The 114989-nt window shown below is 72.6% G+C and carries 95 protein-coding genes and 1 pseudogene (2 of these 96 only partly in view); 45 read left to right on the top strand and 51 right to left on the bottom strand.

What is annotated here, in order from left to right; translation table 11 throughout:
* The 3 genes from CFP65_RS27245 to CFP65_RS27255 all read right to left on the bottom strand — a co-directional run.
* Positions 1–953: the 5' portion of a DUF4349 domain-containing protein gene (locus tag CFP65_RS27245; protein ID WP_158702368.1), read on the bottom strand. The gene continues 67 nt to the left of window position 1, outside the view; only the first 953 of its 1020 coding nucleotides appear in the window; the start codon lies at positions 951–953; the stop codon falls past the left edge of the window.
* Positions 954–1053: 100 nt separating this feature from the next.
* Positions 1054–1830 carry an SDR family oxidoreductase gene (locus tag CFP65_RS27250; RefSeq protein ID WP_104818666.1) on the bottom strand — a complete coding sequence of 259 codons (777 nt, stop codon included), beginning with the start codon at positions 1828–1830 and terminating at the stop codon, positions 1054–1056.
* Between the two features lie 78 nt (positions 1831–1908).
* Entirely contained in the window at positions 1909–2784 is an 876-nt protein-coding gene (locus CFP65_RS27255; RefSeq protein ID WP_104821157.1) for an RNA polymerase sigma-70 factor, read from the bottom strand.
* Between the two features lie 43 nt (positions 2785–2827).
* Between CFP65_RS27255 and CFP65_RS27260 the strand changes: the two genes are divergently transcribed.
* Genes CFP65_RS27260 through hemQ form a run of 3 tightly spaced genes read left to right on the top strand, consistent with a single transcriptional unit; the run spans position 2828 to position 5580 of the window.
* The gene (locus tag CFP65_RS27260) at positions 2828–3412 is read left to right on the top strand and encodes a Uma2 family endonuclease (RefSeq protein ID WP_104818667.1); all 585 of its coding nucleotides are present in this window, start codon (positions 2828–2830) and stop codon (positions 3410–3412) included.
* A 33-nt stretch (positions 3413–3445) separates the two neighbouring features.
* Positions 3446–4846, top strand: a complete 1401-nt coding sequence (gene hemG, locus CFP65_RS27265) for a protoporphyrinogen oxidase (protein WP_104818668.1) — start codon at positions 3446–3448, stop codon at positions 4844–4846.
* Positions 4843–5580, top strand: coding sequence for a hydrogen peroxide-dependent heme synthase (gene hemQ / locus CFP65_RS27270; protein WP_104818669.1), 738 nt, complete (start codon positions 4843–4845; stop codon positions 5578–5580). The genes hemG and hemQ overlap by 4 nt, the downstream gene beginning before the upstream one ends.
* Positions 5581–5606: 26 nt before the next feature.
* Here hemQ and CFP65_RS27275 read toward each other — a convergent pair whose 3' ends face one another.
* The 5 genes from CFP65_RS27275 to CFP65_RS27290 form a co-directional block, all read right to left on the bottom strand.
* A complete protein-coding gene (locus CFP65_RS27275) occupies positions 5607–6602 on the bottom strand; it encodes a glycosyltransferase (protein WP_158702369.1) in 996 nt (331 codons plus the stop codon).
* A 93-nt stretch (positions 6603–6695) separates the two neighbouring features.
* On the bottom strand, positions 6696–7469 hold the full coding sequence (locus CFP65_RS27280) for a TIGR04222 domain-containing membrane protein (RefSeq protein WP_104818671.1): 774 nt from the start codon (positions 7467–7469) through the stop codon (positions 6696–6698).
* 88 nt (positions 7470–7557) lie between these two features.
* Positions 7558–8652 (bottom strand): TIGR04222 domain-containing membrane protein, encoded by a 1095-nt coding sequence (locus tag CFP65_RS27285; protein WP_104818672.1) that lies wholly within the window; start codon positions 8650–8652, stop codon positions 7558–7560.
* Positions 8653–8843: 191 nt separating this feature from the next.
* On the bottom strand, positions 8844–9278 hold the full coding sequence (locus tag CFP65_RS42615; protein ID WP_168219632.1) for a hypothetical protein: 435 nt from the start codon (positions 9276–9278) through the stop codon (positions 8844–8846).
* Complete coding sequence (locus CFP65_RS27290; protein ID WP_168219633.1) at positions 9271–10110, bottom strand: DUF692 domain-containing protein; 840 nt, start codon at positions 10108–10110, stop codon at positions 9271–9273. Before CFP65_RS27290 ends, CFP65_RS42615 begins: the two co-directional genes overlap by 8 nt.
* Before the next feature lie 221 nt (positions 10111–10331).
* Between CFP65_RS27290 and CFP65_RS27295 the strand changes: the two genes are divergently transcribed.
* Positions 10332–11246, top strand: coding sequence for a GNAT family N-acetyltransferase (locus tag CFP65_RS27295; RefSeq protein WP_104818673.1), 915 nt, complete (start codon positions 10332–10334; stop codon positions 11244–11246).
* Positions 11247–11326: 80 nt separating this feature from the next.
* Here CFP65_RS27295 and CFP65_RS27300 read toward each other — a convergent pair whose 3' ends face one another.
* Positions 11327–11740, bottom strand: coding sequence for an organic hydroperoxide resistance protein (locus CFP65_RS27300; RefSeq protein ID WP_104818674.1), 414 nt, complete (start codon positions 11738–11740; stop codon positions 11327–11329).
* A 102-nt stretch (positions 11741–11842) separates the two neighbouring features.
* Between CFP65_RS27300 and CFP65_RS27305 the strand changes: the two genes are divergently transcribed.
* Complete coding sequence (locus CFP65_RS27305; protein ID WP_104818675.1) at positions 11843–12346, top strand: MarR family winged helix-turn-helix transcriptional regulator; 504 nt, start codon at positions 11843–11845, stop codon at positions 12344–12346.
* 10 nt (positions 12347–12356) lie between these two features.
* Here CFP65_RS27305 and CFP65_RS27310 read toward each other — a convergent pair whose 3' ends face one another.
* From CFP65_RS27310 to CFP65_RS27335, 6 genes are all read right to left on the bottom strand, one after another.
* A complete protein-coding gene (locus CFP65_RS27310; protein WP_158702370.1) occupies positions 12357–14552 on the bottom strand; it encodes a restriction endonuclease in 2196 nt (731 codons plus the stop codon).
* 92 nt (positions 14553–14644) lie between these two features.
* Positions 14645–15955 carry an esterase gene (locus tag CFP65_RS27315; protein WP_104818677.1) on the bottom strand — a complete coding sequence of 437 codons (1311 nt, stop codon included), beginning with the start codon at positions 15953–15955 and terminating at the stop codon, positions 14645–14647.
* A 138-nt stretch (positions 15956–16093) separates the two neighbouring features.
* Positions 16094–16498, bottom strand: a complete 405-nt coding sequence (msrB, locus tag CFP65_RS27320; RefSeq protein WP_104818678.1) for a peptide-methionine (R)-S-oxide reductase MsrB — start codon at positions 16496–16498, stop codon at positions 16094–16096.
* A 26-nt stretch (positions 16499–16524) separates the two neighbouring features.
* A complete protein-coding gene (gene murC / locus CFP65_RS27325; RefSeq protein WP_256387283.1) occupies positions 16525–17922 on the bottom strand; it encodes a UDP-N-acetylmuramate--L-alanine ligase in 1398 nt (465 codons plus the stop codon).
* Between the two features lie 134 nt (positions 17923–18056).
* Positions 18057–18518 carry an indole-3-glycerol phosphate synthase gene (locus CFP65_RS27330; RefSeq protein WP_104818679.1) on the bottom strand — a complete coding sequence of 154 codons (462 nt, stop codon included), beginning with the start codon at positions 18516–18518 and terminating at the stop codon, positions 18057–18059.
* A 108-nt stretch (positions 18519–18626) separates the two neighbouring features.
* Positions 18627–19493: a dihydrofolate reductase family protein gene (locus CFP65_RS27335; RefSeq protein ID WP_104818680.1), complete on the bottom strand. Its 867-nt coding sequence runs from the start codon at positions 19491–19493 to the stop codon at positions 18627–18629.
* 62 nt (positions 19494–19555) lie between these two features.
* Between CFP65_RS27335 and zapE the strand changes: the two genes are divergently transcribed.
* The 6 genes from zapE to CFP65_RS27365 all read left to right on the top strand — a co-directional run bounded on the left by zapE (position 19556) and on the right by CFP65_RS27365 (position 25619).
* A complete protein-coding gene (zapE, locus tag CFP65_RS27340) occupies positions 19556–20611 on the top strand; it encodes a cell division protein ZapE (protein ID WP_104821159.1) in 1056 nt (351 codons plus the stop codon).
* A gap of 64 nt (positions 20612–20675) precedes the next feature.
* On the top strand, positions 20676–21044 hold the full coding sequence (locus CFP65_RS27345) for a type II toxin-antitoxin system RelE/ParE family toxin (protein WP_104818681.1): 369 nt from the start codon (positions 20676–20678) through the stop codon (positions 21042–21044).
* Complete coding sequence (locus CFP65_RS27350) at positions 21041–21349, top strand: helix-turn-helix domain-containing protein (protein ID WP_217368189.1); 309 nt, start codon at positions 21041–21043, stop codon at positions 21347–21349. The genes CFP65_RS27345 and CFP65_RS27350 overlap by 4 nt, the downstream gene beginning before the upstream one ends.
* A 147-nt stretch (positions 21350–21496) precedes the next feature.
* Positions 21497–23587 (top strand): excinuclease ABC subunit UvrB, encoded by a 2091-nt coding sequence (gene uvrB, locus CFP65_RS27355; protein ID WP_104821161.1) that lies wholly within the window; start codon positions 21497–21499, stop codon positions 23585–23587.
* Positions 23588–23789: 202 nt separating this feature from the next.
* On the top strand, positions 23790–24371 hold the full coding sequence (locus tag CFP65_RS27360) for a TerD family protein (protein ID WP_104818682.1): 582 nt from the start codon (positions 23790–23792) through the stop codon (positions 24369–24371).
* Positions 24372–24629: 258 nt separating this feature from the next.
* Positions 24630–25619: a TerC family protein gene (locus CFP65_RS27365; RefSeq protein ID WP_104818683.1), complete on the top strand. Its 990-nt coding sequence runs from the start codon at positions 24630–24632 to the stop codon at positions 25617–25619.
* A gap of 203 nt (positions 25620–25822) precedes the next feature.
* Here CFP65_RS27365 and CFP65_RS27370 read toward each other — a convergent pair whose 3' ends face one another.
* Positions 25823–26200: a hypothetical protein gene (locus tag CFP65_RS27370; RefSeq protein WP_104818684.1), complete on the bottom strand. Its 378-nt coding sequence runs from the start codon at positions 26198–26200 to the stop codon at positions 25823–25825.
* Positions 26201–26355: 155 nt separating this feature from the next.
* On the opposite strand from CFP65_RS27370, the gene sigJ reads away from it, so the two are divergent.
* The gene (gene sigJ, locus CFP65_RS27375) at positions 26356–27270 is read left to right on the top strand and encodes an RNA polymerase sigma factor SigJ (RefSeq protein ID WP_104818685.1); all 915 of its coding nucleotides are present in this window, start codon (positions 26356–26358) and stop codon (positions 27268–27270) included.
* Positions 27271–27345: 75 nt separating this feature from the next.
* Here the strand turns inward: sigJ and CFP65_RS27380 are convergent, their stop codons facing one another.
* Both CFP65_RS27380 and CFP65_RS27385 read right to left on the bottom strand, forming a co-directional pair.
* Entirely contained in the window at positions 27346–27999 is a 654-nt protein-coding gene (locus CFP65_RS27380; RefSeq protein WP_104818686.1) for an MBL fold metallo-hydrolase, read from the bottom strand.
* 61 nt (positions 28000–28060) lie between these two features.
* The gene (locus tag CFP65_RS27385; protein ID WP_104818687.1) at positions 28061–28819 is read right to left on the bottom strand and encodes a maleylpyruvate isomerase family mycothiol-dependent enzyme; all 759 of its coding nucleotides are present in this window, start codon (positions 28817–28819) and stop codon (positions 28061–28063) included.
* Between the two features lie 322 nt (positions 28820–29141).
* On the opposite strand from CFP65_RS27385, the gene uvrA reads away from it, so the two are divergent.
* On the top strand, positions 29142–32039 hold the full coding sequence (gene uvrA, locus CFP65_RS27390; protein WP_254552592.1) for an excinuclease ABC subunit UvrA: 2898 nt from the start codon (positions 29142–29144) through the stop codon (positions 32037–32039).
* A gap of 85 nt (positions 32040–32124) precedes the next feature.
* On the opposite strand, the gene CFP65_RS27395 is transcribed toward uvrA, so the two are convergent.
* Both CFP65_RS27395 and CFP65_RS27400 read right to left on the bottom strand, forming a co-directional pair.
* On the bottom strand, positions 32125–32748 hold the full coding sequence (locus CFP65_RS27395) for a dihydrofolate reductase family protein (RefSeq protein ID WP_104818688.1): 624 nt from the start codon (positions 32746–32748) through the stop codon (positions 32125–32127).
* A gap of 107 nt (positions 32749–32855) precedes the next feature.
* Positions 32856–33410 (bottom strand): Uma2 family endonuclease, encoded by a 555-nt coding sequence (locus CFP65_RS27400; protein WP_104818689.1) that lies wholly within the window; start codon positions 33408–33410, stop codon positions 32856–32858.
* Positions 33411–33502: 92 nt separating this feature from the next.
* Here CFP65_RS27400 and CFP65_RS27405 point away from each other — a divergent pair, with 92 nt between their 5' ends.
* Entirely contained in the window at positions 33503–33961 is a 459-nt protein-coding gene (locus CFP65_RS27405) for a Rieske (2Fe-2S) protein (RefSeq protein ID WP_104818690.1), read from the top strand.
* Positions 33962–34020: 59 nt separating this feature from the next.
* On the opposite strand, the gene CFP65_RS27410 is transcribed toward CFP65_RS27405, so the two are convergent.
* From CFP65_RS27410 to CFP65_RS27440, 7 genes are all read right to left on the bottom strand, one after another.
* Positions 34021–35238 (bottom strand): MFS transporter, encoded by a 1218-nt coding sequence (locus CFP65_RS27410; protein ID WP_104818691.1) that lies wholly within the window; start codon positions 35236–35238, stop codon positions 34021–34023.
* A gap of 96 nt (positions 35239–35334) precedes the next feature.
* Positions 35335–36339, bottom strand: a complete 1005-nt coding sequence (locus CFP65_RS27415) for a histidinol-phosphate transaminase (RefSeq protein WP_104818692.1) — start codon at positions 36337–36339, stop codon at positions 35335–35337.
* Positions 36339–37385, bottom strand: a complete 1047-nt coding sequence (locus tag CFP65_RS39230) for a class I SAM-dependent methyltransferase (RefSeq protein ID WP_158702371.1) — start codon at positions 37383–37385, stop codon at positions 36339–36341. Before CFP65_RS39230 ends, CFP65_RS27415 begins: the two co-directional genes overlap by 1 nt.
* A 107-nt stretch (positions 37386–37492) precedes the next feature.
* Positions 37493–44656 carry a non-ribosomal peptide synthetase gene (locus CFP65_RS27425; protein ID WP_104818693.1) on the bottom strand — a complete coding sequence of 2388 codons (7164 nt, stop codon included), beginning with the start codon at positions 44654–44656 and terminating at the stop codon, positions 37493–37495.
* 69 nt (positions 44657–44725) lie between these two features.
* Positions 44726–54451, bottom strand: coding sequence for a non-ribosomal peptide synthetase (locus CFP65_RS27430; RefSeq protein ID WP_104818694.1), 9726 nt, complete (start codon positions 54449–54451; stop codon positions 44726–44728).
* A 41-nt stretch (positions 54452–54492) separates the two neighbouring features.
* Positions 54493–54702, bottom strand: coding sequence for an MbtH family protein (locus CFP65_RS27435; protein ID WP_104818695.1), 210 nt, complete (start codon positions 54700–54702; stop codon positions 54493–54495).
* A gap of 215 nt (positions 54703–54917) precedes the next feature.
* Positions 54918–56279 (bottom strand): transposase, encoded by a 1362-nt coding sequence (locus CFP65_RS27440; protein ID WP_104818696.1) that lies wholly within the window; start codon positions 56277–56279, stop codon positions 54918–54920.
* A 375-nt stretch (positions 56280–56654) separates the two neighbouring features.
* Between CFP65_RS27440 and CFP65_RS27445 the strand changes: the two genes are divergently transcribed.
* The 10 genes from CFP65_RS27445 (at position 56655) to CFP65_RS27490 (ending at position 67073) form a co-directional block, all read left to right on the top strand.
* Positions 56655–57638 (top strand): helix-turn-helix transcriptional regulator, encoded by a 984-nt coding sequence (locus CFP65_RS27445; RefSeq protein WP_254552593.1) that lies wholly within the window; start codon positions 56655–56657, stop codon positions 57636–57638.
* 36 nt (positions 57639–57674) lie between these two features.
* On the top strand, positions 57675–59687 hold the full coding sequence (gene uvrC, locus CFP65_RS27450) for an excinuclease ABC subunit UvrC (protein ID WP_104818697.1): 2013 nt from the start codon (positions 57675–57677) through the stop codon (positions 59685–59687).
* A gap of 29 nt (positions 59688–59716) precedes the next feature.
* Positions 59717–60610: an RNase adapter RapZ gene (gene rapZ, locus CFP65_RS27455; RefSeq protein WP_104818698.1), complete on the top strand. Its 894-nt coding sequence runs from the start codon at positions 59717–59719 to the stop codon at positions 60608–60610.
* Between the two features lie 42 nt (positions 60611–60652).
* Positions 60653–61699 carry a uridine diphosphate-N-acetylglucosamine-binding protein YvcK gene (gene yvcK, locus CFP65_RS27460; protein ID WP_104818699.1) on the top strand — a complete coding sequence of 349 codons (1047 nt, stop codon included), beginning with the start codon at positions 60653–60655 and terminating at the stop codon, positions 61697–61699.
* On the top strand, positions 61690–62670 hold the full coding sequence (gene whiA / locus CFP65_RS27465; protein ID WP_104818700.1) for a DNA-binding protein WhiA: 981 nt from the start codon (positions 61690–61692) through the stop codon (positions 62668–62670). Before yvcK ends, whiA begins: the two co-directional genes overlap by 10 nt.
* Positions 62671–62993: 323 nt before the next feature.
* Positions 62994–63998 carry a type I glyceraldehyde-3-phosphate dehydrogenase gene (gene gap / locus CFP65_RS27470; RefSeq protein WP_104818701.1) on the top strand — a complete coding sequence of 335 codons (1005 nt, stop codon included), beginning with the start codon at positions 62994–62996 and terminating at the stop codon, positions 63996–63998.
* A 150-nt stretch (positions 63999–64148) separates the two neighbouring features.
* Positions 64149–65354 (top strand): phosphoglycerate kinase, encoded by a 1206-nt coding sequence (gene pgk, locus CFP65_RS27475; protein WP_104818702.1) that lies wholly within the window; start codon positions 64149–64151, stop codon positions 65352–65354.
* A gap of 4 nt (positions 65355–65358) precedes the next feature.
* Positions 65359–66144, top strand: a complete 786-nt coding sequence (gene tpiA, locus CFP65_RS27480; RefSeq protein ID WP_104818703.1) for a triose-phosphate isomerase — start codon at positions 65359–65361, stop codon at positions 66142–66144.
* A gap of 101 nt (positions 66145–66245) precedes the next feature.
* Positions 66246–66482: a preprotein translocase subunit SecG gene (gene secG / locus CFP65_RS27485; RefSeq protein WP_104818704.1), complete on the top strand. Its 237-nt coding sequence runs from the start codon at positions 66246–66248 to the stop codon at positions 66480–66482.
* Between the two features lie 303 nt (positions 66483–66785).
* Positions 66786–67073, top strand: a complete 288-nt coding sequence (locus CFP65_RS27490; protein WP_254553118.1) for an RNA polymerase-binding protein RbpA — start codon at positions 66786–66788, stop codon at positions 67071–67073.
* A 498-nt stretch (positions 67074–67571) separates the two neighbouring features.
* On the opposite strand, the gene CFP65_RS27500 is transcribed toward CFP65_RS27490, so the two are convergent.
* Positions 67572–68777 (bottom strand): MFS transporter, encoded by a 1206-nt coding sequence (locus CFP65_RS27500; protein ID WP_254552595.1) that lies wholly within the window; start codon positions 68775–68777, stop codon positions 67572–67574.
* A gap of 47 nt (positions 68778–68824) precedes the next feature.
* Here CFP65_RS27500 and CFP65_RS27505 point away from each other — a divergent pair, with 47 nt between their 5' ends.
* The gene (locus CFP65_RS27505; RefSeq protein WP_104818707.1) at positions 68825–70234 is read left to right on the top strand and encodes a PLP-dependent aminotransferase family protein; all 1410 of its coding nucleotides are present in this window, start codon (positions 68825–68827) and stop codon (positions 70232–70234) included.
* An 11-nt stretch (positions 70235–70245) separates the two neighbouring features.
* Positions 70246–70422 carry a hypothetical protein gene (locus CFP65_RS39235; protein ID WP_158702372.1) on the top strand — a complete coding sequence of 59 codons (177 nt, stop codon included), beginning with the start codon at positions 70246–70248 and terminating at the stop codon, positions 70420–70422.
* Positions 70423–70913: 491 nt separating this feature from the next.
* On the opposite strand, the gene CFP65_RS27515 is transcribed toward CFP65_RS39235, so the two are convergent.
* Complete coding sequence (locus CFP65_RS27515) at positions 70914–71816, bottom strand: LysR family transcriptional regulator (protein WP_104818709.1); 903 nt, start codon at positions 71814–71816, stop codon at positions 70914–70916.
* 258 nt (positions 71817–72074) lie between these two features.
* Here CFP65_RS27515 and CFP65_RS27520 point away from each other — a divergent pair, with 258 nt between their 5' ends.
* Both CFP65_RS27520 and CFP65_RS41225 read left to right on the top strand, forming a co-directional pair.
* The gene (locus CFP65_RS27520) at positions 72075–72968 is read left to right on the top strand and encodes a ketopantoate reductase family protein (RefSeq protein ID WP_104818710.1); all 894 of its coding nucleotides are present in this window, start codon (positions 72075–72077) and stop codon (positions 72966–72968) included.
* Between the two features lie 5 nt (positions 72969–72973).
* Positions 72974–73996 carry a VOC family protein gene (locus CFP65_RS41225; protein WP_104821164.1) on the top strand — a complete coding sequence of 341 codons (1023 nt, stop codon included), beginning with the start codon at positions 72974–72976 and terminating at the stop codon, positions 73994–73996.
* 222 nt (positions 73997–74218) lie between these two features.
* Here CFP65_RS41225 and CFP65_RS27530 read toward each other — a convergent pair whose 3' ends face one another.
* The 12 genes from CFP65_RS27530 to tkt form a co-directional block, all read right to left on the bottom strand.
* The gene (locus tag CFP65_RS27530; protein WP_104818711.1) at positions 74219–75622 is read right to left on the bottom strand and encodes an amidase; all 1404 of its coding nucleotides are present in this window, start codon (positions 75620–75622) and stop codon (positions 74219–74221) included.
* Between the two features lie 51 nt (positions 75623–75673).
* The gene (locus CFP65_RS27535; RefSeq protein WP_104818712.1) at positions 75674–77404 is read right to left on the bottom strand and encodes a hypothetical protein; all 1731 of its coding nucleotides are present in this window, start codon (positions 77402–77404) and stop codon (positions 75674–75676) included.
* A 47-nt stretch (positions 77405–77451) separates the two neighbouring features.
* Complete coding sequence (locus CFP65_RS41860; protein WP_158702373.1) at positions 77452–79167, bottom strand: hypothetical protein; 1716 nt, start codon at positions 79165–79167, stop codon at positions 77452–77454.
* Between the two features lie 41 nt (positions 79168–79208).
* Positions 79209–80741 (bottom strand): hypothetical protein, encoded by a 1533-nt coding sequence (locus CFP65_RS27545; RefSeq protein WP_104818713.1) that lies wholly within the window; start codon positions 80739–80741, stop codon positions 79209–79211.
* A gap of 137 nt (positions 80742–80878) precedes the next feature.
* Positions 80879–82399: a hypothetical protein gene (locus CFP65_RS27550; protein ID WP_104818714.1), complete on the bottom strand. Its 1521-nt coding sequence runs from the start codon at positions 82397–82399 to the stop codon at positions 80879–80881.
* A 140-nt stretch (positions 82400–82539) separates the two neighbouring features.
* Positions 82540–83148 carry a hypothetical protein gene (locus CFP65_RS27555; protein WP_104818715.1) on the bottom strand — a complete coding sequence of 203 codons (609 nt, stop codon included), beginning with the start codon at positions 83146–83148 and terminating at the stop codon, positions 82540–82542.
* 67 nt (positions 83149–83215) lie between these two features.
* Entirely contained in the window at positions 83216–83833 is a 618-nt protein-coding gene (locus CFP65_RS27560) for an RNA polymerase sigma factor (RefSeq protein WP_104818716.1), read from the bottom strand.
* Positions 83834–83966: 133 nt separating this feature from the next.
* The gene (pgl, locus tag CFP65_RS27565; protein WP_104821165.1) at positions 83967–84707 is read right to left on the bottom strand and encodes a 6-phosphogluconolactonase; all 741 of its coding nucleotides are present in this window, start codon (positions 84705–84707) and stop codon (positions 83967–83969) included.
* Between the two features lie 44 nt (positions 84708–84751).
* Positions 84752–85924 (bottom strand): glucose-6-phosphate dehydrogenase assembly protein OpcA, encoded by a 1173-nt coding sequence (gene opcA / locus CFP65_RS27570; protein ID WP_104818717.1) that lies wholly within the window; start codon positions 85922–85924, stop codon positions 84752–84754.
* Positions 85921–87486: a glucose-6-phosphate dehydrogenase gene (gene zwf, locus CFP65_RS27575; protein WP_104818718.1), complete on the bottom strand. Its 1566-nt coding sequence runs from the start codon at positions 87484–87486 to the stop codon at positions 85921–85923. The genes opcA and zwf overlap by 4 nt, the downstream gene beginning before the upstream one ends.
* A gap of 28 nt (positions 87487–87514) precedes the next feature.
* The gene (tal, locus tag CFP65_RS27580; RefSeq protein ID WP_104818719.1) at positions 87515–88630 is read right to left on the bottom strand and encodes a transaldolase; all 1116 of its coding nucleotides are present in this window, start codon (positions 88628–88630) and stop codon (positions 87515–87517) included.
* A gap of 93 nt (positions 88631–88723) precedes the next feature.
* On the bottom strand, positions 88724–90823 hold the full coding sequence (gene tkt / locus CFP65_RS27585; RefSeq protein ID WP_104818720.1) for a transketolase: 2100 nt from the start codon (positions 90821–90823) through the stop codon (positions 88724–88726).
* A 387-nt stretch (positions 90824–91210) separates the two neighbouring features.
* Between tkt and CFP65_RS27590 the strand changes: the two genes are divergently transcribed.
* Complete coding sequence (locus CFP65_RS27590; RefSeq protein WP_104821166.1) at positions 91211–92152, top strand: heme o synthase; 942 nt, start codon at positions 91211–91213, stop codon at positions 92150–92152.
* Between the two features lie 80 nt (positions 92153–92232).
* Here CFP65_RS27590 and CFP65_RS27595 read toward each other — a convergent pair whose 3' ends face one another.
* The 3 genes and pseudogenes from CFP65_RS27595 to CFP65_RS27605 all read right to left on the bottom strand — a co-directional run.
* Positions 92233–92874, bottom strand: a complete 642-nt coding sequence (locus CFP65_RS27595) for a DUF2461 domain-containing protein (RefSeq protein WP_254552599.1) — start codon at positions 92872–92874, stop codon at positions 92233–92235.
* On the bottom strand, positions 92871–93254 hold the full coding sequence (locus tag CFP65_RS27600) for a helix-turn-helix domain-containing protein (protein ID WP_104818721.1): 384 nt from the start codon (positions 93252–93254) through the stop codon (positions 92871–92873). The genes CFP65_RS27595 and CFP65_RS27600 overlap by 4 nt, the downstream gene beginning before the upstream one ends.
* Positions 93251–93430: pseudogene (locus CFP65_RS27605) on the bottom strand (type II toxin-antitoxin system RelE/ParE family toxin); the annotation flags it as partial. The gene CFP65_RS27600 and the pseudogene CFP65_RS27605, both read right to left, overlap by 4 nt.
* 131 nt (positions 93431–93561) lie before the next feature.
* Here CFP65_RS27605 and CFP65_RS27610 point away from each other — a divergent pair.
* Positions 93562–93879 carry a hypothetical protein gene (locus CFP65_RS27610; protein WP_174805577.1) on the top strand — a complete coding sequence of 106 codons (318 nt, stop codon included), beginning with the start codon at positions 93562–93564 and terminating at the stop codon, positions 93877–93879.
* Between the two features lie 69 nt (positions 93880–93948).
* Here CFP65_RS27610 and CFP65_RS27615 read toward each other — a convergent pair whose 3' ends face one another.
* The gene (locus CFP65_RS27615; protein WP_254552600.1) at positions 93949–94920 is read right to left on the bottom strand and encodes a heme A synthase; all 972 of its coding nucleotides are present in this window, start codon (positions 94918–94920) and stop codon (positions 93949–93951) included.
* 215 nt (positions 94921–95135) lie between these two features.
* On the opposite strand from CFP65_RS27615, the gene CFP65_RS27620 reads away from it, so the two are divergent.
* Entirely contained in the window at positions 95136–95738 is a 603-nt protein-coding gene (locus CFP65_RS27620; RefSeq protein WP_158702374.1) for an LAETG motif-containing sortase-dependent surface protein, read from the top strand.
* A gap of 167 nt (positions 95739–95905) precedes the next feature.
* On the opposite strand, the gene CFP65_RS27625 is transcribed toward CFP65_RS27620, so the two are convergent.
* Together CFP65_RS27625 and CFP65_RS27630 are read right to left on the bottom strand one after the other, a co-directional pair.
* Entirely contained in the window at positions 95906–96625 is a 720-nt protein-coding gene (locus CFP65_RS27625; protein ID WP_104821170.1) for an ABC transporter permease, read from the bottom strand.
* Positions 96626–96666: 41 nt separating this feature from the next.
* A complete protein-coding gene (locus tag CFP65_RS27630) occupies positions 96667–97587 on the bottom strand; it encodes an ABC transporter ATP-binding protein (RefSeq protein ID WP_104818724.1) in 921 nt (306 codons plus the stop codon).
* 147 nt (positions 97588–97734) lie between these two features.
* Here CFP65_RS27630 and CFP65_RS27635 point away from each other — a divergent pair, with 147 nt between their 5' ends.
* Genes CFP65_RS27635 through CFP65_RS27670 form a run of 8 tightly spaced genes read left to right on the top strand, consistent with a single transcriptional unit; the run spans position 97735 to position 104532 of the window.
* A complete protein-coding gene (locus CFP65_RS27635; protein WP_158702375.1) occupies positions 97735–98580 on the top strand; it encodes a metalloregulator ArsR/SmtB family transcription factor in 846 nt (281 codons plus the stop codon).
* Positions 98577–99992, top strand: a complete 1416-nt coding sequence (sufB, locus tag CFP65_RS27640; RefSeq protein WP_104818726.1) for a Fe-S cluster assembly protein SufB — start codon at positions 98577–98579, stop codon at positions 99990–99992. The genes CFP65_RS27635 and sufB overlap by 4 nt, the downstream gene beginning before the upstream one ends.
* A 55-nt stretch (positions 99993–100047) precedes the next feature.
* Positions 100048–101283, top strand: a complete 1236-nt coding sequence (sufD, locus tag CFP65_RS27645) for a Fe-S cluster assembly protein SufD (RefSeq protein ID WP_104818727.1) — start codon at positions 100048–100050, stop codon at positions 101281–101283.
* The gene (locus CFP65_RS27650) at positions 101280–101597 is read left to right on the top strand and encodes a non-heme iron oxygenase ferredoxin subunit (protein WP_104818728.1); all 318 of its coding nucleotides are present in this window, start codon (positions 101280–101282) and stop codon (positions 101595–101597) included. Before sufD ends, CFP65_RS27650 begins: the two co-directional genes overlap by 4 nt.
* A gap of 2 nt (positions 101598–101599) precedes the next feature.
* On the top strand, positions 101600–102364 hold the full coding sequence (sufC, locus tag CFP65_RS27655; protein ID WP_104818729.1) for a Fe-S cluster assembly ATPase SufC: 765 nt from the start codon (positions 101600–101602) through the stop codon (positions 102362–102364).
* Positions 102365–102396: 32 nt separating this feature from the next.
* A complete protein-coding gene (locus CFP65_RS27660) occupies positions 102397–103647 on the top strand; it encodes a cysteine desulfurase (protein ID WP_104821171.1) in 1251 nt (416 codons plus the stop codon).
* Positions 103648–103664: 17 nt separating this feature from the next.
* Positions 103665–104117, top strand: coding sequence for a Fe-S cluster assembly sulfur transfer protein SufU (sufU, locus tag CFP65_RS27665; RefSeq protein ID WP_104818730.1), 453 nt, complete (start codon positions 103665–103667; stop codon positions 104115–104117).
* 19 nt (positions 104118–104136) lie between these two features.
* The gene (locus CFP65_RS27670) at positions 104137–104532 is read left to right on the top strand and encodes a metal-sulfur cluster assembly factor (RefSeq protein WP_104818731.1); all 396 of its coding nucleotides are present in this window, start codon (positions 104137–104139) and stop codon (positions 104530–104532) included.
* Between the two features lie 70 nt (positions 104533–104602).
* Here the strand turns inward: CFP65_RS27670 and CFP65_RS27675 are convergent, their stop codons facing one another.
* Positions 104603–105454, bottom strand: coding sequence for a hypothetical protein (locus CFP65_RS27675; RefSeq protein ID WP_104818732.1), 852 nt, complete (start codon positions 105452–105454; stop codon positions 104603–104605).
* A 302-nt stretch (positions 105455–105756) separates the two neighbouring features.
* Between CFP65_RS27675 and CFP65_RS41245 the strand changes: the two genes are divergently transcribed.
* Together CFP65_RS41245 and CFP65_RS41250 are read left to right on the top strand one after the other, a co-directional pair.
* Positions 105757–106020 (top strand): hypothetical protein, encoded by a 264-nt coding sequence (locus CFP65_RS41245; protein WP_254552601.1) that lies wholly within the window; start codon positions 105757–105759, stop codon positions 106018–106020.
* Positions 106021–106067: 47 nt separating this feature from the next.
* The gene (locus CFP65_RS41250) at positions 106068–106517 is read left to right on the top strand and encodes a hypothetical protein (protein WP_254552602.1); all 450 of its coding nucleotides are present in this window, start codon (positions 106068–106070) and stop codon (positions 106515–106517) included.
* Positions 106518–106574: 57 nt separating this feature from the next.
* Here CFP65_RS41250 and CFP65_RS27685 read toward each other — a convergent pair whose 3' ends face one another.
* A complete protein-coding gene (locus tag CFP65_RS27685) occupies positions 106575–107894 on the bottom strand; it encodes an MFS transporter (protein WP_104818733.1) in 1320 nt (439 codons plus the stop codon).
* A gap of 306 nt (positions 107895–108200) precedes the next feature.
* Between CFP65_RS27685 and CFP65_RS27690 the strand changes: the two genes are divergently transcribed.
* Positions 108201–109808, top strand: a complete 1608-nt coding sequence (locus CFP65_RS27690) for a hypothetical protein (RefSeq protein ID WP_104818734.1) — start codon at positions 108201–108203, stop codon at positions 109806–109808.
* 75 nt (positions 109809–109883) lie between these two features.
* Here the strand turns inward: CFP65_RS27690 and CFP65_RS27695 are convergent, their stop codons facing one another.
* Entirely contained in the window at positions 109884–110327 is a 444-nt protein-coding gene (locus CFP65_RS27695; protein WP_104818735.1) for a VOC family protein, read from the bottom strand.
* A gap of 228 nt (positions 110328–110555) precedes the next feature.
* Here CFP65_RS27695 and CFP65_RS27700 point away from each other — a divergent pair, with 228 nt between their 5' ends.
* Together CFP65_RS27700 and CFP65_RS39245 are read left to right on the top strand one after the other, a co-directional pair.
* Entirely contained in the window at positions 110556–111149 is a 594-nt protein-coding gene (locus tag CFP65_RS27700) for a hypothetical protein (RefSeq protein WP_158702376.1), read from the top strand.
* Positions 111146–111763 carry a hypothetical protein gene (locus tag CFP65_RS39245; protein WP_158702377.1) on the top strand — a complete coding sequence of 206 codons (618 nt, stop codon included), beginning with the start codon at positions 111146–111148 and terminating at the stop codon, positions 111761–111763. Before CFP65_RS27700 ends, CFP65_RS39245 begins: the two co-directional genes overlap by 4 nt.
* Before the next feature lie 26 nt (positions 111764–111789).
* On the opposite strand, the gene CFP65_RS27710 is transcribed toward CFP65_RS39245, so the two are convergent.
* On the bottom strand, positions 111790–113412 hold the full coding sequence (locus CFP65_RS27710; RefSeq protein ID WP_254552603.1) for a CdaR family transcriptional regulator: 1623 nt from the start codon (positions 113410–113412) through the stop codon (positions 111790–111792).
* Positions 113413–113646: 234 nt separating this feature from the next.
* On the opposite strand from CFP65_RS27710, the gene pruA reads away from it, so the two are divergent.
* Positions 113647–114989 carry the 5' portion of an L-glutamate gamma-semialdehyde dehydrogenase gene (gene pruA / locus CFP65_RS27715; RefSeq protein WP_104818737.1) on the top strand. It continues 286 nt past the right edge of the window, so the window shows 1343 of its 1629 coding nt (coding positions 1–1343); it begins with the start codon at positions 113647–113649; its stop codon lies off the right edge, out of view.

The following is a 114989-nucleotide window of genomic DNA, read 5'->3' on the forward strand; positions in this document are numbered from 1 at the left end:
CGGTGCTCCTCGGTCTCCAGGAGGGCGAGTTCGGCGCGGCGGGCCGTCCGGCGGCGCCGGACCAGCCAGGCCGCCCAGCCGAGCGGGCTGAGCACCAGCACGAACGGCGCCAGGGCCGCGAGCACCAGGACGATCCCGCGCAGCACCGTCAGCAGGACCTGCCAGCCGCCGTCCAGGGCGCTGCCGACCGCGTGCCAGAAGCCGGTCCTCGCCGGGTGCGGGGCCGGCGGCACAAGTGCGGCGGCCGTGCTCAGGCTCACCGTCACGGTGGAGAGCGCCACCTGGCCCGCCAGCTCCTGGCGTTGGTGCTGGAGCGACTCCAGATCGGCCTCCCGGTGGCCGAGTTCGCTCTCCAACGAGACCACGTCGGCGATCGAGCTCGCCGAGTTCATCAGCGCCCGGACACGCTCGATGCTGGCCTGCTGGCTCTTCAACCGGCTGTCCAAGTCGACCAGTTGCTGGGTCAGGTCCTCCGCCTGGCGGTGCTCGCCGATCACCTGTCCGAGCCCGGCCAGCTGCTCCAGCGCCTGATGGTAGCCGGCCGTGGGCAGCTTGAGGGTCAGCCGCGCGGTGCCCGCCGAGCCCGGGGTGGCCTCCTGTACCTGCTCCTCGGCCACGTAGCCGTCGGGCTGGGTCAGCTGTTCGGCGGTGCGCACGGCCTTGGCCAAGTCGGCCACTCGCAGCTCGAGTTGGGCCGTGTATGCGAGCTGTCGGGCGGCGGCGGAGACGGTGGGGCCGGTGTTCGGCCGGGCGCCGCCGGTGGGTTGGCCGGCGGCCGGCTGGTGCCCGGCGGCGTCGGCCGGTGCCTGGGCCGCCGGCGCTCTGGCGGCCAACCCGGCGGAGGAGTGGTCCGAGGCGGAGCTGCACCCCGCCAGCAGGGCCGCCGCCGCCAGGGCGGCCCCGGCCACTGCCGTGCCCGTCCGTCGCCGCACTCCCACCCGTTGCCGTCTCATGCTGCCGGTCCTCCCCCTGGTCTGCCGCTGCCCGGAGCCGGGCACGACCATTGGACGGCGCGCCGGCTCCGGCGGATCCCTCGGGGCGATCTCAACTGGGTTACGGCTTGGCGACGTTGGCGGCCAGGTACTCCTCCCAGCTGCGGCGCCCCACCGCCCGGCCGGGGTTGGTCAGGCCGCCCGCGCGGAGCGCGGCGCCCAGCCGGCCCGGCAGGCGGACGGGCAGCACCAGCCGGCGGCGGCCCTTGGCCTTCAGCCAGCTGCGGGTGAGCGCCACCGCCTCGTACACCCGCGGCCCGGCCGACTCCTCGACCTGCCCGGCCGGCTCGCCCAGCGCGAGCTCCAGCAGCCGGTCCGCGACCTCGCCCGGGTCGACCGGCTGGCAGCCGGTGCCGGAGACCATCGGCACCACCGGGGATTTGGCCAGCACCCCGAGCGCCGAATCCAGCAGGGTGGGGAACTGGGTGGCCCGCAGGTTGGTCCAGCCCAGGCCCGACGCGGCGAGCAGCCGCTCGCCTTCGAGCTTGACCCGGTAGTACGGGAACGGCACCAGGTCGACGCCGACGATCGAGACGTTGACCACGTGCGCCACGCCCGCCGCGCGGGCGGCCGTGATCAGCTGCTCGAAGGCCGGCAGGTCGTTCCGGTACCGCCGGGCGTCGGTGGCGCAGTGGATCACCGTCCGCACCCCGGCGAAGGCCGCCGCCAGCCCCGCCCCGCTCACCAGGTCACCGGTGCACCAGCTCACCCCCGGAGTGCTCGGCAGCCCGCTGCGCCGGCTCAGCGCCCGCACCGGCACCCCGGCCCGCACGGCCCGGGCCACCACCTCCCGCCCCAGCACGCCCGTCGCCCCGGTCACCAGGATCACGTTCTCCATCGCTGCCGCCTCCCTCGTCATGGCCTGTGGCCTGGCCTGTCGTGAGAAGGAACCGGGCAGCCCGCCGATCCGTGACAGCTATGCCAGCTGGCTCTCCAGGAAGGCGAGCTTCTCCGGGTTGCGCAGGATCCGGACGCCGGTGATCAGGCCGTCCGCACCCTCCACCGTGGCGACCACGATCAGGGTGCCCTGCTCCCGGCCCAGCACGGCGGCGGCGCCGTTGACCTCGGCGAACTCCAGGTCGACGCCCTCCGTGAAGCGGGTGAGCAGGCCGATCAGGAAGCGGCCCACCTTGTCGCGGCCGTGCACCGGGCGGGTGGCGGAGCGGACCTTGCCGCCGCCGTCGGCCCAGGCGGTGACCTCCGCGGCGAGCAGGGCCTCGAGCTTGGCGAGGGAGCCCTCGGCGGCGGCCGCCAGGAAGCCGTGCAGCAGGTGCTGCTGCGGGGCGGGGGCGGAGTCGAAGCGAGGGCGCTGTTCGGCCAGGTGCTGCTTGGCCCGGCGGTAGGTCTGCCGGGCGCTCGCCTCGGAGACGTCCAGCACCTCGGCGATCTCCCGGTGGCCGTACTCGAAGGCGTCCCGCAGCACCACGCAGGCCCGCTCGGCCGGGGTCAGCCGCTCCATCAGCACCAGCACCGCGAGCGAGACCGCCTCCCGCTGCTCGGCCGTCTCCAACGGCCCCAGTGCCCCGCCGTCGGTGCGCACCGGCTCCGGCAGCCAGGGCCCCACGTACTGCTCCCGCCGCACCCGCGCCGAGGTCAGCCGGTTCAGGCAGAGATTGGTCAGCACCTTCGCCAACCAGGCCCCCGGCGCCCCGATCTCCTCGTGCAGCGCCCCGTGCCAGCGCAGGTACGCGTCCTGCACCGCATCCTCAGCCTCCGCGGCCGACCCCAGCATCCGGTAAGCGATCGAGAACAGCCGAGGCCGCTGGGCCTCGAACTCCGCAGCGATGTCCACGGACGGCACGATATCGGGCACCCGGGATGGCTACGCTGAGGGCATGAGCTCGCTGCCTGACTGGATGTACCCGCCCCGTGAGGAGGGCTGGTACGCAGAGGATCTTGATCGCCTCACCGAGGCGCCACGGCACACCGAACTGATCGACGGAGCGCTGGTCTTCATGATGTCCCCCCAGCGGTCCTGGCACAGCCGTGTGGTTTCGGCGCTGACCTTCGCCCTTGAGGCCCAGGCTCCTGAGGAGCTGGAGGTCGAACGTGAGATGACCATTCGTCTCGATCGGAGGAACCGGCCGGAACCGGATCTCGTGGTCGCGAAGGCCGAATACCGTCCCAACCGCACCTGGTTCGACCCGAGTGAGGTGCTGTTGGTGGTCGAGGTCGTCTCACCCGAGTCCGAACACCGTGATCGAACGATGAAGCCGCGCAAGTACGCGGAGGCGGGCATCCCGTCCTACTGGCGGATCGAGCACGAAGTCGAACAGGTCGTGGCGTACGTTCACGAACTCGATGACGCGGTCGGAGCGTACGGCTCGCCGCAGGTCTACCAGCGGAGGCTGGAACGGAAGGTGCCGTTCCCTCTGACGCTCGAGCTGGATCAGCTGGAGCGGCGGCGACGGGGGAATTGAGGGCTCCGGTGTGAGCTCTGCGAGACTCGGGGCATGGCTGAAGTGCGGCATGTCGTGGTGATCGGTGGCGGGGTCGCGGGGCTGACCGCCGCGTGGGCGGCGCGGGGGCAGCGGGTGACGCTGTTGGAGGCGAGCGGGCGGGTCGGGGGGAAGCTGCGGGGCGGGGAGGTCGGCGGGGTCCGGGTGGACCTGGGGGCCGAGTCGATGCTCGCGCGGCGGCCGGAGGCGGTGGAGCTTGCCCGGGAGGTCGGGCTGGGCGGGGAGTTGGAGCCGCCGAGCACCGCGAAGGCCGCGATCTGGAGCCGGGATGCACTGCGGCCGCTGCCGGGCGGGCAGTTGATGGGGGTGCCGGGTGACCTGGCGGCGCTGGCGGCCTCGCGGGTGCTGTCGCCCGAGGGGTTGGCCCGGGCCGAGGACGAACGGGCCACCGAGGCGTTCGAAGACGATGTGGCGATCGGCGCGTACGTCGCCGACCGGCTCGGCCGCGAGGTCGTCGACCGGCTGGTGGAGCCGCTGCTCGGCGGGGTCTACGCCGGGCACGCGGACGAGATCTCGCTGCGGGCCTCCGTGCCCGCGCTGCTGCCGATCGCCCGGGCGGGCAAGCCGCTGGTGGAGGGCGTACGGGAGCTGACCAGTCGACCGAGCGCGGCCGGCCCGGTCTTCCAGGGCCTGCGCGGCGGCCTCGGCACCCTGCCGGAGGCGCTGGCGGCGGCCTGCCGCGCGGCCGGGGTCGACCTGCGCACCGACAGCCCCGTCCAGGAGCTGAGCCGCACCCCCGAGGGCTGGCGGGTGGTCGTCAACGGCGAGGTGCTGCACGCCGACGCCGTGGTGCTGGCCGTCCCGGCCCCCGCGGCGGCCCGGCTGCTGCGCGCTGAAGTGCCCGCTGCTGCAAGCGAGTTGGATGGGATCGAGTACGCCGGCATGGCGCTGGTCACGATGGCCTTCCGCCGCGCCGAACTGCCGGGGCTGACCGGCAGCGGTTTCCTGGTGCCGCCGGTGGACGGCCGGGCGATCAAGGCCTCCACCTTCTCCAGCAACAAGTGGGGCTGGCTGGCCGAATCCGCCCCCGACAGCTTCCTGCTGCGCACCTCGCTGGGCCGCCACCGCGAGGAGGCGGCCCTGGACCTGGACGACGAGGAGCTGGTGGCGCGGTCGCTGGCCGACCTGGCCGAGGCGGTGGGCCTGCGGGCCCGCCCGTACGACGCGGCCGTGACTCGCTGGCGCGGCGGCCTGCCGCAGTACCCGGTCGGGCACCTGGACCGGGTCGGGCGGATCCGCGCCGCCGTCGCCGCCGCGGGCGGTCTGGCGGTCTGCGGGGCCGCGTACGACGGCGTCGGCATCCCGGCCTGCATCGCGAGCGCGCGGCGGGCCGTCAACGAGGTGTTGACCCCGGGCACGGGAGCCCGGGGGACGGAAGGGACAATGGGCGCATGACTGAGAACGTTGCAGCGCAGGCGGCGGAGCAGCAGGCCGAGCAGCCCGCGAAGAAGAAGGCCCGTGACCTCAACCAGGTCATCCGCTACACCATGTGGTCGGTGTTCCGCCTCAAGGGCGAGCTGCCCGAGGACCGCACCGCGCTGGCCGCCGAGGTCGACGCGCTGTTCGAGCAGCTGGCCGAGAAGGACGTCACCGTCCGCGGCACCTACGACGTCTCCGGCCTGCGCGCCGACGCCGACCTGATGGTCTGGTGGCACGCCGAGAACTCGGACGACCTGCAGGAGGCGTACAACCGCTTCCGCCGCACCGGTCTGGGCCGCGCGCTGGAGCCGGTCTGGTCGAACATGGCGCTGCACCGCCCGGCCGAGTTCAACAAGTCGCACATCCCGGCCTTCCTGGCCGACGAGCACCCGCGCGAGTACGTCTGCGTGTACCCGTTCGTGCGCTCCTACGAGTGGTACCTGCTGCCGGACGAGGAGCGGCGGGCGATGCTCGCCGAGCACGGCAGGATGGCCCGCGGCTACCCCGACGTGCGGGCCAACACGGTGGCCTCCTTCGCCCTCGGCGACTACGAGTGGCTGCTGGCCTTCGAGGCCGACGAGCTGCACCGGATCGTCGACCTGATGCGCGACCTGCGCCCGTCCCGGGCCCGGCTGCACGTCCGCGAGGAGGTGCCGTTCTACACCGGCCGCCGCAAGCCGGTCGCGGAGCTGCTGAACGGTCTGGTCTGACGCTGCGCGCCGTTCTCCCGGGCGGCTCAGCGCCCCCGGGAGAACAGCGCGGGCAGCTTGGCGGCCTCGAAGGCCGCGTACTTGCCGCCGCCCACCAGCTGGAACTTGACCCCCTCGCGACCCTCCGGGCGCTCGTAGCCCTCGGGCAGGTAACGGCCGTAGTGCTCGCTGGCCCGCTGGAAGAAGCGCGAGCGGTCACCGCGGGGGACGGCGCCGGAGAGGTTCAGCAGGAACAGGTACTGCCGGACCATCCGGGTGAACAGGTACGGCTTCACCCCGTCCAGCTGCACGTGCTCGGCCAGCAGGCCGAAGCTCTCCTCGTACCGGTCGAACACGTCGAACTGGCTGCCCTCGGGCGAGCCGGCCGGGTGCTGGGTGAGCCGGCGGCGCAGCTGGACGCAGTCCCACTTGAGCACGGCGATCTGCTCGGCGCCGAGCATGGCCCGGTGCACGGTGGCGACCTCCTCGTGCAGGCCGTCCGGGAAGGCGAGCCGCTGGGCCGTCCAGTACGCGCGGCGGAAGAGCCGGTCCCAGGAGTACGCGGGGGCGCCGAACAGCTCCGGCTGCTGGACGGGGGCGAAGGGCTGCGAGCGCTGGCGGGCCAGCAGGTCGGCGGCGGCGCCGGGCCAGCTCTTGCCCTGGTGCAGCCGGGTGTGGCCGAAGAGCAGCACGTCCGGGCGGTACGCCTCGTCCAGCCGGTCGGCCATCGCCTGCAGGGTGGAGCTGAGCAGGAGGTGGTCGGCGTCCAGGAAGAGCAGGTAGTCGCCGGTGGCGCGCTCGGCGCCGGCGTTGCGGATCCGGCCGATGCTCGCCAGGCCGTCGAGCCGGACCACCGAGACGCGGTCCTCCCGCCGGGCCCAGGCGTCCACCTGGTCGGCCGGGCACTCGGCGGCCTGGTCGCGGACCAGGATCACCTCCACCTCGGTGAAGGACTGGTTGAGGATCGACTGCAGGCAGTCGTCCAGGGACCCGTTCGGGTCGTGGGCGGCGAGAATGACGCTGATCAGCGGCGATGCGGACACGGTGGACGACCGTAGGGGCAGGCCGACCCGTTCGTCCAGCATGCTCATGTAAAAACCGGCACACCCTCACGCCTCCTCCGCAGAGGTGCGCACTCAGTTGCGCAGGGCCTCGCGCAGGCGGGCGTCGGCCAGGGCGGAGGGGCCGACCATGGCCACGGCGGTGAGCAGCTCGCGCTCGGCGTCGTCGCCCAGGCCGTGCTGGTCGGGGAGGCGGACGCTGCGCAGCACCTCCTGCCCGGCCGGGGCGGCCCAGTGGGTGTACGCCTGCACGTCGACCCGGGCCATCAGCAGGGTGCCGGTGGTGAGGATCAGCGGCAGCGAGAACCAGGCCACGGCCGCGCCCGCGTCGCTGCTGTGCGGGGCCGCCAGCGCCAGCGAGGCGCCGAAGAGCACCACGGTGAGCAGCAGCGCCTGGCGCACCTGGCGGACGGCCACCACCGTGCTCTCCCGGACGGCCGCCGGGGTGGCCAGCCCGGCCAGGGTCAGCCGGCCGCCGATCTCCTGCACCGTCGGGTGTTCGACCAGCTCGCCCTTGAGCTCGCCGGTGCGGCACTGGCCCTCCGGGCCGACCGCCGCGATCAGTGCCCGCTCGAGCCGGCTGCGGCCCCGGGGGTCCACCACGGTGGTCCAGCCGGTGTGCGCGAGGTGCAGCCTGCCCCGGGCGGCCATCAGCACCAGCACCAGGTCCACCACCCGGGTGGGGCCGCCGGCCAGGTAGGCGGTCTCGTACAGGCCGATCCCGACCGCCTCGGTGGGCTCGGCCCGCTCCAGCCAGGCCAGCGAGTCAGCGGTCGCCGCGACCCGCACCAGCCGGAGACAGGAGAGCACGGCGGCAAGGCAGGCGGGGATCAGGAAGAGCAACCACATGGCCTTTTTCTAGACCCACCCCAGCCCAATCGGACCTCTTTGCCCGCGCACGATACCGAACTGTGACCGTAGGCCCGTTTCGGCGGCCTCAGCTGGAGCCGCAGCTCGAACCACAGCTGCTGTGACCACCGCAGCTGTGCCCGCTGTGTCCACCGCAGCTGTGGCTGCTGTGCCCGCCGCTGTGGCCGCCACTGTGCCCGGAGGAGCCGCAGCTGTGCGAGCCGCCGGAGTGGCCGTGGTGCCCGCCGTGGTGGCCGCCGCTGTCGGTCGATCCGCTCGACCCGCAGCTCGCCCCGCCGTCGACGCCGCCGCACCAGGCGGCCCCGGTGCCGTAGTCCACGCCGGAGGAGCTCAGGGTCTTGGAGCCGCCGCGCACCGACTGCGCGGCGGCGTGGGCCAGCAGCGCGTCGCGCAGCTCGAGGTCGGCCAGCGCGGTGGGCCCGTCCAGGGCCACCTTGCCGAGCTCCACCGCGTCCTCCGGCGCGAGCGCGGCGAAGACGCCGCCGCCGGTCAGCGCGAGCGAGGGCCGCCAGGGCGAGCCCTCCCGCATCAGGGCGAGCTGGCGCAGGCCGGCCGGGGTGATCCGGGCCGCGCCCGGGCGGGAGGAGGCGTACCAGACCAGGCCGAGCAGCAGCAGGCCGAGGAAGGCGAAGAACGGCGGGGTGCCGGCCTCGCCGCGCCGGCCGAGCCAGGCGACGGTGGCCACCGTGCCCAGGCCGAGCGTGGTGAAGAGCGAGGCCAGCAGCACCCAGCGGGCCGCCACCACCCGGTGGATCAGGTCGGGCCGCCGCATCAGCCCCCGGTCGGCCAGCTGGTCGCCGATCCGCTGCACGTGCCCGCTGCACATCACCTTGGCCCGCAGCAGGTCCAGCCGCTCCCGCCGGGCCGGGCCGGCGGTGCCGATCAGCACGGCCTCGATCTCGTCCCGGGGCTGGCCGTCGGTGACGGTGGCGTACCGGTCACGGGAGACGATCAGCCGGCCGTCCCGCTCCATCCGGACGATCAGGGTGTCGGCCACCCGGGCCGGGCCGCCGGCCAGGAAGGCGGTGTCCAGCAGCGGCAGCCCCCGGCCGGGCAGGCCGGCCGGGTTCGGCACGTGGCGCAGCCGGTGACGGGTGGTGGAGACGCCGAGGCCGGCGCAGACCACCAGGACGGCGGCGAGGACGAACTCCCAGTACCACATTGCTACCCCCGTAGTGCGTGCGAGTCGATGGGTCGGTCGGGCCGATCGGTCGGCCGTCGGGTGGGTGGTGCCGCTCCGGACGGAGCCGGGTCGGGCGGGTCGGCCGGGTGGCCGGGCGGTGCTTCGTGCCGTGCTCGGTACGTGTTCCGTGCGGGCGGGCCGGGTGGCCGTCCAGCGGTTCCTGCGGTCGGTCAGGTGCGGCGCAGCCACCGGCGGGTGCGGGTGGCGGGCTCGGCGGTGGGGTGGAGCCAGGCGGTGAGGGCCGGGCGCCAGGGTTCGGTGCCGGGGCGGGCCAGGGCCCAGGCGGCGAAGGCCCGGGCGTCCTCGCGGTGGCCGCCGGCCGGCGGGTGGTGCTCGGCGTACCGGAGGAAGAGCGGTCCGTACGCCGGGCCGAGCAGCCCGGCCGGCTCCGGGGCGACCCGGGCCACCGTCTCCCGGCGCTTGGCGGCCAGGCCGGTGGCCTGCACCGCCAGCTGCGCCCGGTCGAAGCCCGGCGGCACCGGGCCGGCGCCGGTGAGCGCGGCCAGCAGCTCCTCCTGCCGCCGCGCCAACCGCTCGCGGGCCAGGACGAGTTCGGCGTCCCCCTCGCCCGCGGTCCGCACCAGGTACTCCAGGGGCTCAGGCATGCTGACGCTCCCGCCGGCCCGCCCAGACCCCGCGGATGGCGTCGAGCTCGGCGTTCAGCTCGGCCGGGGGTGGGAAGTTGCCGTCCCGCTCCAGCAGGACGCCGGGCGGGGCCTGACGCTCGCACAGGGCGGCCAGTACCTCGAGCACCGGCCCGGTGACCGGGTGGGCGTGGGTGTCGTGCCAGACGCCGTCCCGCTGGAAGCCGCCCGCGACGTGGGTGTAGGCGATCGCGTCCAGCGGCAGGCGGTCGAGCTCGGCGGCGACGTCCAGGCCGAGGTTGACGTGGTTGGTGTGCAGGTTGGCCACGTCGATCAGCAGCCGTACGCCGGTCCGCTCGACCAGCTCCGCGAGGAACTGACCTTCCGTCAATTCGTCTTCGGGCCAAGCCAGATGGGCGGCGATGTTCTCCAGGGCGAGCGGCACCGGGAGCTCGGCCTGGGCGATCCGGACGTTCTCGGCGACCACCCGGAGGCTGTCGTGCGAGCGCGGCACCGGCAGCAGGTGGCCGGCCTCCCGGCCGCCCGCGCGGACGAAGGCCAGGTGCTCGGTGACCAGTGGCGAGCCGAGCGCCTCGGCGCAGGTGGCCAGCCGGGCCAGCCGGGCCCGGTCGGGCTCCGCCGCGCCGCCGAGGCCGAGCGAGACGCCGTGCGGCACCACGGTGACGCCGCGCTCGCGCAGCACCCGGAGCGAGACGGGCAGCTCGCCGGCCCGCAGGCCGTCGGGGCAGAGGTTCTCCGCGACCACCTCGACCCAGTCCAGGCCGGGCAGCCGCTCCACGGCGGTGTCGATCTCGGCCCGCCAGCCGATGCCGACGCCCAGCTCCGTCGTCATGTGATGCCCCCTCTCGGGCGGGTGCGCTGCGGGCGGTGCCCGAAGCCCGGCCCTCGATGCTGAGGGTGTATCCCCGGGCCCTCCTTGCCAACCCGGACCAGGCATTCTCAGAGCTGAACTTGAGCTTTCCGCCGGGTCGCGGGCCGTTCCGGGGCCGTGACGTCCGCCCACCGGAAATTCAGGGGCGTGCGCCGGAGCGGCGGAGGTAGTGTCCGATCCATATGACTCTGACTGTCCGTGATTTCCGCGCTGCCGACGCCGAGGCCGCCGCCGAGACCTACGAGGCCGGCCGCCGCCACCTGATCAAGACGCCCCAGGGCATGCTCTGGCTGGCCACCCGGGCCGATCCGGCGCAGCACCGCCGGGTGCTGCTCGCCGAGCTCGACGGGCGGGTGGTCGGCTCCGCCCGGGTCACCGTGCACGCCGATTCGAGCGTGGCCGGGCAGGGCTCGGCTCAGGTGAGCGTGCTGCCCGAGGCCCGCCGCAGCGGCGCGGGCCGCGCCCTGCTGGCGGAGGCCGAGCGGCACCTGGCGGCGCACGGCGTGACCACCGTGTACTCCTGGGTCGACGACACCGAGGCCGACCAGGCCTTCGCCACCGCCCACGGCTACCGGCGCGGCCGGCCGGCCCGGTTCGCCCGGCTCGACCTGACCGCCGCGCTGCGCCCGGTGCCCGCCGTGGCGCCGGGCGTCGAACTGCGGACGGCCGCCTCCTTCGCCGCCGACCCTTCGCCCCTCTACCGGTTGGACGTGGCCGGCACCGAGGACGAGCCCGGCGAGATCGACGCGGCCGGCCAGGCCTACGAGGCCTGGCTGGAGGAGATCTGGCACCACCCGGAGCAGGACCACGAGCTGACCACCGTCGCCCTGGTGGACGGTGTCCCGGCCGCCTTCAGCGCCGTCACCACCGACGGCGCCGGGCGGTACTGGTCCTCCTTCACCACCACGGGCGCCGCCTTCCGCGGCCGCGGCCTGGCCAAGCTCGCCAAGACCGACTCGCTGCACCGGGCCCGCGCGGCCGGCTGCACCGAGGCGTACACCAGCAACGACGAGGGCAACGCACCGATGCTCGCCGTCAACGCCTGGCTGGGTTACCAGGTCTGTGCGAGGGAGTGGAAGTACAGCCGCGAGCTGTGACGGCGTGACGCGATGGCGGGTATGACGGAGGGGCGGACGCCGATCGGCGTCCGCCCCTCCGTCATACCCGCCATATCTGATTACTCGATGACGAGCTCGACCGGGATGTTGCCCCGGGTCGCCTTGGAGTACGGGCAGACCTGGTGGGCCTGCTCGACCAGGGTGCGGGCGGTGGCGGGCTCCAGGGTGTCGGGCAGCTCGACCCGGAGCACCACGGAGAGGCCGAAGCTGGTCTCGTCCTTGGCCAGGCTGACCTCGGCGGTGACGGCCACCTCGGAGGTGTCCACCTTGGCCTGGCGGCCGACCAGGCCGAGGGCGCTGGCGAAGCAGGCCGCGTAGCCGCCGGCGAAGAGCTGCTCGGGGTTGGTGCCCTGGCCGTTGCCGCCGAGGGCCGGGGGCATCGCCAGCTGGAGGTCGAGCTGGCCGTCGTTGCTCACGGTGCGCCCCTGGCGCCCGTTGGTGGCGGTGGCTACGGCGGTGTACAGCGCGCTCATGGGGTCCGTCCCTTGCTGTCCGGTGGGGTTGCTTGACATCCACTATGAGAGCACACAATTCAGTTGCGCACAACTGAATGGCTCGAGTGCTAACCTGGACCCATGAGCGAGCACCTGCCGACCGCCCCCGAGACCCCGCCGAGCGGGGAGTGGCTGCGGCTGGACAACCAGATCTGCTTCGCGCTGCACGCGGCCACCCGCGCGTTCAACGCGCTCTACCGCGACGCCCTCCAGGAGCTCGGTCTCACCTACCCCCAGTACCTGGTCATGCTGGTGCTCTGGGAGGACGGCGAGCTGCCGGTCAAGAAGATCGGCGAGCGCCTGCGGCTCGACTCCGGCACGCTCTCCCCGCTGCTCAAGCGCCTGGAGGCGGCCGGCCTGGTCCGCCGCGAACGCAGCGTGGCCGACGAGCGCTCGGTCACTGTCCGCCCCACCCCGGCCGGCACCGAACTGCGCGCCCAGGCGCTGCGCCTCCCGGCCCGCGTCGCCGAGGCCACCGGCCTGGACGTCACCGAGATCGCCGACCTCCGCCGCCGCCTGGAGCAGCTCACCCGCGCCGTCGACGGCGCGGGCGCCCTGGACGGCCCGGCGCCGCTCTGCGGCTAGCTTTCGGGCCTCAGGCCACGTCCACGCCGTGGGCGCGGGCCAGGCCGGCCAGGCCGTCGGACCAGCCCTGGCCGATGGCGCGGAGCTTCCAGAGTTCGGGGGCGCCCGGCGGTTGGTGGCGGTAGAGCTCGGCGACCAGCATGGCGGAGATGCCCGGGTCGGCGGGCGGGGTGAAGGACCAGGAGGAGCCGTCGGCGGCGCGGACGGTCAGGGCGGCGGCGCGCAGGTCGGCGCAGGTCAGGCCCGAGTCGGTGTCGATGTTGACCGAGACGGCGATCCGGCGGACCCGGGCGGGCAGGCGGGCCGGGGCGAGGGTGGCGGTCTCCGAGCCGGTCTCCTTGGGGTGGAGCGTCACCGTGCCGTGCTCGGCCTCGCGCTGGTGGTAGAAGACGAAGTCGGCGTCGCTGTCGACCAGGCCGTCCGCCCCGAGCAGCAGCAGGGTCAGATCGGCGTCCGCCCCCGACGGGTCGAAGTCGAACCGGACGGTGACGGCACCCTCGCCCGCCGGGAGGGCCACGTTCTGGCCGGGCATCAGCGGCACGGTCGGCGGCGCGGCCGGCCGCACGGGCAGGTCGACCAGGGTCGGGGTGGGGGTCGCCGCGACGGCCGGGAGAGCCAGGGCGGTGAGGGTCGGCGCGGCGGCGACCGGGAGCAGCTCGGCCGGCGGAGGCGGGGGCACGGCCGGGCCCAGGTGGCCCGGGAGGCCGTGCTCGCGGAGCAGCCCGATCAGGGTCGGGCCGTCCACCAGGGCCAGCGGCTTGCCCTCCACCCAGCGGTGCGAATCCGGGCCGAAGGTGGCCGTGGTCACCAGGATGCCCCGGTTGGCGCCGTGGTGGACGCGGGTGGCGTCCAGGTCCCGGACGGCCGTGGGGTCGACCCGGTGGCGGTAGCGCTTGGCCTGGATCACGATCAGGCCGCCGGTGATCGGATCCGGGTCCTCGGCGACCACGTCCACGCCCTGGTCGCCGCTGCGCGCGGTGGTCCGGGTCGAGTAGCCGCGCCGGCGGAAGAGTTCGGCGATCAGCTCCTCGAACTCCAGCGGGTCCATGGTGTACAGGTCCGGGTCCTCGTCCCCCGGCGGGAGGTAGCTGCCGACCTGCTCGGCCAGCCGCTCGGTCTTCACCTCCTCCAGCCGCTCCGGCCGGCTGCTCAGCCGTCCGCGCAGGCCGTCCACCAGGCAGCTGACCGGCTCCACCCGGGGCAACTCCACGGCCAGGAAGGCCGATCGCTCCACCGTGACGGACACCAGGCAGCGCAGCTCCTCCCGGCCGGTGGCCGGGTTGAGCGCCTCCACGCAGCCGTTGAAGACCACCGAGGAGAGCAGCTTGCCGGTGTCCGCCCGGAACAGCTCGGCCAGCACCCGCAGTGCCGACTGCGCCAGCAACTCCCGGTACAGCGACCTGCGTTCGGCCGCCGAGCGGGCCACCTCCGCCTCGCGGTCGTCGGTCTTCACGTACCGCACCCGGGCCACCGGCGGCACGATCTCCGGCTCGGGCAGCAGCCAGTCGACCACCAACTGCCGGGCGGCGGCGTCCCAGGCGACCACCCCGTCGGTCGGGAAGCCCTCCGGCCAGTCCGTCCGCCAGCGCAGCGCACCCTCGAACAGCTCCACCACGGCCGCCGTGTCGGTGGCCCCGGAGGCAGCCAACTCGGCCGCCCGGGCGGTCCGTTCGGCGGCGAGGCGGCGGTGCTCCACCGCCCAGGCGTCGAACTCGGCCCGGTACTGCGCGAGTTGGGTGAGCCGCTGCTGGTCGGCGTCCTGGGCGGCCCGCCAGTCGTACTCGAACCGGGCTCGGGCGTGGGCCAGTTGCTCGTGGTACTGCCGCTCGCCACCCGGCGGCGGGGGCGGCACCTGGTACCAGGACTGGTCCGGCATCGGCACCGGCACGCCCAGCGGGCCCGGATCGAAGGGCGGCACCACGTCCGGCCCGCCGCTCAACCCGGTGGCCAGCACCGCGCGCAGCTCGGCCACCCGGGCCTCCACCTCGGCCGTCCGCCGGGCCGCGTCCGCCTCCCGCCCCTGCTGGTAGGCGCGCAGCGCCTCCTTCTCGCCCTGGGCCGCCGCCCGCTGCGCGTCCCGCTGCTGCCGCTCGTGCTGCCGCTGCGCGGCCAGCGCCGCCCGTCGCTGCTCCTCCTGCCGCAGACGCTGCTGCCGCTGCGCCTCCGCCACCATCCCCAGCACGCCCGAGCTGCGCCGCCTCGCCACTGCCTCTTCCTCCCCACGAACGGACCGAGGGCAAGCATGCACCATCCCGCACCGGTCGGTGGCACACCGTCGAAGAGCCTCGGGCGGAGGCCCTAGCGTTCGTAGACCATCTCGGGGAAGCGCGGCGAGGGGCCGTCCAGCAGCTGGTCGTTCCGGCCGCGCAGCCAGCGGTCAAAGAAGGAGGCCACGTACGAGCGGGTGGCGAGCACCGCGCGGTCGGGGCGGACCTCGCCGACCTGCTTGGTCAGCTGCTCCGCGCTGATCGCGCCCTGGCGGGCCAGTTGGGGCAGCAGGGACTGCGCGTCGGTGTAGGAGCCGTGCCGGGAGCCGGTGAGGGTGACGTCCGCGTGCCAGCCGGTGCTGTGCTGCCAGAGGGCGTCCCAGCCGGGCTGCCGGTGGTAGCTGCCGGAGTCCTCCTCGCCGGTGCCCATGAGCAGGAAGGGCCCGGTCAGGCCGTCCCGGGCGACGGTGGTGAGGTGTACCCCGGTGCCGTCCGGGCCGGGGAAGTGCAGCTGGCCGTCGAGGTCGACGGCGGCCTTGAGGCGCGGGTCGTCGTGCATGGTCTGGAGGGCAGTGGAGCCGCCCCCCGAGTGGCCGACCATGCCGATCCGGTCGAGGTCCAGCGAGGCGGCCAGCCCGGCCGGCAGCCGCTCGTCCCGGCCCAGCCCGGCCAGCCGGTCCAGCACGAAGCGGATGTCGTCCACCCGGGTCTGCAGGACCTTGCGCAGCAGGGCGCCCAGGTCCAGGCCCGGCCTGCCCAGCATCCCGGGGAAGACGGAGGTGGCCAGGCTCCCGTCGGGGAAGGCCACCTCGGAGGCGTCGTAGGTGTGGTCGACGGCGACCACCACGTAGCCGCGCGAGGCGAGGTCCTCCACCAGGCCGGTGCCCCAGCTGCGCGGGTCGCCGAAGCCCGCCGAGTAGAGCAGCACGGGCCGCTTGCCCCCGGGCAGCACCGGCGCGTCGGTGCGGGCCCGGGTGCGCACCCCCGCCCAGTCGGTGCTGTCCGGCTCGAAGTGGTAGGTGCTCCGGCCCAGGCTGTCCGCGCTGCCGAAGTGCTCGGCGGCGGCGGGCACCATGTACGGCGCGCGGCCGGGGCCGGCGGCGGGCCGGGCGGCCGGGTACCAGAGGCTGATCATCAGCTTGCGGGCCTGCCCGGGCTGCCAGGGGTCGTCCCGGTGCCCGTCGGTGAGCTGCAGGGCGGTGGTGCCCACCGGGTACGGCCCGGTGGGCTGCGGCAGGCGGGCCTCGGCCTGCCGTACCGCTGCTACGCTCCGCGCCGCCACCGCCGCCGGTGCGGCCGCCATCGCGGCCGGTGCGGTCGCCACCGCTGCCGGTGCGACCACGCCCAAGGTCACCGTCGCCGCCAGCAGCGCCGCCGCGACGGCCCTTCCACGCCTGTTCATCGCCGTTCCCCTCGTCCGGTCCCGTCGGTCGTGCCCGACCCGGGCGACGCTACGGGGGAGGAGGGGTGGCGGCCGTCATACCGGGGTGCCAACTCGGCGGTAGCACCCCGGTAGGGGGTCGGCCTTCCGGCAGCCGGGTCAGTCCTTCGGCTGCAGGGTCAGCGAGATGCTGTTGATGCAGTAGCGCTGGTCGGTCGGGGTGCCGTAGCCCTCGCCCTCGAAGACGTGGCCCAGGTGGCCGCCGCAGCGCGCGCAGCGGACCTCGACCCGGCGCATGCCGTGGGTGGTGTCCTCGATGTACTCGACCCGGTCCTCGGCGAGCGGGGCGTAGTACGAGGGCCAGCCGCAGTGCGAGTCGAACTTGGTCTCGCTGCTGAAGAGTTCGGCCCCGCAGGCCCGGCAGGAGTACACCCCGACGGTCTTGGTGTCGGTGTACTCGCCGACGAACGGCCGCTCGGTGCCGGCCTGGCGGAGCACGTGGTACTCCTCCGGGCTGAGCTGCTCGCGCCACTCGGCGTCGGTCTTCTCGATCTCGTAACTCACGGCCGGCTCCTCCGGGCTGGGGTGTCCTAAGCGGTAACGCTCGCGAGCTGCCCGAGGATTTCCGGGCCCAGGTTGGTGACGTCGCCGGCGCCCATGGTGAGCAGCAGGTCGCCCGGGCGGGCGAGCCCGGCGAGCAGGGCCGGGGCGTCGGCGAAGGAGTGCTCGGCGCGCACCTCGGCGCCGGCCCGGCGGGCCGCGTCGATGATCAGCTCGCTGGTGACGCCGGGGATCGGGTCCTCGCGGGCCGGGTAGATGTCGAGCACCACGGAGGCGTCGGCCAGCGCGAGGGCCTGGCCCATCTCCTCGGCGAGCTGCTGGGTGCGGCTGAACAGGTGCGGCTGGAAGACCACCAGCACCCGGCCCTCGGCGGCCTCCCGGATGGCCTCCAGGTCGGCGGCCATCTCGGTCGGGTGGTGGGCGTAGGAGTCGATCACCTGCACGCCGCCGGCCTCGCCCTTGAGCTGGAGGCGGCGGCGGACGCCGGTGTAGCTGCCGAGCGCGCGGGCCAGGTCGGCGGCGGGCACGCCGAGCGCGACGCCGGCGGCCAGCGCCGCGACGGCGTTGTGCGCGTAGTGGCGGCCGGGCACCGAGACGGTGAAGGCCAGCTCGGTGCCGTCCAGCAGGACGACCACCTCGCTGGTCATGCCGCGCGCGGTGACCGAGAGCACCCGCAGGTCGGCGTCCTCGGACGCGCCGACGGTGACCACGTTCAGCTCCTCGCGGCCCTTGATCCGGCTGGTCAGCTCGCGGGCGCCGTCATGGTCGGCGGAGACCACCAGGGTGCCGCCGGGGGTGATCCGGCCGACGAAGGTCTCGAAGGACTCGTAGATCTCTTCCATCGAGGCGTAGTTGGCGTGGTGGTCCAGCTCCACGTTGAGGATGATCGCCACCTCGGGCGCGTACTTGTGGAAGCTGCGGTCGCTCTCGTCCGCCTCGGCGACGAAGATCTCGCCGGTGCCGTGGTGGGCGTTGGAGCCGGGTGCGTCGAGGTCGCCGCCGATCGCGTAGGACGGGTCGAGGCCCAGCTCGGCCAGGCTGACGGCCAGCATGCTGGTGGTGGTGGTCTTGCCGTGGGTGCCGGCCACGGCCAGCGCCCGGCGCCCGCCCATCAGCGCGGCCAGCGCGTCGGAGCGGTGCACCACCGGGATGTTCCGCTCGCGGGCGGCGACCAGCTCGGGGTTGTCGGCGCGGATGGCGCTGGAGACCACGATGCTGCTGGTGCCGGCCGGTACGTTCTCGGCGGCGTGGCCCACGGCCACCTGGGCGCCGAGCGCGCGCAGCGCCAGCACGGTCTTGGACTCCTTGGAGTCGCTGCCGGACACCTTGGCGCCGCGCACCGCGAGGATCTTGGCCAGGCCGGACATGCCGGCGCCGCCGATGCCGATGAAGTGCGGGGCGTGCAGGTCGTGGGCGGCGTCGTTCAAGGCTGAGCTCCGTACGGCCGAAGGTGGGCAATCGTCCTCGCGGGCTCGCGGTGAGCTCGCAAGGACGATTCTGCCCTACTCGGGCGTGCCACCCGGCAGGCTCAGGGGCCGCCCGGCCCATGGTGCGGGGCCGCTCAGGACTCGCTGGCGAAGAGCTTGAGCACCGGCACGCCGACCTTGTGGCGGGCCTGGGAGGCCCAGTCGCGGTGGAAGAACTCCTCGACGAAGTGCGGGGAGGTCAGCACCAGCACTTCGTCGGCCGCGCTCTCCTCGACCACCTCGCGCAGTCTCTCCAGTGGCTGCGCCTCGACCACCTCGCCGATCGCCTCGGCGCCGGCGGCGCGGAGGTGGCGGAGGCTGTGTTCGAGGGATTCGCCCGCGAGAGTGGGCGTGTTCTCGGTCTCGTCCCGCTCGTGGGCGACCTTGTCCAGGTGGCCGAGGGCGACGTCGTCGAGCGCGCGGAGCAGCTCGTCCTGCTTTCCACGGGGTTGCATCAGGACGACGAAGGAGACCTTCTCCTCGCCGTGGAGCGTGGTCACCAGCTCCACGTCGGCGTCGGAGAGCGCCTTTTCGATCATCAATACGGTCTTGAACACGTGAGTCCCTTCGCGGTTGCAAACCCCCGGGTCCGGCCTATCCCATAGTGCCCGGAGGAAGCTTTCCTCACGCGGCACACGCGCCACACAGGCCACGTAGGAGGCAAATCACCCCGAACTGGGCGCGGAATCGTCCGGACGCGGGTATCGCAGGTAGCGGGTGAAGAGGAAACCTTTCTCCTCGATCAATGAGACCAGCCGCATCCGCCGCACGTCCGGCATTTGGGCACCATGCAGGATGCGCGGCGCGTCGCCGCCGGTCAGCAGGGGTGCCAGCGAGAGGCAGAGCTCGTCCAGCAGGCCTGCGGCGGCCAGTTGGGCGAGCAGCCGGGGGCCGCCCTCGGTCAGCTGGCGGGTCCAGCCGCGGGCCGCCAGCGCGGCGGTGGCGACGGCCAGATCGACGGAGCCGGAGCCCGCCGTGATCACCTCCGCCACCGCGCGGACCTCGGCCAGCCGTTCGATCGGTGCGTCCACGGGTGCGATCACCACGGTGGGCACCAGCGGCTCGGTGAACAGCGGGGCGGTCAGGTCCAGGTCGAGGCTGCGGGTGACCACCGCGATCACCGGGGCCGGCGCCTGGCCGGCCGCCGCCCGGGCCGCTGCGAACTCCTTCCGCGCCCGCCCCGGCCGGTACCCCTCGGCGCGGACCGTCTCGGCCCCCACCAGCACCACGTCCGCGAGCGCCCGCAGCACCCCGAAGATCCGCTTGTCCGCCTCGCTCGACAGCCCCTCCGAGAGCCCCTCCAGCCGGGCCGCCCCGTCCAGCCCGGACACCATGTTGGCCCGCAGCCACGGCCGGCCGTGGCCGACCGCGGCGGGGTAGGCGTAGGTGGCGGCGAGGGCCGCCAGCGAGCCGGGGCCGTCCGCACGGTCTTGGACTTGGCCCCCGGTTCGGCCCTCGGCCTGGGCCTCGGTCGTGTCCTCGGCCCGGTCCTCGGTGTGGTCGAGGTCGCACGGGTTGATCAGCTGCTGCATGGGACCGAGTCTTCCACGGCGCGTACCCTCTTACCGTGCCTGCTGCCTCTCACTCCGACGCCATAGCGACCCCGGCCGACCCGGCCCCGGCCGTCGCCGGGCCGATCGCGCTCACCGACCGCCGTCCCGTGGTGCCCGCCGAGCGGCTGGTCGCCGAGATGGTGCCGCCGCCGCGCTTCGCCGGGGTGAGCTTCGGCAGCTACCTGCCCGACACCAGCCAGCCGAGCCAGTACGAGGCCGTGCAGGTGCTCGAACAGTTCGCGGCCGGGTTGAACGTTGCTTCGGCGGCGCCGAAGCGCGGCTGGTTCCGCCGCTCGGCGCCGGTGCCCACCGGTCCGGCCGGGGTCTACCTGGACGGCGGCTACGGCGTCGGCAAGACCCACCTGCTCGCCTCGCTCTGGCACGCCACCCCCGGGCCGAAGGCCTTCGGCACCTTCGTCGAGCTGACCAACCTGGTCGGCGCGCTCGGCTTTCAGCAGGCCGTCCAGACGCTCTCCACCCACCGGCTGCTCTGCATCGACGAGTTCGAGCTGGACGACCCGGGTGACACCGTGCTGGTCTCCACCCTGCTCAGCCGCCTGGTGGAGAACGGCGTCAAGCTCTGCGCCACCTCCAACACGCTGCCCGAGAAGCTCGGCGAGGGCCGGTTCGCCGCCGCCGACTTCCTGCGCGAGATCCAGGGGCTCTCGGCGCACTTCCGGCCGCTGCGGATCGACGGCCAGGACTACCGCCACCGCGGCCTGCCCGAGGCCCCGCCGCCGTACGCCGACGCCGACGTCACCGCCCGCGCGGCCGGCACCCCGGGCGCCTCCCTGGACGACTTCGACGCCCTGCTCGAACACCTCAAGGTGGTCCACCCCAGCCGCTACGGCGCGCTGCTCGACGACGTCCACGCCGTCTTCCTCCGCGGCGTCCACCAGGTCGACGACCAGTCCACCGCCCTGCGCCTGGTCGTCCTGGCCGACCGCATGTACGACCGCGAACTCCCCATCACCGCCTCCGGCCTCCCCTTCGACCAGGTCTTCCCCGAGGAGCTGCTCCGCGGCGGCTACCGCAAGAAGTACCTCCGCGCCATCTCCCGCCTGGTCGCCCTGGCCCGCGACAGCGCCAAGGGCTGACCCGCCGCCCGGGTGACCCCGCCGTCCGTCGCGCGTTCTCCTTCCGGAGCGGAAGGAGACGCGGGTGGGCGGCGAGTGGTATTCGATCGAGCTGGAGCCCGAGGTCCGAGAGTGGCTGGAGCGCTGTTCGCTCGGCGAGTACCGGGCTGCGGAGCGGTTCGCCGACCGCCTGGCCGAGGAGGGCGAGCTGCTGCCCTTCCCGATCGCCAGCCACCTCGGCGGACCGGTGCGCGAGCTGCGGATCGGACCGATGCGGGTGACCTATTGGCTTGCCCCCGGTAGGAGGGCTGTCCTTCTGACCGTCTTCCGCAAGACTAGGAGCAGCGAGGTGTACCAGGTCGAGCGCGCGATCCGGGTACAGAAGACGTGTGCGGCGCAGCACGGCCCGGCGGAGGGCCACGACACCTACAGCAGGGCCGAGGAGGAGCTGTGAGCCGGGGCTACCACACCAGCTGGACGGTGCCGTCTGCGGACCGGGAGACCGAGGAGTACCGGGCGGCCGGGCGGCGGATGGCGTTGGCCGAGGCCGTGTACGGCAGGCGCTCCGCGCTCGGGTGGAGCATCGCGGAGCTTGCTGAGCGGGCCGGGCTGACCGAGGCGGAGGTGGAGAGCGTCGAGGAGAGCGGCACCGACCCGACGCTGGAGCTGATCGAGCGGCTGGCCGGGGCGCTCGACGCCGAGGCCAGGGTGGACCCGGCGCGGGAGCCGGTGGTGCGGTTCGTCCCGCACGCGGCCTGAGCCAGGCTGTGGTCGTCCCGACCTGACGGGGTGCGGGGGGCCTGACCGGGTCGTGGGCGATCCGTGGGGGTGTGGTCCGCGGGCGTGGCGGGCCGCGGAGGCCGGAAGCGGGCCCGGTTGTCGGTCGGGGGTCGTACCGTGGAGCTCGTGCGTCCCATCACGAGTATTGAGCGGTCCGTGGCGCCCTTCGAGGTCGTCAGTCCCTACCAGCCCAGTGGCGACCAGCCGGCGGCCATCGCCGAGCTGGAGCGCCGGATCCGCGCGGGGGAGAAGGACGTCGTCCTGCTCGGTGCCACCGGTACCGGCAAGTCGGCGACCACCGCGTGGATGATCGAGAAGTTGCAGCGCCCCACGCTGGTGATGGCGCCGAACAAGACGCTGGCTGCCCAGCTGGCCAACGAGTTCCGCGAGCTGCTGCCGAACAACGCGGTCGAGTACTTCGTCTCGTACTACGACTACTACCAGCCCGAGGCGTACGTCCCGCAGACGGACACCTACATCGAGAAGGACTCCTCGATCAACGAGGAGGTCGAGCGCCTGCGCCACTCGGCCACCAACTCGCTGCTCACCCGGCGGGACGTGATCGTGGTCGCGTCCGTCTCCTGCATCTACGGCCTCGGCACCCCGCAGGAGTACGTCGACCGGATGGTGCCGCTCAAGGTCGGCGAGGAGATCGACCGGGACGCGCTGCTGCGCCGCTTCGTCGACATCCAGTACACCCGCAACGACCTGGCCTTCACCCGCGGCACCTTCCGCGTCCGGGGCGACACCATCGAGATCTTCCCGGTGTACGAGGAGCTCGCCGTCCGGATCGAGATGTTCGGCGACGAGATCGAGGCGCTGTACACGCTGCACCCGCTCACCGGCGAGATCATCAGCCAGGACGACTCCGTCTACGTCTTCCCGGCCTCGCACTACGTGGCCGGCCCCGAGCGGATGGAGCGCGCGGTCAACGCCATCGAGCGCGAGCTGGAGGAGACGCTCGCCAGGATGGAGAAGCAGGGCAAGCTGCTGGAGGCCCAGCGGCTGCGGATGCGCACCACGTACGACATCGAGATGCTGCGCCAGATCGGCACCTGCTCGGGCGTCGAGAACTACTCGATGCACTTCGACGGCCGCGAGCCCGGCACCGCGCCGAACACGCTGCTCGACTACTTCCCCGAGGACTTCCTGCTCGTCATCGACGAGTCGCACGTGACGGTGCCGCAGATCGGCGCGATGTACGAGGGCGACGCCGCGCGCAAGCGCACGCTGGTCGAGCACGGGTTCCGGCTGCCCTCGGCGATGGACAACCGGCCGCTCAAGTGGGAGGAGTTCCTGGAGCGGGTCGGCCAGACGGTCTACCTCTCGGCCACGCCCGGCAAGTACGAGCTGAGCCGCGGCGACGGCACGGTGCAGCAGATCATCCGCCCGACCGGCCTGATCGACCCCGAGGTGATCGTCAAGCCGACCGAGGGCCAGATCGACGACCTGGTGCACGAGGTGCGCAAGCGGGTGGAGAAGGACGAGCGCGTCCTGGTCACCACGCTGACCAAGAAGATGGCCGAGGACCTCACCGACTACATGCTCGGCCTCGACATCCGGGTCCGGTACCTGCACAGCGACGTGGACACGCTGCGCCGGGTCGAGCTGCTGCGCGAGCTGCGGGCGGGCCGGTTCGACGTGCTGGTCGGCATCAACCTGCTCCGTGAGGGCCTCGACCTGCCCGAGGTCTCGCTGGTGGCGATCCTGGACGCCGACAAGGAGGGCTTCCTGCGCTCCGGCACCTCGCTGATCCAGACCATCGGCCGTGCCGCCCGTAACGTCTCGGGCGAGGTGCACATGTACGCCGACCGGATCACCCCCTCGATGGAGCTGGCGATCGAGGAGACCAACCGGCGCCGGGCCGTCCAGCAGGCGTACAACACCGAGCACGGGATCGACCCGCAGCCGCTTCGGAAGAAGATCGGCGACATCCTCGACACGCTCAACCGCGAGGACCTGGACACCGAGGAGCTGCTGGCCACCGGCTACCGGGGTCAGGGCAAGGGCAAGGCCCCGGTGCCGGCCCTGGGCGCCGACCGGAAGGCCGGCAAGAACCTCCCGGCGACCGAACTGGCTGATCTGATCCAGCAGTTGACGGAGCAGATGCACCGGGCCGCGGCCGACCTCCAGTTCGAGGTGGCGGCCCGCTGGCGGGACGAGATCGGGGAGCTGAAGAAGGAGCTCCGGCAGATGCGGGAGGCCGGGATGGCCTGAGGCGCCACCGCCTCCGGGCGGGGTGTTCGCCGGGGGTGTTCGCCCGGGGTGTTCGCCGGTGGGCCACGGGATGTTCGTCCCGTGGCCACGGCGGGCCCGGGCGCACGAAATCCGGCAGCGGCGAGGGCGGTGCAGGGCCTAGGCTGGCCTGCGGGTACTGCCCTGCGCCGTATCCCCACTTCCAGGGAGAGAGGACATCACCGTGACGGTGAATCTGGCCAAGGGGCAGCGCGTCAGCCTGCAGAAGAGCTCGGGCGAGACCCTGACGGTCGTCCGGATGGGTCTGGGCTGGAAGGCGGCGCCCAAGCGGGGGCTGTTCGGCACCCGGACGCGGCAGATCGACCTGGACGCCTCGGCCCTGCTCTACGCCGAGCGCACCCCCTCGGACGTGGTCTTCTTCCAGCACCTGGTGAGCAACGACGGCTCCGTCCGGCACACCGGTGACAACCTGGTCGGCGGCGCCGGCGCGGGTGGCGACGACGAGTCGATCCTGGTCGACCTCACCCAGGTGCCCGCGCACATCACCCAGGTGGTCTTCACGGTCAGCTCGTACACCGGGCAGACCTTCGCCGAGGTGCAGAACGCGCACTGCCGCCTGGTGGACGAGTCCACCGGCCAGGAGCTGGCCCGCTACGAACTGGCCGGCGGCGGCCCGCACACCGGCCAGATCATGGCCAAGGTCTTCCGCGACGGCGAGGGCGGCTGGGGCATGCAGGCGATCGGCGCGCCGGCCCGGGCCCGGACCTTCCAGGACATGCTGCCCGCGATCGAGCCGTTCCTCTAAACGATCTCCTTTATCTTCCTTTACCTTCTCTTGGTGTTACGGTGGGTGGAAGCGGAGGGGAGTACTCCCAACGCGGTGCACCCGTCATCACGGCGGCCGGTCTCGGCCGCCCGGGGCACCGGCCCGTTCGTACGTGCAGGCGCACGTGCGGTCGTACCGCACCTGCGGTCGTCACGGGTGGAGGAGACCTCCGGCAGACCGACGTAGGACCGGCCCTCGGCCGGCCTCACTTCCGCCGACCTGCCGGAGGAGCAGCAAGTGGATGTTTCCGTAAGCCTTTGGGTAGGCACCATCGGGGTGTTGATCGCCCTGATCGTGGCCGACTTCTTCATCGGGGGGCGCAAGCCGCACGAGGTCTCCATCAAGGAGGCCGGTACCTGGACCGTGGTCTGGGTGGTGCTGGCGCTGCTCTTCGGCGGTTTCCTCTGGTGGCATTCGGGCTCGCGGCCCGCGGGGGAGTTCTTCGCCGGGTACATCACCGAGAAGTCGCTGAGTGTCGACAACCTTTTCGTCTTCATCCTGATCATGGGCAAGTTCGCGGTGCCCCGGATCTACCAGCAGCGGGTGCTGATGGTCGGCGTGATCATCGCGCTGGTGCTGCGTGCGGTCTTCATCGCCGGTGGCGCCGCCCTGGTCACCACGTTCTCCTGGGTCTTCTACATCTTCGGTGCCTTCCTGGTCTGGACGGCCTGGAAGCTGATCAAGGAAGCCCGGGCGGACGAGGAGGAGGAAGAGTTCGAGGAGAACCGCCTGCTCAAGACCATCGAGGCAAAGTTCCCCTCGACCGATCGTTACCACGGTACGAAGCTTTTCATCCGGGAGAACGGCCGTCGCCTGATGACGCCGATGCTGATCGTCATGCTGGCGATCGGTACCACGGACGTACTTTTCGCCCTGGACTCCATTCCCGCGATCTTCGGCCTGACCCAGGACCCGTACATCGTCTTCACCGCCAACGCCTTCGCCCTGATGGGTCTGCGCCAGCTGTACTTCCTGATCGGCGGCCTGCTGAAGAAGCTGGTCCACCTCAGCTACGGCCTCTCGGTGATCCTCGGCTTCATCGGCGTGAAGCTGGTGCTGCACGCGCTGCACGAGAGCGGTGTCCACGTGCCCGAGATCGGCATCCCGTTCTCGCTCGGGTTCATCGTGGTGGTGCTCGCCGTGACGACGGTGACCAGCCTGGTCGCCTCGAAGCGGCAGGCGGCCGAGGAGGCGGCCCGGGAGGGCCGGGAGAGCATCGAGGCCTGACCCCGCTCCACCGGGGAGCTGCGGCGGGCCCGTCGCCGGTCGATCGCTGCGAGAGGGGCGGCGAACACCATCTGATCTGCGACGGTGGCGGCGCCCCGCTCCAGGTGACCACCACCGCGGCCAACGCCAACGACGTGACCCAGGGCCCGGCCCAGCCGGTGGTGCGTGCGGTGCTGTCGGCGCCGGCCGGCCGTGGCGAGCCGTCAGTCACCGGTGCGCGGGCGGCGGGACAGGGCCAGCAGGCTCAGCCCGAACATCAGCACCCCCAGCGGCAGGTGGACGGCCGGTACGTGGGCGATGCCGAGCACGACCTGGGCCGAGGCGAGCAGGAGGAAGCCGAGGGCCTCCCCGATCGGCCGGGTCGGGCCGCCGCCCGGCTTCCAGGCCAGTACGGCCGCCAGGACGTAGAGCATCGAGGCCGCGTACATCACCCGGGCGCCGACCCCGTGCACCGTCTCGCCGTACGAGGTGCTCAGCAGCAGCCCGGCCGAGACGGCCTGGGCCAGGATGGTCAGGGTCTGCAGGGTGAGTGCGATCCGCAGGAACGAGTGGCTGCGCCGTACCGTCGTCTGAGTGGCCATGCCGTGGTCCTCCCGTCCGCCCGTGGGCGGTTCCGCGCCCGGAGGCGGTGATCGATAAGGTCTCACCCGGTCCGACGAAGCGGGCCCGCGAAAGGTCAGGCGCGAAGGGGGCCGGTGCCATGACGGGGGTGTCGGGGGTGTCCGGGGGGTCGGGGATGGCGGGGGCGGCAGGGGTGGCGGGGGAGCGGCGGCAGTTGCTCAACATCGCGTACCGGCTGCTCGGTTCGCTGACCGAGGCCGAGGACGCCGTGCAGGAGGCGTACACCCGGTGGTACGCGCTGGCGCCGGGGCAGCGGGCGCAGGTCCGGGTGCCGGGGGCCTGGCTGACCACGGTGACCGGGCGGATCTGCCTGGACCTGCTCGGTTCGGCGCGGGCCCGGCGGGAGCGGTACGTCGGTGCCTGGCTGCCCGAACCGTTGCCCGACCCGGCCGAGTGGGGGCCGAGGGACACGAGCACGACGGGCGCGGGGGCCGTCGATCCGGCCGAGCAGGTGGTGCTGGACGAGTCGGTGGGCACGGCCTTCCTGGTCGTCCTGGAGACGATGACCCCGGCCGAGCGGGTGGCCTTCGTGCTGCACGACGTGTTCCGGTACCCGTTCGCCGAGATCGCGGCCGTGCTCGGCCGTAGCCCGGCGGCCTGCAAGCAGTTGGCCTCCTCGGCCCGGCGGCGGGTCGGCACCCGGCCCGGCGGCGGAACGGCGGTGGCGGGCCAGGGCGCCGAGACCGTGCGGCGGGTCAAGGACGCCTGGGAGCGCAAGGACGTTCCGGCGCTGGTCGCGCTGCTCGACCCGGCCGTGGTGATGACCGCCGACGGCGGCGGCTTGGCCGGTGCGGCGCTGCGCCCGCTGGCGGGCGGCGGGCTGGTCGCTCAGTACATGGTGGCGATCGCCGACAAGGCGCCCGGGCTCGAACTGCTGGTGCGTTCGGTCAGCGGCCGGCCGGGCCTGGTGGCCAGGCGGGACGGCGTGGTGGTGACGGTGGCCTCGTTCGAGCTGACGGAGGGTCGGGTCGCCCGGATCTGGGTGGTCCGCAACCCGGCGAAGCTCCGCCCCTGGCTGGGCGCTCCGTAGGAGAGGCCCTGGCTGCGGGCCGGCGGTCCGGAGCGGTGTGCTCCGGGCCCGCCGGCCCGGTGGTGGCTCAGAGGCTCACCAGCCGCGCTCGGCCCACTCCTCGAGGTGGGGGCGCTCGGCGCCGAGGGTGGTGTCGCCGCCGTGGCCGGGGTAGACCCAGGTCTCGTCGGGGAGGACGTCGAAGATCTTGGTCTTGACGTCGCCGAGGAGGGAGGCGAACCGGGCCGGGTCGTGCTCGGTGTTGCCGACGCCGCCGGGGAAGAGGCAGTCGCCGGTGAAGACGTGCGGGTGGCCCTGCGGATCGTCGTAGACGAGGACGATCGCCCCGGGGGTGTGGCCGACCAGGTGGCGGACGGTCAGTTCGACCTGGCCGACCCGCAGGGTGTCGCCGTCGTCGAGCAGCTGGTCGGTCGGCACCGGGATGCCGGGCGCGTCGATCCGGCCCGCCGCGGTGCGGGCGCCGGTGGCAGCCACCACCTCGGCCAGCGCCTGCCAGTGGTCGTGGTGCTGGTGGGTGGTGACGACGGTGGCCAGCTGCGGGCCGACCGTCTCCAGCAGCACCGGGGCCTCGGCCGCCGCGTCGATCAGCAGCTGCTCGTCGGTGGCCCGGCAGCGCAGCAGGTAGCAGTTGTTCTCGAACGGGCCGAGCGCGACCTTGGTGATCATCAGGTGGGCGAGCTCGCGGACGTCCGGCGGCCCGCCGACCTTCACCGCTCCGTGGTACGTCATCGGGCCGCTCCTCGCCGCTCGTGGGTGGTCATGGTCTGCACGGAGAGCATCATCACCCAGCTCAGCTCATCGCGGGAAGCTCCGGCAGCGCCGACCGAGGGTCCGTCAACTGTTCGCCGCCCCGGTGCACCTGGAGGCCGTCGCCGTCCGAGCGACCGGAGAGCCAGGCGACCAGGGCCCGGACCGGCCCCTCGATCCGGAGCTCGGGCTCGCCCCGGGCGGCACCGAGCCGGCCGGTCAGCTCGAAGTCGTCCTCGGCGGCCAGCTCGACCGCCGGCAGGCCGGGCTCGGCGGCGTAGCGCTTCAGCAGCCGGGTGAACTCGTAGGTGGCGAAGCCCTCGGGCCAGTGCGCGGGGGTGTACCCGGCGTCGAGGTCCACGTGGTGGTACTCCAGCTCGCCGAGCCGCTTGGGCAGCAGGTCGTACGCGGGCAGGACGGCGCCGCTGCGGTGCCGCACCTCGACCAGCCAGGCCTCGGCCGGCAGCGCGGCGGCGAACTCGACGAGCCGGGTGTCGCTGGCCGTCAGGTCGTCCAGCTGCTCGGCGAGAGGGCGCGGCGCGCCGTCCGCGATGTCCTGGTCGCGCACCTCCTGGCTGACGTACTGCGGGATGTCCCGGCCGGTGCGGGCGCCTTCGAGCAGGTTGACCAGCGAATCGGCATTGCGGGAGACGTGGCTGAGCACGTGGCCGCGAGTCCAGCCGGGCAGGGCGGAGGGCTCGGCGACGGCCTCCGGCGGCAGCTCGGCGACGGTGCGGTGCAGGCGGGCGAAGGCCTCGGCCAGCTCGTTCAGGGCGGTGGTCACGTCGACCTGGTGGGTCATGGCGGTGGTGCTCCCGGGTTCGTCGGCTCGGGGATCAAGCGGCGGATCAAGGTACGGGTCAAGAACAGCATGCGCTTGCGGGATGCCTTACGGGGGGTCCCGTCGTTATTCCAGTGGGCGGAACCGTTCCGCCGTGTTGACCTGGGGGTTTGCCGGGCCGGTCGGCGGGGGTCCGAGGCGGTCTTCACTCGTTCGGGTGGTCTCCACTGGACAGGCTCGATATTCGAACGCCTGAGCTAGTAGGCTGACGGGCGCACACTGGAAGAATTCGCCCCCGGTCTTCGACCAGGGGATCCCCTCCCGGAGAAAGGCGCCAGAAGCCGTGGCAGACCGCCTCATCGTCCGCGGTGCTCGCGAGCACAACCTGAAGAACGTCTCGCTCGACCTGCCGCGTGACTCCCTCATCGTCTTCACCGGGCTCTCCGGCTCGGGCAAGTCCTCGCTCGCCTTCGACACGATCTTCGCCGAGGGCCAGCGCCGGTACGTCGAGTCGCTCTCCTCCTACGCCCGCCAGTTCCTCGGCCAGATGGACAAGCCGGACGTGGACTTCATCGAGGGCCTCTCCCCGGCCGTCTCGATCGACCAGAAGTCCACCAACCGGAACCCGCGTTCGACCGTCGGCACCATCACCGAGGTCTACGACTACCTGCGCCTGCTCTTCGCCCGGATCGGCAAGCCGCACTGCCCGCACTGCGCCCGCCCGATCGCCAAGCAGTCGCCGCAGGCCATCGTCGACCGGGTGCTCAAGCTGGAGGAGGGCACCCGCTTCCAGGTGCTCAGCCCGGTGGTGCGCGAGCGCAAGGGCGAGTTCGTCGACCTCTTCGCCGACCTGCAGTCCAAGGGGTACGCCCGCGCCCGGGTCGACAGGCAGACGGTGCAGCTCACCGAGCCGCCCACGCTCAAGAAGCAGGAGAAGCACACCATCGAGGTGGTCATCGACCGCCTCACCGTCAAGAGCAGCGCCAAGCGCCGCCTGACCGACTCGGTGGAGACGGCGCTGCGCCTCTCCGGCGGCATGGTCGTGCTCGATTTCGTCGACCTCCCGGCCGACGACCCGGAGCGTGAGCGGATGTACTCCGAGCACCTCTACTGCCCGTACGACGACGTCTCCTTCGAGGAGCTGGAGCCGCGCTCCTTCTCCTTCAACTCGCCCTTCGGCGCCTGCCCCGAGTGTTCGGGCCTGGGCAACCGGATGGAGGTCGACCCGGAGCTGGTCGTGCCCGACGAGGAGAAGTCGCTCGACGAGGGCGCCATCCACCCGTGGTCGCAGGGCCACACCAAGGAGTACTTCAGCCGCCTGGTCGACGCGCTCGCCGGCGAGCTGGGCTTCCGCACCGACATCCCCTGGGCCGGCCTGCCCGCCCGGGCCCGCAAGGCCCTGCTGAACGGGCACAAGACCCAGGTCGAGGTGCGGTACAACAACCGCTACGGGCGCGAGCGCTCGTACACCACGGCCTTCGAGGGCGCGATCCCGTTCGTGACGCGCCGGCACTCCGAGTCGGAGAGCGACAGCAGCCGCGAGCGCTTCGAGGGTTACATGCGGGAGGTGCCCTGCCCCAGCTGCAAGGGCACCCGGCTCAAGCCGGTCATCCTGGCCGTCACCGTCCTGGGCAAGTCGATCGCCGACGTCTCCGCGATGTCGATCAGCGACTGCGCCGAGTTCCTGGGCGCGATGAAGCTCACCGCGCGCGACAAGCAGATCGCCGAGCGGGTGCTCAAGGAGGTCAACGAGCGGCTGCGCTTCCTCGTCGACGTCGGCCTGGACTACCTCTCGCTCAACCGCGCGGCCGGCACCCTCTCCGGCGGCGAGGCCCAGCGCATCCGGCTCGCCACCCAGATCGGCTCCGGCCTGGTCGGCGTGCTCTACGTACTGGACGAGCCCTCGATCGGCCTGCACCAGCGCGACAACCACCGCCTGATCGAGACCCTGGTCCGCCTGCGCGACATCGGCAACACGCTGATCGTGGTCGAGCACGACGAGGACACCATCAAGACCGCCGACTGGGTGGTCGACATCGGCCCCGGCGCCGGCGAGCACGGCGGCAAGGTGGTGCACTCCGGCTCGCTCAAGGAGCTGCTGCGCAACGAGGAGTCGCTGACCGGGCAGTACCTGGCCGGCAAGCGCTCCATCCCCACCCCCGAGGTGCGCCGCCCGCGCGACAAGAAGCGGCAGATCACGGTGCACGGCGCCCGCGAGCACAACCTGCGGGACGTGACGGTCGGCTTCCCGCTCGGCACCTTCACCGCGATCACCGGTGTCTCCGGCTCCGGCAAGTCCACCCTGGTCAACGACATCCTCTACACCCACCTGGCCCGGGAGCTGAACGGCGCGCGCAGCGTGCCCGGCCGGCACACCCGGATCACCGGCACCGACCTGGTCGACAAGGTGGTGCACGTCGACCAGTCGCCGATCGGCCGCACCCCGCGCTCCAACCCGGCCACCTACACCGGCGTCTTCGACAACGTGCGCAAGCTCTTCGCCGAGACGCAGGAGGCCAAGGTCCGGGGTTACCTGCCCGGCCGGTTCTCCTTCAACGTCAAGGGCGGCCGCTGCGAGAACTGCTCGGGCGACGGCACCATCAAGATCGAGATGAACTTCCTGCCGGACGTCTACGTCCCGTGCGAGGTCTGCCACGGCGCCCGGTACAACCGGGAGACGCTGGAGGTGCACTACAAGGGCAAGTCCATCTCCGAGGTGCTGGACATGCCGATCGAGGAGGCCCTGCACTTCTTCGAGGCCGTCCCGGCCATCGCCCGCCACCTGCGCACGCTCAACGACGTGGGCCTCGGGTACGTCCGGCTCGGCCAGTCGGCGCCGACGCTCTCCGGCGGTGAGGCGCAGCGCGTCAAGCTCGCCTCCGAGCTGCAGAAGCGCTCCACCGGCCGCACGGTCTACGTGCTCGACGAGCCCACCACCGGCCTCCACTTCGAGGACATCAGCAAGCTGATCAAGGTGCTAGACGGCCTGGTGGAGAAGGGCAACACCGTCATCGTCATCGAGCACAACCTCGATGTGATCAAGACGGCCGACTGGATCGTCGACATGGGCCCCGAGGGCGGTTCCGGCGGCGGCCTGGTCGTGGCCGAGGGCACCCCCGAGCAGATCGCGGCCGAACCGGCCAGCCACACCGGCAAGTTCCTCCGCGACATCCTGGCCGGCCGCACCATCGAGGCCGTGGACGCGGCCCCGGTCAAGGCCACGCGCAAGCGCCGCAGCTAGCCACGGCTAGCCGCAGCCGGCCTCGGCCGGCCGGTCCCGGGACGCCTTCGCGTCCCGGGACCGCTGCTTTCAGGCTCGGCTACCTTCAGGCCCCGCTGCGGAGCTCGTCCATGTCACCGGTGGCCGGGATGCCCTCGGCCAGTCCGTAGCGCAGCAGGACGGTGCCGCGCGGGCTGGCCGCCGGCGGTTCGAGCAGGGTGAGGTTGGTGGGCACGGCGCCGCCCTCGAAGAGCTTCTTGCCGGTGCCGAGCACGATCGGGTGCACCCAGAGGTCCAGCCGGTCGAGCAGCTTCTCGCGCAGCAGCGTCTGCACCAGGTCGAGGCTGCCGACCACCTTCACGTGCTCGTGCCGCTCGCGCAGCTCGCGCACCGCGGCGGGCAGGTCCGGCCCGAGGAGGCTGGACCCGGCCCAGTCGAGCTCCGGCTTCCCACGCGAAGCCACGTACTTCGGGATGCCGTTGAACAGCTCGGCGAACGGGCTGTCGCCGGCTTGGGGCCAGTAGGCGGCGAAGATGTCGTACGTCCGCCGCCCGAGCAGCAGGGCGTCGGTGCCCTGGTACGCGGCGTCCACCTGCTCTCCGGCGACCTCGTCCAGCAGCGGCACCTGCCAGCCGCCGAACCGGAACCCTTCGGGGTCCTCCTCCGGCCCGCCGGGCGCCTGCCCGACCAGGTCGAGGGTGGTGAACAGGGCGAGGTGGATCAGTCCCATGGCGTGCTCCCGAGTGGTCGGCTGTCCGGTCACCATCTCAGACGGACCGGGCCGACCGGATTCATCGCCCCACCGCGAGTCGCTTCGCGCCGAGTCGCGTCGGCCGCTCAGCGGTACCGGGGGAACCGGTCCGTCGCGATCAGCCAGCGGCCGACCGGGACGGGTTCGCCGTAGTCGTAGGTGCGGGTCTTGGCGTAGTCGGTGCCGTTCGGTTCGGAATGTACCTGGACGGTGCCGCGGTCGGGGTCGACGATCAGGTAGAGCGGGATGCCCATCGCCGAGTAGTCGGCGATCTTGTCGCGATAGTCGTTCTCGGGGTTGGTGCGGGAGACGATCTCGGCGACGAGTTCGAGGTCTTGGGGGTTGACCCCTTCCTGCGGTTGCTCGGCGATGAGATCCTCGCGCAGGACCATGAGATCGGGAACTCGGACCCGCCCCAGCCTAGCGTCCTGCACGTTGGTGTCCGTCAGCCCGTACATCTCGGGCGTCTGGGCCATGACTTGGCGCGCCAGATTCATGGCGGTGAAGCCGTGGGGCGTCGAGGAGGACATCATCATGACCAGTCCCTCGGGCCCGATCTCGACGCGCGGCTTCATCGGCAGCTGCGACAGCTCGTCCGCGATCTCGCGGAGCCGGGCGAAGGTGGCGGGATCGATGCTCATGCCTCCAATCTACTGGCGCGCCCGGGTCCTCATACGGGGTGCGTAGACTGCGGCGGTCTGTGAGTGATTGTCGTGGTGAGGAGTGGGCGAGGATGACCGAGAGCTCCGGGATGGCCAGCCGGCGGACCGTGCTGTGCGGGGCGGCGGCTGCCGTGGTGGCCGGTGGGGCGGTGGCTGGGTGCACCTCGCCGTCGTACGGAGGGTCGTCGTCCTCGGCGTCCAGCAGTGGTGGGGGGTCGAAGACCCCGGCGGCGCCGGTGCAGGTCGGGGCCGTGGCGGACGTCCCGGTCGGCGGGGGGAAGGTCTACCGCGACCAGGCGATCGTGGTGACGCAGCCCTCGGCCGGGCAGTACAAGGCGTTCAGCGCGCGGTGCACGCACGCCGGGTGCATCGTCGACCAGGTCAAGAACGGGCAGATCCAGTGCCCGTGCCACGGGAGCCGGTTCGGCGCCTCGGACGGGGCGGTGCAGGACGGGCCGGCGCCGGAGCCGCTGCCCTCGTACCCCGTCGTGGTCAAGGACGGCCAGTTGGTGGTGACGCCGACCGCCTGAGGCGGTGGCGGTGAGAGCTGCGGAAGGGGCGCCCCCGGGTGGGGGTGCCCCTTCCGGCTTCAGGGGGTAGGGACGAGCGCGGGGGTGGGTTCGGGTTCGGCCGGGGCCTCGGGCTTGCCGATCAGGGAGGCGGCGGAGGCGGCGGCGCCGAGGGCCATCAGGGCGAGGACCAGGCGGAAGTCGAGGGTGGCGACCAGGGCCGAGCCGAGGCCGACGGCGAGGGCCTGGGGGGCGGTCAGGGAGAGGTTGACGGCGGCCTGGGTACGGCCCATCAGGGCCGGCGGGGTGGCGGCCTGGGCGGCGGTGGCGAGGCCGACCACGGCGGCGGGGATGCCGCCGCCGACGATCAGCAGGCCGGCGGCCACGGCCGGGAGCGAGGGAAGGGTCAGCAGGAGGGTGCCGGCGGCGAAGACCAGTGAGCCGGTGAGGACGGTGCGGCGCGGGCCGAGCCGGCCGATCGCCAGGCCGCCGAGCACGGAGCCGCCGAGGGCGCCGACGGCCTCCACCGTCTCCAGCACGCCGAGGAACTGTGGGGTGCGGTGCAGCCCGTGCTGGATCAGGGCGAACAGCACCGGCTGGAGCAGGCTGAGTACGAAGCCCGTGGCGGCGGTGGCCACCACCAGTGGGAGCAGGGCCCTGGCCCCGCGCAGGTGGGCGAAGCCCGCGAGCACCTCGCTGCGCCAGGGCTGCCCGGAGGGCGCCGGCCGGGTCTCGGGCACCCGGAGGGCGAGGAAGGCCAGGGCGGCGGCCAGCAGCACCGCGATGTCGGCCAGCGCGACGGCCCGCCCGCCCAGCCAGCCGTACAGGCCGGAGCCGGCCAGCGGGGCGATCAGGGTGATGCCGGCCCGGGCGCTCTGGGTCAACCCGGCGGCGGCACCAAAGGTCTGACGATCCGTCAGGATTGAGCGGAGCAGTGCGCTCTGCGCCGGGGTCAGCACGACCCCGGCGAGGCCGCAGAGCGTGGCCACGCAGTAGATGATCCACACCCGGTCCGGCCCGTCCACCAGGAGCAGCGGCGTCAACCCGGCCGCCAGAGCCAGGTTGACCCCGATCAGCAGTGGTCGGCGGCGCACCCGGTCGGCCACCAGGCCACCGAGGGGCAGCAGGAGCAGCGGGGCGGCGGCGCAGAACAGCACCAGCCCGGCGGCCGAGTTGCTGCCGGTCAGCACCTTGGCCCAGATGCCGAGGGCGATGGAGAGCGCGGTGTCGCCGAGGACGGAGAGCGCGTGCCCGGCGAGGTAGAGCCGGAACTCCGATCGGGCCAACAGCGGGTGCATGGGCGGTCCTTGGGGACAGGGGCGGGGAGGGGGAGGAAGGGGAGGGGCCGCCGTCCGGCCGGTGGTGAGCCGGTCGGGTGGCGGACAGCCCGGTGGTCAGCGGGCCAGGCTGGCGAAGCCTTCGAGCACCGCGTCGTTGGCGTCCTTCTCGCCGATGGCGATCCGGATGCCCTGGCCCGGGTAGTACCGGACGGCGACCTCGCGTTCCTCCAGGGCCGCCCGGAGCGGGGCGTGGTCGCCGGGGGCGACCACCCAGAGGAAGTTGGTCAGGCTCGGGGCCACCGACCAGCCGAGGCCCACGAGTTCGGCGCTGAGCCGGTCGCGTTCGGCCGTGATCTCGGCGATCCGCTGTTCCACCTCGGCCTGGGCCGAGACGGCGGCCAGCAGGGCCGCCTCCTGGAGGCGGTTGACCGCGTACGGTACCTGATGGTCCTTGACCCGGCGGGCGAGCTCCGGGGCGGCCAGTGCGTAGCCGATCCGCAGCGCCGCGATGCCGTGCGACTTGGAGAGCGTGCGCAGCACCACCAGATTGGGGAACTCGGCGATCCGGTCCGGCACGCTCGGGGCGTCCCAGCCCCGGGCGAAGTCCACGTACGCCTCGTCCAGCAGGATCACCGCGGTGGGCGGCACCCGGCGGAAGAAGGCGGTCAGCTCCGCCCAGGAGTAGACCGTGCCGGTCGGGTTGTGCGGGTTGCAGAGCACGATGACCCGGGTGCGCTCGTCCAGCTGGGCCGCCATCGCCGCGAGGTCGTGCCGGGCGTCGCCGCCCAGCGGCACCGCCCGCGCCTCGGCGCGGACGATGTCGCAGAACATCGGGTAGGCGTCGAAGCAGGGCGCCGAGTGCACCACGTTGTCGCCGGGCTCGACGAGGGTGTGGAAGAGGTCCAGGGCGACCCCCGCCGAACCGTGGCCGACGACCACGTGCTCGGCGGGGACTCCCTGCCAGTCCGCGATGATCTGCTCGATCCGCACCGGCCGGAAGGCCGGGTAGCGGTGCAGGTCGTCGGCGGCCCCGGCCAGAGCGGCCAGGATGGAGGGCAGTGGCGGGTACGGGTGCTCGTTCTGGGCCAGCAGGTGCCGGGCCGTGGTCCGCGCGGCCATCAGTCGGCCTGCAGGACGTAGAGCCAGGAGTGCGGGGTGGCGAGCGCCTCGACGCGGTCGATCCGCAGGCCGGCCTCGGTGAAGAGGTCCTCGTAGGTCTCCTTGGTGTGCAGCGGCACGCCCATCATCGCGTGGGCCAGCTCGAAGCCGACCGAGAAGGCCGGCAGCGGGCCGCCGGTGTCGCCCTCGCCGCGCAGCATGGTGTCGCCGAGCACGAAGGTGCGGGCCTTCGGGAAGGCCTCCCGCATCCGGGTGAAGATCGAGGAGCGGGTGGCCGGGTCGGCCAGCAGGTCGTGCAGCAGGAAGAAGCTGATCACGGTGTCGACCTCGGTCACCTGGGTGGCGGCCGCGTCGTTGTCGATCTGGGTGCCGAGCAGGCCGAGCACGTCGGCGCGGACCGCGGTGACCCGGCTCTGCATGCCGGCCGCCGCGATGTCGTGGCGGGCGATGTCGGTGGCCGGGCGGCTGATGTCGATGCCGAGGCCGCGCGAGCCCTCGCGGCCCGAGACCACCCGGCGGACGCGGGCGGAGGTGCCGCTGCCGAGGTCGGCGATGAACTTGAAGTCGATGTCGGAGAGCACGTCGTCCAGCTGGGCGGCGAACATCGACTGGTCGCACTGGGCCGAGCCGAGGGCGACCATCGCCTCGTCGCGGAGCACCTCGGTGCCGTACCCGTGTGAGCCGGTGCTCAGGTGGCCGGCGCGGCCGAACACGTCGTGGTAACCGCCGACCGCCCAGGTGAAGTAGCCACGTGCGGCGGCGACTTCGAGGCCAGCCGGGGTCGGCAGGTAGCCGGCGCCCTCGGCGCGGACGTAGCCGCAGTCGGTGGCGGCGCGCAGCACGGCCTCCACCCGGGCGGCGTCGCCGGCCTGGGCGGTGGCCTCGACGGCGGAGACCCGCTCGCCCCGGCCGAGCCGCTCCAGCAGGCCGATCCGGTCCAGCGCGAAGATCACGTTCGCGGCGATGAAGCCGTTGTAGGCGTCGGTCGAGTCGATCGGGGCGGTGGTGGTGCCGCGCCAGGTGTCGGGGAGGACGAGCGTGTTCATCTGGTGTCTCCTCAGGTCGGACCCGGGTCGGGTCCTCGGTGGGTGCAGGACGTCGTGGCCTGCGGTCTGGGCGGGGCGCTCCGGCGGAGCGCCCGGGGTCGGGCGGGTCAGGAAGTCTGTGGAGGCCGGGGTGCCAGGCGGGCCGCGAGGACCGGGCCGACCACGCTCAGCGCGGCTGCGCCGGTCATCCCGCCGTGGGTGCTCGGCACCTCGTGGAGGTCGAGCCGGCCGCCGATGTGGGCGCGCCAGGCCTCCGGGTCCGGGGCGTCGTCCGGGCGGTCCTTGGCGGCGGTGAAGAACACCGCGTCGCCGTCGTAGCCCGGCAGGGGCGGGTCCTCGGCGAGTGCGGCATGGGCCAGGAAGACCTCCACCACCCGGGCCACCCCGGCCCCGCTGAGGCCCGCGAGCGGGCCGTCCCCCGCCCCGACCAGCGCGGCATAGCCGGCTTCGTCGGTGGGCCAGGCCGCGATCTCCCCGGCCGGGTGGCCGAGCGATTCGAGGATCCCGGCGAGGAGTTCGGGGGTGCGGGCGGGGGCCGCCGACTCGCCGCTCCCGCCCGGGTAGGCGTCCAGCAGGGCCAGCAGGGAGACCTCTTCGCCCTCGGCTCGCAGCAGGGCCGCCATCGCGTGGGCGACGACCCCGCCGAAGGACCAGCCGAGCAGGGCGTAGGGGCCCTCGGGCCGGACGGTCCGCAGCTGCGCCAGGTAGGTCTGCACCAACTCACTTACAGTGTAAGGCAGTTGGGTCGGATCGGCCAGCCCCGGGGCCTGGATTCCGTAGATCGGCTGATCGGCGTCCAGGTGGCGCAGCAGGCCCGTGTAGACCCAGCTGATACCGGCGGCCGGGTGCACGCAGAACAGCGGCGGACGGCTGCCCCGGGCCCGGATCGGCAGCAGGACGGGGAAGCTCTCGGCGCCGGTCGCCCCGGCGCCGTGCTCGGCCGGGTCGAGCCGCGCCGCGAGCGCGGCGACGGTCGGGGCCTCGAACAGCAGCCGGACGCCGACCCCGGCGGCCTGCGGGCCGCACAACTCCCGTAGCCCGGCCACCAGTCGGCTGGCCAGCAGCGAATGGCCGCCCAGCTCGAAGAAGTTGTCGTCGATGCCGATGTGGCTCAGGCCGAGGGTGTCGGCGAACAGCCCGCACAGCACCTCCTCCAGCGGCGTCCGGGGTGGACGCCCGGACCCCGGGCCGGTGGCGCTGGGGTCGGGGGCGGGGAGGGCCTTGCGGTCGACCTTGCCGTTGGCGGTGAGCGGAAGGGAGTCGAGGGCGAGGATCGCGCCGGGCACCATGTGGTCGGGCAGGGTCCGGCCGACGTGGGCGCGCAGGGCGGCTGGGTCGACGGCGCGGCCGGGGGCGGGGACGGTGTAGGCGACCAGGCGGCGGTCGCCCGGTCGGTCCTCGCGGGCCAGGACGAAGACCTGAGCCAGGGAGGGGTGTTGGGCGAGGACGGCCTCGATCTCGCCGGGTTCGATCCGGAAGCCGCGGATCTTGACCTGGTGGTCGGCGCGGCCGAGGTACTCCAGGGTGCCGTCGGCGGTGCGGCGGACCAGGTCGCCGGAGCGGTACATCCGGCTGCCGGGCGGGCCGTAGGGGTCGGCGACGAAGCGTTCGGCGGTGAGGTCGGGTCGGCCGCGGTAGCCGCGGGCGAGGCCGTCGCCGGCGATGTAGAGCTCGCCGGTGACGCCCAGCGGCACGGGCTGCAGCGCGCTGTCGAGGATGAGGAGCCGGGTGCCCAGGACGGGCCGGCCCATGGGGGCGTTGACCCTGCCCCTGAGCGGGGCGCTCATGGAGGCGCAGACGGTGGCCTCGGTGGGGCCGTAGGCGTTGACCATGCGCAGCCGGGCGGACCAGCGCTCGACCAGGTCGGGCGGGCAGGCCTCGCCGGCCACGACCAGGGTGCCGCCTGCGGGCAGGGCGTCGGGGGGCAGTACGGCCAGGGCGGTCGGGGGCAGCGTGAGGTGGGTGACGCCCTGTGCGGCGATCAGCTCCACCAGGCCCGGGCCGGGCAGCAGTTGATCGGCGTCGGCGAGCACGGCCCGGGCTCCGTTGGCCACGGCCATGCCCAGTTCGGAGACGGCGGCGTCGAAGGAGGGCGAGGCGAAGAGCAGGACCCGGCTCTCCGGGGTCACCGCGAAGGCCCGACGCTGCGATTCGATCAGCGCCGCCAGCCCAGTGTGGCTGACCACGACGCCCTTGGGGCGGCCGGTGGAGCCGGAGGTGTAGATGATGTACGCGGCCGAACTCACGGTGGTGGGAGGAAGGTTGTCGGCTTCGTAGCCGGCGGTGTCCAGGTGCTCGACCAGCAGGCGCGGCAGCGGGCTGTCGGCGAGCAGGTCGGCGGCCAGGGCGGCGGTGGTGACCACCAGCGCCGGTGCGGCGTCGGTGAGCATGTAGGCGATCCGGTCGGCCGGGTAGCGCGGGTCCAGCGGCAGGAAGGCCGCACCGGCCTTGAGGATGGCCAGCTGGGCGACGATGAACTCGATCGACCGCTCCAGTGCGATCGCCACGAACCGCTCCGGGCCCGCGCCTTGCTCGATCAGCAGTCGGGCCAGCCGGTTCGCCCGCTCGTTCAACTCCGCGTACGTCAGCTGCTCCTCGTCGAAGGCCAGGGCGACGGCCTCCGGTCGGGCGGCGGCCTGGGCCTCGAAGAGGGAGTGGAAGGTGGCCGGGGCGGGCGGGCGCGCGGTGCCGTTCCACTCGGTCAGCAGGCGGTGGCGCTCGGCCGGGGCCAGGATATCGAGTCGGCCCACGCGCTGGTCCGGGTCGGCCGGCACGGCGGTCAGCACCCGGGCCAGCCGCTCGCCGATCGCGGTGGCGGTGGCCCGGTCGAAGAGGTCGACCGCGTACTCGAGGCTGAGGTCCAGGCCGGCCGGGGCACCCGTCGCGTCGAAGCTCTCGCCGTAGGAGACGGTCAGGTCGAACTTGGCCAGTTCGGCGTCGAGTTGCTCGATTCGCACGGGCAGCTCGCCGAGGCTCGACTGCTCGGCCGGGCCGCCCGAACCGGCCGAGGTCAGCATCACCTGGCAGAGCGGGTGCCGGGCGGTGGACCGGGTCGGGTTGACCGCCTCGACCAGGCGGTCGAACGGTATGTCCTGGTGCTCGAAAGCGCCCAGGGTGCCGATCCGCACGCGCTCAAGCAGTTCGGCGAAGGTCGGGTCGCCGGAGAGGTCGGTGCGCAGGACCAGGGTGTTGACGAAGAAGCCGATCAGGTCGTCGAGGGCCTCGTCGGTGCGCCCGGCCACCACGGTGCCCAGGGGAATGTCGGTGCCCGCGCCGAGTCGGCCCAGGGTGGCGGCGAGCGCGGCCTGGAGCACCATGAAGGTGCTCGTCCGGCTGCGCTGGGCCAGGCCCAGCAGGGCGGCGTGCTGCTCGCTGCCGAGCCTGAGCTCCACCCCGTCGCCGCGCCGGGTCGGCCTGGCCGGCCGTCGGCGGTCGTAGGGGAGGCTGAGCTCCTCGGGTGAGTCGGCCAGAGTCCGCTGCCAGTAGGCGAGTTGGCGGCTCAGCAGGCTCTCCGGGTCGTCCTCGGCGCCGAGCAGCTCGCGCTGCCAGAGGGAGTAGTCGGCGTACTGGACCGCCAGCGGCTCCCAGTCGGGGGTGGTGCCGGCGTGGCGGGCGGTGTAAGCGGCGTCGAGGTCGCGGAGGAGCGGGCCGACCGACCAGCCGTCGCCGACGATGTGGTGCATGAGGATCAGCAGCACGTGCTCGCCCTGGGGGAGCGAGAACAGGGTGGCCTTGATCGGGAGGTCCGTCGCCAGGTCGAAGACCTGGCCGACCGCCGCCGCCAAGCTCGCGCGCAGGTCATCCGCGGGGGTGAGGGTGACCGTGTCGAGCGTGAAGTCGGCTGAACCGGTGATGAGTTGGTGCGGCTGGCCGTCGGTACTCGGGAAGACGGTGCGCAGCACCTCGTGGCGCTCGACCACGTCCCGGAGGGCGGCCGCCAGTGCGGGGGTGTCGACGGCGCCGGAGAGTCGGAGTGCGAGCGGCGTGTTGTAGAGCGCGCTCGGCCCCTCGAACTGCTCGATGAACCAGAGGCGTTGCTGGGCCGAGGAGAGCGGGATGCGCTCCGGTCGCGGACCGCTGGTCAGAGCCGGGCGTGAGCCGTGGGTTCGGGGGAGTTGGGTGGTGAGGGTGGCGATGGTGGGGTGGTCGAAGAGGGTGCGGATGGGGAGTTCGATGTCGAGGGTGGTGCGGATGCGGCTGACGAGTTTGGTGGCGAGGAGGGAGTGGCCGCCGAGCTCGAAGAAGTTGTCGTCGATGGTGATGCGTTCCAGGCCGAGGGTCTGGGCGAAGAGGTCGGCGAGGGTGCGTTCGATGTCGGTGCGGGGTGCGCGGCCGGCGGCGCCGGCTTGGTAGTCGGGGGCGGGCAGGGCCTTGCGGTCGACCTTGCCGTTGGGGGTGACGGGGAAGCTGTCGAGCAGGACGACGGCGGCGGGTGCCATGTAGCTGGGCAGCCGTTCGGCGGCGAAGGCGCGCAGCTCCTCGGTGCCGGCCGAGCCGGCGGCGGCAGCCGTCACGTAGGCGATGAGGCGCTTGTCGCCGGGCTGGTCTTCGCGGATGGTGGCGAGCACCTGGCCGACGGCCGGGTGCTCGGCGAACGCCGCCTCCACTTCACCGAGTTCGATGCGGAAGCCGCGGATTTTGACTTGGTCGTCGGTGCGGCCGAGGAATTCGAGGGTGCCGGTGGTGGTCCAGCGGACGAGGTCGCCGGTGCGGTACATGCGTTCGCCGGTGCGGAACGGGCAGGCGACGAAGCGCTCGGCGGTGAGGGTGGGGCGGTGGATGTAGCCGCGGGCGAGGCCGTTGCCGGTGATGTAGAGCTCGCCGGCGACGCCTGCGGGGACGGGCTTGAGGGTGGGGTCGAGGACGTAGAGGCCGGTGTTGGCGAGGGGTTGGCCGATGGGGACTACCGTGGGGATCGGCTGGTGAGCCGTCATGGTGTGGGTGGTTTTGATGGCGGTGGTTTCGGTGGGGGCGTAGACCGCGAGGATTTCGGTGTCGGGGCAGGTGGTGAGGAGTTGGCGGATGGTTTCGGGTGGGACGGTGTCGCCGCCGGTCCAGATTTGGTGGACGTTGCGGAAGGCGTGGGGGGTTTCTTCGGCGAGGAGGCGCAGGAGGCCGGAGGGGGCTTGGACGAGGGTGATGTGGTGGGTGGTGATGGTGTGGGCGAGTTGGTGGGTGTCGAGTTCGCCGGGGTGGGCGAGGACGATGTGGCCGCCGGTGGTGAGGGGTGCCCAGACTTCGGTGGTGGAGGCGTCGAAGGCGGTGGGGGAGTGGAGGAGGGTGCTGTGGTGGTGGCCGGTGTGGAAGTGGGGGTTGGTGAGGAGGTCGACGACGTTGTGGTGGGTGACGGCGACGCCCTTGGGGAGGCCGGTGGAGCCGGAGGTGTACATCACGTAGGCGAGTTGGTGGGGCAGGATCCGGGTCTGTGGGTTGCCGGGCTGGCCGACTGCTGAGAGCAACTCGGGAGTGACCTCAAGCGCGGTGAAGTGCAGCGCGGTGGAGCCGGGGTCGGTGGCCGCCGGTGCGCTGAACTCGGTTGCGAAGACAGGGTGTTCGCGGTGGGCCGGGTCGGTGAGGAGCAGGGTGGCGCCGGTGTCGGTGAGGATGTGGCGGAGCCGGTCGAGCGGGTAGCGGTCGTCGAGGGGGACGTAGGTGCCGCCGGCTTTGCTGATCGCGAGGATGGCGGTGAGCAGGTCGGCTGAGCGGTCCATCAGGATGGCGACCGGCTGCTCGGCGGAGAGCCCGCCTTCCAGGAGGACGGTGGCCAGCTGGTTGGCGCGGAGGTTGAGTTCGGCGTAGCTGAGTCGCTGGTCGCCGGCGATCAGGGCCAGGGTGTCGGGGGTGGTGGCGGCCTGGGCTTCGAAGAGGCGGGGCAGGGTGGTTTCGGCGACGGGGGTGGTCGGGCCGTGCCAGCCGCCGAGGAGTTGCGCGCGCTCGGTCTGGTCCAGGATGTCGATCTCGCTGATCGGTGCGTCCGGGGTAGCGGCGACGGCATGCAGGACGCGCAGCAGGCGGGTTGCGAGCGCGGTGCCGGTGGCGGGGTCGAAGAGGTCGGCGGCGTAGTCGACGGCGCCGGTCAGACCCTGCGGGGTGCCGTCAGGGGCCTGGTGCTCGACGAAGTTGAAGACGAGGTCGAACTGGGCCTGGGCCTCGCCGGCATCCTCCAGGGTCGCCGTGGCCCGGCCGAACGGAACGCTCCCGGTGGAGGCGGAGTTGAGGGTGACCACGGTCTGGAAGAGCGGGTGCCGGGCCGGGGTGCGGGTCGGGTTCAGGTGCTCGACCAGCCGGTCGAACGGCGCGTCCTGGTGGTCGTAGGCGTCCAGGTTGGTCCGGCGGACGCGGTGCAGCAGCTCGTGGAAGCTGGGGTCACCGGACACGTCCGTGCGCAGCACCAGGGTGTTGATGAAGAAGCCGACCAGGTCGTCGAGGGCTTCGTCGGTGCGCCCGGCGATGGGGGTGCCGAGGGGGATGTCGGTGCCGGCGCCGAGACGGGCATAGAGGGCGGCGACGGCGGCCTGCAGCACCATGAACAGGCTGGCCTGCCGTTCGGCGGCCAACTCGGACAGTCTTCGGTGGAGTTCAGTGTCGACCAGCACCTCGGCCACACCACCACGGCGGGTGGGCGCGGCCGGGCGGGTGCGGTCGTACGGGAGGCTCAGCTCCTCCGGGGCATTGGCCAGCGTCTGCTGCCAGTAGGCGAGTTGCTCGCTCAGGACACTGTCCGGGTCGTCCTCCGTGCCGAGGAACTCGCGCTGCCAGAGGGTGTAGTCGGCGTACTGGACGGGCAGCGGATCCCAGTCGGGCGAGGTGCCGGCCAGTCGGGCCGCGTAGGCGGTGCTGAGGTCACGGAGGAGCGGGGCGACCGACCAGCCGTCGTTGGCGATGTGGTGGGTGAGCAGCAGGAGCAGGTGCTCGCCCTGGGGCAAGGAGAACAGGGTGGCCTTGATCGGGAGGTCCCTCGCGAGGTCGAAGACCTCGGTGGTGGCCTCGGCCAGCCGCGCCTGCAGCTCGGCCTCGTCGGCCACCGCCACCAGCCGCAGCGGCGGCCGGGCCTGCTCGGTGATCACCTGGTGCGGCTGGCCGTCCTCCGCCGCGAAGACGGTGCGCAGCACCTCGTGGCGCTCGACCACGTCCCAGAGCGTGCCCTCCAGGGCACAGGTGTCGATCTCACCGGTCAGGCGGACTGCGAACGGCGTGTTGTAGAGGGCGCTCGGGCCCTCGAACTGCTCGATGAACCAGAGCCGTTGCTGCGCGAACGACAGCGGGATCATGGTCTGCCTCCGGAAGATGACGTGCTGAGATCGGGTTGCGTACGGGACGGGGTCGGGTGGGACCTGCGGCTACGAGGGCGTGCCGGGCCGGCGCATCGGCCGGAGGGCGGGGCGTGCTCTGCGGCTCTGGGGGAGTTGGGTGGTGAGGGTGGCGATAGTGGGGTGGTCGAAGAGGGTGCGGATGGGGAGTTCGATGTCGAGGGTGGTGCGGATGCGGCTGACGAGTTTGGTGGCGAGGAGGGAGTGACCGCCGAGTTCGAAGAAGTTGTCGTCGATGGTGATGCGTTCCAGGCCGAGGGTCTGGGCGAAGAGGTCGGCGAGGGTCTGCTCGGTGGCGTTCCGGGCCGCGCGCCCGGTCGTGTCGGCCCGGTAGTCGGGGGCAGGCAGGGCACGGCGGTCGACCTTGCCGTTGGTGGTGACGGGGAGGGCGTCGAGGACGAGGACAGCAGCGGGCACCATGTAGCCGGGAAGCCGGTCGACGGCGAACGCGCGCAACTCCTCTGCGGTGGTCTCGCCGGTGGCGTAGACGACCAGGCGCTTGTCGCCGGGCTGGTCTTCGCGGATGGTGGCAACGACTTGGCGGACTGCCGGGTGCGTGGCCAGGGCTGCTTCGATCTCGCCGGGTTCGATGCGGAAGCCGCGGATTTTGACTTGGTCGTCGGTGCGGCCGAGGAATTCGAGGGTGCCGGTGGTGGTCCAGCGGACGAGGTCGCCGGTGCGGTACATGCGTTCGCCGGTGCGGAACGGGCAGGCGACGAAGCGCTCTGAGGTAAGTGCAGGGCGGTGGATGTAGCCGCGGGCGAGGCCGTTGCCGGTGATGTAGAGCTCGCCGGCGACGCCTGCGGGGACGGGTTTGAGGGTGGGGTCGAGGACGTAGAGGCCGGTGTTGGCGAGGGGCCGGCCGATCGGCACCACGGCGGGTATGGGGGAGTCCGAGGCCATCGTGTGGGTGGTTTTGATGGCGGTGGTTTCGGTGGGGGCGTAGACCGCGAGGATTTCGGTGTCGGGGCAGGTGGTGAGGAGTTGGCGGATGGTTTCGGGTGGGACGGTGTCGCCGCCGGTCCAGATTTGGTGGACGTTGCGGAAGGCGTGGGGGGTTTCTTCGGCGAGGAGGCGCAGGAGGCCGGAGGGGGCTTGGACGAGGGTGATGTGGTGGGTGGTGATGGTGTGGGCGAGTTGGTGGGTGTCGAGTTCGCCGGGGTGGGCGAGGACGATGTGGCCGCCGGTGGTGAGGGGTGCCCAGACTTCGGTGGTGGAGGCGTCGAAGGCGGTGGGGGAGTGGAGGAGGGTGCTGTGGTGGTGGCCGGTGTGGAAGTGGGGGTTGGTGAGGAGGTCGATGACGTTGTGGTGGGTGACGGCGACGCCCTTGGGCTGGCCGGTGGAGCCGGAGGTGTACATCACGTAGGCGAGTTGGTGGGGCAGGATCCGGGTCTGCGGGTTGCCGGGCTGGCCGACTGCTGAGAGCAACTCGGGAGTGACCTCAAGCGCGGTGAAGTGCAGCGCGGTGGAGCCGGGGTCGGTGGCCGCCGGTGCGCTGAACTCGGCTGCGAAGACCGGGTGTTCGCGGTGGGCCGGGTCGGTGAGGAGCAGGGGGGCGCCGGTGTCGGTGAGGATGTGGCGGAGCCGGTCGAGCGGGTAGCGGTCGTCGAGGGGGACGTAGGTGCCGCCGGCTTTGCTGATGGCGAGGATGGCGGTGAGCAGGTCGGCTGAGCGGTCCATCAGGATGGCGACCGGCTGCTCGGCGGAGAGCCCGCCCTTCAGAAGGACGGCGGCCAGCTGGTTGGCGCGGAGGTTGAGTTCGGCATAGCTGAGTCGCTGGTCGCCGGCGATCAGGGCCAGGGTGTCGGGGGTGGTGGCGGCCTGAGTCTCGAAGAGGCGGGGCAGGGTGGTTTCGGCAACGGGGGTGGTCGGGCCGTGCCAGCCGCCGAGGAGTTGCTCGCGCTCGGTCGGGTCCAGGATGTCGATCTCGCTGATCGGTGCATCCGGGTCGGCCACGGCCGCGCGGAGTACGCGGAGCAGACGGGCGGCCAGGGCGGTGCCGGTGGCCGGGTCGAACAGCTCGGTGGCGTAGTCGACGGCGCCGGTCAGGCCCTGCGGGGTGCCGTCGGGGGCGTAGCGGTCGGTGAAGTTGAAGTTCAGGTCGAACTGGGTCTGGGCGTCGTCGAGGATCTCCAAGGTGCCGGTGGCGGTGCCGAGTTCGAGCAGGCCTGGCGGGTTGGAGTTGAGGGTGACGACGGTCTGGAAGAGCGGGTGCCGGGCCGGGGTGCGGGTCGGGTTGAGGCGCTCGACCAGGCGGTCGAAGGGGATGTCCTGGTGGTCGTAGGCGTCCAGGTTGGTCCGGCGGACGCGGTGCAGCAGCTCGTGGAAGCTGGGGTCACCGGACGTGTCCGTCCGCAGGACCAGGGTGTTGACGAAGAAGCCGATCAGGTCGTCGAGGGCCTCGTCGTGCCGGCCCGCGACCGGCGTGCCGAGGGGGATGTCGGTGCCGGCGCCGAGGCGGGTGTAGAGGGCGGCGACGGCGGCCTGCAGCACCATGAACAGGCTGGCCTGCCGTTCGGCGGCCAACTCGGCGATTTGCCTCTGGAGTTCGGCGTCGATCGGGAGCTCGGCGACCCCGTTCCGGCGGGTGGGTGCGGCCGGGCGGCTGCGGTCGTACGGGAGGCTGAGCTCCTCGGGAGCCTCGGCCAGCGCTCGTTCCCAGTAGGCGAGTTGGCGGCCGAGCAGGCTCGTCGGGTCACCCTCCTCGCCGAGCAGCTCGCGCTGCCAGAGCGCGTAGTCGGCGTACTGGACGGGCAGCGGCTCCCAGTCGGGGGCGGCGTTGGCCAGTCGGGCCGCGTAGGCGGTGCTGAGGTCGCGGAGGAGCGGGGCGACCGACCAGCCGTCGGTGGCGATGTGGTGCAGCAGGACGAGCAGGACCTGTTCGCCGCGCGGGAGGGAGAAGAGCGCGGCGCGGACGGGGGGTTCGGTGCCGAGGTCGAAGGCCTCGGCGGTGGCCGTGTCCAGGGCCTCGCGCAGTGCGGCCTCGGAGGGGACGGCGACCGTGCGGAGCGCGAAGTCGGCTGCTGTGGTGACGAGTTGGTGAGGCTGGCCGTCCACGGTGGCGAAGGTGGTGCGCAGCACCTCGTGGCGCTCGACCAGGTCCGCCAGGGCGGCGGCCAGGGCGTGGACCTCGATCTCACCGGTCAGGCGGACGGCGAGCGGGGTGTTGTAGAGGGCGCTCGGACCCTCGAACTCCTCGATGAACCACAGGCGTTGCTGGGCGGAGGAGAGCGGGACGCGTTCCGGTCGGGGGCCGGCGGCGAGGGCCGGGCGGGCCGGGCCGAGGGCGGTCGGGGCCAGGTCGGTGCCGCCGGTCAGGGCGGGGGCGAGGGCGGCGACGGACGGGTGGTCGAAGAGGGTGCGGATCGGCAGCTCGACGGCGAAGGCGGTGCGGATCCGGCTGGTCAGCTTGGTGGCGAGCAGGGAGTGGCCACCGAGGTCGAAGAAGCTCTCGTCGATGCCCACCCGGGCCAGGCCGAGCACCTCGGCGAAGAGCTCGCAGAGCGCCCGTTCGGTGGCGGTGCGCGGCTCCCGGCCGGTGGCCTCGCCCTGGTACTCGGGGGCGGGCAGGGCCCGGCGGTCCACCTTGCCGTTGGGGGTGACCGGGAAGGCGTCGAGCAGCAGGACGGCAACGGGCACCATGTAGCTCGGCAGCCGCTCGGCAGCGAACGCGCGCAGCTCCTCGGCAGTGAGCGAACCGGAGGCCGGCGCACCGGCCGGTCCGGCCGGACCATCCGGAGCATCCGCACCTGCCGTACCGGCGGTATTGGCGGCACCGGCCGCACCGGTCGCGTAGGCGACCAGGCGCTTGTCGCCCGGCTGGTCCTCGCGGATGGTGGCGAGCACCTGGCCGACGCCCGGGTGGGCGGCGAACGCGGCCTCCACCTCGCCGAGTTCGATCCGGAACCCGCGCAGCTTGATCTGGTCGTCGGCCCGGCCGACGAACCGCAGTTCACCCTCGGCCGTCCAGCGGACCAGGTCGCCGGTGCGGTACATGCGCTCGCCGGGTCGGCCGAACGGGCAGGCCACGAAGCGTTCGGCGGTCAGTGCCGGGCGGCCGAGGTAGCCCCGGGCCAACCCGGCCCCGGCGATGTGGAGTTCGCCGGTCACGCCGACCGGGACGGGACGCAGGCCGGCGTCGAGCACGTAGGCCCGCGTGTTGGGCAGCGGGCGGCCGATCGGTACCACCTCGCCCACCTCGGCGGGGGCGGCCATCGGGTGGCGGGTGGCGAAGGTGGTGGTCTCGGTGGGGCCGTAGCCGTCCACCACGAGCAGCCCGGGGCAGGCTTCGAGGGCTCGTCGCACGGCCGTCGGGGAGACCACGTCGCCGCCCGCCCAGACCTCGTGCAGGCCGGCGAAGGTCTCGGGGGCCTCGGTGGCCAGCAGGTTGAAGAGTCCGGCGGTGAGCCAGGCGGCGGTCACTCCGCCCTCGCGCAGGGCGGCGGCGAGTTCGGTGGCGCCGAGCCGGCCGGGCGGGGCCACCACGACCCGGCCGCCGGCCAGCAGCGGGACCCAGAGCTCGTAGGTGGAGGCGTCGAAGGCGGTCGGCGAGTGCAGCAGCACGCTCCGGTGGCCGCCGCCGACGAAGGCGCCGCCGAGGGCGAGGTCGGCCACCGCGCGGTGCGTGACCCCGATGCCCTTGGGCACGCCGGTGGAGCCGGAGGTGTGCATCACGTACGCCAACTGGTCTGCGTGCAGCCGGAGTTCGAGGTTGCGGTCGAGCGGGTCGGCGTCGACGGCCGAGAGTACGGTGAGCTCGGCCAGTGCGGGGTGCGTGGCGTGGGCCGGGTCGGTCAGGGCGAGGCGGGCGCCGGTGTCGGCGAGGACGGCTCGCAGGCGGTCCAGCGGTTGGGCCTCGTCCAGCGGGACGTAGGCGCCGCCGGCCTTGAGGACGGCGAGCAGGGCCACCACCAGATCGGCCGAGCGGTCGAGCAGGATCGCCACCGGGCTCTCGGGCCGGAGGCCGGCCGCGACCAGGCGGGCGGCCAACCCGTTGGCCCGGGCGTTGAGTTCGGCGTAGCTGAGCTCGAGCCCGCCGGCGGTAAGCGCCACGGCCTCGGGGGTGGCGGCGGCCCGCGTCTCGAAGAGCTCGGGCAGCGTGGCGTCCGGGACGGCGGTGCTCGGGCCGTGCCAGCCGTGCAGCAGCTGCTCGCGCTCGGCCGGGCTGAGCACCTCGGCGGTGGCGACCGGGGCGGCGGGGTCGGCGGTGATCAGGTCCAGCAGGGCGAGGAAGCGGCCCAGCAGGGTGCGGGCCTCGGCCGGGCCGAAGGCGGCCGGCTGGTGGTCCAGCCGCAGGTGCAGGCCCTCGCCGGGGGTGATGGCGAGCAGCAGCGGGTAGTGGGCGCTGTCCACGTCCTCGATCAGGCGGACGGCGGTGGTGCCGCTCGGGTCGGCCTGGTCGAGGGTGGCCGGGTCGGGGTAGTTGCCGTACACCGTGACGGTGTCGAACAGGCTTGCCAGGCCCGCGAGTTGTTGGATCTCGCTGAGGCTCAGGTGCTGGTGGTCGAGCAGGGCGGACTGCTCGGTCTGCAGGCGCCGCAGCAGCTCGCCCCAGCTCTCGGCGGGGTCGAGGCGCAGGCGCACCGGCACGGTGTTGATCAGCAGGCCGACCATCCGCTCCACGCCCGGCAGGTCGTGCGGGCGGCCGGAGACGGTGGTGCCGAAGAGCACGTCCTCCCGGCCGGTGAGCCGGGCGAGCAGCACGCCCCAGGCGGCCTGGACCAGGGTGTTGAGGGTGACGCCGTAGCGGCGGGCGGTGCGGACCAGGCCCTCGGTGGCCGCCGGGGTGAGCTCGGTCTGCACCCGGAGCGGCAGCTGCGGGGTGGCGTGGCCCTGGCCGGGGGCGAGCAGGGTGGGCTCCTCGGTGCCCGCCAGGGCGGTGGACCAGGCGGTGCGGGCGGCCTCGGCGTCCCGGCGGGTGAGCCAGTGCAGGTACTCGCGGTACGGCACGGCCGGGGGCAGCTCGGTGCCGAAGTACAGCGCCCACAGCTCCTCGGCGAAGAGCGGCACCGACCAGCCGTCGAGCAGGATGTGGTGGGCCGCGACCAGCAGCCGGTGCCGGCCGGGGGCCAGGGTGAGCAGGGCGTAGCGCAGCAGCGGCGGCCGGGCCAGGTCGAAGCGGCGGCCGTACTCGGCCTCGGCGATCCGGTCGGCCTCCGCCGCCGGGTCCGGGTGGCCGGTCAAGTCGACGGTGGTGAAGGGGAGTTCGACACCGTCCTGAACGACCTGGACGGGGGCTCCCTCGGTGCGCTGGTGGAAGGCGGCGCCGAGGTTGGGGTGGCGCAGCAGCAGGGCCTCGGCGGCGGCGCGCAGTCGGTCGGCGTCCACCGGCCCGGTCAGCTCGAAGGAGCAGACGGAGGTGTAGACGTCGTCGGCGGCCGTGTCGTACGCCGCGTGGAAGGCCATGCCCTGCTGCAGCGGCGAGGTGGGCAGGACGTCCAGCAGCCGGGCCGGGGCGTGGAGTCGGGACAGGTCGTCGAGCTCGGGCTGGGTGAGCGCGACCAGCGGGAAGTCGCCGGGGGTGTGCCCGCCCGCCTCCGGCCGGTCGGCGTGCTCGGCGAGGGCGCGCAGGGCGGTGAACCAGGCCTCGGCCAGCTCGGCCACCCGCTGCTCGGTGAGCACGCCGGTGGCCCAGGACCACTGGGCGACCAGCAGCGGGCCCTGCGCGGTGTCCACGGTGGTGGCGTCCAGGCCGAGCACCCGGCCGAGCGCGAAGCCGGGCGCGGCGCCCTCGGACATCGCCTCCTGGCCGGCCAGCACGGTCTGCTCGGTGGCGCCCTCGGGCTGGAAGCGGCCGAGGTAGTTGAACTCCAGCTGCGGGTCGGGGAATCGGGAGAGCGCGGCGGCGGTGGTGGGGTTGAGATGGCGCAGCAGGCCGTAGCCGATCCCGTTGTCGGGCAGCCGGCGCAGCTGCTCCTTGACCAGGCCGAGCGCGCGGCCCAGGGCCGGGCCGGCCGCGGTGACCTCGGGCCAGGTGAGCGGGCCGGGGGCGAGCCGGACGGGGTAGGTGGAGGTGAACCAGCCGGCGGTGCGGTGCAGGTCGACGCCCTCGACCACCTCCTCGCGGCCGTGGCCCTCCACGGTGACCAGGACGGGGTCCGAGGCGCCCGCGCGCCAGTGGCCGACGGCCAGGGCGAGGGCGGTGAGCAGCACGTCGTTGACCTGGGCGTGGTAGGCGGCGGTGACCTTGGTGAGCAGGGCCCGGGTGGTCTCGGCGGGGAGCACCAGGCGCAGGGTGCCCTCGGTGGCGTAGGTGTCCCGGGTTGGGTCCAGCGGGCGGTCGCCGAGCAGCGGGTCGGGCGTGCTCAAGGCCTCTTCCCAGAGCGGGAGTTCGGCGGCCCGGTGGTCGGTGTTGGCCTCGGCGGTGAGCAGCTGCGCCCAGCGGCGGAAGGAGGTCGGCACCGGGGTGAGCTCGATCGGGCGGCCGGCCGAGGTGGCGGCGAGTGCGGCGGCCAGGTCCTCCTCGACGATCCGCCAGGTGACCCCGTCTACCACCAAGTGGTGTATAAGCAGCAGGAGTTGACTGCCGCGCGGGGTGTCGAAGCGGACGGCCTCGAGCATCCGCCCCTGCTCGGGGCAGAGCCGGTCGCGGGCGCCCTCGCGCTCGGCGCGCAGCAGCTCGCCGGTGGCCGGGCCGGTCACGGTGCGCAGGGCGGCGGGCACGGCGCCGGGCTCGGGCACGTGCAGGGTCCAGGGGCGCTCGGCGAGCGGGGAGGTGCGGGCCCGGAGCAGGTCGTGGTGGTCGAGCAGGGCCCGGAGGGCGGTGCGCAGCTGCCCGTCGGTGGTGCCGGCCGGGAGGGTGAGCAGCACGGACTGGTGGAAGCTCTCCACCGCGCCCTGCTGCTCGGAGAGCCAGTGCACGATCGGGGTGGGCGCCACCTCGCCGAGGCCGGCCCCGGCGGGCTCGGCGGCCACCGGGCCGTCCAGCGGGCGGGCGAGGCGGGCCAGCGCCTCGACGGTGGGGGCGAGGAAGAGCTCGCGCGGGGTGAGCCGGAGCCCGGCCTGGCGGGCCTTGGCGACCAGCTGGATGGCCACGATGGAGTCGCCGCCGAGCTCGAAGAAGGAGTCGCCCACGCCAACGGCCGGCAGGCCGAGCACCTCGGCGAACAGCCGGGCCAGCGTGGTCTCCGGCTCGCCGGCCGGTGCCCGGCCGGTGGCGGTGGTGGTGAAGACCGGGGCGGGCAGGGCGCGCTTGTCCACCTTGCCGTTCGGGGTGAGCGGCAGCCGGTCCAGCACCACGACGGTGGGCACCATGTGGTCGGGCAGGCCGGTGGCGAGGAAGGTGCGCAGCTCGGCCGGTTCGGCGGTGCCCACGGTGTAGCCGACCAGCCGGCGCTCGCCGGGGCGGTCCTCGCGGACCAGCACCACGGCCTGGCGCACGCCCGGGTGGGCGAGCAGCGCGGATTCGACCTCGCCCAGCTCCACCCGGAAGCCGCGGATCTTCACCTGGTCGTCGGCCCGGCCGGCGAAGTCCAGCTGCCCGTCGGGGCGGTAGCTGCCCAGGTCGCCGGTGCGGTACATGCGCTCGCCGGGCGTGCCGAACGGGCAGGCCACGAAGCGCTCGGCGGTCAGGCCGGGCCGACCCAGGTAGCCCCGGGCCAGATGCGGCCCGGAGACGTACAGCTCGCCGAGGGTGCCGGGCTCCACCGGCCGCAGCCGCTCGTCCAGCACGTGGATCCGCACGTCCTGGCAGGGGTGGCCGATCGGCGGCTGCTCGGCGCCGGTGAGCGGCTCGCTCATGGTGACGATGACGGTGGTCTCGGTGGGCCCGTAGCTGTTGAACATCCGCCGCCCGCCGGCGTGCCGCCCGGCCAGCTCGCGCGGGATGGCCTCGCCGCCGCCGATCAGCGTGCGCAGGCTCGGCAGCGGTACGTCGGGCAGGGTGGCCACCATCGCGGTGGCGAGGTCGGCGTGGGTCACGCCGTGCTGCTCGATCAGCTCCACCAGCGCCTCGCCGACCAGCTGGCTCTGCTCCCGGGGCAGCACCAGGGCGGCGCCGGTGCTCAGCGCCACCGCGAGGTCGGAGACCGAGACGTCGAAGCTGAGCGAGGCGGCCTGCAGCACCCGGCTGCCGGGGCCGACCCCGGTGGCGGCCACCTGGGTGCCGACCATGCTGGGCAGCCCGGTGTGGGTGACGGCCACGCCCTTGGGCAGGCCGGTGGAGCCCGAGGTGTAGATGACGTACGCGATGTCGGCCGCGCTCACCGGCCGGAGCCGGTCGGCGGCGGTGAACGGCGCCTCGGGCTGGGCGGCCAGCTCGGCCAGGTACTCGGGGGAGTCGATCAGCAGGCGCGGGGCGCCGGTCTCGGGCAGCTCGGCGGCGGCCGCGGTGGTGCTGAGCACCAGCGCGGCGCCGGAGTCGGTGAGCATGTGGCGCAGCCGCTCGGCCGGGTAGGCCGGGTCGGCGGGCAGCCAGGCCGCGCCGGTCTTGGCCACCGCGAGCAGCGCGGTGATGGCCTCGGCGGACTTGGGCAGCGCGAGGGCGACCACGTCCTCGGTGCCGAGGCCGCGGGCGGCCAGCAGCCGGGCCAGCCGGGCGGCGCGGGCGTCCAGCTCGGCGTAGGTGAGGGTGAGGCCCTCGGTGATCAGGGCGGGCGCGGCGGGGGTGCGGGCGGTCTGCGCCTCGATCAGCGCACCGAGCGTGGTGGGCGGGCCCGGTGTGGCGGGCGTGGTGGGCACCTCGGCGCCCAGTCGGCGCGGCAGTTCGGCCGGCTCCGGCCGTGGTGCGGCCTGCTGCGTCTGCTGGACCCCGGACATGTGCTTCCTTCTCCCTGGTCAGGTGTGCTGGTGGTGGGCGGTCAGCCCTGGAGCTGGGCGATCAGGCTGGTGGGGCGGAGGTCCTGCCAGTGCTGCTCGACGTAGGCGAGGCAGTCGGTGCGGGAGGCGGCGCCGTACTTCTGCTCCCAGCCGGCGGGGACGGGGCTGAAGACCGGCCAGAGCGAGTGCTGGCCCTCGTCGTTGACGAGGACGAGGTAGCTGGCCTCGGGGTCGTCGAAGGGATTCACCACGACTGGGCTCCTGTCTGCTCAACTGCACTGCAGTGATGGGGAGTTGACGCTCAGTGCGGAGTGCTTCCGGCGTCCTGGAGTGAATCCTGCCGAGGGCCGTACCGGCGTGGAAGGACCAGCCGTGGGCGGGAACACGCATCGCGCGAACCGGAACGGGGGACGGATGCGGTGAAAAGGGGACGGAACCGGCCGGAACCAGCGCTGGCGCTGTCAGATCAGTGGTGGGAGGCCAGTGCCCGGCGGACGGCGGGCCAGTCCGCGCACCACTCCTGCTCCTCGCCGGGGGCGTCCAGGGCGAGGGTGGCCAGGTAGGCCCGCTTGAGCGCGGCGCGCTCGTCCTGCGGGCGGCCGGCGGACTGTTCGAGCCGGCGCAGCCGCTGCTGGAGCCGTTCCAGTGCACCGCCGCCCGCGAGCAGGCGGCGGACGGGCACCTCGAATCGGAAGCCGGGGGCCAGCTGCGGCCAGGCCGCCCGCCAGGCCAGGAACACCTCCCGGCGGGCCGGCCCCCAGCGGCGTTCGGCCCGGCCCAGCCGGTCCAGGGCGGCGGTCTCGGTGGGCGCGGTGCAGACCTCCCGCAGGTCCTGGGAGAGCGCGCTCCACTCCTCGCCGGGCGCGTGCCGCAGCACCTCGCGGATCAGCCGCGCGGTGGAGCCCAGGAGCGCCGCCCCCGGCCAGTGTCGCGCCACCGCCTCGGCGAGCCCGGCCCCGGCCGCGGGGCCGAGCGCGGCGGCGGGCCCGGCCCCGGCACCCGCGACGGGCCCGGTGTCGGCGACCACCACCCAGGCCTCGCGGAGCCCGCGGGCGGCCAGGGCGGCCGGGATGTGGGCTCCGTCGGCCCGGCCGGGCCCGCCGGGCCAGAGGCCGAGCAGGTCGCGGCGGCCGTCCGGGGTGATGCCGAGGGCGAGGTGCACCTGCGGGCCGGCGGTGCGGCCGGGGCGGACGGTGTGCAGGAAGACCACCGGGTGGACGGGGGCGAGCGGGCGGGAGTGATGCTCGGTCAGCCGCTCGAAGGCCTGGTCGGTGACGGCCGAGACGGTCTCCCGGCTGATCTCCACGCCGTACACCTCGGCCAGGTGGGCGGTGAGTTCGGCCGAGCTCAGGCCTCGGGCGGTGAGGGAGACGACCAGCTCGTCCAGCCCGGGCAGGCGGCGGGCCCGGGGGCGGACGGCCCGCGGGGCGAAGGTGCCGTCCCGGTCCCGGGGGACGCGGACCGGGACGGGCCCCACCTCGGTGAGCACCTGGCGGGTGCGGGCGCCGTTGCGGCCGTTCGCCGTGGGGGTGGGCGGGTGCAGATGGGCCTGGAGCTCCAGTTCGAGGGTGCGCTCCAGCACCTGCTTGGCCAGCGCCTGGAGCAGCCCGCCGCTGCCGAGCAGCTTGACCGTGCCGGTGCTGAGCCGGGCGGCGGCGGCCTCGGCGAGCTGGCCGACCAGCCGCGGGTCGAGCAGCGCGGCCGGATCCTCGGCGCAGCCGCCGTCGGGGGTGGTCCCGGAGTCGCCGGAGGGGGTGGGTGGGTCGGCGACGGCCTGGTCCTCGGCGGAGCCGCGCTCACGGCCGGTACCGGTGGCAACGCGGGGCAAGGGCCCTCCTGTTCGGTCGGCCGGGCCCCGGCCGACCCGGGGGCGTGTCGCCCGGCGGTACGGGGGCGTGTCGCCCGGTGGTACGGCGGGGGCCGGGTGGCGGGCCCGGGGCGTATAGTCGCGGCAGCCGGAGCCCGGGGGGGTGGTACTCCGCGCGGCAGGGTGCCCCCATCCTGCCCGGGGGCAGGCCGTGCGGCGCTCGGTACGGGCGTGCGGGAACTCGCAATGCCGAAGCCGGAAGGGCGCGTGGGGCCTCTCTTACGGGTCATGCCGGGCGGTCGCCGCCGGGGCACGCGCCCTCCTGCCCGGCATCGGGCAGGAGGGGCCCTCCAACGACGCCCGCTGATCCGACGTGACCCGTAAGAGAGGCCCCAGATGTGTCGATCCCACCACAACAGCACCGCCAGCGGCACGCCCCAACTCTGCGACGAAGGCGTCGAGTTCTACCGGATCGCGCTGGCCGAGGGCGGGGCGACCGGAGCGGCCCCCGAGTGCCTGCTGGCGATGGGCCTGTTGCGCCGGCTGCCGGGGGCCGGCGGCCGGCTGGCTCCGGTGCCGCCGGACATCGCGGCCACCGGGCTGACCCGGCCGCTCGAACTCGCCGTGCTGGCCCAGCAGGAGCGGCTCACCAGCCTGCAGACCGCGTTCAGCGCCGCCGAACTCGCCTACCAGGACGTGATGCGGCGCGACCAGCTGCCGATCCGGATCCTGGCCGCGGCCGAGATCAACCCGGCCCTCGAGCAGGCGGTGGCCGCCTGCACCGAGGAGCTGCTCACCGCCCAGCCCGGCGGCGGCCGGGGCGAGGCACAGCTGGCCGAGGCGCTCCCGCGCGACCTGGCGCTGGCTGACCGGGGGGTGCGCCAGCGCACCCTCTACCAGCACACCGTCCGCTCGCACGGCCCGACGCTGGCCTACATCGAGCAGGTGCGGGCGCGCGGCGCCGGCGTCCGCACGCTGACCGAGGTCTTCGACCGGATGATCATCTGCGACCGCACCACCGCCTTCATCCCGGCCGGCCCGCAGCGCGAGGCGGGCGCGCTGCTGATCCAGCTGCCCCAGCTGGTCGAGTACCTGCTCAAGGTCTACGAGCTGATGTGGGACCGCGCCGAGCCGGTCACCTACCAGGAGGGCCACCAGCGCCCGCCGCTGCTCACCGACCGCACCCGCCTGAACGTGCTGCGCCTGATGGTGGGCGGCTGCACCGACGAGGCCATCGCGAGCCGCCTCGGCATGAGCACCCGCACCGTCTCCAGCCACATCCAGAAGGCCTCCGAACAGCTCGGCAGCCGCAGCCGGGGCCACCTCGGCTACCTCATCGCCCGCGAAGGCGTCCTGGACGGTCCGCAGCCCGAACTCTGACCCGGAGCGTCCGCCGCAGTCGGTACGGTGTACCGCATGGCCGACCCTTCGACATACCGCCCCGCGCCCGGCGCGATCCCGACCTCACCGGGGGTCTACAAGTTCCGCGACGCGCACGGGCGGGTCATCTACGTCGGCAAGGCCAAGAGTCTGCGGCCGCGGCTCTCCTCGTACTTCCAGGACATCGCGAACCTGCACCCGCGGACGGCCACCATGGTGACCACGGCCGCCTCGGTGGAGTGGACGGTGGTGACCACCGAGGTCGAGGCGCTGCAGCTGGAGTACTCCTGGATCAAGGAGTTCGACCCCCGGTTCAACGTCAAGTACCGGGACGACAAGAGCTATCCGGAGCTCGCCGTCACGCTGAACGAGGAGTTCCCGCGCGTGCAGGTGATGCGCGGGGCGCACCGGAAGGGCGTGCGCTACTTCGGGCCGTACGGGCACGCCTGGGCGATCCGGGAGACGGTCGACCTGCTGCTGCGGGTCTTCCCGGTCCGCACCTGCTCGAACGGGGTGTTCAAGCGGGCGCAGCAGGTCGGGCGGCCCTGTCTGCTCGGGTACATCGGCAAGTGCGCGGCGCCCTGCGTCGGCAAGGTGAGCGAGGCCGAGCACCGCGAGCTGGCCGAGGAGTTCTGCGACTTCATGGCGGGGCGCACCGGCGGCTATCTGCGCCGGCTGGAGCAGCAGATGGCCGAGGCCGCGGCCGAGCTGGAGTACGAGAAGGCCGCCCGGCTGCGCGACGACATCGGGGCGCTCAAGCGCGCGATGGAGAAGAACGCCGTGGTGCTGGCCGACGGCACCGACGCCGACCTGTTCGCCCTGGCCGAGGACGAGCTGGAGGCCTCCGTGCAGATCTTCCACGTGCGCGGCGGCCGGGTGCGCGGCCAGCGCGGCTGGGTCACCGACAAGGTGGAGGACGTGGACACCCCCGCCCTGGTGGAGCACGCCCTCCAGCAGCTCTACGGCGGCGGCACCGAGCAGGTGCCGCGCGAGGTGCTGGTGCCGGTGCTGCCCGAGCCGCTCGCCCCCGTCCAGGAGTGGCTGGGCGGCCTGCGCGGCGCCCAGGTGGACCTGCGGGTGCCGCAGCGCGGGGACAAGAAGGACCTGATGGCCACCGTGCAGCGCAACGCGCAGCAGGCGCTGGCCCTGCACAAGACCAAGCGCGCCTCCGACCTGACCACCCGCAGCCGGGCGCTGCAGGAGATCGCCGAGGCGCTGGAGCTGGATTCGGCGCCGCTGCGGATCGAGTGCTACGACATCTCGCACCTGCAGGGCGAGGACGTGGTGGCCTCGATGGTGGTCTTCGAGGACGGGCTGGTCAGGAAGAGCGAGTACCGCCGGTTCCAGATCAAGGGCTTCGCGGGGCAGGACGACGTCCGCTCGATGCACGAGGTGATCAGCCGGCGGTTCCGCCGCTACCTCCAGGAGCGCGAGCAGACCGGCGAGTGGGCCGTGCCCGAGGAGGACGCCCCGGAGGAGACCGGCCCCCGCACCGAGGACGGCCGCCCCAAGCGGTTCGCCTACCCGCCGCAGCTGCTGGTGGTCGACGGCGGGCAGCCGCAGGTGGCCGCCGCCAAGCGGGCGCTGGACGAGCTGGGCATCGACGACGTGGCCGTCTGCGGCCTGGCCAAGCGGCTGGAGGAGGTCTGGCTGCCCGGCGAGGACGACCCGGTGGTGCTGCCGCGCTCCAGCGAGGGGCTCTACCTGCTCCAGCGGGTCCGGGACGAGGCGCACCGGTTCGCCATCTCCTACCAGCGCGCCAAGCGGTCCAAGCGGCTCACGGCGGGGGAACTGGACTCCGTCCCCGGCCTCGGCGAGACTCGCCGACAGGCACTGCTCAAGCACTTCGGCTCGCTGAAGAAGCTCCGCGCGGCCACCGTCGAGCAGCTGTGCGAGGTCCCGGGGGTGGGGCGCCGGACGGCGGAGACTGTTGTGGCAGCGTTGGCCTCCAGGCCACCGGCCGCACCCGCGGTGAACACCGCGACGGGCGAGATCATCGAAGACGCACCGGCAGCCGCCGACACCATCGAGAGCGGGGAAGCGAAGTGACACTGTCCGAGGCAGCGACATCCAAGGACGTGGGGAACGGCCGCAGCCAGGCCCAGGGGGAGGGGGCCCCGGAGCTGGTGATCATCTCCGGCATGTCCGGAGCCGGCCGCTCCACCGCCGCCAAGTGCCTGGAGGACCTGGGCTGGTTCGTGGTCGACAACCTGCCGCCGGCCCTGATCCCCACCATGGTCGACCTCGGCGCTCGCTCCCAGGGCGCCGTGCCGAGGATCGGCGTGGTGGTCGACGTACGCGGTCGCAAGTTCTTCGACGACCTGCGCACCTCGCTGGACGACCTGGCCAAGCGCGGGGTCCGGATGCGGGTGGTCTACCTGGAGTCATCGGACGACGCCCTGGTGCGCCGCTTCGAGTCGGTGCGCCGCCCGCACCCGCTGCAGGCCGACGGCCGGATCGTGGACGGCATCGAGCGCGAGCGCGACCTGCTGCGCGAGCTGCGCGGCGAGGCCGACCTGGTGATCGACACCTCCAACCTCAACGTGCACCAGCTGCGCGCCAAGCTGGACGCCCAGTTCGCCGACCACGACGAGCCCGAGCTGCGGGCCACCGTGATGTCCTTCGGCTTCAAGTACGGCCTCCCGGTCGACGCCGACCTGGTGGTGGACTGCCGCTTCCTGCCCAATCCGCACTGGGTGCCGGAGCTGCGGGCCCGCACCGGCACCGACGCCGACGTGGCCGATTACGTCTTCCAGCAGCCCGGCGCCAACGAGTTCCTGGTGGGCTACAGCGAGCTGCTGAAGATCATTACCGAGGGTTACCGACGGGAGGGCAAGCGGTACATGACTCTTGCCGTAGGCTGCACCGGTGGCAAGCACCGCAGCGTGGCCATGTCCGAGCGGCTGACGAAGCGTCTGATCGCGGACGGCGTGGAGACGGTGCTCGTCCACCGGGACATGGGCCGGGAGTAAGCACCGGCCCGGGAGCAGAGACGTGGGGTCGGTGTGACGGGAATGACGCCGGCGCGGCAGCGCCGGGCCACCGCCCCGAGGCCGCGGCCGGGCACGCCCAGGCCCCAGCCGGTGCGGGTCACCGCCCTCGGCGGCGGCCAGGGCCTGTCCGCCTCGCTCTCGGCGCTGCGCCGCCTGACCACCGAGCTCACCGCCGTGGTCACGGTGGCCGACGACGGCGGCTCCAGCGGGCGGCTGCGCTCCGAGCTCGGGGTGCTGCCGCCGGGCGACCTGCGCAAGGCGCTGGCCGCGCTCTGCGGGGACGACGACTGGGGCCGCACCTGGTCCGAGGTGATCCAGCAGCGGTTCAGCGGCAACGGCGAGCTGCACGGCCACGCCGTCGGCAATCTGTTGATCGTCGCGCTCTGGGAGAAGCTGGGCGACCCGGTGGCCGCCCTGGACTGGGTGGGCCGGCTGCTCAACGTGCAGGGCCGGGTGCTGCCGATGTCGGCGGTGCCGCTGGACATCGAGGCGCTGGTGCGCGGCCACGACCCGGCCGAGCCGTGCCGGATCACCGCCGTCCGGGGCCAGGCCAGCGTGGCCTCCACCCCCGGCACCGTGCAGTCGATCAAGCTGCTGCCCGAGCTGCCCCCCGCCGTGCCCGAGGCCGTCAAGGCCGTGGACGAGGCCGACTGGGTGGTGCTCGGCCCCGGCTCTTGGTTCACCAGCGTGCTGCCGCACCTGCTGGTGCCCGAGCTGGCCAAGGCCCTGGCCGAGACCCGGGCCCGACGCCTGCTCACCCTCAACCTGGCCCCCCAGCCGGGCGAGACCGAGGGCTTCTCGCCCCAGCGCCACCTGGAGGTGATCGCCGACCACGCCCCCGGGCTGGCCGTGGATGCGATCCTGGTGGACGAGCGGGCCGTGACCGGCGGCGCCTTCGGCGTGGCCGACCTCGCGGGCCTGGACAAGGCCGCGGCCCGGATGGGCGCCGCACTGGTGCTCGACCGGGTGGCCCGGGCGGACGGCTCGCCGCGACACGACCCGGAACTCTTGGCGGCTGCGTACGACCGGATTTTCCGGACACATGGAAGGATCGGCCCATGGCGATGACTCCGGCGGTGAAGGACGAAATCAGCCGGCTCCCCGTCACCCGGGCCTGCTGTCGCAAGGCTGAGGTGTCGGCGATCCTGAGGTTCGCGGGCGGGCTGCACATTGTGAGCGGCCGGATCGTGATCGAGGCGGAGCTGGACACCGGCATCGCGGCCAGGCGGCTGCGCAAGGACCTGCTGGAGATCTTCGGACACTCCTCGGACCTGGTGGTGATGGCCCCCGGCGGCCTGCGGCGCGGCAGCCGCTACGTCGTGCGGGTGGTCAAGGACGGCGAGCTGCTGGCCCGGCAGACCGGCCTGGTGGACGGGCGGGGACGCCCGATCCGCGGCCTGCCCCCGGCCGTGGTCTCCGGCGCCACCTGCGACGCCGAGGCGGCCTGGCGCGGCGCCTTCCTGGCCCACGGCTCGCTCACCGAGCCCGGGCGGTCCTCCTCGCTGGAGATCACCTGCCCCGGCTCCGAGGCGGCCCTCGCCCTGGTCGGCGCGGCCCGCCGGCTCGGCATCCCGGCCAAGGCCCGCGAGGTGCGCGGGGTCGACCGGGTGGTGATCCGGGACGGCGACGCGATCGGCGCCCTGCTCACCCGGCTCGGCGCGCACGAGTCGGTGCTGGCCTGGGAGGAGCGGCGGATGCGCCGCGAGGTCCGCGCCACCGCCAACCGGCTGGCCAACTTCGACGACGCCAACCTGCGCCGCTCGGCCCGGGCCGCCGTGGCGGCCGGGGCCCGGGTGCAGCGCGCGCTGGAGATCCTCGGCGAGGAGGTGCCCGAGCACCTGGCCGCGGCCGGCCAGTTGCGGATGCAGCACAAGCAGGCCTCGCTGGAGGAGCTGGGCGCCCTGGCCGACCCGCCGCTGACCAAGGACGCGGTGGCCGGCCGGATCCGCCGGCTGCTCGCGATGGCCGACAAGCGGGCCGGCGAGCTCGGCCTGCCGAGCACCGAGGCCAATCTGACCGACGAGATGGCGATGAACTGACCCCGATTTCCGGGGAGTCTCACCCACCGAACAGACGGCGTCCACCATGTGGGCGCCGTCTTGTCGTTCCGTAACGGCCTTCCGGGGCCGGGGCATTCGGCCCGCGCCGCCCGGTTGTTCGGCCCGCGGGGGCCGGGCCGAGTGGCTCGCGGGCCCGGGCCGAAGGGCCCGACTTCGCGCCACGCCAAGGGTTCGGCGGGGTGCGGATGTGCTCTGGCGGGGCCCGGAAGGGTAGGGTCGTTAGCGGTCGGGGACATCCCAATAACACACCCCCGTCGGCCGTGGCCTGGCCATGGTCGGCGTACCTTAAAGGAGATCGGTTCGTGACGATCCGGGTAGGCATCAACGGATTCGGCCGCATCGGCCGCAACTTCTTCCGTGCGGTTAAGTCCCAGGGCGCGGACATCGAGATCGTCGGTGTCAACGACCTGACCGACACCAAGACGCTTGCACACCTCCTGAAGTACGACTCGATCCTGGGGACCTTCCCGGGCGAGGTCAGCCACACCGAAGACTCCATCACCGTCGATGGCCACACCTTCAAGGTCGTCGCCGAGCGCGACCCGGCGAACCTGCCGTGGGCTGCTCTCGGTGCCGACGTCGTCATCGAGTCCACCGGTATCTTCACCAAGGCCGAGGCTGCGAAGAAGCACCTCACCGCCGGGGCGAAGAAGGTCATCATCTCGGCGCCCGCCACGGACGAAGACGTCACCATCGTGATGGGTGTCAACGACGAGAAGTACGACGCCGCCAAGCACGACATCATCTCCAACGCCTCCTGCACCACCAACTGCGTGGCGCCGCTGGCGAAGGTGCTGAACGAGAACTTCGGCATCGTCAAGGGCCTGATGACCACGGTCCACGCGTTCACCAACGACCAGGTCACCCTGGACTTCCCGCACAAGGACCTGCGTCGCGCCCGCGCGGCCTCGCTCAACATCATCCCGACCTCGACGGGTGCCGCCAAGGCCACCGCCCTGGTCCTGCCCGAGCTCAAGGGCAAGCTGGACGGCACCTCGCTGCGCGTCCCGGTGCCGACCGGCTCGATCACCGACCTGGTCGTGACCCTCGAGCGCGAGGTCACCGTCGAGGAGGTCAACGCGGCCTTCCAGAAGGCCTCCGAGAGCTCCCTCAAGGGCATCCTGCAGTACTGCGTGGACCCGATCGTCTCCTCGGACATCGTGAACTCGCCGTACTCCACGATCTTCGACTCGCTGATGACGATGGTCCAGGGCAACCAGGTCAAGATCTTCGGCTGGTACGACAACGAGTGGGGCTACTCGAACCGCCTTGTTAACCTGACCTCGCTCGTCGGCGGCCAGCTCTGACGCAGCGGGAGCTGAAGTGAAGTAAGGAGCCAGGGCCCGGACCGTTTCTCGTGGTCCGGGCCCTGGCTCTGCGGACTCCCTCACTCTTCCCGTGGGCCGCCCGTCGTCGTGCGCCCACCCTCGCGTCGTACCCCCAGGAGACCGAAACCCGTGAAGACCATCGAAGACCTCGACGTCGCCGGGAAGCGCGTGTTCGTCCGCGCCGACCTGAACGTGCCGCTGTCCGGCGGCTCGATCACCGACGACGGCCGCATCCGTGCCGTCGCGCCGACCATCGCCAAGCTGGTCGCCGCCGGTGCCCGGGTGATCGTCGCCTCCCACCTGGGCCGCCCCAAGGGTGAGCCCGACCCGCAGTTCTCCCTCGCTCCCGTCGCCGCCCGCCTGGGCGAGATCCTCGGCCGGCCGGTGGCCTTCGCCACCGACACCGTGGGCGAGAGCGCGAAGGCCACCGTCGCCGCCCTCGGCGACGGCGAGGTCACGCTGCTCGAGAACCTGCGCTTCAACGCCGGCGAGACGGCCAAGGACGACGCCGAGCGCGGCGCCTTCGCCGCCGAGCTGGCCGCCCTCGCGGACCTCTACGTGGGCGACGGCTTCGGCGCGGTGCACCGCAAGCACGCCTCGGTCTACGACCTCCCGGGCCTGCTCCCGCACGCGGTCGGCGACCTGATCGCCACCGAGGTCGGCGTGCTCAAGCGCCTCACCGAGGAGGTCGAGCGCCCGTACGCGGTGGTGCTCGGCGGCTCCAAGGTCTCCGACAAGGTCGGCGTGATCGACAACCTGCTGGGCAAGGCCGACCGCATCCTGATCGGCGGCGGCATGGCCTACACCTTCCTCGCGGCCCTCGGCCACGAGGTGGGCATCTCGCTGCTGCAGAAGGACCAGATCCCCACCGTCCTGGAGTACCTGGAGCGCGGCAAGGCCAACGGCGTGGAGTTCGTGCTGCCGGTGGACGTGGCCGTCTCGGCGAGCTTCCCCGACCTCAAGACGCACGCCCCGGTCACCGACTTCGAGGTCGTCGACGCGGACAAGATCCCCGCCGACAAGGAGGGCCTGGACATCGGCCCGAAGACCCAGGCGCTCTTCGCCGAGAAGCTGGCCGACGCCAAGACGGTGTTCTGGAACGGACCGGTCGGCGTCTTCGAGCACCCGACCTTCGCCGAGGGCACCAAGGCCGTCGCCAAGGCGCTGCTCGACAGCGAGGCGTTCACCGTGGTCGGCGGCGGCGACTCGGCCGCGGCCGTCCGGATCCTGGGCTTCGACGAGACGGAGTTCGGGCACATCTCGACCGGCGGTGGCGCGAGCCTCGAATACCTGGAGGGCAAGACCCTCCCCGGCCTGGCCGCACTGGAGGACTGAACAGATGAGTGACCGCACCCCGCTGATGGCGGGTAACTGGAAGATGAACCTCAACCACCTCGAGGCCATCGCCCACACCCAGAAGCTCGCCTTCGCCCTCTCCGACAAGGACTACGAGGCCGTCGAGGTCGCCGTCCTGCCGCCGTTCACCGACCTGCGCTCGGTGCAGACCCTGGTCGACGGCGACAAGCTGAAGATCAAGTACGGCGCCCAGGACCTCTCGGCGCACGACTCCGGGGCCTACACCGGCGAGGTCTCCGGCCCGATGCTGGCCAAGCTCAAGTGCACCTACGTGGCCATCGGCCACTCCGAGCGCCGCCAGTACCACGGCGAGGACGAGCCGCTCGTCAACGCGAAGGTCAAGGCCGCGTACCGCAACGGCCTCCTCCCGATCCTGTGCATCGGCGAGCCGCTGGAGGTCCGCAAGGCCGGCACCCACGTCGCCCACACGCTGGCCCAGCTGGACGGCGCGCTGGACGGCGTGCCCGCCGCCGACGCCGAGCAGATCGTGGTCGCGTACGAACCGGTCTGGGCGATCGGCACCGGCGAGGTGGCCACCCCCGAGGACGCCCAGGAGGTCTGCGCGGCGATCCGCGCCCGCCTGGCCGAGCTCTACTCGGCCGAGCTGGCCGACAAGGTGCGCGTCCTGTACGGCGGTTCGGTCAAGTCCTCCTCGGCTGCCGGCCTGATGGCCAAGCCCGACGTGGACGGCGCCCTGATCGGGGGAGCCTCCCTGGACGCGGACGAGTTCGTCAAGATCGTGCGGTACCGTGACCAGGCAGTAGGCTAACGCCTCCGCAGCAACGTAGGCTTTGGGGCCGGGCCGCACTACGCGGGCCCGGCCCTTCGCCGCAGACACTCGATACGAGTTACGAGAGAGTTGGTCCCGCCGTGGTTCTCGGGTTCTCGATTGCCCTGATCATCTTCAGCCTGCTGATGGTCATCCTGGTGCTGCTGCACAAGGGCAAGGGCGGCGGTCTGTCCGACATGTTCGGCGGCGGTTCGATGTCCGCCGGTGGCGGCTCCGCCGTCGCGGAGCGCAACCTCGACCGCATCACCATCATCGTGGGCGTCGGCTGGTTCGTCTGCATCGTGGTGCTCGGTCTGGTGCTCAAGTACAAGAGCTGACCGCTGCCGCTTCTGCTGCCGATCTGACGGTGCGTCGCCGGTCCGTCTATCCTGAGTGAGGCCTCGGTGTTCGGAGGCGGTGGGGACAGATCCTTAACCGCTGCTTACACTAAGACAACTTCGCCACCGTCCGCAGGCTGCGGCCGGGCGGCAGGTGATTGCAGCCGCCGCCCCGCCGCGCGTTGGTGCGGGCAGCCCTCCTCGGGGCGCGGGCGCGGCCAGATCGCATCGCACCAGCACGCAGGGAGTCAGATCGTGGCAAGTGGCAACGCCATCCGTGGCAGCAGAGTCGGCGCCGGCCCGATGGGCGAGGCGGAGCGCGGCGAATCCGCCCCCCGTAGCCGGATCTCCTTCTGGTGCGCGAACAAGCACGAGACGCGCCCCAGCTTCGCAGCCGAGGCCGTCATCCCGGAGACCTGGGACTGCCCCCGCTGCGGCTTCCCGGCCGGCCAGGACGAGCACAACCCTCCGGCCCCGTCCCGCAACGAGCCCTACAAGACCCACCTCGCCTACGTCCGCGAGCGTCGCACCGACGCGGACGGCGAGGCCATCCTGGCCGAGGCGCTCGCCAAGCTGCGCGGCGAGATCTGAGCTCTGCCCGTACCGAAGGGCGCCACCGTCTTCCCGACGGCGGCGCCCTTCGGCATGCGCCAGCAGTTCACCAGGCAAACCATGTCTCGTGATTGAAGCTGTCGGCTTTGCGTTCCACAGCGTATCCGGCTCTACCTTCGAGATGGGTTGAGATCAGTCTTGAACGTGGACCCTTCGAGCGACGCGCTCCTGTTGGGCGACGTGCTGCTCGGCTTCTGGTCGGCTCGGAACCGCTTCCGGGAGGCGAGCTTGGCTACCAACCGCAGCGACCCGATCGGCGGCCTCGCGAAGTCTCTTGCCGCTGCGGCGTTATGGCCGGGCACCTCGGTACAGGCCGTCTGCGAGAGGGCGCGCGGTGTCCGCACGGGGATCGACCGCTCAGGCGAGTTCGTTCGGTCCAGCGCTTGGCTCCATACTTATGGCAAGGAGCGGTCGTAGGAACTCACTGGCTTCGGCCTTGCCGCGCCCTGGCGTGGTGGTCGCGACGGGTGTGGTGAGTCAGCGGTCGGCACGACGCTTCGGGTGATCGGCGCTGCGGTCGGTCAGGGCAGGGACGAGGGCACCGAGCATGGCCAGGGCGGTCAGCGCGAACGCCCACGGGTAGCCAGTTCCGGCAGCGAGCCAGCCGAAGGCGACGGCGCCGACGCCCATGCCGGCGTCGTAGGCGAAGTTCCACAGCGCGCTGACCGTGCCGTAGCCGGCGGCGGAGACCCGCGCGTACATCAGCGTGAGCGTGGCGTTCTGGGCAACGCCGAAGCCGATGCCGAACAGACCGACAGCAATGATCACAGCCACCGGATGGCCGGTCAGCGCCATGAGCCCGGTGCCGAGCGCGGACAGCAGCAGACCCGGCAATACGAGCCCGGCGGAGCCGCACCGGTCTCCGTGACGCCCGGCGAGCCAGCGGGCCAGCGTGGCCGTCGCAGGCTGGACGAACAGTGCCGCCGCGACCAGGCCCGTGGCCGACACACGGACAGCGAGCGGCAGGAAAGTAACGACAATCCCTGCCGCGAGTGCCGTGACCGCAAAGACCACGGCGGGGCGGCGCAGTTCGGCCGTGCGGAGCGCCTCGGTGATGCCGATCGCCGGCCCGGAGGCGCGGATCCGGTCGGGCAGGCCGGGCACTGCGGGAATCGCGGCGAGCGCGGTCACTGCGCCGGCCGTGAAGACGACGCCGTAGCCCGCGTGTGCGGCCAACCACACCCCGATCGGCAGGCTCAGCAGCGCTGGGAGTCCGCTGACGATGCCGACCAGCGCCAGCCCTTCGCCGCGCCGTTCGGCCGGGATGAGGGAGGCGGTCAGCGCGCCGCCCGCGACCACAGTGAACGCGAAGCCGAGTCCGCGCAGGAGGCACATTGCGACGATCCACTCGAGGTTCCGGGAGAACCCGAGCGCCAGCGCGGGTGCGCCCATCAGGGCCAGGCCGACGGCCAGTACGACGCGGTAGCCGCAGCGGCGGACCAGGACGGGGGTGGCGAGTTCACCCAGCACCGTCGCCAGCATCAGCGCTCCGGTGGCCAGTCCTGCTGCGCCGCCGCCTCCGCCCCGGTCTCCGGTCGAGGCGTAGCGCGGTACGACGGACAGCAGCAGGTAGAAGCTGGTCGAGGCGCCCAGGATGGACACGAAGCGCAGCAGCAGCGGCCGTGTCAGCAGAGCCGGGCGCGTGGTGGTAGTTGGGGAGGTGGTGTCGAGCGTTTCGGTCACAGCTGGAGGCTAAGAGCGCGACCGGATCGCCGGTAAGCTCCACTTCCATGCCGCCGGAGTGGTCCAGTTCCCCGCCCGAGCTGCTGCTGACCGTCGACCGGACCAGCGGCGGACCGCTGCACGCCCAACTACAGCACGGGCTGCGGGACGCAATCCGCACCGGCCGCCTGCAGGTCGGCGAACGCCTGCCGTCCTCCCGTGATCTCGCCCGGTCGCTCGGCGTCTCTCGCGGCCTGGTCCAGGAGTGCTACGCCCAGCTCCAGGCCGAGGGATACCTGACCACCCGTCCCGGGTCCGCCACCCGGGTGGCGACCGGCGCCGCCGTACCGCCCGGCATCCCGCAACCGAGTACCGCCGCGTCGCGCCTGGTGGCCGACTTCCGCTGCGGCGTACCGGATCTCGGCTCCTTTCCAGTCCAGGACTGGCTGTGGGCCCTGCGCGAGGCGGCCCGCACCATGCCGACCGCCCGGTTCGACTACGGCGACCCGCGCGGCGACTCGGCCCTGCGCGAGGTCCTGACCGGGTACCTGCGCCGGGTGCGCGCCGCTGCGACCGACCCGCAGCACATCGTCGTCTGCAACGGCTACGCACAGGGCCTCGGCCTGACGCTCCGCTCCCTCGCGGACGCGGGTACGCACACTGTGGCCTTCGAGGCCCCGGGCTCACCCGGCACCGTGACCGCCGCAGCCGCCACGGCGGGCATGCGTGCGATCCCCGTCCCGGTGGACGAGCAGGGCATCGACGTGCGCGCGCTGGCCGCGACCGCCGCCCGCGCAGTCGTCGTCACCCCCGCCCACCAGTGGCCGACCGGGGTCGCCCTCGCCCCGGAGCGCCGACTGGCCCTCGTCGAGTGGGCCCGCGACCGTGACGCGGTCATCATCGAGGACGACTACGACGCCGAGTTCCGCTACGACCGCGAGCCCGTCGGCGCCCTCCAGGGACTGGCCGCGGACCGGGTGATCTCCATCGGCACCGTCAGCAAGTCCCTCGCGCCCGCCCTGCGCATCGGCTGGATCGTCTGCCCGCCCCAACTGGCAGGACCGATCGCCGAGCAAAAGCACCGCAGCGACCGCGGCACGCCCACACTCGACCAACTCGCCCTGGCCAGACTGATCGAGTCGGGCCGCTTCGACCGCCACCTACGCCGCATGCGCGCCACCTACGCCGCCCGCCGCACCGTCCTGCTCGCCGCGCTCGCCGAACACGCCCCCGAACTGCCGGTCACCGGCCTCGCCGCCGGCTTCCACGCCGTCGCCCACCTGCCCGCGGGCGCCGACGAACACCACATCGTCACCGCTGCCCGCGAACGGTCCGTCGGCCTCTACGGCATGAGCGCCCACCGGGCCTCACACGCCACCGCGCCGGCGCAACTCGTCCTCGGCTTCGGCAACGTAGGCGAACGAGCCATCGCCGAGGGCATCGCGACCATCGGCCACCTGCTGGCCGGCCGGCCGTAACCTACCGACCCATGACCACCAGCACCGACCTCGATCCGGCCGACATCGCCGCTCTCCTCCACGACGTCCGCAGCTCGGCCACGCGCCTGGCTGCCGGCCTCGACGCCCATACGGACGTGACTGCCCACGGCTCCATCCGTGCTTCCCGGATGGAGCCGTGGGCTCGTCATCACGCACCTGGCGCGTAGCGCCGACGTCTACCGATGACTGCTTGTCCTGGCTCGCACCGGCATCGAACCCGGAGCACGGGCCGACGCCGCCACCTGGACCACGCGCTGCGGGACGGCGCCGGTCGCGGCGCCGCCGAGATCGTCGCGGACCTGCGCGGCAGCCTGGCCCGACTGCTCCGACGAGGCCGCAGCGATGCCCTCCGACCGCTGGCCCACCCAGGCCACCGCCCTCGCGGGATGGCGACACCCCGCCTGGTACACCCTCCACCCTGCCCGGCGCGAACTCGAAACCCACCACATCGACCTGAAGCTCGGTTACACCACCGTCGACTTGCCCACCGGCTACGTCACCTGGGCACTCGACGAGACCATCGCTACTCTGGCCGCACGCAACTTCCCAGTGGCTCGCTTCGAAGCGACCGACCTCGACCGCTCCTGGACCCTCGCCCCCCGTCGGCCTTACCGCGACCGACCCCGGCCACACGCTGACGGCGCGTCGTGGCCGGCAGCTATTCCCGAACGGTCTGCTTGTCGCAGTGGTGCGCGACGGCCTCGGCGAACGTGCGGGCCAGCGGGGAGAGGGCCTCCCAGCGGCGTACCGCCCAGCCCGCGGTGAGGGCGGGGAGCGCGGGGATGGGGATCAGTCGCAGGTCGGAGTGTCCGGGGCCGCTCCAGGCGGGCAGGGCCGGGACGACGGCGAGGCCCAGTCCCAGTTCGGCCAGCAGGATCGCGGTGTCCCAGTCGGTGACGCTGGTGTCGAAGACAGGCTGGATCCCGGCTTCCGCGAGCCAGGCGCCGAGTTGCAGGCGGGAGGTGGAGTTCTGCGGAAGCCCGATGAGCCGGGCGTCCTGCAGGTCGGCCGGTTCGACGCGGGCCTTGGCCGCGAGCGGGTCGGACGCCGAGACGGCGAGCGCCCAGGGGATTTCGACGACGGGGCGTTGCTGGATGGCGCGATCTGTGGGCCCCAGGGTGATCCAGGCGAGGTCGGCGCGGCCGGTGGCGAGCGCGTCGAAGCAGCCGCGGCTGGAGGTCTCGGTCTGGAATTCGAGGCTGGCGCGGGGAAATTGCCGCCGGAAGTCGACGACGGCCGCGGACATGAAGTGCCGGATGGTCGTGGCTCCCGTCGTGACCCGTACCGATCCGCCTTCCGCGCGCGCGGCTTCTTCCAGTCGGCGAAGTGCGTGGTCGATGCTGCCCAGGCCCTCGGTGACCGCCGCGTTCAGCGTGTGTCCGGCCGGCGTGGGCACCACGCCCCGTGTGTGCCGTTCCAGCAGGCTCAGGCCCAACTGCCGCTCCAGCCGCTTCACGTGCTGGCTGACCGCGGACTGCGTGCAGGAAAGGTCACGGGCCGCCGCGCTCAGAGAGCCGGCTCGGCAGACCGCGGCGAAGACGCGGAGATCGTCGAGAGTCACGATGACCCAAGGTATTGCTTGGAGCGATGCCAGTAAATCCGTTGATTGACTTGGGTCGTGGGGCGCTTGATCATTACTGCCCAGGGCGGCAACCCGCCCGTCGCTCACCCGTTCCGGACGCGGTGCGGTGAGCGGCCGGCGGGTGTCGACCCGTTTCGCGGCGAGGGGAGATGCCGTGGTCCACGCGCCGCTCCTCCCGTTGGCTCCCGTCGGCCTCAGCCCGGCTGAACGGGTCTCCCAAGGACGACAGGAGCTCAGATGAACACAACCCCGCTGACGGTGGCCGTTCTCGGACCGGGTGGTGTCGGAGGCCTGATCGGTGCGCTTCTCGCCCGTGACGGGCATCGCGTCATCTGCCTGGCCGGCGAGGCGACCGCCGCCGCACTGAGCCAGGGCGGCCTGCGCGTGGAGAGCGCCCGGTACGGGGACTTCACCGCGGCGGTGGAGGCGGACACCCGGTTGCGAGAGCCGGTGGACGCCGTTTTTGTGACGGTCAAGCAGACCTCCCTGGACGAGGCGCTCGACCGCGTCCCGGCCGCCGTCCTCGGCCATGCGGTCGTGATCCCGTTGCTCAACGGCCTCGACCACCTCCGCCTGCTGCGCGAGCGCTACCCCGCGGCCGAGGTCGTCGCCGGCACGATCAGGGTCGAAGCCACGCGCACCGCACCGGGGCTCATTCACCACACAAGTCCCTTCGCCGACATCGAACTTGCCTCGCCTCCCGGCGGGTTCGCGGACCGACTACGGCACGCCGGTCTCGGCGTGACCCTGCGAGGCGACGAGACGGCGATGCTCTGGGACAAGCTCGCCTTCCTCGCCCCGCTCGCCCTGCTGACCACCCGGCACCGCGCGGACGTCGGGACCATCCGCGGCGAGCGGCGCCCGGAACTGCTCGCCGTGCTCGACGAGATCACCGCCGTGGCCCGGGTCGCCGGCGCACCGGTAACGACCGGGACCGTGCTCTCCTTCTTCGACCGTGTCCCGCCCACGATGAAGTCCTCGATGCAGCGCGACGCCGAAGCGGGACGCCCACTCGAAGTCGACGCCATCGGCGGAGCGGTCCTCCGCGCCGGCGCCGCCCACCACGTCGAGACCCCGGTCACAGCACGACTGGTGGCAGAAGTCGCACGCCTGACCACCCAGGAGGCCTGAACGTGATGAGGCGATCCATCCCGTCCAATGGCGGCTCACCGGGAAGCGACCGCGGCTCTGCAGCGGCCTGGCCCGCCGTCCAGGACCTCCTGCGCGCCCGGGGCGCCGACAAGACGAAGCATCCTGGCGGTACGCTCCTGGACCACCTGAACCGAGTCGCCCGCCTGCTGGCCGACTGGGGAGCCGGGCCGGACCTGCAGGCTGCCGGACTGTGTCACGCCATGTACGGAACCGACGGGTTCGACCACGCCCTGATGGGCACCGACGAGCGCGCGCTCCTCGCCGAACTGATCGGCGACCGGGCCGAGGCACTGGTCCACCTCTACGCCAGCTGTGACCGAAGCGTCGTCTATCCCCGGTTGGCGAGCGCGCGGCCGGTGGTCTTCCGCGACCGCTTCACCGGTCGTGAGCACACCCCGTCGCCGCCGGACCTGCGCGCCTTCGTCGAGATCACGGCCGCCAACGAACTCGACGTGCTGGCACACAGTACGGACCTCGCCGACCGCCACGGCCCCGCCCTGCACCGCCTGTTCACCCACTCACGGGACCTGCTCTCCGCCCCGGCATGGGACGCCTGCAGGCGGCAGCTTGGCCGGTATTCCCTCGAACCGGGGACGAGGATCCAGATCACCGGCCTGGACCACCTGGTGCTGACCGTCGCCGACATCGAACGCACCGTCGACTTCTACGAACGCGTCCTGTGCATGCGCGCGGTCACCTTCGGGGAGGGACGCCGCGCACTGACCTTCGGCGCCAGCAAGATCAACCTCCATCAGGCCGGCCGCGAACTCCTCCCGCACGCCACTCACCCCACCCCTGGCAGCGCAGACCTGTGCCTGGTCACCGACATCCCGCAGGAACAGATCCTGGCCTGGCTGACCGCCTGCGGAGTGCCCGTACTGGAAGGCCCCGTGCCGCGAACCGGCGCCCAAGGACCCATCACCAGTACCTACCTGCGCGACCCGGACGGCAACCTCATCGAGATCAGCACCTACAACCCCCGTCCGGCTGTCGAATCGAACTCGTGAGTCTCCTGGCGGCGTCGACACCGCCGGCCTCCAGAGCTTCGGCCAGCTCGGCGAGTTGCCGCTCCCGACCGACGAAGACCGAGCGGGCCGGCAGGCCGAACGGCACGGCCCGGCTCTTCGGCAGTTGGACGGTCGCCGCCTGGATGACCGGACCGAAGAACCGGCCCCCGCTGATGCTGTTGCTCCCCACGGCAGAGTTCTACCAGGGCCCCGAGGAGGGGTTCAGTCCTGGATTCGGCGCCAGGGGCGGTCGGCCTCCAGGGCGAAGGCGAGTTCCAGGAGGAGGCGCTCCTGGCCGTGGGCGGCGGAGAGGTGGATGCCGATCGGGAGACCGTCCTCGGTGGCGCCGGCGGGGAGGGCGAGGCCGGGGCTGCCGACCACGTTGTTGAGCGGGGTGAAGGCCACGTAGCGGAGCAGACGCTCGATCAGGTCCTCGAAGGGCAGGTTCGGGCTGAGGTGGCCGATCGGCGGGGTGACGTGGGCGAGGACCGGGGAGAGGATCACGTCGTACCGCTGGAAGAGGCCCGCGTAGGTGGCCTCCGCCGCGCGCAGGCGGCGCAGCACGCCCGGGGTGCGGCGGTACTCGCGCTGGAAGCGGCGCCGCAGCCCGGTGGTGAGGCCGTCGAGGTCGCCGGCCCGGAAGCCCGGGTCGATCAGCAGCCGGCCGCTGACGGCGATCGCCCAGGCGATGTAGCCCCAGTAGGAGACGAAATCGCGGGAGAACTCGGCGGTGAAGGGCAGCGTGGTCGGCTCGACGCGGTGGCCGAGCGCCGCCAGCCGGGCGGCGGTCTCCTCCACGGTGCGGCGGGTGGGACCGTCGGTCTCGGCGATCGGCGAGTCCACCACCAGGCCGATCCGCAGGCTGCGGCCGCTCGGGCCCTCGACCAGGCCGATCGGTGGCAACTGCGGGTCGGCATGGTGCCGTTCGGCGGCGGCGAAGAACGCGGCGGTGTCCCGGACGGACCGGGTGAGCACGCCGTCCGTGACGATGTCCAGCGGCAGCCGGCGGCTCTGCTCGTTGGCGACCAGCCGCCCCCGGCTGGGCTTGAGGCCGACCAGGCCGCAGGCGGCGGCGGGGATCCGGATCGACCCGCCGCCGTCGTTCGCGTGCGCGATCGGCACGACGCCCGAGGCGACCAGGGCGGCCGAGCCGCCCGAGGAGGCGCCGGCCGAGTGCGAGGGCAGCCACGGGTTGCGGACGGGCTCGGCGGCGGCGTACTCGGTGGAGGCGTTCAGCCCGAACTCGGGCAGCCGGCTCTTCCCGAGCACGGCCAGGCCGGTGGCCAGGAACTGATCGGTGAACGGAGCGTTCCGCCGGGCCGGCCGGGCCCGGTACGCCGCACTGCCGTTCCCGGTGGGCAGCCCCCGCAGGTCGACGTTGTCCTTGAGGTACGTTGGCACCCCCCAGAGCGGCCCGCCGATGCCCGCGCGGCTGATCTGCGGCCGGTCGTGCGCGTCGTGGGCCACCGGCAGCAGCGCGCGGCCGACGTGGCCCGCCCGCGCGGCCGACGCCGCGACCAGCTCCCGCGGATTGACCTCCCCGGCGCGCACGAGAGCGGCGAGGGCCACCGCGTCGTGCTCGCCGAGAGCGTCGTCGGTGAACGCGTGGACCCGCTCGTCGAGCATCCGAACTCCCCAACCCCTACTGACCGGTAGTCACTCCAGGAGCTTGGCAGTCTAGGGCCGCCCCGAGGACTTCGAACACCCTTCACCGAGGGTGTCCTCCGGCAGGAGTGTCGCGAGGTACGCGCGGGCGACTTCGGAGTAGGCGGTCTCCTCGACCGTCTCGAAGACCTCGACCGCCTCGCACGCGTGGGCGGCGGCCTGCTGTCGCCACCCCAGGCGCAGCTCGACCTGACTGAGCAGCAGTAGGAGATCCCCGGCCAGCGGAAGAGCGTCGAACCGGCGACAGAAGGCCAGTTGGAGCCGCAGCACCTCGTGAATCCTTGCGAATACCTCAGCCTGGTCCTCCAGCGGGCGATTCTCGGCCGCCAGCACGGTTCGGTACAGCTCCACGGCTTTCCGGCCGAGGCTCGTGGCGTCCGAGTCCGTGTCCGAGGCCGGGAGGTCTACAGGGAGGTCCAGGGGCACCTGACCGTCGAACCGGTTCAGCGCCGATACGGCCAGCAGGGCGCAGAACAGCGTGGTGGTGTCCAGCGTGAGCCGGTCGAGCGCGAGCTTCCCCAGGTCGACCCCGTCCACCGGGTTCGCGGAGTCCACCCAGACGCTCAGCAGATTGTTGAGCTCAAGCCGGACCCACTGGCCTGCCCGCCAGCCGGACAGCTCGGGCCGGTTCGGGTCCGCTCGTCCGGCCTGGATCGCGGTGGCCGTGTCCACGTAGTACGCGATGACGCGTCGTCGGGCGGCCTCGGCGCCCTCTACTGGGCAGTCGGCGGCGTAGAGGCGGACCAGGTCGTGGAGTCGGTACCGCTCGTTCGAGCGGCCGAGCAGGTGGGCGCGGGTGAGGCCGCGGAGCAGGCGGGCGCTCTCACGTTCGGGGCGGTTGGCGAGGGCGGCGGCGGCCGGGAGGGCGAAGTCGGGGCCGGGGTTGAGGGGGAGCAGCGCGAAGAGGCGGGCCTCTTCGGGGTCGAGGCGCCGGTACGAGAGGTCGAAGGCGGCGCGGACGGCGAAATCGGGGCTGTGGTCGAGTTCGGTGAGGCGTTCGCGGGCGTCGGTGAGGTCGGCGACCAGGCGGGCGGGAGGGCGGTCGATGAGCAGCGCGGCGGTGATCCGGAGGGCGAGTGGCAGGTGGCCGCAGAGTTCGGCGAGCTCGGGGTACGCGGCACCCGGGCCGGCGAGTTCGGTGAGCAGGGCCACCGATTCGGCTTCGGTGAGGGTGTCGAGGGTGAGGTGGCGTGGGGTGAGGGTGCGGTCGGCGAGCAGGTGACGGCTGGTCACCAGGACGCGGTGGCGGGGGTCGCCGGGCAGCAGTGGGGTGACCTGCGCTGCGGCGGAGGCGTTGTCGGCAACCAGCAGCAGCGGCCCCGGCAGGGCGGCCAGGCAGGAGCGGTAGAGCTGCTCCTTGGCCCGCAGGCCGGGTGGGACGGGCTGGCCGAGGGTGTGGAGCAGGGATTCGAGGGCCTGGTCCGGGGAGAGGCAGGTGGCGTCGTATCCGCAGAGGTCGATGAAGAGCACCCCGCCGGGGAAGAGGTGCTGCGCCCGGTACGCGGCCTCCACGGCCAGCGCGGTCTTGCCGATCCCACCCAGCCCGGCGACGGCCGAGACCGTGACCAGTTCTCCCTCGGCGGCCAGGGCCTCGGCCAGCTCGGCGAGTTGTCGTTCCCGGCCGACGAAGACCGACCGGGGCGGCAGGCCGGACGGGCGGACCGGCTGCTCACCGAGCTGGACGATCCCGGCCTGGAGGGACGGGCCGTGGAAGGTGCCCCCGCTGATGCTGTTGCTCCCCACGGCAGAGTTCTACCAAAGCGCGGACCGGCCGGGGCGGAAACCGGCCTTCAGTCGGGCAGCTGGGCGAGGAGGGCGCGGGCCCGGGCGGCGTTGTCGGGGTCGCCGGTGGATTCGAAGGCGGTGACGGCGGCGGTGAGGTCGGCGGTGGCCTGGGGGAAGTGGCCGAGCTGGGCGCGGAGGTCGCCGAGGGTGAGGAGGATCTCGCCGGTGAGGCCGGTCTCGCCGAGTCGGCGGCAGAGGGCGAGGAGATGGTGGAGGCGGGGGAGCGCCACGCTGGTCAGCTCGGGGTGGGGGTGGGCGGGGAGTTCGGCGGCGAGGTGGCACAGGGTACGGGCGTGCTCGGTGGCTTCGGTGAGGGCGGTGGCGTAAGGGTCCTCGGGGAGGTCCGAGGGGCCCGGGGCCGCGGTGTCGAGGTACCGGAGGACGTGGTCGATCTTGTCGGGCTCCCGCTGGCCGGCCAGCACGTACCGGACGGTGAAGCCCGCGATCAGGGCCAGGTTGACCAGTGCGACTTGGAACGTCGCGCCGACCACGCCCGGGTCCGGGGAGGTGCCGTCGGTGGTGGCCGTCCAGACCTCGCGAAGGGTGTCGAGTTCCTCGCGCAGCCACTGGGTGGCCCGCCAGCCGGTGAGGCCGGGGGCGGTGGGGTCCTGTTGGGCGGTGCGGATGGCTGCGGCGGTGTCCAGGTAGTAGTCGGTGACGCGGGCGCGGGCCGCAGCGGCCTCGGTGGTCGGGCAGTCGGCGGCGTAGAGGCGGACCAGGTCGTGCAGGCGGTAGCGGCCGTGGGAGTGCTGGAGGAGGTGGGCGCGGGTGAGGCCGCGGAGCAGGCGGGCCGTCCCACGGGGCGTGCGGTCGGCGAGGGCGGTGGCGGCGGGGAGGGCGATGTCCTGGCCGGGGGCGTGGGGGAGGAGGGCGAAGAGGCGGGCCTCTTCGGGGGTGAGGCGGCGGTGGGAGAGGTCGAAGGCGGCGCGGACGGCGAAGTCGGGGCCGTGGTCGAGTTCGGTGAGGCGTTCGCGGGTGTCGGCGAGGTCGGCGACCAGTTCGGTCGGGGTGCGGTCGGTGAGCAGGGCCGCGGTGATTCGGAGGGCGAGCGGCAGGTGGCCGCAGAGTTCGGCGAGTTCGGGATGGGCGGGGTCGGGGCCGGCGAGTTCGGTGAGGAGGGCGACTGATTCGGCTTCGGTGAGGGTGTCGAGGGTGAGGTGACGAGGAGCGAGGGTGCGGTCGGCGAGGGTGTGGCGGCTGGTGACCAGGACGCGGTGGCGGGGGTCGCCGGGCAGCAGCGGGGTGATCTGGTCGGCGGTGGAGGCGTTGTCGGCGATCAGGAGGAGCGGGGCCGGGAGGGCGGCGAGGACGGAGCGGTAGCGCTGCTGCTTGGCGGGCAGGCCGGGTGGGGGCGTCTCGCCGAGCGCGTGCAGCAGGGTGTCCAGGGCCTGGTCGGCGGTGAGGCGGGCTTCGTCGTAGCCGCGCAGGTCGATGAAGAGGATGCCGCCGGGGAAGAGCTCCCTCGCCCGGTAGGCGGCTTCGACCGCCAGGGCGGTCTTGCCGACCCCGCCCAGCCCGGCCAGGGCGGAGACCGCCACCAGTTCGCCATCGGCACCCAATGCCTCGGCCAGCTTGGCGAGTTGACGCTCACGCCCGACGAAGACCGAGCGGGCCGGCAGGCCGAAGGGTGCCGGCTGCGGCTTGGGCAGGTGGACGGACCCGGCCTGGAGGACGGGTCCGTGGAAGGTGCCGCCGCTGATGCTGTTGCTGTTGGTCCCCACGGTAGGGAGTTCTACCAGTGAATCGGCGGCCTGACTCGGAGTCAGAGGATGCCGGCGCCGGGGAGGAAGGGCTTCAGGCGCTGCTGGAGGGCCTCGTACGCGGCCTTGCGGGCCGGGTAGAGGGTGACCACGGCCGCGGTGACGGTGTCCAGGGCGATCGACATCTTGCGGAACTCCTGCTCGGTGCTGGGGAGTTCCTTGCGGATCGCGGCGGCCCGGTCGATGTCCTCGGCGAGCGCCTGGTCGAGGGTGGCCAGTGCGGGGCGTTCGGCGGCCGGGCCGATGGCCGCGTCCACGGCGCGGACGGCGGTCCGCTCCCAGCGGCCGGAGATGTCGGTGATGGCCGCGATGAGCAGGTCGAAGGCCAGGTCCTGCCACTGGGCCGGGGTCGGCCTGGTGGCCGGGGTGGCGGCGAAGAGGGCCCGGAGCGGGCCGAGGGCGGCCAGTTCGGTCGGGCGGTCGTTGGCGACCAGCAGGTCGACGATCGTGCTGCGGTGGAGGGCGAAGGCCTTGGGCATGGTGGCGGGCACCGGCGTGGCGGTGATCAGCGCGTCGATGATCTGCTTGGCCAGCGGGACGGCGCCCGCACCCGCCACGGCGTGCGGGAGCAGTAGGCGCTTGGTCGCCGGGTCGTAGACCACCGTCTGGCCGGCCTGGGTCGGGGTCGGATTGGCACCGGCCAGGGCGTCCTTGAGTGCCGCCGTGTACGCGTAGACCCCCACGACGGTGGCCTTGTCGGTGCTGGTCAGGCCGTTGAGGAGGATGCCGTCCTCCCGGGGGCCGATCAGGCCCAGGCTCTGGAGCCGGGACTCGATGGTCAGCAGGCCCGTGAAGTCGGGCTCGGCCTGCCAACCGGCCTTGATGCCGGGCCACTTGTCCTTGCGGTGGTCGCTCAGGGCCATGCCCTTGGCGTCGTTGGCGCGCAGCCAGGCGCGGTTGAGGTGGATGTCGGCGTAGGCCAGCGCGGCCCCGAGGTCGGTCACGCCCCTGGCCTTGGCCAGCGCGAAGCGCTGGGCCGGGACGCGGCCCAGCGCCTGGTAGCGGCCCCAGCGCTGCTGCATCCGCTCGGCGGTCAGGGCGGCGGCCTCGGCGAAGGTGTCGGCGTTGCTCTCGGCGAGGGCGGCCGGCAGGTAGCCCCAGGCCCAGCCGGCCCGGTAGGCGTAGTCCTTGACCGGGTGCAGCGGGTGCTCGAACAGCGCGTGCGAGAGCTCGTGGATCAGGATGATCGCCCGGGCGGTGACCGAGGTCTCGTTCGCGCCGACCAGCAGGCCGGGCCGCAACTCCAGCCGCTCTACAGTGGGGTTGGCACCCCGGGAGATGACGGTGTTCGCCGCCATCGCCGGGTCCAGGCTCTCCTCCACCACCACGAGTCCCCGGTTGACCAGCTCGCCCAGCCGGAGGCCGAGCTGCTGGAAGCGGGTGTGGAGGACCGTGTAGTCCGGCCCCGGGGTGGGCCCGGCCAGCACGGTGGTGGAGGTCAGCTGGAGTCTGGTGGCCTGGAGAGCGATCGCGTCGATCTCGCTCCTCAGCTGTGCCAGGGTCTGCTGTTCGGCAGGGGTGAGACTGCGACTCACGGGGGCCCCTCTGCATGGGTCGGGTCGGACCGGAGCAGTGTGGCGGCCGGCGATGCACAGCGGATAAACGGCCAGGCAGGGGAGATGACTGGCCGTCAGGAGTCCGTCACTCCTGGCGGGGTCAGCGGATCCGGGGGTCAGGGGAGGAAGGGCTTCAGGCGGCCCTGGAGGGCCTCGTAGGTGGACCTCTGGGCGGGGAAGAGGGTGAGCACGGCTGCGGTGACGGTATCCAGGGCGATCGACATCTTGCGGAACTCCCCTCCGGTGCCGGGCAGTTGCTTGCCGAGGGCGATGGCCTGGTCGAGGTCTTCCGCGAGTGCCTGGTCGAGGGTGGCCAGCGGGGGGCGTTCGGCGGCCGGGCCGAGGACCATGTCCATGGCGTGGACGGCCCGCCGTTCCCAGCGGCCGGAGATGTCGGCGAGGGTCGCGGTGAGGAGGTCGGCGGCCAGGCCGTTCCACTGGGCCGGGGTGCACTTGGTCGCCGGGATGGTGGCGAAGTAGGTGTACAGGGGGACGAGTTCGGCCAACTCGGTCGAGCGGTCGTGGGTGATCAGGAGATCGATGATCGTGCTGCGGTGGCGGGAGAAGGCCGTGGGCATGGTGGCGGGCGCCGGTATGGCCCTGATCAGCGCCTCGATGATCTGGTCGGCCAGCGCGACCGCGCCGATGTTCGCCACCGCGTGCGGCACCGTGAGGTGCTTGGTCGCCGGGTCGTACGCCACCGCCTGGCCGCCGGGGACCAGGGTCGGGACGATGACCTTGCCCAGCACGGCCTTCAGCCCGGCCAGGTAGGTGTAGATCCCCGTCACGGTGGCCTTGTCGGCGTCGATCAGGCCGTTGCGGAGGTCGCCGTCCACCCGGGCACCGATGAGGCCCAGGGTCTGGAGGCGGGTCTCGATCTTCAGTAGCCCCGGGTAGTCGGGCTGGCCGGCCCACCCGTCTCTGATGGCCGGCCACGCCTTCTTGTCGTACTCCCTCAGGGCCATGCCCTTGGCGTCGTTGGCGCGCAGCCAGGCCCGGTTGAGGCGGAGGTCGGCGAAGGCCAGCGCGGAGCCGAGGTCGGTCAGGCCGCTTGCCTGGGCAAGGACGGAGCGCTGGGCGGAGAGGGGGCCAAGTGTCTGGTAGCGGCCCGGCCGGTCCTCCCGCCGCTCGGCGATCAGGGCGGCGGCCTGGGCGAAGGTGTCGGCATTGCTCTCGGCGAGCGCGGCCGGCAGGTAGCCCCAGCCCCAGCCGGCCCGGTAGGCGTAGTCCTTGACCGGGTGGATCGGCGGTTCCTGCAGCGCGTGTGAGAGCTCGTGGATCAGGGTGAGCGCCCGGGCGGTGACCGAGGTCTCGTTCGCGCCGACCAGCAGGCTGGGCCGCAACTCCAGCCGCTGCACGGTGGGGTTGGCGCCGAAGGAGATGGAGGTGTTCGCCGCCATCGCCGGGTCCAGGCCCTCCTCCACCACCACGAGTCCCCGGCTGACCAGGTCGCCCAGCCGGAGGCCGAGCTGCTGGAAGCGGGCGTGGAAGACCGTGTAGTCCGGCGCTGGGGTCGGCCCGGCCAGCACGGCGGTCGAGGCCAGCTGGGCCTTGGTGGCCTGCAGGACGATCGCGTCGATCTCGGTCCTCAGCTGTGCCAGGGTCTGCTGTTCGGCAGGGGTGAGACTGCGACTCACGGGGGCCCCTCTGCATGGGTCGGGTCGGGTCAGACCCGGGCAGTGTGGCGGCCGGCGATGCACAGCGGATAAACGGCCAGGTACGCACGGTGACGGATCGTCAGCCCGTGCGCACCTGGTCGGCGCGGTCAGGAGTGGGCTCAGCCCACGCCGACCACGTTGGTCTGGGAGAGCGGGTAGCAGGCAGGGGTCTGCTTGGTCAGCGAGAGGTCCAGGCTGCTCACGGTGGCCGGCTGGGGGGCGTCCTTGGAGGCGGTGTTCAGCAGCAGCAGCTTCTCGCCGGACGGGATGGCGCTCGGGTGCAGGATCGCGATCCGGCCGTTCTTCGGGTCGAGCTCCATCACCTTCTCCAGTCCCTCGCTGCTGTCGGCCACCTTGGTGTGGCAGTCGGCCGAGGGCGTCATCACCAGGGCGGGTACGCCCACCGAGCGCAGCGCCTCCTGGAGGCCGGACCAGTCGGCGCCCATCAGCTGGAGCGAGACGGTGCCGTTGGCGTTGGGGGTCACCTGGTAGGAGACGGTGCTGAGCTGCGCCTTGGCGCTGGGGGCGGCCTGCACCGACGGCGCTGCGCCGTGCGGCTGCGCCAGGGCGACGGCGGTGATCGCGGCGGCCAGGCCGAAGCCGGTGGCCACCAGGCGGCGGGTGTGCCGGGGGCGGGCCTGGACGGTGCTGCCGGACGGCGGCAACTGGGCCGCGCGGGAGGTGAGTTCGGCGCCGAGCCGGTTGCGGAAGTTCACGGGCGTGGTCACGAGGCGGCCTCCAGGAGAGCGTGCACGGACGGGCTGGCGGGGTGGGCGGACGGGCCGATCGGGGTGGTCACGAGGCGGCCTTCACCAGGGCCGGGGCAGCCGGGGCGGCCGGGGCAGCCGAGGCAGCCGGGCCGAGGGCGGGAGCGTTCGGCGGGACGACCTTCTGCAGCGCCTTGCGGGCCCGGTGCAGGCGGACCCGGGCGGTGGTGGCGGTGATGCCCAGGGCCTGGGCGGCCTCGCGGACGGTCAGGCCGTCCACGGCCACCAGGTCGAGCACCGCGCGCAGCGGCTCGGAGAGGGCGGCGTGCCGGTCGGCCAGGCCGCGGGCCTCGCGGGCCGCGTCGATCCGGCCCTCGATCGCGCAGACGTCCTCCTCGTCCAGCATCCGCTGCCCGGCGATCCGGGCCACCGCGTTGAGTTCGCGGACGTTGCCGCGGAAGTGCGAGGCCAGCACGTTGCGGGAGATGCCGTAGAGCCAGGCGACGGGCGCGCCGCGACGGGCGTCGTACCGGTCGGCCTGCTCCAGCGCCGTCAGGAAGATGTCGGCCGTCAGGTCGGCGGCCAGGTGGGGGCTGTCGGTGCGGCGGGTGACGAAGCCCAGCACGGTGTCGAAGTGCTGCTGGTAGAACACGGCGAAGGCCGCCGGGTCCCGGGAGGGGGGTGCTATCGGGTGCTCCGCTGACACGGATGACTCCTAGGGAGGACGAGCACTGCCTTACATCTCTACTTGGCTCGGCCGGCAAGGAGCGTTACAGGAGGTGCTGACGGGGACGGCGAAGGGGGAGCTCCGGGTACGGAGCTCCCCCTTCGGGGACGGCTCAGGCCGAGGCCGGCGGGTAGAGCCCCGGGGGGATCTTCGCGGCGGCGGTGCGGTCGAGGAGCCAGAGGGTGCGGCTCAGGCCGCGGGCTCCGGAGGCCGGGGCCAGGAGCTCGCCGGGGCCGGAGAGGGCCAGCGCCACGGCGTCGGCCTTGTCCTCGCCCGCCGCCAGCAGCCAGACCTCGCGGGCCGAGCGGATGGCGGGCAGGGTGAGGGAGATCCGGGTCGGCGGGGGCTTGGGAGCCCCCCGGACGCCGACCACCGTCAGCTCGGTCTCGCGGACCCCGGGGTGCTCCGGGAAGAGCGAGGCCACGTGGGTGTCGGGGCCGACGCCCAGCAGCAGCACGTCGAAGGTCGGCACCCCGGCCCGGTCACCGGGGAGCGCGGCCTTGGCCAGCTCCTCGGCGTACCGCGCGGCGGCCGCCTCCACGTCCGAACCGTCCGGGCCGTCCGAGGCGGGCATCACGTGCACCCGGGCCGGGTCGAGCGGGACGGAGTCCAGCAGCTCGGCCCGGGCCTGGACGGCGTTGCGCTCCGGGTCTTCGGCCGGGACGAACCGCTCGTCGCCCCACCAGAGGTCCAGCCGCGCCCAGTCCACCGCGTCCCGCGCCGGCGAGGCGCCGATCGCGGCGAGCAGGGCATTGCCGTTGCGCCCGCCCGTGAGCACCACCGAAGCGGTGCCCCGGGCGGCCTGGGCGTCCACGATCCGGGTGATCAGCCGAGCCGCGGCGGCCTGCGCCATCAGCTCCTTGTCCCGGTGGACGACCAGTTGGGGAGTGGCTGCCGTCACGAGCCGCTCCGCTTGCGCGGGGTGGCGGCCTTGCTGGCGGCCTTCTTCGCAGCGGGGGCGGCCTTCTTCGCCACGGCCTTCTTGGCCGCCGCCTTCTTCGCCGGAGCCGGAGCCGGGGCTGCCGCAGCGGCCGGGGCCGCCGGGGCGGCGTCCGGGAGCTTGGCGGTGACCCGGGCCGGGGCGGCCACGGCGGCCTCGACCACCGGGGAGACGTCGCCGGCGGCCGCGGCGGCCTCCGGCTCGGTCTCGCGCAGGCGCTCGACCGGGGTGCGGACGGCGGCCGAGTAGATGTCGTCCGGGTCCAGGCGGCGCAGCTCCTCGGCGATCAGCTCCGAGGTCTCGCGCCGCTTGAGGGCGACCTGGCGGTCCGGGGAGCCCGGCATCGACAGGGTGCCCATCAGGCCGTCGGGACGGTCCAGGGTGATCGGACCGCCCTTGGTGCGCAGGGTCACCGAGGTGATGCCGGGGCCGGCCGTGACGATCCGCTCGACCGGGACGTGCAGCCGGGTGGTCAGCCAGAGGCCGAGCAGCTCCACGCTCGGGTTGTACGACTCGCCCTCGACCACCGCGGAGGTGATCGTGGCCGGCTGCTGGTCGAGCGCGGCGGCCAGCATCGAGCGCCAGCCGGTGATCCGGGTCCAGGCCAGGTCGGTGTCGCCGGGGGTGTAGCTGGCGGCCCGCTGGGCGAGCTGCCCGACCGGGGACTCCGCCGTGACGGCGTCGGTGATCCGGCGCTGGGCCAGCGCACCGAGCGGGTCCTGGGCCGGGTGCTGCGGCGCGTTGTCCGGCCACCAGACCACCACGGGGGCGTCGGGCAGCAGCAGCGGCAGGACGACCGACTGGGCGTGCGCGGCGAGCTCGCCGTGCATGCGCAGGATGACCGTCTCGCCGGAGCCGGCGTCGGAGCCGACCAGGATCTCGGCGTCCAGGCGCGTCTCGGCGCGGGCCCGGGGCGAGCGCCCGGCGCGCTTGATGACGGCCAGTATGCGCGAGGGGTGCTCGCGGCTGGCCTCGTTGGCCGCCTTGAGCGCGTCGTACGCGCTGCCCTCGTCGGTGACGATGACGAGGGTGAGCACCATGCCGGCGGCGGTGGAGCCGCTGGCCCGCCGTGCGTCCATCAAGGCAGCGTTGATCTTGCTGGACGTGGTGTTCATCAGGTCGATCTTCATGGCCGGCGCCAGCTCCTGCCGTCTCGTGCGAGCATCTCGTCCGCCTCGGCGGGCCCCCAGGTCCCGGCGGGGTACTGGGCGGGCTTGCCGTGGGTGTCCCAGTACTTCTCGATCGGGTCGAGGATCTCCCAGGAGAGCTCGACCTCCTGGTGGCGCGGGAAGAGGTTGGCGTCGCCGAGCAGCACGTCCAGGATGAGGCGCTCGTACGCCTCCGGGCTGGACTCGGTGAACGACTCGCCGTAGGCGAAGTCCATCGTGACGTCGCGGACCTCGAAGGAGGTGCCCGGCACCTTGGAGCCGAACCGCACCGTGACGCCCTCGTCCGGCTGCACCCGGATGACCAGGGCGTTCTGCCCCAGCTCCTCGGTGGCGTAGGAGTCGAACGGCAGGTACGGGGCGCGCTGGAAGACCACCGCGATCTCGGTGACCCGGCGGCCGAGCCGCTTGCCGGTGCGCAGGTAGAACGGCACGCCCGCCCAGCGGCGGTTGTTGATCTCCAGCTTGATGGCGGCGAAGGTGTCGGTCTTGGAGTTGGGGTCGATGCCGTCCTCGTCCAGGTACCCGAGCACCTCCTCGCCGCCCTGCCAGCCGGCCGCGTACTGGCCGCGCACGGTGTGCTTGCCCAGGTCGTCGGGGAGCTTCACGGCGCTGAGCACCTTGAGCTTCTCGGCCACCAGCGCCTTGGGGTGGAAGGAGGCCGGCTCCTCGATGGCGGTGAGGGCCATCAGCTGGAGCAGGTGGTTCTGGATGACGTCCCGGGCCGAGCCGATGCCGTCGTAGTACCCCGCGCGGCCGCCGATGCCGATGTCCTCGGCCATGGTGATCTGCACGTGGTCGACGTAGGAGCGGTTCCAGATCGGCTCGAACATCGTGTTGGCGAAGCGGAGCGCCAGGATGTTCTGGACGGTCTCCTTGCCCAGGTAGTGGTCGATCCGGAAGACCTCGTCCCGGGGGAAGACCTGGTGGACGATCTCGTTCAGCTCCTGGGCGCTCTCCAGGTCGTGGCCGAACGGCTTCTCGATCACCGCACGGCGCCAGGAGCCGGCCGGCGGGTCGGCCAGGCCGTGCTTCTTGAGCTGCTGGACGACGATCGGGAAGGACTTCGGCGGCACCGAGAGGTAGAAGGCGAAGTTGCCGCTGGTGCCCTGGGCGCCGTCCAGCTCCTCGATCGTCTCGCGCAGGCGCTCGAAGGCGTCGTCGTCGTCGAAGGTGCCCTGGACGAAGCGCATGCCCATCGCCAGCTGCTCCCAGACCTCCTCGCGGAAGGGGGTCCGGGCGTGCTCCTTGACGGCGTCGTGCACCTCCTGCGCGAAGTCCTCGTCCTCCCACTCGCGGCGCGCGAAGCCGATGAGCGAGAAGCCCGGCGGCAGCAGGCCGCGGTTGGCCAGGTCGTAGATGGCGGGCATCAGCTTCTTGCGCGAGAGGTCACCGGTGACGCCGAAGATGACCAGGCCGGACGGCCCGGCGATGCGCGGGAGCCTGCGGTCGGCCGGATCGCGCAAGGGGTTGACGGGCGCGAGCGGGGGATCTCCCTGCTCGACCTCGGGGTAGTCGTTGCTCACGAGGGCTCCGATTCAGTGTGAGCGAGGATCACTTCTCGGCGGCGAAGCGGGCCAGCGAGGCCGTCACGGTGTCGAGCAGCTCGGTCCAGGACTGCTCGAACTTCTCGACGCCCTCGTCCTCCAGCACCTGGACGACGTCGTCGTAGTCGACCCCGGCGGCGGCGATGGCGTCCATCACGGCCTGGGCGTCGGCGTAGTTCGGGGTGATGGTGTCACCGGTGACCACGCCGTGGTCGTCGGTGGCGTCCAGGGTGGCCTCGGGCATCGTGTTGACGGTGCCGGGGGCGACCAGCTCGGTGACGTACAGGGTGTCCGGCAGGGCCGGGTCCTTGACGCCGGTGGAGGCCCAGAGCGGACGCTGCGGCTTGGCGCCGGCGGCCTCCAGCGCCTTCCAGCGGTCGGAGGAGAACACCTCTTCGTAGGCCTGGTAGGCGAGGCGGGCGTTGGCGAGGGCGGCCTTGGACTTGAGGTCCTTGGCCTCGCCGCCGATCTTCTCCAGGCGCTTGTCGATCTCGGTGTCCACGCGGGAGACGAAGAAGGAGGCGACCGACTCGATCTGCGAGAGGTCCAGGCCGGCGGCCTTGGCCTGCTCCAGGCCGGTCAGGTAGGCGTCCATGACCGCGCGGTAGCGGGCCAGCGAGAAGATCAGCGTGACGTTGACGCTGATGCCCTTGGCGAGCACGGCGGAGATGGCGGGCAGGCCGGCCAGGGTGGCGGGGATCTTGATCAGCACGTTCGGCCGGTCGACCAGCCACCACAGCTGCTTGGCCTCGGCCACGGTGGCCTCGGTCCGGTGGGCCAGGCGCGGGTCGACCTCGATGGAGACCCGGCCGTCGCGGCCGTTGGAGGCGTCGTAGACCGGGCGCAGCACGTCGGCCGCGTCGCGCACGTCCGAGGTGGTGATCATGCGGATGGCCTCGTCGGTGGTGACCTTGCGGACGGCCAGGTCACGGAGCTGGCCGTCGTAGGAGTCGTCGCCGCCGCCGATGGCCTTCTGGAAGATGGTGGGGTTGGTGGTGACGCCGACCACGTGCTTGGTCTGCACCAGCTCGGCGAGGTTGCCGGTGTTCAGACGCTTGCGGCTGAGGTCGTCCAGCCAGATGGCCACGCCTTCGTCGCTGAGGCGCTTCAGTGCGTCAGTCATGGTGCTTCATCCCTCTTCATCGGTGCTGCTGTGGGGAGACGTTTAATGGGCCGCGTACCCGATGTGCGGTCAGGTACGCGGCCCAGGCAGTGCTTAGCGGGAGACGGCCTCGACCGTGCGCAGCGAGGCGCGGGCGGCGCCGGCCACGGCCTCGGCGGTCAGGCCGAACTCCTGGAAGAGCACCTTGTAGTCCGCGGAGGCACCGAAGTGCTCCAGGCTGATGATCCGGCCGGCGTCGCCGACCAGCTCGCGCCAGCCCTGGGCGATGCCCGCCTCGACCGAGACGCGGGCCCGGACGTTCGGCGGCAGCACGCTGTCGCGGTACGCCTGGTCCTGCTCGTTGAACCACTCGATCGACGGCATCGAGACGACCCGGGTCGGGATGCCCTCGGCCTCCAGCGCCTCGCGGGCCTGGACGGCGAGCTGCACCTCGGAGCCGGTGCCGATCAGGATGACCTTCGGCGCGTTGCTGGACGCCTCGGCCAGCACGTAGCCGCCCTTGGCGGTGCCCTCGGCGGAGCCGAAGACCTCGCGGTCCCAGGTGGGCACGTTCTGGCGGGTGAGCGCCAGGCCGACCGGGCCGGGGTGGCTGGTCTGCCGCTCGATCACGGTGCGCCAGGCGACGGCCGTCTCGTTGGCGTCGGCCGGGCGGACCATGGCCAGGCCCGGGATCGCCCGCAGCGAGGCCAGGTGCTCGACCGGCTGGTGGGTCGGGCCGTCCTCGCCGAGGCCGATCGAGTCGTGCGTCCACACGTAGGTGACCGGCAACTTCATCAGCGCGGCCAGGCGCACGGCCGGGCGCATGTAGTCGGCGAAGACCAGGAAGGTGCCGCCGAACACGCGGGTCCTGCCGTGCAGCGCGATGCCGTTCATGGTGGAGCCCATGGCGTGCTCGCGGATGCCGAAGTGGATCGTCCGGCCGTACGGGCTGGCCGACTTCAGCGGGTTGCCCTCGGGGAGGAAGGAGCTCTCCTCGTCGATGGTGGTGAGGTTGGACTCCGCGAGGTCGGCCGAGCCGCCCCACAGCTCCGGGATCACCGCGCCGAGCGCCTTGAGGGTGTCGCCGGAGGCCTTGCGGGTGGCGACCTCCTTGCCGGCCGGGAAGACCGGGATCGACTTCTCCCAGCCGTCCGGCAGCTCGCCGATCTGGATCCGGTCGAACTCGGCGGCGCGCTCCGGGTTGGCCGCGCGCCAGGCGTGGAAGCCCTGCTCCCACTCGGTGCGGGCGGCCTTGCCGCGCTGGACCACCAGGCGGGCGTGGTCGATCACGGCCTCGGAGACCTCGAAGGTCTTCTCGGGCGAGAAGCCGAGCACCTTCTTGGTCGCGGCGATCTCGGCGTCGCCGAGGGCCGAGCCGTGCGCCTTGGCGGTGTCCTGGGCGTTCGGTGCCGGCCAGGCGATGATGGTGCGCATCGCGATGATCGACGGGCGGGCGGTCTCCGCCTTGGCGGCGGCCAGCGCGGCGGCCAGCGCGTGCACGTCGATGTCGCCGTCGGCCTTCGGGGTCACCCGCTGCACGTGCCAGCCGTACGCCTCGTAGCGGGCCAGCACGTCCTCGGAGAAGGCGGTCTCGGTGTCGCCCTCGATCGAGATGTGGTTGTCGTCGTACAGCGCGACCAGGTTGCCCAGCTTCTGGTGGCCGGCCAGCGAGGAGGCCTCCGCGGAGATGCCCTCCTCCAGGTCGCCGTCGGAGACGATCGCCCAGATGGTGTGGTCGAAGGGCGACTCGCCGGCCGCGGCCTCCGGGTCGAACAGGCCGCGCTCGTAGCGGGCGGCCATCGCCATGCCCACCGCGTTCGCGATGCCCTGGCCCAGCGGACCGGTGGTGGTCTCGACCCCGGCCGTGTGGCCGTGCTCCGGGTGGCCCGGCGTGCGGCTGCCCGCGACGCGGAAGGCCTTGAGGTCGTCCAGTGACAGACCGTAACCGGAGAGGTAGAGCTGGGTGTAGAGCGTCAGCGAGGTGTGCCCGGGGGAGAGGACGAACCGGTCACGGCCGACCCAGCTCGGGTCGGTCGGGTCGTGCCGCAGGAAACGCTGGAAGATCACGTAGGCCGCGGGCGCCAGCGACATGGCCGTCCCGGGGTGGCCGTTGCCGACCTTCTGGACTGCGTCCATGGCGAGGACACGGGCGGTGTCCACGGTGCGCTGGTCCAGCTCGGTCCACTCGAATACGTTCGTCGGCGTGGTGCTCACCCTGACTCAGGGCTCCTTCCGTAAATGAAGAGTGACCCCGTGAATGGACCGGGTCTGCCACGTCGCTGTGGACCAGACTGGGAGTGGTGCCGGTCACGGAGGGTTTATCCCGCTTCTCGGTGCGAGCCTACCGTCAGAGCCGCCCCGGGCTCGCTCGGTGAGACGGTTAGTACCGGGCCGAGGCGGATTGCCCGAGACTGTGGCAGGTTCCCTGTCCCATTTTGGGCAGGTTCACCCGGCGGTGTGCGGTTCCGCCTCGCCGAGGGACCCCGAGGCCGGTCGGGAGATATGGAGCGTCTAAGGTGGCGTGGTACGCGCAGCGCGAACATCCGGTGGCCCAGTCGCCCCGGGCCCGCCTGTGAAGATTCATCTTGAGTTGGGGTGTTCGTGACCGCCGTCGAATCCCGCCCTGCCGGGGTAGCCGGGGCGACCCCCGCGCACCGGCCGTTCGGGGCCCGTGTCGGGGCATTCGTCGCACTGACCAAGCCTCGGATCATCGAGCTCCTGCTGATCACCACGGTGCCGGTGATGTTCCTGGCCCAGCGGGGGGTGCCGGATCCGCTGCTGGTGCTCTACGTGGTCGTCGGCGGGTACCTCTCCGCCGGCGGGGCCAACGCGCTCAACATGTACATCGACCGCGACATCGACGCGGTGATGTCCCGCACCGAGCGCCGCCCGCTGGTGACCGGCATGGTCTCCCCCCGGGAGGCGCTGGTCTTCGGCATCTCCCTGGGCGTGGTCTCCACCGCCTGGCTCTGGCTGCTGGTCAACCCGCTCTCCGCGGTGCTGGCGCTGGCCGCGCTCCTCTTCTACGTCTTCGTCTACACCCTCGGGCTGAAGCGGCGGACGGCACAGAACATCGTCTGGGGCGGCATCGCCGGCTGCATGCCGGTCTTCGTCGGCTGGGCCGCGATCACCAACTCGCTCTCCTGGTCGGCGCTGATCCTCTTCCTGGTCATCTTCTTCTGGACGCCGCCGCACTACTGGCCGCTCTCGATGAAGGTCCGGGACGACTACGAGCGGGCCGGGGTGCCGATGCTCCCGGTGCTCAAGGGCAACCTGGCGGTCGCCAAGCAGATCGTCGTCTACTCCTGGGTCATGGTGGCCACCTCGCTGCTCCTGTGGCCGCTGGGCCACACCAGCTGGCTCTACCCGGTGGTGGCGGTGGCCATCGGCGGCTTCTGGCTCAAGGAGGCGCACGGCCTGTACGCCCGCGCCAAGGCCGGGGTGGTGGGGGCCAAGCTCAAGGAGATGCGGCTGTTCCACTGGTCCATCACCTACCTGACGCTGCTCTTCGTCGAAGTGGCGATCGACCCGTTCCTGCACTGAGCCCGCCCGCTCCGCGAAAGGCCGACCCGATCCCGGGTCGGCCTTCTTCGTTCACTTCGTGCCGTTCACCTCGTGTCCGTTCACCTCGGCGGCAGCTCGCTCGGCCCGACGTGGCCGTCCAGCCAGTCCTTGAGCGGCATCGAGGCCCGCAGGAATCCGGTGACGCGGTCCGCCGCCTTCGCGGTCCCCAGCCACTTGGCCGGCTCCCACTCCTGCCAGGCGATCAGCCCCTTGTACCGCAGCAGCTCGATCCGCGGATGGTCCTTCGGGTACCCGCGCGGCGCCGTCTTCAGCGCGTCCCGCCCCACCACCTGCGGCCCGGCCTTCTCCACGGCCGTCACCACCCGCTCCAGCTCCCGCCCCGACACGTCCTCGGCCACCGCGGCCCGGTACCGCGCCAACTGGTCCGTGGCCAGCTGGTAGTACCCGTTCCCGCAGGCCAGCCCGTCGGCGGAGAGCTGGATGTAGCCGCCGGATTCCAGGTACCCGCCGACGTGCGTCTTGTACGGCGACTTGTCGGCACTAAAGCGCACGTCCCGGTTCGGCCGGAAGATCTTGCCCGGCCCGAACTCGTCCTCCAGCAGATCGAGCAGGTCCGCCAGCGGGGCGTGCACGGACTCGTCGTAGACGGACCGGTGCGCCGACCAGTACGTCTTCGAGTTGTCGGCCTCCAGCCCTTCGTAGAAGTCGAGAGCGGCCATCGGCCAGCCATGGAAGGTCACGCCACCGAGCCTAGCCCCCGGCCGGACCCAGGGCCCGGAGGAGCCTCGTCGGGGCGGGCGCGGTCGTGCGGGGTGAAGCGGAAGGCCGAGGTGTCCCGGTCCAGGTCGATCGTCAGCGCGGCGTCCAGCGCCTTGGCCAGCCTGGTGAGCAGCGGCAGGGTCGGCAGGGAGTCGCCACCCTCGATGTTGGAGATCTGCGGCTGGGTCATGCCGGCTCGGCGGGCCAGTTCCGACTGAGACAGACCGAGCTCGGTGCGGCGGTCGTACACGGCCTGGCCCAGTGCGAACGCGTACCCCGCCTCGACGTACGCGGCGGACTCTTCGACGGACTCGCCCATGAGCTTCCGGGTCCGGCGGGTCTTCCACTGGGAGTGGTTCACGGGTTCTCCTCCTTCGTCCGGTCGTAGGTGTGCTCGGCGGGGCGGTGTTCCACCTCGCAGACCTTCTGTGCCTGCTGGGCGCGCTCGACCTCGGCAGCTTCACGCTGCCTGGTCTTGCGGAACACGGTGAGCAGCACGATGCGCTGGTCAGGGGCAAGCCAGTATGTGATGCGCACAGTCCAGTTCGATCCGCCAAGGGACGTTCACGGTGGCCATTATATAGAAATCCATATGGCCCGGTGTGATGCTGCTGACGCTCGGTGTGGAGCTGTGGTCAGGGCCGATACCCGCGAGTAGCATGCGGTGCATGACCGCCACCACTGATGCCGTGGACGCTCGGGCCGAGCGTCGGGCCAAGCGCATTGCCAAGCACATCGACAGCTTCGCCAAGCAGCACGGCGGCGCTGAGGGTGTGGTCGAGTACGTCGGCGCTGCCGCCACCCGGATCGTCATGGTCGGGGCGGACGGGGCTTGGGGCGACCAGGTCGCGCCGTCCTACGCCGTGGGCCGCCGGGCCGCCGAGCTGGCCGGGCTGACGCTGCAGGACAGCTTCGAGGGCGAGCTGGGGCTCAAGGTGAAGACCAGCGCGTACGAGTGGAAGCGGATGGCCGGGATTCAGATCTGAGGCCAGGCACGCAGAAAGGGGCCCCGAGGGGCCCCTTTCGTCGTACCTGGGGTTTCTTCGTACCTGCGGTCAGGCGGTCTGGAGCGCCTGGGTCGGGAGGCCGGCCTCGGTGGGGGCGAGGGCCGGGCGGGTGCGCAGGGCCAGCGGGATCCGCAGGGCCGCCACCCAGACCAGGGCCGCGCCGAACATGTGGACGCCGACCAGGATCTCGGGCGCCTGGGTGAAGTACTGGACGAAGCCCAGCAGGCCCTGGGCGAGCAGCACCACGAACAGCTCGCGGGTGCGGGCCCGGGCGGCCGGCGGGGCCTTGACGGCGGCCAGTACGAAGATCGCCGCGATCACCACGCCGAAGGAGAGGAAGGCCAGGTCGGCGTGGGCCTGGGCGAGCCGGTCGTAGTCGATCGGGATCCGCGGCACCGGCTTGCCGTCCTTGCCGGGCGAGCCCGGGTGGTGGCCGGCGCCGGTCACCAGGGTGCCGGCCGCGACCAGCAGCCCGATCACGGCCACCAGCACCCAGCCGAGCTGGAGCACCGGCTTGGCCACCAGCGGCTCCGGCGCCCCGTCACCCTCCTTGGACCGCTCCCACATCAGCACCGCGACCCAGACCAGCCCCATCGCGGCGATCATGTGCAGCGCCACGGTGTACGGGTTGAGGCCGGTCAGCACGGTGATGCCGCCGAGCACGGCGTTGCTCATCACCAGCCAGAACTGCCACCAGCCCAGCTTGGTGAGGCTCCGCCGCCAGACCCGCGTGCAGCGGGCGGCGAGCGTGGCCCAGGCGATGGCCGCGCAGAGCACGTAGGTGAGCATCCGGTTGGTGAACTCGATGACGCCGTGGATGCCCATCTCGGGCGTCGGCGTCAGGCTCTCGCCGGTGCAGCGGGGCCAGGTGGTGCAGCCGAGGCCGGAGGCGGTGAGGCGGACGGCGCCGCCGGTCACCACGATGACCACGCTCATCACCAGCGCGGCGAGCGCGGCACGTCGGACGGTAGCCGTGGACGGCTGCCAGCGGTCGGCGAGAAGGGAGGAGGGGGTACGCACCCGACCATCCTAGGTCGGCTTACACGTGATCTTGGGGCGGGGCGGGTGTCCGGTATGCCCGGCTCCGCAGCCGCGGACCGAACGAACCCGAACGTCAAGAGGGCAGATCCGGTCAAGTGACCCGATGGTCACCCGGGGTAGCGGTAGAGTCCGAGCCTTCGGGGTCAACAGCCGTCCCCACCAAGGTCGTTCCGTCGTTCGGGAGGGAAGTACGGATGAAGGTGAGGCGTGGGATAGCCGTGGTGCTGGTGGGAGCGGCGGCGCCGCTCGCCCTGGCGGGCAGCGCCGTGGCGCACGTCCCGACGTGGAGCGTGACCTGCACCAAGGTCAGCGTGTCGCTGGCCAACTACAGCAAGGACGCCCAGAACAGCGTCACGCTGATCGTCGGCGGCGAGAAGCTGCTCGACAGGAAGACCTTCGGTGACGCCTTCACCCAGGACTTCACGGTCAAGGCGCACAGCGCCGACCTCAAGGCCGAACTGATCGTCCTCACCAGCGAGGACCCCAAGGGCGAGAAGGGCTGGTCGGTCGACCAGACCAAGACCATCCCGGTCTGCGAGAGCCCCAGCCCCAGCCCGAAGCCCAGTTCGCCGAGCCCGAAGCCGAGTACGCCGCCGCCGAGCACTCCGGCCTCCACCAAGCCGCCCGTGACGCACACCCCGACCCACACCCCGACGCCCACGCCGACGGGCCCCCAGCTGGCCTCGACCGGTGGCGGTGGTGAGACGCCGCTGATCGCGGGTGCCGGTGCGGCCGTGGTGGCCGCCGGTGGGGCGCTGCTCTTCTTCGGACGCCGCCGCAGCTCTCGCCGACACTAGGAGACGCCAACCCAGGGGCGCGCGGAACTGCGCGCCCAGCCAGGTAGCTCGCCGCAGATCGCAGAGATACCCACTTGCACCGTCATCGGATGGTGCAAGTGGGCATCTGCGTAAGACAGCGGGAGGTGGAGGGTGGGCCCCGCCGTTCCCCGCGCCCCTGGCGGTGCTTACTCGAAGCGGAAGAAGCGGGCCGCCAAGGCCAACCCCAGGACAGACCAGAGGCCCAGGACGCCGAGGTCGGACCAGGGCATGCCCGCGCCGGTCTGGAGGACGGAGCGGAGGCCGTCCGAGAGGGCGGCAATCGGGAGCAGCTCCAGTGTCGACTGCACGGCGGCGGGGAACTTGCTCAGGGGGACGATCACGCCGCCGGCCAGCAGCAGGAGGATGAAGACCAGGTTGGCGGCGGCCAGGGTGGCCTCGGCCTTGAGGGTGCCGGCCATCAGGAGGCCGAGGCCGGAGAAGGCGGCGGTGCCGAGCACGAGCAGCAGGACCACGGACACCGGGTTGCCGTGTGGGGACCAGCCGAGGGCCAGGGCGATCACGGAGAGCAGGGCGACCTGGAGGGCTTCGGTGACGAGGACGCAGCCGGTCTTGGCGGTGAGCAGGGCCCAGCGGGGCAGGGGGCTCGCCCCCAGCCGCTTGAGGACGCCGTAGCGGCGCTCGAACCCGGTGGCGATGGCCTGGCCGGTGAAGGCGGTGGACATCACGGCCAGGGCGAGCAGGCCCGGGGCGAGGAAGTCGACCCGCTTGCCGGGGCCCTCCACCGAGACGATGTCCACGGCGCTGAAGAGCACCAGGAGCACGGTCGGGATGACCACGGTGAGCAGCAGCTGCTCACCGTTGCGCAGGAGCATCTTCGTCTCGAAGGCGGTCTGGGCCAGCAGCATCCGGCCGACGGGGGCGGCACCCGGAGCGGGGGAGTACGAGGTCACGAGCGGAGCTCCCGTCCGGTCAGGTCGAGGAAGACGTCTTCGAGGCTGCGGCGCTGCACCGAGATCCCGGAGGCGAGCACGCCGGAGGCCGCGCACCAGGTGGTGACGGTGGCGAGCAGCTGCGGGTCGACCGGGGCCTGGACCGCGTAGTGGCCGGGGGTGGGCTCGGTGGCGGCGGCGCCGTCGGGGAGCACCTTGACCAGGGACCCGAGGTCGAGGCCGGCCGGGCCGGTGAAGTGCAGGGCGGATTCGGAGCGGCAGAGCTCCTCGGGGGTGCCGGTGGCGATCACCCGGCCGCGGTCGACGATGGCGACCTGGTCGGCCAGCTGTTCGGCCTCGTCCATGTGGTGGGTGGTGACGACCACGCTGACACCGTCTCGGCGCAGGTCGCGGACCAGCTCCCAGGTGGCGCGGCGGGCCTGCGGGTCGAGGCCGGCGGTGGGCTCGTCCAGGAAGACCAGCTCGGGGCGGCCGACCACGGCCATGGCCAGGGCGAGGCGCTGCTGCTGGCCGCCGGAGAGGCGGCGGTAGGTGGTGCGGCCGCAGGAGCCGAGGCCGAGGCGCTCGACCAGGGCGGGCACGTCCAGCGGGTGGGCGTGGAGCTTGGCGGTGTGTTGCAGCATCTCGACGGCGCGCGCCCCGGCGTACACCCCACCCGACTGCAACATGACACCGACGCGGGGTTTCAACCGGGCGGCATCGGCCACCGGATCCAGTCCGAGCACCCGCACGGTGCCGGCGTCGGCGCGGCGGTAGCCCTCGCAGACCTCGATGGTGGTGGTCTTGCCGGCGCCGTTCGGGCCGAGCACGGCGGTGACGGCGCCGCGCGGAACGAGCAGGTCGAGGCCGTCCACCGCGGACTTGTCGCCGTACCGCTTTACCAGGCCGGTGATCTCGACCGCGGGTTCTTTAGCCATGCCAGCGAGTATAGGAATCCTGAACATCCGGACCCGCCCAGCCCCCGGGAAGGTAAGGCTAGCCTGCGTGACTGATGACACCCGTGAGGCCTGGGTCACGGCTTGTCCCGGCGGAAGTAATTACGCAACACTGGTGTTGTGAAAAGAATGCGCGAGCACAGTCATGAGTCGGAGGCCGAGCAGGCCCCCGATTTCGGCGTGCCCGCGACGGCCGCCGAGGTGCTGCTGGACGGGCACCGCGCCACCCGGGACAGGGTCGCGCGGTCGATCCTCGACCACGGCCCCTCCTCCGCCGCCGATCTGGCCGGGCGGCTGGGGCTGACCAGCGCGGCCGTCCGCCGTCACCTGGACGGGCTGCTCGCGGCCGGTCTGGTGGAGGCCCGCGAGCAGCGGGTCTACGGCAGCCGGGGCCGGGGCCGGCCGGCCAAGGTTTTCGCGCTGACCGAGTCCGGTCGGGACGCGTTCTACCAGGCCTACGACCAGCTCGCGGCCGACGCGCTGCGCTGGATCTCGGAGGCCGTCGGCGGCGGCGAGGCGGGGGAGGAGGCCGTGGCGGCCTTCGCCCGGGCCCGGTTCGCCAAGCAGGCCCAGAAGTACCTCGACGAGATCGAACGGGCGGGCGACCGCACCGAGGCACTGGCCCAGGCGCTGAGTGCCGACGGGTACGCTGCCACGGTGCGACGCGTGCCGTCGGCAGCGGGGGCCAAGGCTCCCGCTGGCGCCCAGCTCTGCCAGCACCACTGCCCGGTCGCGCACATCGCCGAGCAGTTCCCCCAGCTCTGCGAGGCGGAGACCGAGGTCTTCTCCCAGCTCCTGGGCACCCACGTCCAACGGCTGGCCACCATCGCCCACGGCGACGGGGTCTGCACCACCCATGTGCCGGCACCCGGTGCCGCATCGTCCCCCGGCTCCCGCCGGGCGCCCGGTGCAGCGCCGACTGCCGGTACGTCCCACCCATCAGCACCTGCGTCCGCGCGGAGGAACCTCGCATGACTGACACCGTTTCGCACCCGGAGCTCGAGGGCCTGGGCACGTACGAGTACGGCTGGTCCGACCCCGACGCCGCCGGCTCGGTGGCCAAGCGCGGGCTGAGCGAGGAGGTCGTCCGCGACATCTCGGCGAAGAAGTCCGAGACCGAGTGGATGCTCAACCTGCGCCTCAAGGGCCTGAAGCTCTTCGGCAAGAAGCCCATGCCGACCTGGGGCTCCGACCTGACCGGCATCGACTTCGACAACATCAAGTACTTCGTCCGCTCCACCGAGAAGCAGGCCGAGTCCTGGGAGGACCTGCCCGCCGACATCAAGGCGACGTACGACAAGCTCGGCATCCCGGAGGCGGAGAAGCAGCGCCTGGTCGCCGGTGTCGCCGCGCAGTACGAGTCGGAGGTCGTCTACCACCAGATCCGCGAGGACCTGGAGGAGCAGGGCGTGATCTTCCTCGACACGGACACCGCGCTCAAGGAGCACCCGGAGCTCTTCAAGGAGTACTTCGGCACCGTCATCCCGGCCGGTGACAACAAGTTCGCCGCGCTGAACACCGCCGTCTGGTCCGGCGGGTCGTTCATCTACGTGCCGAAGGGCGTGCACGTCGACATCCCGCTGCAGGCCTACTTCCGGATCAACACCGAGAACATGGGCCAGTTCGAGCGGACGCTGATCATCGTCGACGAGGACGCCTACGTCCACTACGTCGAGGGCTGCACCGCCCCGATCTACTCCTCGGACTCGCTGCACAGCGCCGTGGTCGAGATCATCGTCAAGAAGGGCGGCCGCTGCCGCTACACGACCATCCAGAACTGGTCGAACAACGTCTACAACCTGGTCACCAAGCGCGCCGTGGCGTACGAGGGCGCGACCATGGAGTGGGTCGACGGCAACATCGGCTCCAAGGTGACCATGAAGTACCCGGCCGTCTACCTGATGGGCGAGCACGCCAAGGGCGAGACCCTGTCGATCGCCTTCGCGGGCGAGGGCCAGCACCAGGACGCCGGCGCCAAGATGGTGCACATGGCGCCGAACACCTCCTCGAACATCGTCTCCAAGTCGGTGGCCCGTGGCGGCGGCCGCACCTCCTACCGCGGTCTGATCGAGATCGGCGAGGGCTCCAAGGGCGCCAAGTCGAACGTGCTCTGCGACGCGCTGCTGGTCGACACCATCTCGCGCTCGGACACCTACCCGTACGTGGACGTCCGCGAGGACGACGTGTCCATGGGCCACGAGGCGACCGTCTCCAAGGTCTCCGAGGACCAGCTGTTCTACCTGATGAGCCGTGGCATGACCGAGTTCGAGGCGATGGCGATGATCGTCCGCGGCTTCGTCGAGCCGATCGCGCGCGAGCTGCCGATGGAGTACGCGCTGGAGCTGAACCGGCTGATCGAGCTCCAGATGGAGGGTTCGGTGGGCTGACCGCCCCCGACCAGCCGCCCATTCATCTTTGAGGAAGAGAGCACAACGAACAGCCATGGCTGAAGTTCAGAACACCCCCGGCGCGACGACCGCCGGCTCGATCGAGGTCGGCACCACCGGGGCCGGTGCCCAGCTGGCCGGCCCCGGCACGGGCCGGGCCACCGTCAAGCAGCCGATCGACGCCCGCGTCGCGGTCAAGCCCTCCTTCGACGTGAACGACTTCCCGGTGCCGACCGGCCGCGAGGAGGACTGGCGGTTCACCCCGATGCACCGCCTGGCCGGCCTGCACGACGGCACGGCCGCCGAGGCCGCCAGGGGTGAGTCCAAGGTCGAGCTGAGCCTGCCCGAGGGCGTCACCGCCGAGACCGTCGGCCGCGACGACGCGCGCCTGGGCAAGGCCGGCAAGCCGGTCGACCGGGTCGCCGCGCAGGCGTTCACCTCCTTCGAGGAGGCGCTGGTCGTCACCGTGGCCAAGGAGACGGTGCTCACCGAGCCGGTCAAGATCGACGTGCACGGCGAGGGCGGCGTCCGCTTCGGCCACGTGGTGATCGAGGTCAAGCCGTTCGCCGAGGCCGTCGTGGTGCTGGGCCACACCGGCACCGGCGTCGCCGCGGCCAACGTCGAGCTGCTGCTCGGCGACGGCGCCAAGCTGACCTTCGTCACCATCCAGGACTGGGAGCGGGACGCGGTGCACGTGGCCCAGCACACCGCCCTGGTCGGCCGGGACGCCTCGCTCAAGTCCGTCGTGGTCACCTTCGGCGGCGACCTGGTGCGCCTGCACCCGCGGGTCAACTACGCCGCCCCCGGCGGCGAGGCCGAGCTGTTCGGCCTGTACTTCGCGGACGCCGGCCAGCACCTCGAGCACCGCCTGGTGATCGACCACGACACCCCGCACTGCCGCTCCAACGTGGTCTACAAGGGTGCGCTGCAGGGCCAGGGCGCGCACGCGGTCTGGGTCGGCGACGTGCTGATCCGCGCCGCCGCCGAGGGCACCGACACCTACGAGCACAACCGCAACCTGGTGCTCACCGACGGCGCCCGGGTCGACTCGATCCCGAACCTGGAGATCGAGACCGGCGAGATCGTCGGCGCCGGCCACGCCTCGGCGACCGGCCGCTTCGACGACGAGCAGCTCTTCTACCTGCAGGCCCGCGGCATCCCGGCCGACGAGGCGCGCCGCCTGGTGGTGCGCGGGTTCTTCGCCGAGCTGGTCCAGCAGATCGGCGTCGCGGAGATCCAGGAGCACCTCCTGGAGAAGATCGACGCCGAGCTGGAGGGCACGGTCGCATGAGTTACCTCCGCGCCTGCTCGCTCGGCGAACTCGCGGAGGACACTCCCAAGCGCGTCGAGCTCAACGGTGTGCCCGTCGCCCTCGTCCGCACCGAGGGGGAGGTGTTCGCGATCAACGACATCTGCTCGCACGCGAACGTCTCGCTCTCGGAGGGCGAGGTCGAGGACTGCATGATCGAGTGCTGGCTGCACGGCTCCAGCTTCGACCTGCGCTCCGGCAAGCCCTCGGGCCTGCCCGCCACCAAGCCGGTCCCCGTTTACCCCGTCAAGATCGAAGGGGACGATGTGCTCGTCTCCGTCAACCAGGAGTCCTGAGCATGGCCACCCTTGAAATCCGCAACCTGCACGTCTCCGTCGAGGCCGAGGGCGGTGCCCGCGAGATCCTGAAGGGCGTCGACCTGACGATCAAGCAGGGCGAGACGCACGCCATCATGGGCCCCAACGGCTCCGGCAAGTCCACCCTGGCCTACACCCTGGCCGGCCACCCCAAGTACACCGTCACCGGCGGCGAGGTGCTCCTCGACGGCGAGGACGTGCTGGCCATGTCCGTGGACGAGCGTGCCCGCGCCGGTGTCTTCCTGGCCATGCAGTACCCGGTCGAGGTGCCCGGCGTCTCGGTCTCCAACTTCCTCCGTACCGCCGCCACCGCCGTCCGCGGCGAGGCCCCCAAGCTGCGGCTCTGGGTCAAGGAGGTCAAGGAGGCCATGGCCGCCCTGCAGATGGACCCGGCCTTCGCCGAGCGCAACGTCAACGAGGGCTTCTCCGGCGGCGAGAAGAAGCGCCACGAGATCCTCCAGCTCGAGCTGCTCAAGCCGAAGATCGCGATCCTGGACGAGACCGACTCCGGCCTGGACGTCGACGCGCTGCGCCAGGTCTCCGAGGGCATCAACCGCGTCCACGCCTCCGGCGAGGTCGGCACCCTGCTGGTCACCCACTACACCCGCATCCTGCGCTACGTGAAGCCGGACTACGTCCACGTCTTCTCGGCCGGCCGGATCGTCGAGTCCGGTGGCGCCGAGCTGGCCGACAAGCTGGAGAACGAGGGCTACGAGGCTTATGTGAAGGGCGGCGCTGCGGAGTGACTGAATCTGTTCATGGTGTGAGCGCCGAAGCGCTGGCCGCCGCCCAGGAGTTCGGGGACTCGGTCCGCAAGGACTTCCCGATCCTGCAGCGCGTGCTGCACGAGGAGAAGCCGCTGGTCTACCTGGACAACGCGGCCACCTCGCAGAAGCCGCAGTCCGTGCTCGACGCGGTCACCGGCTACTACGAGCGGCACAACGCCAACGTGCACCGCGGCGTGCACGTGCTCGCCGAGGAGGCGACCGCCCTCTACGAGGGTGCCCGGGACAAGGTGGCGGCGTTCGTCAACGCCCCCTCCCGGGACGAGGTGATCTTCACCAAGAACGCCTCGGAGTCGCTCAACCTCGTTGCGAACATGCTGGGTTGGGCCGAGGAGCCCTACCGGGTGGACGCCGACTCGGAGATCGTGATCACCGAGATGGAGCACCACTCCAACATCGTGCCGTGGCAGCTGCTCGCGCAGCGCACCGGCGCGAAGCTGAAGTGGTTCGGGCTGACCGAGGACGGCCGGCTCGACCTCTCGAACATCGACGAGCTGATCACCGAGAAGACGAAGATCGTCTCCTTCACCCTCGTCTCCAACCTGCTCGGCACCGTCAACCCGGTCGAGGCGATCGTCCGCCGCGCCCAGGCCGTCGGCGCGCTCGTCCTCATCGACGCCTCGCAGGCCGCCCCGCACATGGTGCTGGACGTGCAGGCGCTGGAGGCCGACTTCGTCGCCTTCACCGGCCACAAGATGCTCGGCCCGACCGGCATCGGCGTGCTCTGGGGCCGCCAGGAGCTCCTGGAGGACCTGCCGCCGTTCCTCGGTGGCGGCGAGATGATCGAGACCGTCACCATGGGCGCCTCGACCTACGCCCCGGCCCCGCACAAGTTCGAGGCCGGCACCCCGCCGATCGCCCAGGCGGTCGGGCTCGGTGCGGCCATCGACTACCTGTCGAACATCGGCATGGAGCGGATCGCCGAGCACGAGCACACCATCACCGAGTACGCGGTGGCCCGCCTCCAGGAGGTGCCCGGCCTGCGGATCATCGGTCCGCGCACGGCCGTGGACCGCGGTGCGGCGATCTCCTTCGTACTGGGCGACATCCACCCGCACGACGTGGGTCAGGTGCTCGACGAGCAGGGCATCGCCGTCCGGGTCGGCCACCACTGCGCGCGGCCGGTCTGCCTGCGGTACGGCATCCCCGCCACCACCCGGGCCTCGTTCTACCTGTACTCGACGCCCGCGGACGTCGACGCACTGATCGACGGTCTGCACCACGTCCGGAACTTCTTCGGCTGAGGCGAGCGGAGGCTGCCATGAAGCTCGACTCGATGTACCAGGACATCATCCTGGACCACTACCGCAACCCGCACGGCAAGGGCCTGCGGGACGGTGACGTCGAGGTGCACCACGTCAACCCGACCTGCGGCGACGAGATCACCCTGCGGGTGCGGCTCGACGGCGCGGTGGTGGCGGACGTCTCGTACGACTCGCAGGGCTGCTCGATCAGCCAGGCCAGCGCCTCCGTGCTCAACGACCTGGTGGTCGGCAAGCCCGTGGGCGAGGCCCAGGCCGTCCAGGAGGCCTTCCTGGAGCTCATGCAGAGCAAGGGCACCTTGGAGGGCGACGAGGAGGTCCTGGAGGACGCGATCGCGTTCGCCGGGGTCTCCAAGTTCCCCGCCCGGGTGAAGTGCGCCCTGCTGAGCTGGATGGCCTGGAAGGACGCCACCGCCCAGGCGCTCGCCCAGCAGCCCGCCATCAACGACTGACCCTTCTTCTGGAGCACTGATGAGCGACACCGAGACGCCCGCCGAGGCGACTCCCGACACGGCCGCCGCCGAGGGCCCGACGGTCATCGTCGGCACCACGGCCGGCACCGTCTCCGTCGAGGACCTGACCGAGGCCCTGATGGACGTCGTCGACCCCGAGCTGGGCATCGACGTCGTCAACCTGGGCCTGATCTACGGCATCCACATCGACGAGTCCGACGTGGCCACCATCGACATGACCCTCACCTCGGCCGCCTGCCCGCTGACGGACGTCATCGAGGACCAGGCCAAGACTGCCACCGAGGGCCTCGTCCAGGACCTCCGCATCAACTGGGTCTGGATGCCCCCGTGGGGCCCCGACAAGATCACCGACGACGGCCGCGACCAGCTCCGCGCCCTCGGCTTCAACGTCTGAGATCTGCTTCGCCCTTCATCGGCCGCACTCCTCGTCAGAGGGGTGCGGCCGGTGGCGTTTCGGGGGCTGCTCAGCGGCGGGCGGCCGACCGGCGGCGGTTGGCCAAGGCCAGCGCGCCCGCGCCGAGCACCACCAGTGCCCCGCCCGCACCGACCAGCAGGCCGGTCGAGTTGCCGCCGCCGGTGGAGGCCAGCTCCTGCTGCGGGGCGGCCGCCGGGGCGGCGGGGGCCGGGGAGGCGGCGTGCGAGACGTCCGCGGCAGGCTGGACGGCCGGGGTGGTCGGGGTGGGCGGGGTGGCCGTCGGGGTCGCGGAGTGGGTCGGGGTGGCCGTCGGGATGGTAGCGGTGGCCGGGCGGGTGATCCGGAGGTCGCCCCGGACGAAGCCGCCGTTCAGCGCGTTGAGGTAGACGGAGATGTCGCGCTGGTCGGCCGGCGCCTTGGCCGAGAGGGCGAGGCGGAAGGTCACCTGCCGGGTCTGCCCGTCGGCGAGGGGCTGGAGCAGGCTGTCGGAGTCGGCGTAGACGTTCCCGGCGCAGGAGTGGTGCAGCGCCAGCGTCTTCCAGCCCTCGGCGGTCTTGGCCTGGAGGGTGAGGTCCTGGAGGCGGAGCGCACTGTGCTGCTCCTCGCCGAAGCCGAGCAGCGGGCCGGTCCGGTCATAGGCCGAGCCGGTGTGGTTTGCCAGCTCGACGGTGAACTGCACCGGGTGGCCGTCGGCGGGGATCTGCTTCGGCATCCCGCTCCGGAAGGAGACCTGGACGTCGCCGTGCCACTGCTGCGGGGCCTTCGCCGGAGCCGAGGCGCCGGCCACCGGGTCGGTGGCCTCGCCGCAGGCCCAGGCGGGTGCGGCGCCGACAAGGACGGGCAGGGCGGCACCGATCGTGACGGCGGCGGCGAGGGCGGCGAAGGTGCGGCGAGCAGACATGGTGGATCCCCCCGGGGACGGCAGTGCGGTGGCAAGAGGTGAGGAACGCGGACTCGCCTCCCCCTCCCGCTCAACTGCTGGAGACCCGGCGATCGCTTCGTGAACAAGTGTGGCGATCCGATGTTCGTCGGTGATCCCTGAAGTGTCATCACCGTGTAACCGATCTTGGGTCGGGGTGGCGCAGGAGGTTCCGGAGGGTCAACGTCCGTACGTGATAATTGAGTTGTCGTTGTGCCGGGGCGTCGGCAGGATTCCTCCGGTGGCCAGGGGGGCCATCGGGTCGACAGCCAGGGGGGATCGACATGAGTACTTTCAGCACGCGCGTACGCACTGCCGGACTCGCGTTCGGACTGGCGGTGGGCACCACGGTGCTGGCTGCCGCTGGGGCGCATGCGCAGGGCGTCACCTCCGGGTCGCTGAGTTTCGGCGGGGACGACTGGATCGGTGGGGGGCAGTCGTACGCGTACAGCACCGGGAACAAGGACCAGCTGACCGTCTTCCGCCGTTCAACGGGGCCGGGGCGGGGCTCGACCTCAGTGGTGATGGGCGCGGCTGCAACACGCTGACCGGCAGCTTCACCGTCACGAACATCGTCTTCGGGCCGCACGGGTACGTGCAGACGCTGGACGCCTCCTTCGTGCAGCACTGCGAGGGCGGCACGGCCGCCACCAGCGGCGAGGTGCACATCGCCAACCCGGTCGCGCCGCCGGAGCTCGGGCTCGGGCTCGGGGTGGCCGTCGACGGCACCGCCAGCGCGCTGGACGGCAAGGCCACCGTGAGCGGCACGGTGACCTGCAACAAGGCCACTCAGGTGGCCGTCAGCGGCCTGGTCACCCAGGTGAAGAACAAGGTGATCATTCGGGGGCCGTACAGCACTTCGGTGGCCTGCGTGCCGGGCAAGACCGTGGCCTGGAGCGTCCAGGCCGACCCGACCGGGACGACGCCGTTCCAGGGCGGGGACGTGGAGGTCGGCGTGCAGGCGAGCGCCCCTGACAGTGACTACGGCACCACGGCCACCGCCTCGGACACCGCCGTCGTGCACCTCACAAAGGTCCGTAAGTAACACCGGACGCACCGAAGCCGCCCGCCCCAGTTCGAGGGGCGGGCGGCTTCCGTGTGTTCAGCGAGCGGGCTTGAGGACCGCGCCCGCCAGGGCCAGGCAGGCCGTGGCGGCGATGGCCACGAAGGTGGAGACGGCCGGGAGGAGGCCGTAGTGCTGGACGGCTGCGCCCACCGCGACGATGGGGAGGGAGGAGCCGAGGTAGACGATGACCCAGAGGGCGGAGAGTTCGCTGCCGCGGCGCTCGGGGTCCATGGCGGCGACGGCGGTGGTGAAGAGGGAGCGGAAGGCCACGCCCTGGCAGGCGCCGCCGAGCACGCTGCCGATGAAGAGCAGGGCCGGGGTGGAGGTCCAGGCGGCGGTGACCACCAGGCCGAGGCCGGTGGCCAGGCCGGTCATGCCGAGGGCGATGACCATCCGGTCGGCGGTGGGCGGGACGAGCAGCTGGGCCGCCGCCGAGGAGCCGAGGAGCAGGGCCGCCACGATCGCGCCGGTCAGGTGCGAGTGGGTGTGCAGGAGGGTGGCGGAGAAGGCCGGGGAGAGGCTCAGGTAGACGCCGAAGACCGCGTAGGAGGCGAAGCCGGCCAGCGCGGCCAGCAGGAACTCGCGGCGGCCCTGCCGGGGCAGGGCCAGCCGGCGCGGGCGCAGGTGGGCCGGGGTGGTGATCCGCGGCGGCGCACTGGCCGGGCGTTCGCGGCCGGGCTTGCGCGGGTGCACCAGCGCCAGCGGCACGCAGAGCACGAGCAGCGCGACGGCGTGCACCAGGAAGGGCGTGAGCAGCGGGTTCGACCCGCCGGAGAGCGCCGCCCCGGCCATCGGGCCGAGCGCGACCCCGCCGGCCGAGCAGGCCAGGGTGAGCTTGGCGGCCAGCGTCTGGTGGTCGGGCAGCAGGTCGCTGAGGGCGGCCCCGGCGGCGCCGGTGGACAGGCCCACCGCGATGCCCTGGACGGCGCGCCCGGCGGCCAGCTGCCAGAAGCTGCCGGCCGTGGCGAACAGCGCGTCACCGGCGGCGGCCAGCGCCACCGCGGGCAGGATCATCGCCCGGCGGCCGAGGAAGTCGGACCAGTGCCCGACCGCGGCCAGCACCGGCACGAGGGCGAACACGTAGACCGTGAACAGGATCGTGGTGTCCAGCGCCGTCAGCCCGAGCCGCTGCTGCAGCAGCGGGTAGATCGGGGTGGCCAGGTTGGCGCCGATCAGCAGGAAGAGCAGCGCGGAGGCGACCAGGCCGACGCGGATGCCGCGCACGGCGTTCCAGCGGCTGATCGCGGCGAGCTGGAGCTGCGGTCGTGGTGCGAGCTCCAGGGGGAGCAGGGCCTCCGAGAGCCGGCGGGTCCGGAACTGCGCGAGTCCGGAGCCGGCGGGGGAGAGGTCCGCCATGGCAGGGGTCTCCTGTGGCCGGGCACCACGTCGGCGCGCCGGGCCAGGGGTGGTGACCGGGGCGGAGCCCCGGTGGTGCGGGGTTGCATGGGGTGGGCTTCGTTGCCCGGTGGCCCGGAGCGGGGTGTGCGACGGGCCACCGGGAAGGATACGTGGTCGTACGGGCCTTCCTGCGCCGGGTCGGCGGCCCGGTGATCGGCGGGCGGGCCGGGCACCGGTGGGGTCGGGCGGATACGCTGAGTAGATGGACCGGTACGGACCGGTCCCCGCGCAGTGACCACAGCCACCTCGGGAGAGCTCGGAACCATGGCCGGACGACGTCGCACCACCCCTGACAACCCGTCGCCGGCCGAGTCCGGTGAGGGCCTGCTCCCCGCCGACTACGAGCTCGCGGACCTCTACAACGCCTTCGCCACCCACGGGGAGAGTGACGAGGATCTCGACGATTCGGCCGTCCTCGTCCCGCCGATCCAGCTGCCCCCGGAGGAGGAGCTGGTCGCCGCCGCGCTCGCCGTGCCGCTGATCGACCACGCGCTCAAGCTGGCCCGCTGGACAGCCCCGCACCGCGCCGTGGACGAGCTCGGCGACCTCACCGAGGCCGACCAGGAGCCCGCCGCCCGGCTGCTCGGCTACGGCGCCGAGGGCGCGGAGCTGGACGAGGAGGACGTGGTCGAGGCGATGCGCGCCTGGTCGCTCGCCTGCGACCTGGAGCTGATCGAGATCGGCACCACCGCCGAGGGCGAGCACGTGGCCATCCCCGGGCCCGACCTGGAGCCGGCCGAGGAGAAGGACGCCGACACCGTCCTGGAGCTCTGGCTGACGGCCGCCGGGATCGTCCGCGAGCTGGCCGCCGAGGCCGACTCGCTGGACCTGGACGGGCAGGACGGCGCCGAGCCCGGCGAGGACGAGGTGGACCGCCTGGCCGAGGTGGAGGAGCACCGCGAGGAGGCCGCCGAGCTGCTGGACGAGGCGCTGCAGGTGCTCTACGAGCACACCGCCTTCGCCGAGCCCGGGCAGGAGACCGTGCCGCTCGGGGTGCTGGCCGCGCTGCTGGTGGTGCCCGAGGGCGAGGAGCCGGACGAGGAGCTGCTCGGCGACATCACCGACCTGATGGTGGCGCTCGACCCGATGCTGGCCGACCTGGCCGAGCTCGGGGTGCTGGAGCACCGCCCGATCGACCCGGAGCTCTTCGAGGAGGAGGAAGAGGAGCAGGGCGGCATCCCGGTGATCGAGGCCCAGGAGGGCGACGCCGAGCGGTTCGGCCTGGTGCGGCTCACCCCGCTCGGGCAGTACGCCGTGCGGCAGTGGCTGCTCGAGGACGGCTACGAGGCGCCGCTGGTCGGCGAGCTGGCCGAGGGCGATGCGGAGGCGCTGCTGCGCGGCATCTCCGAGACGGCCAACGTGCTGCCGCACCGCGAGCTGGCCGTCTGGCTGGCCGGGCGGGAGCCCGAGGCGGCGGCCCGGGAGCTGCTGGCGGCGGCCAAGGGCACCGACACCTACAGCCCGGTGCGGCGGATGCTCTGCGTGCAGGCGCTGGAGCTGCTCGGCCCGGCGGCCCGGCCGGCCGCGGCCGAGGTGACCGAGGACGAGGAGCTGGGCGGGGCCGCCCGCTCCTGGCTGCGGGCGCAGGGCGAGGAGGTGACCGCCCCCGAGCGCGGCATGGTGCTCTGGACCATGGTCGACACCTTCGCCGCCCAGCTGCTCACCAGCGAGGGCGAGGCCGGGCTGCTCCAGGAGCTGGTCCGCGGCCTGCCGGTGACGGACAACCCGGCCAGCTTCTTCGGCGAGGTCTGGCGGGTGCCGCACCCGTACACGGCGGACGTGCTGGAGGCCGTCGGCGAGCTGCACCTGGAGCGGAACGTCGCCAAGGAGGCGCGGAAGGCCGCGTTCAAGGCGCGTTCGCAGAACAAGTAGGCAGCACAGGTACGGGGCGTGCGGTGGGGCCCGGGGGCGCGTGCCTCCGGGCCGCGCGCCCCGGGTTTCACCGGCCTACGGCAGGTCGAGCCGGCCGTCCTCGGTGAACGGGAAGAACGGGTTGTGGGCCAGCTCCCAGAGGTGGCCGTCCGGGTCCTCGAAGTAGCCCGAGTACCCGCCCCACTCGGTGGCCGCCGGCGGCTTGACCACCACGGCACCGGCTGCGACGGCCCTCTCCAGCGCCGCGTCCACCCCCTCGCGGGACTCCAGGTTGACCGCCAGGGTGACGCCCCGGAAGGCGGGCTCGCCCGCCTCCGGCACCCCGGCGTCGGCCGCCAGCGCCTCGGTGGGGAAGAGGCCGAGCGCGGAGCCGCTGGTGGCGAACCAGACGATCTCGTCCTGGGAGGCGGCCGAGCGCCGCCACCCCAGCGCCTCGTAGAACTCCGTGCTGGCCGCCAGGTCCGAGACGCCGAGGGTGACGATGCTGAGCCGGGCCGGGAAGGGCTGGTGCGTGGTCATGCCGCCCAGCGTAGGCAGGCGCGGCCGTCGGTGTGGCCTCGACGGGGCTGGGTAGCGCCAGTTATATAACTTCCGCCCGGTACGGCGCTGCGCGTTCCGCTATCTGGCAACCGTACGGGGGAAGCTGATGGCCCAGCAGGTGCGCGGGCCGTATCGTGGGGCGGCAGCGGCGCAGGTGCCGGGCGCCCCACGCCCGGCGGGCTGGGCCGCGGGTGGCAGTGAGACGCCGTGGACCGACGGCGAGGCAAGGACGCGGGGGTGCGGCAGAGCATGACCTGGCAGAGCGCGAGCAGGCCCCAGGAATCTTCCCAGGGGCCTTCTGAGGAGCCCGGGGACTACTACGCCGACCACGAGGAGTACAGCCGCCAGGTGCTCGGCGCGGCCGACTTCCCGGTCTTCGCGGCGGACCCGGCCGGGGAGGCGGCCCCGGCCCCCGAGGGCGACGGCGCCGCCTCCGGTGGTGAGCCGGCCGCCGAGTGCTCGGAGGCGCTGGCCGAGTACGAGCTGCGCAACGGCAAGCTCGGCTGGGTCGAGATGCGTTCGGGCGACTGGAGTTCGGCCGAGGGCCCGTACGTCACCGTGCGCACCTACCGGCCCGGGATCGAGCACGTGCTGCCGCTGCCGGACCTGGAGGACGTGGTCGAGGACGAGCGCGACCGGGTCTACGAGCAGCTGGAGATCGACGAGGGCGACGGGCCCGGCAGCGTCCGCGCGCTGCGCGAGTGGATCACCGTGGAGGGCGAGCCCCGGGCGGTGCAGATCCACGAGGACTGCCGGGGCGACGCCGAGACCCGGCCGGGCGGCTGCGGCTGGACGGCATGACCGTGACGGTGACCGGGCGCGGGGTCTCGCCCGGCGGCATCGAGCTCAAGCGGATCGAGGACTTCGAGCGGTACGTGCTCGGCCGCACCGACCTGCTGCGCAAGCTCGCCGCCCGGCAGGCCCGGCGGGCCGAGCTGGAGGAGCGCGAACTCCCGCCGGTGGCGGGCCTGGAGGCGCACCGGGAGGTGGTCGAGCACGCCGTCCGGGAGGCCGTCGCGATCGACGCCCAGGTGCGGGCCCGGCAGACGCCCCGGCTGCCCCGCCGCTCGCGCGGGGAGGCGAGCGCGGTGCGCTGGGAGGCCGCGATCCGGCAGCAGATGCGGCTCGCCTCGGAGACCCGCGAGGAGGCCGGCGAGTCGCTGACGGCCATGGTCAACCAGCTCACCCGCCTCGCCCAGGCCACCGACTGGGCCGCCGCCGGCCCGGCCGCCCAGGCCGCCGTCGAGGAGGTCATCCGCTACACCGTCTTCGCCAGCCAGGTGCCCAGCCTGCCCGCCCAGCGCGCCTGGGAGCACTACTGGTCCGGCGGCGCCCCGCGCGGGGCCGCCTCGCCGCTGCACGAAGCCTGGCTGACGGCCTGGGAGCAGTGGCGCGCCGAGCGCTTCCGCGACTGAGCGGCCCGCGGGCCGCTGACCCTGGGTCAGGTCTCGCCGTCGAGGCGCAGCTGGAGCATCGCGAGCAGGCGCTGCTGGGGCTGGGCGAGGTCGATGCCGGTGAGCTGTTCGGCGCGGCGGACGCGGTAGCGGAGGGTGTTGGGGTGGATGTGCAGGGCGTCGGCGGCGATCCGGACCTCGCCGAGGGCGTCCAGCCAGGCGAGGACGGATTCGGCGAGGCGGGTGCCGTGCCGGCGGTCGTAGTCGGTGAGGGCGGTCAGGCGGGGGTCGCGTAGGCCGGTGCGGTCCTGGAGCAGCGCGAGCACCTCGCTGACCAGCACCTCGGCCTGGACGTCGCTCAGCGCGGCCACGGTGGGGGCGACCCCGCCGCGGCCCATCGCGTCCAGGATCCGGTCGGCCTGGGCACGGGATTCGGGGACGGCGGCCAGCCCGGGCACGGTGGAGCCGATCGCGGCGCGCAGCGGGACGCCCAGGTGCTCGGCGGCGGCCGAGACCACCTCCTCGGCCCAGCCGCGGATGGTGCTCATCGGCAGGCCGGTGGGCAGCTCCGGCAGCAGCACGTAGACCCGGGAGTCGATCGGGGCGAGCAGCGCGCCCCGGTGCCGGGCGGCGGTGTGCACCGAGATCAGGCCGGTGACCTCGGCCCGGGTGAGCTCGAGGTCGGAGCCCTCGCCGGGGGCGCCGGCCGCGTAGGCGAGCACGGTGGCCGGGCGGCGCAGGTCGAGCCCGAGGTGGGTGGCCAGCGACTGCGGGCCGGTGGAGCCCTCCAGCAGGCCGGTGAGCAGGGTCTGGGTCAGCCGCACGTCGGCGGAGAGCTCGCGGCGGCGGCGCACCAGCTGGGCGGCGGCCACCCGGGCCGCCCCGACCAGGGCCTGCTCGGCGTGCTCGGTGAGCGGCCCGGCGCCCTCCTGCACCCAGATGGTGCCCAACGGCTGGGCGCCGGCCCGGATGCCGATGGCGATCCGGCGGCGGATGCCGAGCTCGGGGTGCGCCTCGATGGTGAGCACGCCGTCGGAGCTGCGCAGGTGCTGGAAGACGCCCCACTCGCGCAGCTTGGAGAGGTACGGCTCGGGCCCCTGCCAGCCGAGGATGGAGAGCCGGCGCAGGTCGTCCACCTCGTCCGAGTCGGAGGAGCGGGAGTACGCCAGGACCCGGCTGGAGGTGTCCTCGATGGAGACGATGCCGCCGGTGAGCACCGCCACCGTCTGGGCCAGCGAGAAGAGGTCGCCGGTGTTGTGCTCGGGGGTCTCCGGCGCCTCCGGCCCGGCGATGATCGCCCGGGCGAGTGAGTCCAGGTGCTCCCAACGGGTCTCCCGGCGCACCGAGAGCAGGGCCACCCCGGCCTCGGTGGCGGCCTCGCGCAGCGCGTCGGCCTGCCCGGGGGCGTCCAGCTTGACCGCCACGGCGGCGGCCCTGGCCCGGCCGGCCGCGCGCAGCGCGGGCAGCGCGGCCCGGCCCCGGGCGCCGATCGCCAGCACCAGCTCGCCTGGGTTGGCGGTGGCCGGGTCCTCCGGATCGAGGATGGCCACGTCCCGGACGGGCACGTCAAGACCGGCCGGGGCGGCCTGCAGCTCGACCAGCGGCTCGCCGAGCGACATCAGCAGCTGACGCAGCGGCAGCCCGCCGCCGGGGCCCGGTGCTGCGGTCACGGCGTGCCTCCTGAGCGTGGGGGGTGGACCTGACGTACGGCGTGGTTGACCTGACGGGGTCGTCCCCGGGCTCCGCCACCGTGTCGCAGTCGTTGTCCGGGCAGACAAGGGTGTCCCCTGGACTTTAGCCGCCAGGCCAATCAAGTGCCCTGCCCGCCAGGGCTAGCGTTTGCCATGGCCGACCTGTGACCCTCGTCGGCCGTACGCCACGACCTCGAAGGAGAGCGCGCGCTCATGGATGCTGTGACCCAGGTCCCCGCGCCGGTGAACGAGCCGGTCCACAGCTACGCCCCCGGCAGCCCGGAACGGGCCCGCCTGGAGGCCAAGCTGAAGGAGCTGGGCGGCCAGGAGCCGATCCAGCTGACCATGACGATCAACGGTGAGCGCCGCATGGGCGGCGGCGCCGAGATCCACGTCGTCCAGCCGCACAACCACGCGGCTCGGCTCGGCACGATGCGCAACGCCACCCAGGACGATGCGCGGGACGCCATCGACGCTGCCCTGGCCGCTGCCCCGGCCTGGCAGGCGCTCTCCTTCGACTCGCGCGCCGCGATCTTCCTCAAGGCCGCCGACCTGCTGGCCGGCCCCTGGCGCGAGACCCTGGCCGCCGCCACCATGCTCGGCCAGTCCAAGACCGCGCAGCAGGCCGAGATCGACACCCCCTGCGAGCTGGTCGACTTCCTGCGCTTCAACGTGCACTTCGCCCGCCAGATCATGGCCGAGCAGCCGATCTCCTCCGAGGGCGTCTGGAACCGCAGCGACCACCGCGCGCTGGAGGGCTTCGTCTACGCGATCACGCCCTTCAACTTCACCGCCATCGCGGGCAACCTGCCGACCGCCCCGGCCCTGATGGGCAACGTGGTGATCTGGAAGCCGTCCCCGACCCAGCAGTACTCGGCGCACCTGCTGATGCAGCTCTTCGAGGCGGCCGGCCTGCCCAAGGGCGTCATCAACATGGTCACCGGCGACGGCCTGGCCGTCTCGGACGTGGCGCTGAACCACCCCGCGCTGGCCGGCATCCACTTCACCGGCTCCACCGCGACCTTCCAGCACCTGTGGCGTTCCGTGGGCGAGAACATCGCCAACTACCGCACCTACCCGCGGATCGTCGGCGAGACCGGCGGCAAGGACTTCCTGGTCGCCCACCCGTCCGCCGACAAGGCCGTGCTCAAGACCGCGATGACCCGCGGCGCCTTCGAGTTCCAGGGCCAGAAGTGTTCGGCGCTCTCCCGCGCCTACGTCCCGGCCTCGCTCTGGGCCGAGATCAAGGACGAGTTCCGGGACGAGGTCGAGGGCCTCACCATGGGTGACGTCACCGACCTGTCGAACTTCATGAGCGCCGTCATCGACGACCGCTCCTTCGCCAAGAACAAGGCCGCGATCGACCGCGCCCAGGCGGACGACCAGGTCGCCGTGCTGGCCGGTGGCACCTACGACGACTCGGTCGGCTACTTCGTCCGCCCGACCGTGCTGGTCTGCGAGGACCCGGCCAGCGAGTACTTCCGCGACGAGTACTTCGGCCCGATCCTGGCCGTGCACGTCTACCAGGACGACCAGTACGACGCGATGCTGGAGCA

The sequence above is a fragment of the Kitasatospora sp. MMS16-BH015 genome (genome assembly GCF_002943525.1).
Taxonomy (GTDB): Bacteria; Actinomycetota; Actinomycetes; order Streptomycetales; family Streptomycetaceae; genus Kitasatospora.

Excerpts from the sequence above, each read along its gene's own strand:
- CFP65_RS27250 (WP_104818666.1), bottom strand. The coding sequence starts at position 1,830 with ATGGAGAACGTGATCCTGGTGACCGGGGCGACGGGCGTGCTGGGGCGG.
- CFP65_RS27260 (WP_104818667.1), top strand. The coding sequence starts at position 2,828 with ATGAGCTCGCTGCCTGACTGGATGTACCCGCCCCGTGAGGAGGGCTGG.
- hemG (WP_104818668.1), top strand. The coding sequence starts at position 3,446 with ATGGCTGAAGTGCGGCATGTCGTGGTGATCGGTGGCGGGGTCGCGGGG.
- hemQ (WP_104818669.1), top strand. The coding sequence starts at position 4,843 with ATGACTGAGAACGTTGCAGCGCAGGCGGCGGAGCAGCAGGCCGAGCAG.
- CFP65_RS27280 (WP_104818671.1), bottom strand. The coding sequence starts at position 7,469 with ATGTGGTTGCTCTTCCTGATCCCCGCCTGCCTTGCCGCCGTGCTCTCC.
- CFP65_RS27285 (WP_104818672.1), bottom strand. The coding sequence starts at position 8,652 with ATGTGGTACTGGGAGTTCGTCCTCGCCGCCGTCCTGGTGGTCTGCGCC.
- CFP65_RS42615 (WP_168219632.1), bottom strand. The coding sequence starts at position 9,278 with ATGCCTGAGCCCCTGGAGTACCTGGTGCGGACCGCGGGCGAGGGGGAC.
- CFP65_RS27290 (WP_168219633.1), bottom strand. The coding sequence starts at position 10,110 with ATGACGACGGAGCTGGGCGTCGGCATCGGCTGGCGGGCCGAGATCGAC.
- CFP65_RS27295 (WP_104818673.1), top strand. The coding sequence starts at position 10,332 with ATGACTCTGACTGTCCGTGATTTCCGCGCTGCCGACGCCGAGGCCGCC.
- CFP65_RS27300 (WP_104818674.1), bottom strand. The coding sequence starts at position 11,740 with ATGAGCGCGCTGTACACCGCCGTAGCCACCGCCACCAACGGGCGCCAG.
- CFP65_RS27305 (WP_104818675.1), top strand. The coding sequence starts at position 11,843 with ATGAGCGAGCACCTGCCGACCGCCCCCGAGACCCCGCCGAGCGGGGAG.
- CFP65_RS27315 (WP_104818677.1), bottom strand. The coding sequence starts at position 15,955 with ATGAACAGGCGTGGAAGGGCCGTCGCGGCGGCGCTGCTGGCGGCGACG.
- CFP65_RS27335 (WP_104818680.1), bottom strand. The coding sequence starts at position 19,493 with ATGCAGCAGCTGATCAACCCGTGCGACCTCGACCACACCGAGGACCGG.
- CFP65_RS27370 (WP_104818684.1), bottom strand. The coding sequence starts at position 26,200 with ATGGCCACTCAGACGACGGTACGGCGCAGCCACTCGTTCCTGCGGATC.
- sigJ (WP_104818685.1), top strand. The coding sequence starts at position 26,356 with ATGGCGGGGGCGGCAGGGGTGGCGGGGGAGCGGCGGCAGTTGCTCAAC.
- CFP65_RS27380 (WP_104818686.1), bottom strand. The coding sequence starts at position 27,999 with ATGACGTACCACGGAGCGGTGAAGGTCGGCGGGCCGCCGGACGTCCGC.
- CFP65_RS27385 (WP_104818687.1), bottom strand. The coding sequence starts at position 28,819 with ATGACCCACCAGGTCGACGTGACCACCGCCCTGAACGAGCTGGCCGAG.
- CFP65_RS27395 (WP_104818688.1), bottom strand. The coding sequence starts at position 32,748 with ATGGGACTGATCCACCTCGCCCTGTTCACCACCCTCGACCTGGTCGGG.
- CFP65_RS27400 (WP_104818689.1), bottom strand. The coding sequence starts at position 33,410 with ATGAGCATCGATCCCGCCACCTTCGCCCGGCTCCGCGAGATCGCGGAC.
- CFP65_RS27405 (WP_104818690.1), top strand. The coding sequence starts at position 33,503 with ATGACCGAGAGCTCCGGGATGGCCAGCCGGCGGACCGTGCTGTGCGGG.
- CFP65_RS27410 (WP_104818691.1), bottom strand. The coding sequence starts at position 35,238 with ATGCACCCGCTGTTGGCCCGATCGGAGTTCCGGCTCTACCTCGCCGGG.
- CFP65_RS27415 (WP_104818692.1), bottom strand. The coding sequence starts at position 36,339 with ATGGCCGCGCGGACCACGGCCCGGCACCTGCTGGCCCAGAACGAGCAC.
- CFP65_RS39230 (WP_158702371.1), bottom strand. The coding sequence starts at position 37,385 with ATGAACACGCTCGTCCTCCCCGACACCTGGCGCGGCACCACCACCGCC.
- CFP65_RS27425 (WP_104818693.1), bottom strand. The coding sequence starts at position 44,656 with ATGATCCCGCTGTCGTTCGCGCAGCAACGGCTCTGGTTCATCGAGCAG.
- CFP65_RS27430 (WP_104818694.1), bottom strand. The coding sequence starts at position 54,451 with ATGTCCGGGGTCCAGCAGACGCAGCAGGCCGCACCACGGCCGGAGCCG.
- CFP65_RS27445 (WP_254552593.1), top strand. The coding sequence starts at position 56,655 with ATGTGTCGATCCCACCACAACAGCACCGCCAGCGGCACGCCCCAACTC.
- uvrC (WP_104818697.1), top strand. The coding sequence starts at position 57,675 with ATGGCCGACCCTTCGACATACCGCCCCGCGCCCGGCGCGATCCCGACC.
- yvcK (WP_104818699.1), top strand. The coding sequence starts at position 60,653 with ATGACGCCGGCGCGGCAGCGCCGGGCCACCGCCCCGAGGCCGCGGCCG.
- whiA (WP_104818700.1), top strand. The coding sequence starts at position 61,690 with ATGGCGATGACTCCGGCGGTGAAGGACGAAATCAGCCGGCTCCCCGTC.
- tpiA (WP_104818703.1), top strand. The coding sequence starts at position 65,359 with ATGAGTGACCGCACCCCGCTGATGGCGGGTAACTGGAAGATGAACCTC.
- CFP65_RS27490 (WP_254553118.1), top strand. The coding sequence starts at position 66,786 with ATGGGCGAGGCGGAGCGCGGCGAATCCGCCCCCCGTAGCCGGATCTCC.
- CFP65_RS27505 (WP_104818707.1), top strand. The coding sequence starts at position 68,825 with ATGCCGCCGGAGTGGTCCAGTTCCCCGCCCGAGCTGCTGCTGACCGTC.
- CFP65_RS39235 (WP_158702372.1), top strand. The coding sequence starts at position 70,246 with ATGACCACCAGCACCGACCTCGATCCGGCCGACATCGCCGCTCTCCTC.
- CFP65_RS27520 (WP_104818710.1), top strand. The coding sequence starts at position 72,075 with ATGAACACAACCCCGCTGACGGTGGCCGTTCTCGGACCGGGTGGTGTC.
- CFP65_RS41225 (WP_104821164.1), top strand. The coding sequence starts at position 72,974 with ATGAGGCGATCCATCCCGTCCAATGGCGGCTCACCGGGAAGCGACCGC.
- CFP65_RS27530 (WP_104818711.1), bottom strand. The coding sequence starts at position 75,622 with ATGCTCGACGAGCGGGTCCACGCGTTCACCGACGACGCTCTCGGCGAG.
- pgl (WP_104821165.1), bottom strand. The coding sequence starts at position 84,707 with ATGGCGCAGGCCGCCGCGGCTCGGCTGATCACCCGGATCGTGGACGCC.
- opcA (WP_104818717.1), bottom strand. The coding sequence starts at position 85,924 with ATGAAGATCGACCTGATGAACACCACGTCCAGCAAGATCAACGCTGCC.
- tal (WP_104818719.1), bottom strand. The coding sequence starts at position 88,630 with ATGACTGACGCACTGAAGCGCCTCAGCGACGAAGGCGTGGCCATCTGG.
- CFP65_RS27610 (WP_174805577.1), top strand. The coding sequence starts at position 93,562 with ATGACCGCCACCACTGATGCCGTGGACGCTCGGGCCGAGCGTCGGGCC.
- CFP65_RS27620 (WP_158702374.1), top strand. The coding sequence starts at position 95,136 with ATGAAGGTGAGGCGTGGGATAGCCGTGGTGCTGGTGGGAGCGGCGGCG.
- CFP65_RS27625 (WP_104821170.1), bottom strand. The coding sequence starts at position 96,625 with ATGCTGCTGGCCCAGACCGCCTTCGAGACGAAGATGCTCCTGCGCAAC.
- CFP65_RS27630 (WP_104818724.1), bottom strand. The coding sequence starts at position 97,587 with ATGGCTAAAGAACCCGCGGTCGAGATCACCGGCCTGGTAAAGCGGTAC.
- CFP65_RS27635 (WP_158702375.1), top strand. The coding sequence starts at position 97,735 with ATGCGCGAGCACAGTCATGAGTCGGAGGCCGAGCAGGCCCCCGATTTC.
- sufB (WP_104818726.1), top strand. The coding sequence starts at position 98,577 with ATGACTGACACCGTTTCGCACCCGGAGCTCGAGGGCCTGGGCACGTAC.
- sufD (WP_104818727.1), top strand. The coding sequence starts at position 100,048 with ATGGCTGAAGTTCAGAACACCCCCGGCGCGACGACCGCCGGCTCGATC.
- CFP65_RS27650 (WP_104818728.1), top strand. The coding sequence starts at position 101,280 with ATGAGTTACCTCCGCGCCTGCTCGCTCGGCGAACTCGCGGAGGACACT.
- sufC (WP_104818729.1), top strand. The coding sequence starts at position 101,600 with ATGGCCACCCTTGAAATCCGCAACCTGCACGTCTCCGTCGAGGCCGAG.
- sufU (WP_104818730.1), top strand. The coding sequence starts at position 103,665 with ATGAAGCTCGACTCGATGTACCAGGACATCATCCTGGACCACTACCGC.
- CFP65_RS27670 (WP_104818731.1), top strand. The coding sequence starts at position 104,137 with ATGAGCGACACCGAGACGCCCGCCGAGGCGACTCCCGACACGGCCGCC.
- CFP65_RS27675 (WP_104818732.1), bottom strand. The coding sequence starts at position 105,454 with ATGTCTGCTCGCCGCACCTTCGCCGCCCTCGCCGCCGCCGTCACGATC.
- CFP65_RS41245 (WP_254552601.1), top strand. The coding sequence starts at position 105,757 with ATGAGTACTTTCAGCACGCGCGTACGCACTGCCGGACTCGCGTTCGGA.
- CFP65_RS27685 (WP_104818733.1), bottom strand. The coding sequence starts at position 107,894 with ATGGCGGACCTCTCCCCCGCCGGCTCCGGACTCGCGCAGTTCCGGACC.
- CFP65_RS27690 (WP_104818734.1), top strand. The coding sequence starts at position 108,201 with ATGGCCGGACGACGTCGCACCACCCCTGACAACCCGTCGCCGGCCGAG.
- CFP65_RS27695 (WP_104818735.1), bottom strand. The coding sequence starts at position 110,327 with ATGACCACGCACCAGCCCTTCCCGGCCCGGCTCAGCATCGTCACCCTC.
- CFP65_RS39245 (WP_158702377.1), top strand. The coding sequence starts at position 111,146 with ATGACCGTGACGGTGACCGGGCGCGGGGTCTCGCCCGGCGGCATCGAG.